At 67.8% G+C, this 114219-nt stretch carries 105 protein-coding genes and 1 pseudogene (1 of these 106 only partly in view); 25 read left to right on the top strand and 81 right to left on the bottom strand.

Translation table 11 applies throughout. From position 1 onward, the window contains the following. The 7 genes from dnaE to ispA form a co-directional block, all read left to right on the top strand. Nucleotides 1–2294, top strand: the 3' portion of a protein-coding gene (gene dnaE / locus J2X58_RS00530) for a DNA polymerase III subunit alpha (protein WP_310045870.1). The gene continues 1252 nt to the left of window position 1, outside the view; only the last 2294 of its 3546 coding nucleotides appear in the window; the start codon falls outside the window, past its left edge; it ends in the stop codon at nucleotides 2292–2294. Between the two features lie 546 nt (nucleotides 2295–2840). Then, complete coding sequence (locus tag J2X58_RS00525) at nucleotides 2841–3461, top strand: hypothetical protein (protein ID WP_310045868.1); 621 nt, start codon at nucleotides 2841–2843, stop codon at nucleotides 3459–3461. A gap of 130 nt (nucleotides 3462–3591) precedes the next feature. Next, on the top strand, nucleotides 3592–4551 hold the full coding sequence (locus tag J2X58_RS00520) for an acetyl-CoA carboxylase carboxyltransferase subunit alpha (RefSeq protein ID WP_090054832.1): 960 nt from the start codon (nucleotides 3592–3594) through the stop codon (nucleotides 4549–4551). A 65-nt stretch (nucleotides 4552–4616) separates the two neighbouring features. Next, nucleotides 4617–5360, top strand: coding sequence for an NYN domain-containing protein (locus J2X58_RS00515; protein WP_310045867.1), 744 nt, complete (start codon nucleotides 4617–4619; stop codon nucleotides 5358–5360). Continuing rightward, nucleotides 5357–6643 carry a tRNA lysidine(34) synthetase TilS gene (tilS, locus tag J2X58_RS00510; protein WP_310045866.1) on the top strand — a complete coding sequence of 429 codons (1287 nt, stop codon included), beginning with the start codon at nucleotides 5357–5359 and terminating at the stop codon, nucleotides 6641–6643. The genes J2X58_RS00515 and tilS overlap by 4 nt, the downstream gene beginning before the upstream one ends. 32 nt (nucleotides 6644–6675) lie before the next feature. After that, on the top strand, nucleotides 6676–6936 hold the full coding sequence (locus J2X58_RS00505; RefSeq protein WP_090054838.1) for an exodeoxyribonuclease VII small subunit: 261 nt from the start codon (nucleotides 6676–6678) through the stop codon (nucleotides 6934–6936). Continuing rightward, nucleotides 6917–7819 (top strand): (2E,6E)-farnesyl diphosphate synthase, encoded by a 903-nt coding sequence (gene ispA / locus J2X58_RS00500; RefSeq protein WP_310045865.1) that lies wholly within the window; start codon nucleotides 6917–6919, stop codon nucleotides 7817–7819. Before J2X58_RS00505 ends, ispA begins: the two co-directional genes overlap by 20 nt. A 134-nt stretch (nucleotides 7820–7953) precedes the next feature. On the opposite strand, the gene J2X58_RS00495 is transcribed toward ispA, so the two are convergent. Both J2X58_RS00495 and pmbA read right to left on the bottom strand, forming a co-directional pair. Continuing rightward, entirely contained in the window at nucleotides 7954–8358 is a 405-nt protein-coding gene (locus J2X58_RS00495; protein WP_090054842.1) for a DUF4870 domain-containing protein, read from the bottom strand. Nucleotides 8359–8438: 80 nt separating this feature from the next. After that, nucleotides 8439–9788, bottom strand: coding sequence for a metalloprotease PmbA (gene pmbA / locus J2X58_RS00490; protein ID WP_310045864.1), 1350 nt, complete (start codon nucleotides 9786–9788; stop codon nucleotides 8439–8441). Between the two features lie 120 nt (nucleotides 9789–9908). On the opposite strand from pmbA, the gene J2X58_RS00485 reads away from it, so the two are divergent. Together J2X58_RS00485 and yjgA are read left to right on the top strand one after the other, a co-directional pair. Then, nucleotides 9909–10154, top strand: coding sequence for a DUF1653 domain-containing protein (locus J2X58_RS00485; protein ID WP_090054844.1), 246 nt, complete (start codon nucleotides 9909–9911; stop codon nucleotides 10152–10154). Next, nucleotides 10151–10690, top strand: a complete 540-nt coding sequence (yjgA, locus tag J2X58_RS00480) for a ribosome biogenesis factor YjgA (RefSeq protein ID WP_310045862.1) — start codon at nucleotides 10151–10153, stop codon at nucleotides 10688–10690. Before J2X58_RS00485 ends, yjgA begins: the two co-directional genes overlap by 4 nt. A 447-nt stretch (nucleotides 10691–11137) precedes the next feature. Here yjgA and J2X58_RS00475 read toward each other — a convergent pair whose 3' ends face one another. From J2X58_RS00475 to J2X58_RS00460, 4 genes are all read right to left on the bottom strand, one after another. Then, nucleotides 11138–18061, bottom strand: a complete 6924-nt coding sequence (locus tag J2X58_RS00475) for a beta-1,3-glucanase family protein (RefSeq protein ID WP_310045861.1) — start codon at nucleotides 18059–18061, stop codon at nucleotides 11138–11140. Nucleotides 18062–18456: 395 nt separating this feature from the next. Further along, on the bottom strand, nucleotides 18457–19896 hold the full coding sequence (gene tldD / locus J2X58_RS00470) for a metalloprotease TldD (protein WP_090054850.1): 1440 nt from the start codon (nucleotides 19894–19896) through the stop codon (nucleotides 18457–18459). Between the two features lie 57 nt (nucleotides 19897–19953). Continuing rightward, a complete protein-coding gene (locus J2X58_RS00465) occupies nucleotides 19954–20316 on the bottom strand; it encodes a HigA family addiction module antitoxin (RefSeq protein WP_310045859.1) in 363 nt (120 codons plus the stop codon). Nucleotides 20317–20328: 12 nt separating this feature from the next. Beyond that, the gene (locus J2X58_RS00460) at nucleotides 20329–20607 is read right to left on the bottom strand and encodes a type II toxin-antitoxin system RelE/ParE family toxin (RefSeq protein ID WP_310045858.1); all 279 of its coding nucleotides are present in this window, start codon (nucleotides 20605–20607) and stop codon (nucleotides 20329–20331) included. 168 nt (nucleotides 20608–20775) lie between these two features. Here J2X58_RS00460 and J2X58_RS00455 point away from each other — a divergent pair, with 168 nt between their 5' ends. Beyond that, nucleotides 20776–21972, top strand: coding sequence for a sterol desaturase family protein (locus tag J2X58_RS00455; RefSeq protein WP_310045857.1), 1197 nt, complete (start codon nucleotides 20776–20778; stop codon nucleotides 21970–21972). A 16-nt stretch (nucleotides 21973–21988) separates the two neighbouring features. Here J2X58_RS00455 and J2X58_RS00450 read toward each other — a convergent pair whose 3' ends face one another. From J2X58_RS00450 to J2X58_RS00390, 13 genes are all read right to left on the bottom strand, one after another. Next, on the bottom strand, nucleotides 21989–25855 hold the full coding sequence (locus tag J2X58_RS00450; RefSeq protein ID WP_310045856.1) for a YhdP family protein: 3867 nt from the start codon (nucleotides 25853–25855) through the stop codon (nucleotides 21989–21991). Between the two features lie 30 nt (nucleotides 25856–25885). Further along, nucleotides 25886–27373, bottom strand: a complete 1488-nt coding sequence (gene rng / locus J2X58_RS00445; RefSeq protein WP_090054857.1) for a ribonuclease G — start codon at nucleotides 27371–27373, stop codon at nucleotides 25886–25888. Nucleotides 27374–27427: 54 nt separating this feature from the next. Beyond that, on the bottom strand, nucleotides 27428–27985 hold the full coding sequence (locus J2X58_RS00440; protein ID WP_310045855.1) for a Maf family nucleotide pyrophosphatase: 558 nt from the start codon (nucleotides 27983–27985) through the stop codon (nucleotides 27428–27430). A 10-nt stretch (nucleotides 27986–27995) separates the two neighbouring features. Continuing rightward, nucleotides 27996–28466, bottom strand: coding sequence for a 23S rRNA (pseudouridine(1915)-N(3))-methyltransferase RlmH (rlmH, locus tag J2X58_RS00435; protein ID WP_310045854.1), 471 nt, complete (start codon nucleotides 28464–28466; stop codon nucleotides 27996–27998). Nucleotides 28467–28473: 7 nt separating this feature from the next. Continuing rightward, the gene (gene rsfS, locus J2X58_RS00430) at nucleotides 28474–28809 is read right to left on the bottom strand and encodes a ribosome silencing factor (protein WP_254779274.1); all 336 of its coding nucleotides are present in this window, start codon (nucleotides 28807–28809) and stop codon (nucleotides 28474–28476) included. A 150-nt stretch (nucleotides 28810–28959) separates the two neighbouring features. After that, the gene (gene nadD / locus J2X58_RS00425; RefSeq protein WP_310045853.1) at nucleotides 28960–29601 is read right to left on the bottom strand and encodes a nicotinate-nucleotide adenylyltransferase; all 642 of its coding nucleotides are present in this window, start codon (nucleotides 29599–29601) and stop codon (nucleotides 28960–28962) included. Next, the gene (gene holA, locus J2X58_RS00420; RefSeq protein WP_090054871.1) at nucleotides 29598–30608 is read right to left on the bottom strand and encodes a DNA polymerase III subunit delta; all 1011 of its coding nucleotides are present in this window, start codon (nucleotides 30606–30608) and stop codon (nucleotides 29598–29600) included. Before holA ends, nadD begins: the two co-directional genes overlap by 4 nt. Before the next feature lie 13 nt (nucleotides 30609–30621). Further along, nucleotides 30622–31173: an LPS assembly lipoprotein LptE gene (gene lptE / locus J2X58_RS00415; protein WP_310045852.1), complete on the bottom strand. Its 552-nt coding sequence runs from the start codon at nucleotides 31171–31173 to the stop codon at nucleotides 30622–30624. 2 nt (nucleotides 31174–31175) lie between these two features. Then, nucleotides 31176–33917: a leucine--tRNA ligase gene (gene leuS, locus J2X58_RS00410; protein ID WP_310045850.1), complete on the bottom strand. Its 2742-nt coding sequence runs from the start codon at nucleotides 33915–33917 to the stop codon at nucleotides 31176–31178. 103 nt (nucleotides 33918–34020) lie between these two features. Continuing rightward, nucleotides 34021–34620: a PqiC family protein gene (locus tag J2X58_RS00405; RefSeq protein ID WP_090054876.1), complete on the bottom strand. Its 600-nt coding sequence runs from the start codon at nucleotides 34618–34620 to the stop codon at nucleotides 34021–34023. Further along, a complete protein-coding gene (locus J2X58_RS00400) occupies nucleotides 34617–36299 on the bottom strand; it encodes an MlaD family protein (protein WP_090178347.1) in 1683 nt (560 codons plus the stop codon). Before J2X58_RS00400 ends, J2X58_RS00405 begins: the two co-directional genes overlap by 4 nt. Further along, complete coding sequence (locus tag J2X58_RS00395; RefSeq protein WP_090054879.1) at nucleotides 36296–36919, bottom strand: paraquat-inducible protein A; 624 nt, start codon at nucleotides 36917–36919, stop codon at nucleotides 36296–36298. Before J2X58_RS00395 ends, J2X58_RS00400 begins: the two co-directional genes overlap by 4 nt. Next, the gene (locus J2X58_RS00390; RefSeq protein ID WP_310045849.1) at nucleotides 36916–37527 is read right to left on the bottom strand and encodes a paraquat-inducible protein A; all 612 of its coding nucleotides are present in this window, start codon (nucleotides 37525–37527) and stop codon (nucleotides 36916–36918) included. The genes J2X58_RS00395 and J2X58_RS00390 overlap by 4 nt, the downstream gene beginning before the upstream one ends. Nucleotides 37528–37695: 168 nt before the next feature. Between J2X58_RS00390 and trxA the strand changes: the two genes are divergently transcribed. Beyond that, nucleotides 37696–38568, top strand: a complete 873-nt coding sequence (gene trxA, locus J2X58_RS00385) for a thioredoxin (protein WP_310045848.1) — start codon at nucleotides 37696–37698, stop codon at nucleotides 38566–38568. Between the two features lie 9 nt (nucleotides 38569–38577). On the opposite strand, the gene J2X58_RS00380 is transcribed toward trxA, so the two are convergent. Beyond that, complete coding sequence (locus tag J2X58_RS00380) at nucleotides 38578–39027, bottom strand: DUF4442 domain-containing protein (protein ID WP_310045846.1); 450 nt, start codon at nucleotides 39025–39027, stop codon at nucleotides 38578–38580. 142 nt (nucleotides 39028–39169) lie between these two features. Between J2X58_RS00380 and J2X58_RS00375 the strand changes: the two genes are divergently transcribed. After that, a complete protein-coding gene (locus tag J2X58_RS00375) occupies nucleotides 39170–41050 on the top strand; it encodes a M61 family peptidase (RefSeq protein WP_310045844.1) in 1881 nt (626 codons plus the stop codon). 193 nt (nucleotides 41051–41243) lie between these two features. Here J2X58_RS00375 and J2X58_RS00370 read toward each other — a convergent pair whose 3' ends face one another. The 3 genes from J2X58_RS00370 to J2X58_RS00360 form a co-directional block, all read right to left on the bottom strand. Continuing rightward, a complete protein-coding gene (locus tag J2X58_RS00370; RefSeq protein WP_090054886.1) occupies nucleotides 41244–41762 on the bottom strand; it encodes a DNA starvation/stationary phase protection protein in 519 nt (172 codons plus the stop codon). 69 nt (nucleotides 41763–41831) lie between these two features. Beyond that, a complete protein-coding gene (locus J2X58_RS00365; protein WP_310045843.1) occupies nucleotides 41832–43229 on the bottom strand; it encodes an ATP-binding protein in 1398 nt (465 codons plus the stop codon). Further along, complete coding sequence (locus J2X58_RS00360; protein WP_090054888.1) at nucleotides 43226–43891, bottom strand: response regulator; 666 nt, start codon at nucleotides 43889–43891, stop codon at nucleotides 43226–43228. The genes J2X58_RS00365 and J2X58_RS00360 overlap by 4 nt, the downstream gene beginning before the upstream one ends. 124 nt (nucleotides 43892–44015) lie before the next feature. On the opposite strand from J2X58_RS00360, the gene J2X58_RS00355 reads away from it, so the two are divergent. Beyond that, the gene (locus J2X58_RS00355) at nucleotides 44016–45809 is read left to right on the top strand and encodes a M14 family metallopeptidase (RefSeq protein WP_310045841.1); all 1794 of its coding nucleotides are present in this window, start codon (nucleotides 44016–44018) and stop codon (nucleotides 45807–45809) included. A gap of 126 nt (nucleotides 45810–45935) precedes the next feature. Here J2X58_RS00355 and J2X58_RS00350 read toward each other — a convergent pair whose 3' ends face one another. Next, entirely contained in the window at nucleotides 45936–47555 is a 1620-nt protein-coding gene (locus J2X58_RS00350) for a multicopper oxidase domain-containing protein (RefSeq protein WP_310045840.1), read from the bottom strand. Next, on the bottom strand, nucleotides 47548–49254 hold the full coding sequence (locus tag J2X58_RS00345) for an alkaline phosphatase family protein (protein ID WP_310045839.1): 1707 nt from the start codon (nucleotides 49252–49254) through the stop codon (nucleotides 47548–47550). The genes J2X58_RS00350 and J2X58_RS00345 overlap by 8 nt, the downstream gene beginning before the upstream one ends. A 238-nt stretch (nucleotides 49255–49492) precedes the next feature. Between J2X58_RS00345 and J2X58_RS00340 the strand changes: the two genes are divergently transcribed. The 4 genes from J2X58_RS00340 (at nucleotide 49493) to rapA (ending at nucleotide 57815) form a co-directional block, all read left to right on the top strand. Beyond that, nucleotides 49493–51631, top strand: coding sequence for a M13 family metallopeptidase (locus tag J2X58_RS00340; protein WP_310045837.1), 2139 nt, complete (start codon nucleotides 49493–49495; stop codon nucleotides 51629–51631). A gap of 268 nt (nucleotides 51632–51899) precedes the next feature. Further along, on the top strand, nucleotides 51900–54218 hold the full coding sequence (locus J2X58_RS00335; RefSeq protein WP_310045835.1) for a catecholate siderophore receptor Fiu: 2319 nt from the start codon (nucleotides 51900–51902) through the stop codon (nucleotides 54216–54218). 20 nt (nucleotides 54219–54238) lie between these two features. Beyond that, nucleotides 54239–54919, top strand: coding sequence for a Fe2+-dependent dioxygenase (locus J2X58_RS00330; protein WP_310045834.1), 681 nt, complete (start codon nucleotides 54239–54241; stop codon nucleotides 54917–54919). Nucleotides 54920–54983: 64 nt separating this feature from the next. Then, a complete protein-coding gene (rapA, locus tag J2X58_RS00325; RefSeq protein WP_310045832.1) occupies nucleotides 54984–57815 on the top strand; it encodes an RNA polymerase-associated protein RapA in 2832 nt (943 codons plus the stop codon). Here rapA and J2X58_RS00320 read toward each other — a convergent pair whose 3' ends face one another. From J2X58_RS00320 to J2X58_RS00295, 6 genes are all read right to left on the bottom strand, one after another. Then, nucleotides 57816–58472, bottom strand: a complete 657-nt coding sequence (locus J2X58_RS00320; protein ID WP_310045831.1) for a rhomboid family intramembrane serine protease — start codon at nucleotides 58470–58472, stop codon at nucleotides 57816–57818. Nucleotides 58473–58482: 10 nt separating this feature from the next. Further along, nucleotides 58483–59013 carry a lactoylglutathione lyase gene (gloA, locus tag J2X58_RS00315; RefSeq protein WP_090054916.1) on the bottom strand — a complete coding sequence of 177 codons (531 nt, stop codon included), beginning with the start codon at nucleotides 59011–59013 and terminating at the stop codon, nucleotides 58483–58485. Nucleotides 59014–59083: 70 nt separating this feature from the next. Continuing rightward, entirely contained in the window at nucleotides 59084–60676 is a 1593-nt protein-coding gene (locus J2X58_RS00310; RefSeq protein ID WP_310045829.1) for a hypothetical protein, read from the bottom strand. Further along, nucleotides 60676–61113, bottom strand: coding sequence for a DUF3574 domain-containing protein (locus tag J2X58_RS00305; RefSeq protein ID WP_090054920.1), 438 nt, complete (start codon nucleotides 61111–61113; stop codon nucleotides 60676–60678). Before J2X58_RS00305 ends, J2X58_RS00310 begins: the two co-directional genes overlap by 1 nt. A gap of 524 nt (nucleotides 61114–61637) precedes the next feature. After that, nucleotides 61638–62732 carry an OmpA family protein gene (locus J2X58_RS00300; RefSeq protein WP_090054922.1) on the bottom strand — a complete coding sequence of 365 codons (1095 nt, stop codon included), beginning with the start codon at nucleotides 62730–62732 and terminating at the stop codon, nucleotides 61638–61640. 195 nt (nucleotides 62733–62927) lie between these two features. Then, complete coding sequence (locus J2X58_RS00295) at nucleotides 62928–64379, bottom strand: bifunctional 2-methylcitrate dehydratase/aconitate hydratase (protein ID WP_310045827.1); 1452 nt, start codon at nucleotides 64377–64379, stop codon at nucleotides 62928–62930. 294 nt (nucleotides 64380–64673) lie between these two features. Between J2X58_RS00295 and J2X58_RS00290 the strand changes: the two genes are divergently transcribed. Continuing rightward, nucleotides 64674–65348: a TerC family protein gene (locus J2X58_RS00290; RefSeq protein WP_090054925.1), complete on the top strand. Its 675-nt coding sequence runs from the start codon at nucleotides 64674–64676 to the stop codon at nucleotides 65346–65348. Between the two features lie 367 nt (nucleotides 65349–65715). Here the strand turns inward: J2X58_RS00290 and J2X58_RS00285 are convergent, their stop codons facing one another. The 6 genes from J2X58_RS00285 to J2X58_RS00260 all read right to left on the bottom strand — a co-directional run bounded on the left by J2X58_RS00285 (nucleotide 65716) and on the right by J2X58_RS00260 (nucleotide 70822). After that, nucleotides 65716–66573: an outer membrane beta-barrel protein gene (locus J2X58_RS00285; protein WP_090054927.1), complete on the bottom strand. Its 858-nt coding sequence runs from the start codon at nucleotides 66571–66573 to the stop codon at nucleotides 65716–65718. Nucleotides 66574–66753: 180 nt separating this feature from the next. After that, a complete protein-coding gene (locus J2X58_RS00280; RefSeq protein ID WP_310045824.1) occupies nucleotides 66754–68109 on the bottom strand; it encodes an acetate kinase in 1356 nt (451 codons plus the stop codon). 42 nt (nucleotides 68110–68151) lie between these two features. Further along, a complete protein-coding gene (locus tag J2X58_RS00275; RefSeq protein ID WP_310045822.1) occupies nucleotides 68152–68775 on the bottom strand; it encodes a hypothetical protein in 624 nt (207 codons plus the stop codon). Beyond that, nucleotides 68772–69455 (bottom strand): C39 family peptidase, encoded by a 684-nt coding sequence (locus J2X58_RS00270; RefSeq protein WP_090181061.1) that lies wholly within the window; start codon nucleotides 69453–69455, stop codon nucleotides 68772–68774. Before J2X58_RS00270 ends, J2X58_RS00275 begins: the two co-directional genes overlap by 4 nt. Further along, a complete protein-coding gene (locus tag J2X58_RS00265; protein WP_139206077.1) occupies nucleotides 69452–69811 on the bottom strand; it encodes a hypothetical protein in 360 nt (119 codons plus the stop codon). Before J2X58_RS00265 ends, J2X58_RS00270 begins: the two co-directional genes overlap by 4 nt. 87 nt (nucleotides 69812–69898) lie before the next feature. Further along, nucleotides 69899–70822 carry a hypothetical protein gene (locus tag J2X58_RS00260; protein ID WP_090054933.1) on the bottom strand — a complete coding sequence of 308 codons (924 nt, stop codon included), beginning with the start codon at nucleotides 70820–70822 and terminating at the stop codon, nucleotides 69899–69901. 341 nt (nucleotides 70823–71163) lie between these two features. Between J2X58_RS00260 and J2X58_RS00255 the strand changes: the two genes are divergently transcribed. Further along, on the top strand, nucleotides 71164–73182 hold the full coding sequence (locus tag J2X58_RS00255) for an NADPH-dependent 2,4-dienoyl-CoA reductase (protein ID WP_310045817.1): 2019 nt from the start codon (nucleotides 71164–71166) through the stop codon (nucleotides 73180–73182). 91 nt (nucleotides 73183–73273) lie between these two features. Here the strand turns inward: J2X58_RS00255 and prpC are convergent, their stop codons facing one another. From prpC to J2X58_RS00235, 4 genes are all read right to left on the bottom strand, one after another. After that, nucleotides 73274–74422, bottom strand: coding sequence for a 2-methylcitrate synthase (gene prpC, locus J2X58_RS00250; RefSeq protein ID WP_310045816.1), 1149 nt, complete (start codon nucleotides 74420–74422; stop codon nucleotides 73274–73276). A gap of 13 nt (nucleotides 74423–74435) precedes the next feature. Beyond that, a complete protein-coding gene (gene prpB / locus J2X58_RS00245) occupies nucleotides 74436–75323 on the bottom strand; it encodes a methylisocitrate lyase (RefSeq protein WP_310045814.1) in 888 nt (295 codons plus the stop codon). A 172-nt stretch (nucleotides 75324–75495) separates the two neighbouring features. Then, entirely contained in the window at nucleotides 75496–77406 is a 1911-nt protein-coding gene (gene prpE / locus J2X58_RS00240; protein WP_310045812.1) for a propionate--CoA ligase, read from the bottom strand. Between the two features lie 172 nt (nucleotides 77407–77578). After that, complete coding sequence (locus tag J2X58_RS00235) at nucleotides 77579–79177, bottom strand: alpha/beta hydrolase-fold protein (protein ID WP_310045811.1); 1599 nt, start codon at nucleotides 79175–79177, stop codon at nucleotides 77579–77581. Nucleotides 79178–79257: 80 nt separating this feature from the next. Here J2X58_RS00235 and J2X58_RS00230 point away from each other — a divergent pair, with 80 nt between their 5' ends. The 3 genes from J2X58_RS00230 to J2X58_RS00220 are packed head-to-tail and all read left to right on the top strand — an operon-like array spanning nucleotide 79258 to nucleotide 81841. Beyond that, nucleotides 79258–80037, top strand: a complete 780-nt coding sequence (locus tag J2X58_RS00230; protein WP_310045809.1) for a phosphatase PAP2 family protein — start codon at nucleotides 79258–79260, stop codon at nucleotides 80035–80037. A 41-nt stretch (nucleotides 80038–80078) separates the two neighbouring features. After that, a complete protein-coding gene (locus J2X58_RS00225; RefSeq protein ID WP_310045808.1) occupies nucleotides 80079–81026 on the top strand; it encodes a diacylglycerol kinase family protein in 948 nt (315 codons plus the stop codon). Between the two features lie 2 nt (nucleotides 81027–81028). After that, nucleotides 81029–81841 (top strand): metallophosphoesterase, encoded by an 813-nt coding sequence (locus J2X58_RS00220; RefSeq protein WP_310047863.1) that lies wholly within the window; start codon nucleotides 81029–81031, stop codon nucleotides 81839–81841. Between the two features lie 9 nt (nucleotides 81842–81850). Here the strand turns inward: J2X58_RS00220 and J2X58_RS00215 are convergent, their stop codons facing one another. After that, a complete protein-coding gene (locus J2X58_RS00215; protein ID WP_310045807.1) occupies nucleotides 81851–82657 on the bottom strand; it encodes an SDR family oxidoreductase in 807 nt (268 codons plus the stop codon). A 56-nt stretch (nucleotides 82658–82713) separates the two neighbouring features. Beyond that, a complete protein-coding gene (locus J2X58_RS00210) occupies nucleotides 82714–84273 on the bottom strand; it encodes an oligopeptide:H+ symporter (protein WP_090181026.1) in 1560 nt (519 codons plus the stop codon). A gap of 97 nt (nucleotides 84274–84370) precedes the next feature. On the opposite strand from J2X58_RS00210, the gene J2X58_RS00205 reads away from it, so the two are divergent. Next, nucleotides 84371–85402 (top strand): oxidoreductase, encoded by a 1032-nt coding sequence (locus J2X58_RS00205; protein ID WP_310045805.1) that lies wholly within the window; start codon nucleotides 84371–84373, stop codon nucleotides 85400–85402. Between the two features lie 63 nt (nucleotides 85403–85465). Here the strand turns inward: J2X58_RS00205 and J2X58_RS00200 are convergent, their stop codons facing one another. From J2X58_RS00200 to J2X58_RS00190, 3 genes and pseudogenes are all read right to left on the bottom strand, one after another. Continuing rightward, complete coding sequence (locus J2X58_RS00200) at nucleotides 85466–86341, bottom strand: sulfurtransferase (RefSeq protein ID WP_310045803.1); 876 nt, start codon at nucleotides 86339–86341, stop codon at nucleotides 85466–85468. Continuing rightward, nucleotides 86335–87131: pseudogene (locus tag J2X58_RS00195) on the bottom strand (CoA pyrophosphatase). The gene J2X58_RS00200 and the pseudogene J2X58_RS00195 overlap by 7 nt, the downstream one beginning before the upstream one ends. Nucleotides 87132–87408: 277 nt before the next feature. Further along, nucleotides 87409–88128 (bottom strand): FKBP-type peptidyl-prolyl cis-trans isomerase, encoded by a 720-nt coding sequence (locus J2X58_RS00190; RefSeq protein WP_310045801.1) that lies wholly within the window; start codon nucleotides 88126–88128, stop codon nucleotides 87409–87411. 154 nt (nucleotides 88129–88282) lie between these two features. Here J2X58_RS00190 and J2X58_RS00185 point away from each other — a divergent pair, with 154 nt between their 5' ends. Further along, entirely contained in the window at nucleotides 88283–89065 is a 783-nt protein-coding gene (locus J2X58_RS00185; protein ID WP_310045799.1) for an enoyl-CoA hydratase-related protein, read from the top strand. Nucleotides 89066–89123: 58 nt separating this feature from the next. On the opposite strand, the gene J2X58_RS00180 is transcribed toward J2X58_RS00185, so the two are convergent. The 5 genes from J2X58_RS00180 to J2X58_RS00160 form a co-directional block, all read right to left on the bottom strand. Further along, on the bottom strand, nucleotides 89124–89945 hold the full coding sequence (locus tag J2X58_RS00180) for a DUF1684 domain-containing protein (protein ID WP_310045797.1): 822 nt from the start codon (nucleotides 89943–89945) through the stop codon (nucleotides 89124–89126). Between the two features lie 41 nt (nucleotides 89946–89986). Further along, complete coding sequence (gene mutL / locus J2X58_RS00175) at nucleotides 89987–91834, bottom strand: DNA mismatch repair endonuclease MutL (RefSeq protein ID WP_310045794.1); 1848 nt, start codon at nucleotides 91832–91834, stop codon at nucleotides 89987–89989. Nucleotides 91835–92061: 227 nt separating this feature from the next. Further along, entirely contained in the window at nucleotides 92062–93648 is a 1587-nt protein-coding gene (locus J2X58_RS00170) for an N-acetylmuramoyl-L-alanine amidase (RefSeq protein ID WP_310045792.1), read from the bottom strand. Between the two features lie 110 nt (nucleotides 93649–93758). Then, complete coding sequence (gene tsaE / locus J2X58_RS00165; protein ID WP_310045791.1) at nucleotides 93759–94223, bottom strand: tRNA (adenosine(37)-N6)-threonylcarbamoyltransferase complex ATPase subunit type 1 TsaE; 465 nt, start codon at nucleotides 94221–94223, stop codon at nucleotides 93759–93761. After that, nucleotides 94220–95692: an NAD(P)H-hydrate dehydratase gene (locus tag J2X58_RS00160; RefSeq protein ID WP_310045789.1), complete on the bottom strand. Its 1473-nt coding sequence runs from the start codon at nucleotides 95690–95692 to the stop codon at nucleotides 94220–94222. Before J2X58_RS00160 ends, tsaE begins: the two co-directional genes overlap by 4 nt. 32 nt (nucleotides 95693–95724) lie before the next feature. Between J2X58_RS00160 and queG the strand changes: the two genes are divergently transcribed. Continuing rightward, the gene (gene queG / locus J2X58_RS00155; protein ID WP_310045787.1) at nucleotides 95725–96786 is read left to right on the top strand and encodes a tRNA epoxyqueuosine(34) reductase QueG; all 1062 of its coding nucleotides are present in this window, start codon (nucleotides 95725–95727) and stop codon (nucleotides 96784–96786) included. A 599-nt stretch (nucleotides 96787–97385) separates the two neighbouring features. On the opposite strand, the gene J2X58_RS00150 is transcribed toward queG, so the two are convergent. The 30 genes from J2X58_RS00150 to J2X58_RS00005 form a co-directional block, all read right to left on the bottom strand. After that, nucleotides 97386–98759: a 3-deoxy-7-phosphoheptulonate synthase class II gene (locus tag J2X58_RS00150; RefSeq protein ID WP_090054966.1), complete on the bottom strand. Its 1374-nt coding sequence runs from the start codon at nucleotides 98757–98759 to the stop codon at nucleotides 97386–97388. 41 nt (nucleotides 98760–98800) lie between these two features. After that, complete coding sequence (locus J2X58_RS00145; protein ID WP_310045784.1) at nucleotides 98801–99301, bottom strand: disulfide bond formation protein B; 501 nt, start codon at nucleotides 99299–99301, stop codon at nucleotides 98801–98803. 163 nt (nucleotides 99302–99464) lie between these two features. Beyond that, on the bottom strand, nucleotides 99465–99851 hold the full coding sequence (rplQ, locus tag J2X58_RS00140; RefSeq protein ID WP_090054969.1) for a 50S ribosomal protein L17: 387 nt from the start codon (nucleotides 99849–99851) through the stop codon (nucleotides 99465–99467). A gap of 209 nt (nucleotides 99852–100060) precedes the next feature. Beyond that, complete coding sequence (gene rpoA / locus J2X58_RS00135; RefSeq protein WP_090054970.1) at nucleotides 100061–101059, bottom strand: DNA-directed RNA polymerase subunit alpha; 999 nt, start codon at nucleotides 101057–101059, stop codon at nucleotides 100061–100063. A 16-nt stretch (nucleotides 101060–101075) separates the two neighbouring features. Further along, nucleotides 101076–101702, bottom strand: coding sequence for a 30S ribosomal protein S4 (gene rpsD / locus J2X58_RS00130; protein ID WP_090054972.1), 627 nt, complete (start codon nucleotides 101700–101702; stop codon nucleotides 101076–101078). 11 nt (nucleotides 101703–101713) lie between these two features. Next, nucleotides 101714–102100, bottom strand: coding sequence for a 30S ribosomal protein S11 (gene rpsK, locus J2X58_RS00125; RefSeq protein ID WP_007513384.1), 387 nt, complete (start codon nucleotides 102098–102100; stop codon nucleotides 101714–101716). A 12-nt stretch (nucleotides 102101–102112) separates the two neighbouring features. Beyond that, complete coding sequence (gene rpsM, locus J2X58_RS00120; protein WP_072322787.1) at nucleotides 102113–102469, bottom strand: 30S ribosomal protein S13; 357 nt, start codon at nucleotides 102467–102469, stop codon at nucleotides 102113–102115. A gap of 127 nt (nucleotides 102470–102596) precedes the next feature. Further along, nucleotides 102597–103919 carry a preprotein translocase subunit SecY gene (gene secY, locus J2X58_RS00115; RefSeq protein WP_090054974.1) on the bottom strand — a complete coding sequence of 441 codons (1323 nt, stop codon included), beginning with the start codon at nucleotides 103917–103919 and terminating at the stop codon, nucleotides 102597–102599. A gap of 4 nt (nucleotides 103920–103923) precedes the next feature. After that, nucleotides 103924–104355 (bottom strand): 50S ribosomal protein L15, encoded by a 432-nt coding sequence (gene rplO, locus J2X58_RS00110; protein ID WP_090054975.1) that lies wholly within the window; start codon nucleotides 104353–104355, stop codon nucleotides 103924–103926. Nucleotides 104356–104360: 5 nt separating this feature from the next. Further along, complete coding sequence (gene rpmD, locus J2X58_RS00105; RefSeq protein ID WP_045831139.1) at nucleotides 104361–104558, bottom strand: 50S ribosomal protein L30; 198 nt, start codon at nucleotides 104556–104558, stop codon at nucleotides 104361–104363. Then, a complete protein-coding gene (gene rpsE / locus J2X58_RS00100; protein ID WP_090054977.1) occupies nucleotides 104551–105060 on the bottom strand; it encodes a 30S ribosomal protein S5 in 510 nt (169 codons plus the stop codon). The genes rpmD and rpsE overlap by 8 nt, the downstream gene beginning before the upstream one ends. Before the next feature lie 124 nt (nucleotides 105061–105184). Next, the gene (gene rplR, locus J2X58_RS00095; RefSeq protein ID WP_090054978.1) at nucleotides 105185–105535 is read right to left on the bottom strand and encodes a 50S ribosomal protein L18; all 351 of its coding nucleotides are present in this window, start codon (nucleotides 105533–105535) and stop codon (nucleotides 105185–105187) included. Between the two features lie 30 nt (nucleotides 105536–105565). Beyond that, nucleotides 105566–106093, bottom strand: coding sequence for a 50S ribosomal protein L6 (gene rplF, locus J2X58_RS00090; RefSeq protein ID WP_090054980.1), 528 nt, complete (start codon nucleotides 106091–106093; stop codon nucleotides 105566–105568). Nucleotides 106094–106104: 11 nt separating this feature from the next. Then, the gene (gene rpsH / locus J2X58_RS00085) at nucleotides 106105–106500 is read right to left on the bottom strand and encodes a 30S ribosomal protein S8 (protein WP_090054982.1); all 396 of its coding nucleotides are present in this window, start codon (nucleotides 106498–106500) and stop codon (nucleotides 106105–106107) included. Nucleotides 106501–106627: 127 nt separating this feature from the next. Further along, a complete protein-coding gene (gene rpsN / locus J2X58_RS00080) occupies nucleotides 106628–106933 on the bottom strand; it encodes a 30S ribosomal protein S14 (RefSeq protein WP_090054983.1) in 306 nt (101 codons plus the stop codon). 13 nt (nucleotides 106934–106946) lie between these two features. Next, the gene (gene rplE / locus J2X58_RS00075) at nucleotides 106947–107486 is read right to left on the bottom strand and encodes a 50S ribosomal protein L5 (protein WP_090054984.1); all 540 of its coding nucleotides are present in this window, start codon (nucleotides 107484–107486) and stop codon (nucleotides 106947–106949) included. A gap of 12 nt (nucleotides 107487–107498) precedes the next feature. Continuing rightward, nucleotides 107499–107810, bottom strand: coding sequence for a 50S ribosomal protein L24 (gene rplX, locus J2X58_RS00070; protein WP_090054986.1), 312 nt, complete (start codon nucleotides 107808–107810; stop codon nucleotides 107499–107501). Between the two features lie 14 nt (nucleotides 107811–107824). Next, nucleotides 107825–108193: a 50S ribosomal protein L14 gene (rplN, locus tag J2X58_RS00065; protein ID WP_090054987.1), complete on the bottom strand. Its 369-nt coding sequence runs from the start codon at nucleotides 108191–108193 to the stop codon at nucleotides 107825–107827. A gap of 11 nt (nucleotides 108194–108204) precedes the next feature. After that, nucleotides 108205–108465 (bottom strand): 30S ribosomal protein S17, encoded by a 261-nt coding sequence (rpsQ, locus tag J2X58_RS00060; protein ID WP_090054989.1) that lies wholly within the window; start codon nucleotides 108463–108465, stop codon nucleotides 108205–108207. 11 nt (nucleotides 108466–108476) lie between these two features. Then, entirely contained in the window at nucleotides 108477–108662 is a 186-nt protein-coding gene (gene rpmC / locus J2X58_RS00055; RefSeq protein WP_090054990.1) for a 50S ribosomal protein L29, read from the bottom strand. Continuing rightward, nucleotides 108662–109075 (bottom strand): 50S ribosomal protein L16, encoded by a 414-nt coding sequence (gene rplP, locus J2X58_RS00050; protein ID WP_090054992.1) that lies wholly within the window; start codon nucleotides 109073–109075, stop codon nucleotides 108662–108664. Before rplP ends, rpmC begins: the two co-directional genes overlap by 1 nt. Nucleotides 109076–109086: 11 nt before the next feature. Beyond that, nucleotides 109087–109818, bottom strand: coding sequence for a 30S ribosomal protein S3 (rpsC, locus tag J2X58_RS00045; protein ID WP_090054994.1), 732 nt, complete (start codon nucleotides 109816–109818; stop codon nucleotides 109087–109089). 15 nt (nucleotides 109819–109833) lie between these two features. Then, nucleotides 109834–110169 (bottom strand): 50S ribosomal protein L22, encoded by a 336-nt coding sequence (gene rplV, locus J2X58_RS00040; RefSeq protein ID WP_029213891.1) that lies wholly within the window; start codon nucleotides 110167–110169, stop codon nucleotides 109834–109836. After that, a complete protein-coding gene (rpsS, locus tag J2X58_RS00035; protein WP_029213892.1) occupies nucleotides 110169–110441 on the bottom strand; it encodes a 30S ribosomal protein S19 in 273 nt (90 codons plus the stop codon). Before rpsS ends, rplV begins: the two co-directional genes overlap by 1 nt. Before the next feature lie 12 nt (nucleotides 110442–110453). Beyond that, complete coding sequence (gene rplB, locus J2X58_RS00030) at nucleotides 110454–111275, bottom strand: 50S ribosomal protein L2 (RefSeq protein WP_090054995.1); 822 nt, start codon at nucleotides 111273–111275, stop codon at nucleotides 110454–110456. A gap of 18 nt (nucleotides 111276–111293) precedes the next feature. Next, nucleotides 111294–111587 (bottom strand): 50S ribosomal protein L23, encoded by a 294-nt coding sequence (gene rplW, locus J2X58_RS00025; RefSeq protein ID WP_046967254.1) that lies wholly within the window; start codon nucleotides 111585–111587, stop codon nucleotides 111294–111296. Next, entirely contained in the window at nucleotides 111584–112186 is a 603-nt protein-coding gene (rplD, locus tag J2X58_RS00020) for a 50S ribosomal protein L4 (protein WP_090054997.1), read from the bottom strand. Before rplD ends, rplW begins: the two co-directional genes overlap by 4 nt. Nucleotides 112187–112197: 11 nt before the next feature. After that, nucleotides 112198–112839, bottom strand: a complete 642-nt coding sequence (gene rplC / locus J2X58_RS00015; protein ID WP_089978135.1) for a 50S ribosomal protein L3 — start codon at nucleotides 112837–112839, stop codon at nucleotides 112198–112200. Between the two features lie 20 nt (nucleotides 112840–112859). Then, on the bottom strand, nucleotides 112860–113171 hold the full coding sequence (rpsJ, locus tag J2X58_RS00010) for a 30S ribosomal protein S10 (protein ID WP_014402136.1): 312 nt from the start codon (nucleotides 113169–113171) through the stop codon (nucleotides 112860–112862). Between the two features lie 589 nt (nucleotides 113172–113760). Next, nucleotides 113761–114219: EF-Tu/IF-2/RF-3 family GTPase (locus tag J2X58_RS00005; RefSeq protein ID WP_310045773.1), on the bottom strand; the 459-nt coding region annotated here is incomplete at its 5' end.

The following is a 114219-nucleotide window of genomic DNA, read 5'->3' as shown; positions in this document are numbered from 1 at the left end:
ACGGCCGCGACCACGTCAGCCAGATCATCACCTACGGTTCGATGGCGGCGAAGGCCGTGCTGCGCGACTCCGGTCGCGTGCTCGGCATGGGTTACGGCCAGGTCGACCGCCTCGCCAAGCTCATTCCCAACCGTCCGCTCGACCTCACGCTCGGCGACGCGCTCGGCCGCACGGAGAAGGCGAAGAAGGAGCCGGACCGCATCGTCAGGGAGTTCTGCGAGGTCTACGACACCGAGGAAGAATCGCGCGCGCTGATCGATCTCGCGCTGAGCCTCGAAGGCCTCACGCGCAACGCCGGCAAGCACGCCGGCGGCGTCGTCATCGCGCCCACGCCGCTCACCGACTTCGCGCCGCTGTACTGCGAACCGAGCGGCGAAGGCGTCGTCACGCAATACGACAAGGACGACGTCGAAGCCGTCGGCCTCGTGAAGTTCGACTTCCTCGGCCTGCGCACGCTCACGATCATCGACTGGGCCGTGAAGGCGATCAACAAGCGCCGCGCGAAGGAAGGCGTCGAGCCGCTGGTGATCGAGTCGCTGCCGCTCGACGATCCCAAGGTCTACGACCTGCTGAAGAAGGCGCAGACCGTCGCGGTGTTCCAGCTCGAATCCCGCGGCATGCAGGGCATGCTCAAGGACGCGCAGGCCGACCGCTTCGAGGACATCGTGGCGCTGGTGGCGCTGTACCGCCCCGGTCCGATGGACCTCATCCCCAGCTTCTGCGCGCGCAAGCACGGCAAGGAAGCGGTGGAATATCCCGATCCCCGCGTCGAACCGATCCTGAAAGAGACCTACGGCATCATGGTCTACCAGGAGCAGGTGATGCAAATGGCGCAGATCGTCGGCGGTTACACGCTCGGCGGCGCCGACCTGCTGCGTCGCGCGATGGGCAAGAAGAAAGCCGAGGAGATGGTGAAGCACCGCGCGACGTTCCGCGAAGGTGCCGCCAAGGACGGGATCGACGGCGACAAGGCCGACGCGATCTTCGACCTCATGGAGAAGTTCGCCGGCTACGGCTTCAACAAGTCGCACGCCGCCGCGTACGCCCTCGTGTCGTACCAGACCGCCTGGCTGAAGGCGCACTACCCCGCCGAGTTCATGGCCGCGACGATCTCGTCGGACATGGACAACACCGAGAAGGCGGTCACCTTCCTCGACGAGACGCGCGCGATCGGCATCAAGGTGCTGCCGCCCGACGTCAACGCGTCCGATTACATGTTCGAGGCCGTCGAACCGCGCGTCGTGCGCTACGGCCTCGGCGCCATCAAGGGCGTCGGCCAGGGCATCTGCGAGGAGATCGTCGCCGAACGCAAGGCGCGTGGCCCGTATCGCGGGCTGGTCGACTTCTGCCAGCGCGTCGGCTCGAACAAGCTCAACAAGCGCGTGATGGAAGCGCTGGTGCAGGCCGGCGCGCTCGACGCGCTCGGCGAGAACCGCGCCACGCTCGTCATGCACATCCCCGAAGCGATGCGCGCCGCCGACCAGGAGGCCAAGAACCGCGCCTCGGGGCAGGTCGACATCTTCGGCAACGCGTTCGGCGCGGCCGAGGCACCGAGCATCATCGAGCTGACCGGTTCCGTGCCGGAGTGGCCGCTCGAACAACTGCTGCAGGGCGAGCTGGATACGCTCGGCCATTACCTGTCGGGGCATCCGACCGATCCGTGGAAGGCGGAGCTCGGCCAGTTGTCGAGTTGCCCCATCGGCGAGATTCCGCAGCGTTACCAGCCGCCGAAACCGCGTCGCAACGACGACGACGAGAACGCCAGCCGTTTCCGTCGCGGACCGGAAACGCCGTGGACGGTCGCGGGCATGGTCGTCGGCGTGCGCAAGCGCGGCGAAAGCGACGCCTTCGTGCAGGTCGAGGACGCCACCGGCATGCTCGAAACCAGTTTCTTCCGTGAAGTCTTCGCGGAATCGCAGCACCTGCTGACGCGCGGCACGATCATCGTGGTCGAAGGCGGGCTGCGCATCGACGACTTCGCCGGCGGCTATCAGTTGCGCGCGCGCAAGGCCTACGCGCTCGCCGACGCGATGGAGCATTTCGGCCGGTTGCTGACGCTCAAGCTCAACGGCGTCGGCCCCGATTTCCCGCGTCATCTGCGCCAGGCGCTGATGGGCTACCGCGGCGGCCGCACGCCCCTCCTGCTCAGCGGCTATCGCAACGCGGTGGGACAGGCCAGCCTCGAACTCGGCGACGAGTGGCGCGTGCGCGCCGTGCCCGACCTCGTCCGCACGTTGCGCACCCTGCCGGGCGTCCTGGGCACCGAACTGCGCATGGTGCGCCCGGCGGATTGATCGGGCGGCGGCGCGCTCCGGAACGCGAAGGCTGTCGGAGCGGACCTTGCTGTGGGAGCGGATCGGCTGTGGGAGCGGACCTGGCCGCGACAGCGTTTCGCGTTGCCCTTCGAGCTGGCGCGCAAGCTCATGGACCGGGGCGAACAGCTGTCGCGGCCGGGTCCGCTCCCACAGCCTTCTTCGCGCTGGCGCGCGAGCCTGTGGACCGAGGCGAACAGCTGTCGCGGCCAGGTCCGCTCCCACAGCCTTCTTCGCGCTGGCGCGCGAGCCTGTGGACCGAGGCGAACGGCTGTCGCGGCCGGGTCCGCTCCCACAGCCTTCTTCGAGCTGGCGCGCGAGTCTGTGGACCGAGGCGAACAGCTGTCGCGGCCGGGTCCGCTCCCACAGCTTCGGGCCGGTCCCGGCGGGGGGCGACAGAATGCGTAGGACTATCGCTGGCGGCGTGTAGGCGGCGCCCAACGAGGATGACGGCTGAGCTTTAATCGGGGTGCGGAATCGGATTCCGCGCACGCACATGCGTTTTCCTCCCCCGTATGGATCCCCACGATGACCCTCAACGTTTCTCCCCGCCACCTCGTTCTGGCCGCGTTCTGCGCCACCAGCCTCGCCGGCACCGCGGTCGCCGGCACCCAGACCAGCAGCGGTTTCTCGCACATCGGTCCGTCGCCAGCCGGGCTGCCCTCGTGCAATTCCACCGAGATCTTCGACGCGTGCCGCCTGCCCGTGAAGCAGGGCATGTTCGACTCGCTCCAGGGCTGGACGGCCAACGGCATGGTCTCGCAGGGCAGCGACGCCTCCGGCAACGGCTACGCGGCGATCCGCCCCGGATCCAGCGTTCGGCAGGCGGTCTATGCCAGCTTCGGCACGCCGAACGAAGACGCCAGCTACGTCCTGCGCTTCCGCCTCCTGTCGGAAAGCCACGACGCCCCCGTGCGCGCGACGCTTTCCATGAGCAACGCGGCCGGCACCGATGTCGCGAAGCTCGGCGCCACCACGACCTTGGCCCGCCACCACGAATGGACGGAAGTCGAACTCGTCGTGGACGGCAAGGCGTTCCGCCAGCCCGCCCACGTCATGATCGAGATCGGCAACGAAGACTCCGCCGCGACCGTCCAGGTGGACGACGTCTTCCTCGTGCAGTCCGCCGACGCCGAAGTCGGCCCGTAAGGAACGACCGGGCCGGCGAACCGAGGCCAATCAACCACTTAGTTCGCCGGCCCGCGTACCGTACCCTCGCGCACATGGCGCCGTTTCGCAGTTGGGTATAATCAGCGGTCTTGTCCGAAGCGCCGACTCCATGAATCCCAATTTCCTCGATTTCGAACAACCCATCGCAGAACTGGAGGCGAAGATCGAAGAGCTTCGCCATGCCAGCAGCGGCCAGGCGTTCAACATCGACGAGGAAGTGGGCCGGCTTCGCGAAAAGCTCAAGCTGAAGACCGCCGAGATCTTCCGCAACCTCACGCCGTGGCAGGTCAGCCAGGTGTCGCGCCATCCGGCGCGCCCGTACACGCTCGATTACATCCAGGGCATGTGCGAGGAGTTCCACGAGCTCAAGGGCGACCGCATGTTCGCCGACGACCAGGCGATCGTCGGTGGTCTCGCACGCATCAACGGCCGCTCGATCATGATCGTCGGCCACCAGAAGGGCCGCGACACGAAGACCAAGGTCAAGCGCAACTTCGGCATGCCCCGTCCGGAGGGCTATCGCAAGGCGCTGCGCCTGTTCAAGCTGGCCGAGCGTTTCGAGATTCCCGTCTTCACCTTCATCGACACGGCCGGCGCCTGGCCCGGCATCAACGCCGAGGAGCGTGGCCAGTCGGAAGCCATCGCGCGCAATCTGCTGGAGATGGCCGAGCTGCGCGTGCCCGTGATCTGCACGGTCACCGGCGAAGGCGGTTCCGGCGGCGCGCTGGCGATCGGCGTCGGCGATCGCACGCTGATGCTCCAGTACTCCACCTATTCGGTGATCACGCCGGAAGGCTGCGCGTCGATCCTCTGGAAGAGCGCCGACAAGGCGAAGGATGCCGCGGAAGTCATGGGCCTGACCGCGCCGCGTCTCCTCGAGAACGGCCTGATCGACAAGATCGTCCGCGAGCCGCTGGGCGGCGCCCATCGCAACCCGCAGTCGATGGCCACGCGCCTGAAGGCCGTGCTCCTGAACGAGCTCGACGCCCTCGAAGCGCTGCCCATCGACACCCTGCTGGAGAAGCGCTACCAGCGTCTCCGCGGCTACGGCGCCTTCACCGAAGGCTGAGGCACCGGCCCCCGGTGCTCCGGCACCTGTACCATCGGCGGCATCACCGTTCACGGGATGCCGCCATGGCCAACGACGTCACCGACAAGCTCGCCGTCCTGATCGACGCGGACAACGCGCGCCCCGCCATCGTGGATGGCCTGCTCGCCGAGGTCGCGAAGTTCGGCACCGCGCACGTGAAGCGCATCTACGGCGACTGGACGGGCCCCAACCTGGGCGGGTGGAAGGCCGTCCTGCTCGACCACTCCATCCAGCCCATCCAGCAGTTCGCGTACACCTCGGGCAAGAACGCGACCGACTCCGCGATGATCATCGACGCGATGGACCTGCTCTACTCCGCGCGTTTCGATGGCTTCTGCATCGTATCCAGCGACAGCGACTTCACGCGGCTGGCCTCGCGCATCCGCGAGGCCGGGCTCACCGTCTACGGCTTCGGCGAACGCAAGACGCCACAACCCTTCGTCTCCGCCTGCGACAAGTTCATCTACACCGACCGCCTCGTCGGCACGGTGGAGAGCGAGCCTGAAGAGCCGAAAGCGAAGAAGACCGCGAACGAATTGCGTGGCGACACGAAGCTGATGAACCTGCTGCGCAACGCCATCGACGCCGCGTCCGACGAGAACGGCTGGGCGGCGCTCAGCACCGTCGGCGGCATCGTCAACAAGCGCTCGCCCGACTTCGACTCGCGTGACTACGGGTACTCCCGCTTCAGCGGCCTGATCAACGCGATCGGCCTGTTCGACACGGAAGACCGCCAGATCGGCAACGGCAAGCATCCCTTCGTGCGCGTGAAACCGAAGGCCCGATGACCACGCTCGTCGACCACCTCGACGCCGCGCTGGCCGAGCTCGGCGACGTACCGCTCGTCGTCGCGTACAGCGGCGGCCCGGATTCCACCGCTTTGCTCCACGCCCTCGCGGGACACTCGCCTCGGCCACGCCTGCGCGCGCTCCACGTCGACCACGGCCTGCATGCCGAGAGCGGCGTGTGGTCGCTGCATTGCCGGCGCTTCTGCGAATCGCTCGACGTGCCCTTCGAAGCGATCCGTGTCACGGTGGACTTCAGTCGTGGCGAGGGCGTCGAAGCCGCCGCGCGCCGCGCGCGGCGCGCGGCCTTCGCCGGTGCCTTGCACGAAGGCGAGCGCCTCGTGCTCGCCCACCATCGCGACGACCAGGTCGAGACGGTGCTGCTGAAACTCCTGCGTGGCGCGGGACCGGAGGGGCTCGCCGGCATGCGCGAGCTGCGTCCGCTGGGCGCGGGCATGCTCTGGCGTCCGCTACTCACGCTGCCACGCGCGGCCCTGCTCGACCACATCGCCGGCGCCGCGCTGGATACGGTGCACGATCCGTCGAACGAGGATCCGCGGATCGCTCGCGCCTACCTGCGCGGAACGATCGTGCCGGCCCTCCTCGCCCATTGGCCGCACGCGGCCAGCAGCATCGTGCACAGCGCGCGGCTGTGCCGGGATGCCGCCGACCACCTGCGCGACGGCTGGATGGACGCGCTGGACGGGCTTCGCGACGCCGACGGCACCCTGGACGCCGCGGGATGGCTCGCCCTGCCGCTGGCGCAGCGCGCTCCGCTGCTCGATCACTGGCTGCACGAGGCCGGGCTTGCCGCGCCCACGACGGCGCAGCGCGAGACACTCGAAGCGCAGGTCCGCGATGCCGCGGCGGAACGTCTGCCGCTCGTCGGCTGGCAGGACACGGAGATCCGCGTCTGGCGCGGCCGGCTCTGGCCGATGCGTCGCCGCTCAGGCTTCGACGAGGACTGGAGCGGCGCCTGGCACGGCGAACCGCTCGCCCTTCCGGGTGGGGGCACGCTATCCCTCGGCGGCGCTCGCCTCGGCGAGGCGGTGACGGTCCGCTACCGGCGCGGTGGGGAGCGCCTCCGCCCGACCGGCGATCGCCACACCCGTGAATTGCGCGACCTCTTCCAGCAAGCGGGCATCCCTCCTTGGGAGCGTTCGCGCATGCCGCTGGTCGAACGGGACGGACGCCTCGTCGCCGTGGCGGACAGGTGGCTGAGCGACGAAGGAAAAGCGCTGTTCGGCGAGGCCGGCGGCGCACCGGTGTGGCATCGCGACGATTGATCGCAAAGCCCATGTGAGCTACGTTTGCGGCCATGCCGAAGTCCCCCGCCACCCCCGCGCCCGCCTCGTCGATCGCCGAATTCGAGCACTCGCTGGACGAACTCGAACAGCTGGTCACGCGCATGGAAGGCGGGGAGCTCAGCCTCGACGAATCCCTGAAGTCGTTCGAACGCGGCATCGGCCTCTACCGGCACTGCCAGACGGCGCTGGAGCAGGCGGAACTGCGCGTGCGCCTGCTTCTCGACCCCGAAGCCCCCGACACCGCCGAACCCTTTGACTCCCGCATCGACTGACCTGCCGGCGCCGCTGAAGGCGCTGGTCGGCCGGGCCGACGACGCGCTCGCGCGCGCGCTGCCCGCCGAAGACCTCCCGCCCACCGACCTCCACCGCGCCATGCGTTACGCGGTGCTGGGCGGCGGCAAGCGGTTGCGCCCCCTGTTCGTCTACGCGGCGGGCCATGCGCTGGGCAATGACGGACCGCTCCTCGACGCGCCCGCGTGCGCCGTCGAGATCATCCACGCCTATTCGCTCGTCCACGACGACCTGCCCGCCATGGACGACGACGCGCTGCGCCGCGGCCGGCCGACCTGCCACATCGTGTTCGGCGAGGCGATGGCGATCCTCGCGGGCGACGCGCTGCAGGCGCTCGCGTTCGAGCTGCTGGCCATCGCACCCGAGGGCGACGACGCGCGTCAGCGCATCGCCATGCTGCGCACGCTGGGTGCCGCGTGCGGCGCGGAGGGCATGGCCGGCGGCCAGGCCTTCGACCTCGCGGGCGTCGGCCACAAGCTGTCGCTCGACGAACTGGAGCGCATGCACGCATACAAGACCGGCGCGCTGATCCGCGCCTCGATCCGCCTCGGCGCGCTGGCGGCGGGATGCGTCGACGAATCGATGTTCGCGCGTCTCGACCGCTACGGTCACGCCGTCGGCCTGGCTTTCCAGGTGCGCGACGACATCCTCGACGTCGAGGGCGAATCCGCCGTGATCGGCAAGACCGCCGGCAAGGATGCCGCCGCCCACAAGCCCACTTTCCCGTCGATCATCGGGCTCGACGCGTCGCGTGCGCGCCTGACGTCACTGGTCGACGAGGCGCTGGAGGCGATTTCGCCGCTGGGCCAGCGCGGTGAATGGCTCGCGGACCTCGCCCGCTATTCGGCCACCCGCGGACACTGATCCTTTCGCGCGCCATACGGTGGGAACGGACCTGGCCGCGACAGCTTTTCGCGGCAAGCCATCGAGCTGGCGCGCAAGACCCGGAACAGAGGCGAAAAGCTGTCGCGGCCAGGTCCGCTCCTACAGGTTGACGGTCAGGAAATGAGCCGCAGCACCCAGGGGTAACGGTAGCTGCCGTTCTGGCTCACGCGGATCGCCGCGACGATGCAGAAGACCAGGTTGAACAGCCACACCAGCGGGGTCAGGAAGGCGCCGATGATGACGAACGCGAGCACCCAGCAGATCACGTAGCCGATGAGCACCGTGATCTGGAAGTTCAGGGCTTCCTTCGCCTCGGTCACCAGGTAGGCCTTGTCGGCCCGGTCCTTGTGCATCAGCCAGACGATGAGCGGGACGATGATGCTGAAGATGATCCCCGAAAGATGGGTCAGCATCGCGATGTTCTTGTCGTCGGTACTGGAAACGGCGGCGCCGGTCGGCTCGTAGGGCGGCGGGGCCGGCGGCGGCGACGGCGGGATCTGATCGGACGGCGTACTCATGGCGGAACTCCGTGGGCGATGTCGCGCCCACTGTCGGTGCCGCCCCGTCGCCTGTCAAGACGACGGAAGGCACATGCCCGTCACTCGCCGGCGATCGTCATCTTCTCGATGAGCCAGGAGCCGGTGAGGATGTGCGACCGGCGGTCGACGTCCGCCCCCACGGCCACCAGGTTCGCGTACATGTCGCGAAGGTTGGCGGCGATCGTGATCTCCTCCACCGGGTAGGCGATCTGGCCGTTTTCGACCCAGAAGCCCGATGCGCCGCGCGAGTAGTCGCCGGTGACGATGGACACGCCCTGCCCCATGACCTCGGTCACCAGCAGGCCGGTGCCGAGTCGGCGCAGCATCCCGGCGAAGTCGTCGTCGCCGGTCTTCACGTAGAGATTGTGGACGCCGCCGGCGTTGCCGGTGCTCGACAGACCCAGCTTGCGTGCCGAGTAGCTCCCGAGGATGTAGCGCTGGAGCACGCCGTCGACCACCAGCGGCGCGTCCACCGTCGCGACGCCTTCGGCATCGAACACCGACGAGCCCAGGCCGCGCGGCACGAGCGGCTTCTCGTCGATGCGGAACCAGGACGGCAGGATCTGCTTGCCCGCGTGATCGAGCAGGAAGCTCGACCGCCGGTACAGCGAACCGCCGCTGACCGCGCCGAGAAGATGCCCGATCAGCGAACGCGCCACCTCCGGCGCGAACAGGACCGGCGCCTGCCGCGTGCCGAGGCGGCGCGCGTCGAGGCGCGAGAGCGTGCGCTCGGCGGCCTTGCGACCGATCTCGGCGGCCGGCATGAAATCGTCGGCGCTGCGCTGGCTGTCGTACCAGTAGTCGCGCTGCATGCCCTCGTCGTCGCCCGCGATCAGGGCCACCGAAAGCGAATGGCGGGTGCCCCGCTCGCGACCGAGGAAGCCGTGCGAATTGGCGTACACCGAGAGGCTCTGCCCCGCGTTGACGCTGGAGCCGTCCGAATTCGTGATGCCCGCGACGGCCCGGCCCGCGTCCTCGATGTCCCGGCCGAGCGCGATCGCGCTGTCCACGTCGAGGTCCCACGGGTGCCAGAGGTCGAGGTCCGGGAACGCCGTGGCCATGCGGTCGGCGTCCGCGAGGCCGGCGGCCGGGTCTTCCTCGGTGAAGCGGGCGATCGCGCAGGCCTGTTCGATGGTGGCCTGGATCGAATCCGGGTTCAGATCGGCCGTGCTGGCGGAGCCCTTGCGCTGACCGAAGTACACGGTGAGGGCGAAACCGCGGTCGCGCGTGTGCTCCACCGTCTCCACCTCGCCCAGCCGCACGTTCACGTTCAGCCCGACGTCGACGCTCGCGGACACCTCGGCCTGGGTCGCGCCCGCGGCGCGCGCCCGGCGGATGGTGTCCTCCGCCAGGCTGGCGAGGCGGTCGAGGTCCTGGTGGCTGGTGTCGAGGGCGGCAACTTGGCTCACGTGGGCTTCCCGGGGGCAGAGGGTTAGAATAGTCGGCCGTACGCGGCCATCCCCGGAAACATGGGGTCGCGTCGTCCGATCAAAAGCAATGCACCGTCCATGGTGCCATGGAATCCACGAATGAGCGTCCGTGTCGGCTACTACCGCCACTTCAAGGGCATGCCCTACCGCGTGCTGGGAACGTCCCTGCATAGCGAAACGATGGAGGAAATGGTGATCTACCAGGACCTCTACGACCAGCGCCGCCTCTGGGTGCGCCCCGCCGCCATGTTCGCCGAAACCGTCGAGCGCGACGGCAAGACGTTCCCCCGCTTCGCGTTCGAGCGCGAGGCGGACTTCCAGTCCATCACGGATCTTCTCCCATGAAGCCTTTCGACGACCGTCCGCGCGACGAGGACGACGAGGACCTCGGCCCCAGCCGCAGCGAAAAGCGCCGCAACGCGCTCGACATCCTCAAGCTGGCGGGCCAGCTGGTGGAGCTCCCGCCCAGCCGCATCCCGAAGCTCAACCTGCCCGAGGACATCGTCGACGAGATCGGCCGCACGCGTAAGGTGACCTCGCACATCGCGCGCAAGCGCCAGCTCGCGTTCCTCGCCAAGCAGATGCGCCGGCACGGCGACGAAGCGTTCGTCGACGCGCGCGCCGCGCTCGGCGAAGACCGCGATCGCCAGCGCCAGGAAGCCGCTCACATGCACCGCCTCGAAGCGCGTCGCGAACGCCTGCTGGAAGGCGGCGACGTGGCCCTCGGCGAACTGTTCGACGAACACCCGAACCTCGACCGCCAGCACCTGCGCTCGCTCGTCCGCCAGGCGAAGGCGGAGCGCGAGGCGAACAAGCCGCTGCACGCCTTCCGCGAGATCTACCGGATCCTGAAGGAACTCGAGGCGTCGGCTGGCGAATAACCGCGCGACGGCAACGCCGTAGGAGCGCGCCTTGCGCGCGACGCCGTTGGAGCCATGAGCAACAGGGGTGAGCGCCCCGCGAGAAGATGTCGCGCGCAGGGCGCGCTCCTACGATCCGCGCTTTGACTGCGAGCACATGCGCTCGATCGTCCGCCACGCGAAGAACCGCGCGGTGGCGACGCCGTTGGAGCCGTGAGCGACAGGGCCTGAGCGCCTCGCGAGAAGATGTCGCGCGCAGGGCGCGCTCCTACGATCCGCGCTTTGACCGCCACCTGCGCTCGCTCGTCCGGCAGGCGAATAACTGCGCAACGCCGTTGGGGCCGTGAGCAACAGGGCCTGAGCGCCCCGCGAGAAGATGTCGCGCGCAGGGCGCGCTCCTACGATCCGGGCAAAGAAAAAGGGCGGTGGATTTCTCCACCGCCCTTTCTTCTTCACCGTGTTACCGGCTTACCAACCGATCCCGAGTTCGAGATGCTCCGGCTGGGTCTCGATCAGCGTCGAGCTCTGGTCCGAAACATCGTCGTACGCGAAGCCGTACGCCTTGCCGTTCACACCGTGCAGGTGCCAGAAGCGCGAATAGTAGTTCGCCGGCGACTGCTGGTAGAACGCACCCGGATCCTTCCAGCTGCTGGTGTCTTCCATGACGTGACGGTTGAACGCGGCGCAGATCTGCGCTTCGAGCTGGCCTTCCACGCCCCACGGATCGTGCGAGCGGGCGAGCTGGTCCTTGCCTTCGAGCACGGCCTGCGTGGTCGGCTTCTCCACCTTGAAGAGCATGCCTTCCGCCTCGTCCGGCTCCTTCGTCTGCGCCCAGTTGGTGTGGACGAAGGTCAGCACGCCGTCCACGACGGTGCCTTCGAACTGCTTGGCGCCGATCGTCATCTGCAGCACGTGGTTCTCGTAATACGCCCACGACTGGTCGATGTACGCGTCGAAGTAGTGCTCCTGCGGCTTGCCGGCGTCGAACGCGGCCTTGCCCGGTGCCAGGATCCGGATCGGATCGGCTTCGGCCAGCTGGAACTCGGCCGGGACCTCCTGGTTGTACTGGGCGAAGATCTGCGCACGCGTCTGCGTGATGCCCGACGACTCGTGCCTGGACTTGTCGCCGCCGAACACATCGAGCGACAGCGGGATCGAGAACTGATCGACCTGCGTCGTGTTGATGAAGATGGCGTTGTCGTTCCAGGTGAACTCGTACCAGTCGTAGTACACGCCGATGTTCGGGTCGGTGGCGTTGAGCGGGTTGGGGCCCGCGAAGCCGATCGAACCATCGGCGGCCTTCAGGATCTTGATGTACATCGGTTCACCGACCGAGACGAAGATCCGGCCCGAATCCATCTTCGGCAGCTTGAGCAGCTTGGCCTGCGCGAGCGTGAAGAAGTAGTTCGAGTAGTTCTGACCGTTCTTGGTGAGGTGGCCGCTGGCATCGTTGTCGGTCTCCGAAGCGGCGATCAACGTGCCGTCCGGCTTGACCCACGAGAACACCTTCGACGCCGGGTCGCGGCCGATGACGGCCACGAAGATCTGGTCGTCGCGCCACTTGCCGTTCGTCGTGTTGCGCAGCTGCGTGCCGATGTAGCCCGGATACGTCACATAGTCGAAGCCCTGTGCCGGATCGTTGGCGCCCGGGTTGTCCGGCTGCGTGCCGGTGTCGCCGTCGCCGCTGGCGGCATACACGCCCATCTCCCACAGCGAATAGCCGTAGGCGCTGGAGCGCTTCAGGCCCTGCATGCGCACGTACCGCGCCGAGACCGACGGGAAGGTGACGGTTTCGATACCGCCCTGGCTGTTCTCCTCGTCGTACGCGACGTTCCAGGTCTTGCCGTCGATCGACACGTCGATGCGGTAGGCGAGCGCATGCGCGTTCTCCCACGAGAGCACCACCTTGCCGATCGTCTTCACCGAACCCAGGTCGACCTGGATCCACTGGTCGTCGCTGAACGCGGACGACCAGCGCGAGCCGCCGTCGCCGTCGTTGGCGTTGTCCGCCTTGAACGCCACGGCGTTCTCGGTATCGGACGCGACCACCGCACGCTTGAGCGCGAGGTTGCCGGTGGACGGCACGGCGTGGTCCGGCTGCTGCGGTTCGCCCGCATCCTGGTCGCCCTTCTCGGGCTGCTGCGGCGCGGCCGCCTGGTACACCTCGAACTCCCACAACGAATTGCCGTAGTCCGTGGTGCGGGCCGTGCTGTTCATGCGGACGAAACGGGCCGTCTGCACGGCGAACGTCTGCGTATCGACGCCGCCCTTGCCCGTGATCGGGCCGGCCACGGTCTGCCACGATTCGCCGTCGTTGGACACATCGATCGTGTACTTCGCCGACGCGGCGTTCTCCCAGCGCATGATCACGTGGTCGAACGTCTTCGCCGTACCGAAGTCGACGACGAGGTCGGTCGGATCGACCTTGCCCTTCGAGCTCCAGCGCGTGTCGAACTTGCCGTCGGTGGCCATGGACGCGTCCAGGTCGCCACGTTCCGGATCGACATGCGACGTCGTCTTCGCGCCGAGGGCGATGTTCACGCCACCCTTGCCGTCGCCGGGCGTGCCCGGGCTCGGCGGGTTGCCACCGCCATTGTCGCCGCCATTGTCGCCGTCGCCGGGCTGGCCCGGCTGCTGCGCGACGGGCGCACCGAACACCGGGTCGAAACCGGCGTCGCTGTTGTCGACCGTGAGGAACGTGTCGTCGCTGGTGGTCGACAGGCCCTGGGCGCTGACGACCTTCACGCGCAGACGCGCGCCGTTGTTGGCCGCGACGAGCGCCGGCGTCGCATAGGTGCCGTCGGCGGTGCTCGAGAGCAGCGTTTCGACGTCGAGGCCGTCGGCGTCCTTACTCACGTTGTACCAGTCGTACGAGAGCGGACCCACGCCCGACGCCGTCACGGCGAAGTGCGCCGAACGACCCACGCCCGCCTTCTGGTTCGCGGGCTGCGCGGTGATCGCCGGAGCGACGACCTTCGTGCCCTTCACGCAGAGGACGTGGCCCGGGTTGTTCTCCGCGACGGCACGGCTCTTCACGCCGAGCGAGCTGACCACGAACGCGTACGTCGCATCCGTCGGGTCCTTGCCTTCGGTCCAGGTCGTCCAGGCGCCCGGGAACGCGGCGGTGGAGTAGTTCTGGCCGCTGATGGCCAGCGCTTCCGCCACGGTCGGAAGGCGCATGCTGTCCTTCGCGCACTCGGTGATGGCGACCGACTGCGTGAACTGCGCGCCCTGGTCCTGGTAGCCACGCTGCACGCGGTCCCAGACCAGCCCACTGAGCGTATCGGTCACGAACTTCGAGCCGGACGTGGTGGTGTAGCGTTCGCTCGCGCCGCAGCAACCGGCCGAGTTGTACACCTCGAACTCGTACAGCGAATAGCCGTAGTCGGTCGAGCGCTTGACGCCCTGCATGCGGACATAGCGACCGGTGACCGGCGCCTCGAACGTGACGTCCTCGGTGCCGCCGACGCTCGCCGTGTTGTGGTACGCGTCCTTGAAACCCGAGTCCGGGTTGTCCGAATACTGGATCTTGTACTCGGTCGCGTGCGCGTTCTCCCACTTCAGCACCACGCGGTTGAACGTGCGCGAGCTGCCCAGGTCGACGGTGATGTACGCGTCGTCGACCTTCTGCTTCGAGGCCCAGCGCGTCGTGGCGTCGCCGTCGACGGCCGCCCATGCCGGCGTGCCCTGCACGTTCTCCACTTCCGTGGACAGCGTCTGCTTCTGGCGGGCGAGGTTCGCGCCCGGCGGAGCCAGGGTGAGCTTCGCCGTCGCCGTGACGGTAGCGCCGTCGACGATGTTGGAGACCGTCACGCTGTACGAGCCGACGTCGGACAGCTGCACCGCGCCGATGGTCAGCGTGGGCAGGTCGTCGCCGACCGGCTGGCCGTCGTGCGACCACTTGTAGTGGTACGGCGTGGTACCCGCCACGATGTTCGACGCGTCGAACGTCGCCGGCTGGCCCGGGTTGGCGCGAACGTCGGCCAGGTTACCGGTGAGGACCGGCGGACGGGCGGCATTGACGGTCAGCGTCGCCACGTTCGACTTCTGCTGGCTGTTCGAGTTGCTCACGAGCACTTCGAACTTCTTCGCATTGTCGGCCGTGGAGAGCGTACCCGTCTCGTAGCTCGTCGAGGTGGCGTTGGGAATCGCGACGCCGTCGACGTACCACTGGTACTTCACCTTCGGCGAACCGGAGGCCGTCACGGCGAAGCGTGCCGACTGGCCGGCGTCGACGTTCTGCGACGCGGGCTGCGCCGAGATGACCACCGGCGAGAACGCGAACACGCCGAGGCGGGCCGGCGTCGATTCCTGGTCCGGCCCCTGGCCGTGCACGACCACGGTATAGACCGCGCCATTGTCCGCGAGCGTGGTCGCCGGCGTCGTGTAGCTCGCCGTCGTCGCGCCGGGGATCTCGACGCCGTTCTTCTTCCAGGTGAACGTCAGCGGCGGGGCGCCGGACGCCGTCACGGAGAAGTGGCCGGTGTCGCCGACGGTGACGTTGTCGTCGACCGGATTGGCGATGACCGACGGCGGACCGGAGGTCGTCGGCGCCTTCGGCACGGACTGGATGGTGAACGACGTATGGCCCGCGACGAGGCCCGGCGCCGAAGCGCTGACCGTCACGGTACCCGTCGTGAACTTCGTGCGCAGCGCGATCTTCTGCAGGCCGCCTTCGAACTGCAGCTCATGCGAGCCCGGCGAGTGGTACGAATGGATCGGCTCGGCGATACCGCCGCCCTGGTCCGGCACCTCGCCGGCGCTGTAGTCCACGTACTGCTGCGTGCCGCCGTTGAAGGTCACCAGCGACGCGCCGCTGTCGACGTCGAACGTCACCTTCTGCGATGCCGTCGGCACCCAGTTGCCGTTCTTGTCCACCACGCGCGCGACGATGAAGGCCGCGTCGGAACCGTTCGCGGTGATCTGGAAGGCCGAGCCGTCCGGACGGACGATCGGATCCTTCGTGTTCACCACTTCGAGCTCGATGTGGTCGGCGGTGCCCGCCGTGGTCAGCGTATCGGCGACGTCGAGCCCATTGGCGTCCTTGCGGACGTTGCCCACGGTGTCGATGCACTGCGCGACCGCGGTGCCGGCCTGCCACGTCACGTCCCAATGGACCTGGCCCGGCAGCTTCGTCGTCTTCTGCGCGACGTCCGCACCGACGATGCGACCCGTGCGCGTATCGCGGGGGCCGTTCTCCGCATCCTGCGACACCTTGTCGATGGTGTCCCACGGATTGGGCGTCTGATCGTTGCCTTGCGGCACACCGTTGATCAGCAGACGCACCTTCGGGCAGTTGCTGAACGCGCTGACGGTGATGTTGCCCGTGCGGTTCCAGTGGTTGGCGAGCTTCACTACCGGGCGCAGGTCGTAAGGCACCCACACGGACTGGTAGATGTAATACAGCATGCGCGGGAAACGGTTCGCGTCGGTCATCGACGCGTTGTTTCCACGGGCGTTGTGCCGGAACTGCTTGACCGGCGTGCCGTCCGCGTTGTGGTCGATGGCGCCGTTCTTGTACCCGTACACCCAATGGGTATCGTCTTCCAGGCCATCGGCCAGCTCGACGGTCTCACCCGGGGTATCGGCGAAGTACCACTGCGCCATGCCGAACGTGCCGGCCTTGCGGGCCTCCGAATACGGCACGAGGTAGTTCAGCGCGAACGCCAGTTCGAGGTCGTACGAATGACGCAGCACGCCGTCGCCCCAGTACTCCGCGCCCCAGGCGGGCTTGTTCGGCGTGGTCTGGTGCAGGTTGGTCTCGCAACCGGCCTTCGAACAGCTGAGGATGTCGCCGTTCGCCGCGTTCGGCGTGCGGTCGGCCGCGGCGCGGGGCGCGATCGAATCCCAGTTGCGCGCGAGCGTGCGCAGTTCCTGCGCGAACGGCGTATACATCACGCCGTTGTTGTGCTCCCACGCCAGGATCGACGGATGGCTGCGATCGCGGATCACGATGTCGCGATGGACCTCGCGCTTGATCGTCCACATGTTCGCGCACTGCGTGTCGCCGGCCTTGCAGGGATCGGCGAAGCCGTTCTCGCCGTCGCCGCTGGGCTGGACGATGAACACGCCGAGCGCGTCGGCCGCTTCCACGAACTCCGGGCTCGAAGGCGAGTGGCCGGGGCGCCAGAGGTTACCGCCCGCCGCCGCCAGGTCGCGCAGGTCGCGCCACTGCTGCTCTTCCGGCACGGACGAGCCGAGGCCGGGATAGTCGTAACGGCCGGAGCCGCCCCAGGTGTACTGCTTCTTGCCGTTGACGTACGGGAAATCCTTGTCCCAGGTGATCGTGCGGATGCCGAGCGTGCTCTGCTTCGCATCCACCACCGTGCCGTCGATGCTCACCGTGTGGAGCACCTTGTACATGTACGGCTTGCCGTCGAGGCTGTTGTTCGGATACCAGAGCGTCGGGTTGTTGACCGTCAGCGTCTCGTCGAACACGGGCTTCTCGTCGCCGGGAATCACGTGCGGGGCGAGCGTCGCCTGCTTCTGATCCGTCGCCACCACGTTGCCGTTGGCGTCGACGATCTGCGTGGTCAGCGTCACTTCCTGCGCTGCCGCCGTCTCGTTGACGACGTTGGTCTGCACGCGGATCGTGGCCTGCTTGTGGTCGGCGCTGATCGCCTGCGTGCCGACGTACGTGCCCCAGGTGTTCTGACCCGCGTACACGTTTTCCGGGATGTGCACGAAATTCGTCACGTGCAGCTTCACCGGGCGGAAGATGCCCGACTCGGCCTGGCCGAAGCGGAAGGAGCCCGAGAAGCCGGGATCCTCGAAGAAGCCGCCACCGCGGGCGACCTTGACCGCCAGGACGTCGGTGCCGTCGAACTTCAGGAACGGCGTCAGGTCGACGATGTGCGGCACGAAGCCGATCACGTGCGTCGCCTGCGCGTCGACCTGGCCCGCCTGGTTCAGCACGCCGGTACCGGGGATGAAGCGTCCGTTGATGTACACGCGGTCGCCCGTGTGCGCACCCTCGAACTCCACCATCACCTTCTTGCCGCGGTAGGACGCGGAGTCGGCGAGCGTGGTGCGATACCAGCTGGTCTCGCCGTCCAGGCTGCCCTGGCCACCGCCGGATTCCTGGTTGATGAAGGTGGTGAAATCGTTCGCCGCGTGCGGCAGGCCGACCGTGAGCCACTTGCTGTCGTCGAAATTGACCGCGGCGCCATCGTCGCCGTTCGGCAACGGCGCGTAGACCACCGGGTCGTTCGGATTCTTGATCGCCTGTTTGGTGTACTTCCACGGCTGCGCGCCGAGGTTGATGTCCTGGCGGTCCGAAGGCGCGAGCGTGACGGCCTGGGCCGTCGCGGTCACGCCCAGGAACGCCACGGAGAACAGGGCGGACAGCCTCGTTCGCCGCGGACGCGGGGGTGATGCGGGATGTCGCTTCATTGGGTTTAGGTCCCCTGTTTGAGCCACGTTGGTAAGCAGCGACTTTTCGCAGCGCGCACGACGCCGTAAGCCGGCGAACGGGTCGCCGGCGACTTCACGGGTCGTTTCACGATGAGTGGACCGTTCGAACCCGCTACCCCGGGTTTAGCCGTCCATACGCTGTCGGGGCGGATGATCCGCCCAGGCCATGACACCCACAATACTAAAAAGAGGTATTGCTAAGAAATTTCTTGCCGCGCGTTCGCGTTCCGTGACGTGGGTCCGCTTTGTCGCCACGCAGCAGGAATGGACAAGACGCCATTCCTTGCGCTGCGGGGTGGGAAGTCGTTACGCGGCGCGCATTTAGCGTCACGCGTCAATTTCGCGACGGCTCCGTACCCCGGCCCGGCATGCCGTCAGGCGGCCGTGCCGCCGACCGTCATGCCATCCACGCGCAGGGTCGGCTGACCGACGCCGACCGGCACGCTCTGGCCGTCCTTGCCGCAGACGCCCACGCCTTCGTCGAGAGCGAGGTCGTTGCCGATCATCGAGACGCGCGTCAGCACGTCCGGGCCCGAGCCGACGAGCGTCGCGCCCTTCACCGGGCGCGTCACCTTGCCGTCCTCGATCAGGTAGGCCTCGCTCGCGGAGAACACGAACTTGCCGTTCGTGATGTCCACCTGGCCGCCACCGAAGTTCACGGCGTAGAGGCCGCGCTTCACCGACCGGATGATTTCCTCGGGCTCGCGATTGCCGGCGAGCATGTAGGTGTTCGTCATGCGCGGCATCGGCAGCTGCGCGAACGATTCGCGCCGGCCGTTGCCGGTCGACTTCACGCCCATCAGGCGGGCGTTGAGCTTGTCCTGCATGTAGCCCTTGAGGATGCCGTTCTCGATGAGCGTGGTGCACTCCGTCGGCGTGCCCTCGTCGTCGATGCTGAGCGAACCGCGCCGACCCGGCAGCGTGCCGTCGTCGACGACCGTGACACCCTCGGCCGCCACGCGCTGGCCGATGCGGCCGGCGAACGCCGAGCTGCCCTTGCGATTGAAGTCGCCTTCCAGGCCGTGCCCGATGGCCTCGTGCAGGAGCACGCCAGGCCAGCCGGGCCCGAGGACCACGGTCATGCTGCCCGCGGGCGCGTCCACGGCGTCGAGGTTGACCAGCGCCTGGCGCACGGCCTCCTCGGCGAACGCGTGCGCGCGGCCGTTCTCGATCAGCTCGCGATAGCCATAGCGGCCGCCACCACCCGAATGACCCTGCTCGCGACGGCCGTTCTGCTCGGCGATCACCTGAACGTTCAGCCGCACGAGCGGACGCACGTCGGCCGCGAGCGTGCCGTCGGAGCCCGCGACGAGGATGGTATCCATCGTGGCCGCGAGGCTGACGACCACCTGCTTCACCCGCGGATCGCGCGAGCGGGCGTAGGCATCCACTTCGCGCAGCAGCGCGATCTTCTCTTCGTTCGGCAGGCTCTCCACCGGATCGATGGCGGGATAAAGGCCGCGACCGGTGGCGAGGGAGAGCGGCTTGCCCGCACCCGCCCCGCCCTGCGCGATGGCCCGCGCCGCGCGCGACGCCTCGAGCAGCTGCGGAAGCACGATTTCGTCGGAGTACGAGAAGCCGGTTTTCTCGCCCGAGATCGCCCGGACCCCGACGCCCTGCTCGATCGAGTGGCTACCGTCCTTCACGATGCCCTCTTCGAGCACCCACGATTCGCTGCGCGAATGCTGGAAATACAGGTCGGCCGCATCGATCGACGGCCCCATGAGCTGGGAGAACACGCGATCCAGGTCGGTGGAGGCCAGTCCGCCCGGGGTGAGCAGGCGGCGTTCGGCGAGCGAAATCAGGGAATCCATCGGGTCTGCCGGCAACAATTCATGGGAACCCCGGATCTGGGGTCGAAGGCGCCCAGCTTAAACCCTGGGCGGCCGTTTGGCAGGCGGGGCGGCCCGGCCGGCGCGCCTTGCGCCGGCATCGCCTTTCGACAGCTCCGCAAGGGGAACGATCGCGGCGAGCGTGTCGGCCATGGCCTGACGCGTCATCTCGCGGTCGTAGTCGTGCTGCAGTCCCGTCCAGTACCAGTCGGACAGGCCGAAGAAGCGCGACAGGCGAAGGCCCGTATCGGCGGTGATGGCCCGTCGGCCCGCGATGATCTCGCCGATACGAGCGGCTGGCACGTCGATGGCCTTCGCCAGCCTGTACTTGGTCAACGCGAGGGGTTTGAGGAACTCTTCCTCGAGCACTTCGCCAGGATGGGGGAACGGAAACTCGCGCATCACGGGGTCCTGTCAGTGATAGTCGACGATGCGGACGTCATGGGCATGCCCATCGGCCCACAGGAAGCAGATGCGGTACTGATCGTTGATCCGCACGCTGTACTGTCCCGACCGATCGCCCCTGAGCGGCTTCAGGTGGTTCGACGGAGGGAGGCGCAGGTCGTCGAGCGTCGCTGCCCGATTGAGCATCGCCAGGCGGCGTATCGCGGAAGACCGGATATTCGACCAACGCCGCGAGTACCGGCCGAGCCACACATCGCGAGTCTCCTCGTCGCCGAAAGAAACGATCATGACTAGTATCGCCACTCGATAATAACGTGGCGCGATACTACTTTCAATCCCGGCGGACGGATGCCGGGGAACCTCCCGCTATTGAAGGGCGCGTAGCGAAAACGGCGTCGGGCGCGTCCTGCCGCGAATTGCTACGATCCGCCCATCGCCAGGGAGGAAGGACGAACCATGAGCAAGGAAACGAGGCGAGACATCGCCCGCAGGATCGCGATCGCGCCCGTGCGACGGGCGGAAGCGGTCGTCGACGAGACCCGCGAACTGCTGCACAAGAGCGGAGAACTCTCACCGCGCAAGGCCATGGTGAGTACCGCCATCGCCCTGTCGCTCGGATTCCTCTGCCTGCTCGCGGTCATGGCATTCCACTTCCCGCAATATCTCACCACGCCCGACCTCCGTCACAAGTATTCGGTCGACGTCCTCAGGCAGGTCCTGCTCGGCGGCCTGCTCGTGGCGGGCGGGCTGTCACTGGCGAACGTCGTGCTTGGCCGGAGGCGCAACCTCAACATCGCGGCCTTCGTGCTCGTGCTCGCCGCCGTCGCCCTGGGCGGCTCGCGCGTCCCCGTCGGCGAGTTCCCCGATCACACGCCCTACATCGGGCTCGACTGGTTCATCCTCGATCTGCTTGGCTCGACCCTCTTGTTCGTCGTGATCGAGAAGCTGTTTCCGCTCTACAAGGGCCAGAGCGTGTTCCGCTTCGAGTGGCAGACCGACATGAAGCACTTCGCGGTGAACCATTTCATCGTGGGCCTCGCGCTTCTCATCGTGAATTTCCTGATCCACCACGCCTTCGGCTGGCTGGTGAACAGCGATTTCCAGCGCATGGTGGCGGGTATCCACTTCGTTCCGCAGTTGCTCCTTTGCATCCTCGTCGCCGACCTGGCGCAATACTGGACGCATCGCGCCTATCACGAAGTCCCGTTCCTCTGGCGATTCCACGCCGTGCATCACAGCGTCAAGACGATGGACTGGCTCGCGGGATCGCGGCAGCACATGCTGGAACTGATCTTCACGCGCGTCTGCGTGCTGGCACCGTTGTACGTGCTGGGATTCAGCGAAGCGGTGATGAACGCGTACATCATCGTCGTCGGCTTCCAGGCGGTGTTCAATCACGCCAACGTGCACCTGCCGTGGGGTCCGCTCAAATACGTCATCGTGACGCCCGACTTCCATCACTGGCACCACGCGTCCGATGACGAGGCGATCGACAGGAACTACGCCGCCCATTACGCGTTCCTCGATTACCTGTTCGGCACGGCGGTGAAGTCGACGAAGACGTTCCCGGAGAAGTACGGGGTCGTCGGTGACTACATGCCGGATGGCTTCATCCGCCAGCAGCTCTTCCCGTTCCGCCGGCAGAAGCGCTGAGACACCGTACCCGCTATCAGCGCAAGGGCGGCGCCGAGGAGGGCGGCCCCTTGTCGATCGGGGTGAATACCGGCTTGTCCCAGGAACCCGTCACCGAGTAGCGCTTGCGCGCCGCCTGGTTGAGGCCGCGGCCGAGGATGCCCTGGACCGCGAGGCCCGCGGCGGCGCCGACCGGGCCACCCGCGAGCGCGCCGACCACGGGCAGGCTGCTGCCCACGTGTGGCACGACGAGCACCTGCTGGTCGTAGTCGCGCGCCTTGAGGCCGGCGCGGCCGGTGATCGTGATCTCGGCCGCAGGGGCCCGGATCTTGAGGTTCTGCGTCGTGGCGTTGCCGTTGGCGAAACGGAAATCGCCGGTGATGGCATCGAACGCGAATCCCTTGCCGAGCACGTCGCCGAAGTCGAGCGACAGGCGCCGCGGCAGTTCGGTCACCGATACCAGTCCGAACAGGCGCCCCACGCCGGGCTGCACTTCGAGGATGCGTCCGTTGGCCACGTCGACCTTCAGCGTACCGTCCATGTTGGCCAGAGCGAGGGCGGACGGGCCACCGGGCCACGTGGCGTCGAGGTGCGCCTCGGTGCGGCCGCCCTGCAGGATGCCCGCGAAGCCGAGGGCGTCCATCATGCGGGCGACGTCCTCGGACACGAAGCCCATGACGAGGTGGGTGCGACTGCGCTTCGCGTCGCCGTTCCAGTCGCCCGTGGCCGTGATCTGCACGTTCTTCGATTGCGCGCGGAGCTGGTCGATGTGCATGCCTTCGTCGGTGGGCCACGTCTCGAGACGCGCCTCGCCAAGCTTCGCCTTGCCCAGCCGCATGTCCGTCACCTGCAGGTGCAGCGGTGGCAGGCTGGCCGGCGCGACGCCCGCTTCGTTCGCATCGACGGGCTTCTTCGTGGCGTCGGACGTCGCATCCTCGGCCTTCGCGACCGTGGCGGCGGTCGTCGCCGCGGCGCCTGCGGCGGCCTTGCCCTTCTTCGCGGCGTCCGCCGCGTCGTCGGCGGCGGGCCACCAGAGGCGATCCATCCGTGCCGTGATGCCACGGCGGCGGAGGTCGTCGTTGGGTACCGTGAGCTGCCCGGCCATGCCGTCGCTGTCGACGCGCAACGCGAGCTCCTGCGGCCCGGGTTTCGCGACGATGTGCATGTTGGCGAAATGCTGGCCGAAGACTTCGCCGTCGTCGGCGGCGACGTCGAGCGACGACAGCCCCGGGCCCGTGCCGCCCGTCGAAAGACCGACGACGTACTGCACCCACCCGGACACGTCGAGCTTCGCCGCATGACCGCCGATCAGGTAACCCTGCGCGGGCATCGTGGCGGGTGCCGCGCTGCCGAGATTGAACGCGGCGGCGATCGGTTCCTTGTCGGTCGGAAGACGCAGACGGCCGCGGACCACGTCGTCCAGCGCGAGATCGAGCCGCGCGCCGTCGACCGGAATGCCGACGGTCACCGACAGCGGCGTGGCCACGTTGGCGGCTTTCTTCACCGGCGTGGGCATGGTCAGCTCGACGCCGCGGAGGTCGGAATCGACGCGCAGGGTCTGCGCGGTCTCGTCGCCCTTCCCCGTCTTGCGCAGATCGAACCCGACGCGGAAATTCCCACGCCCCTTCGCGATGTCGCCGAGCCATTTCAGGCTTTCGTACTCGCCGGTCATCTCGCCGACCGTGAACGCGCCCGACACGGATGCGTCGACGATCGTGGACGGGTCGCCGGTGGCGCCGGCGATCGCGAGGTCGAGCTGCGCCGGCTGTCCGCGGAAAGCCGTCGTCAGACCCTTCGCGCTGAAGCCCGCGCCGTCGAACGTCATCGGCCCGGTGATCCGGTCGAGGCGCAGTTTCCATGCGTCGGCGACGAGGTCGGCGTCCTTGATCGACGCCCTGCCCTGCAGGGTGAACGCCTTCGCGTCCTTCAGGGGAAGCAGGAGATTGAACCCGAACTCGCCGGTGCCGCCGAGCTTCATCTTGTCGATGGCCTCGCGGCTACGGCTCGCCACGGGGCTGTTCTTGATGAAGTCGAGGAAGCTGTTGCCCGTGCCCGCGCCGCTCACCTTCAGATCGAGCACGCCATCGGCGAAATCGGGAATCGCGGCGGTCGCCGCGCTCACGGCGTTGCCGAGCGAGTGACCCTCACTGGCTTCGACGTACATCCCGTTGCCGATGAAGTTCGCGGTGACGGACACGCCTTCGGCGCGTGGCCAGCCGGCGCCGTAGTCGAGCACGAGATCGTCGATCTCGGCACGCGCCTCGAACCGTCCTTCCTGGTTGCGGAACGGGAAATCGCGCAGGTTGCCGTGGATGAGCGCCGAGCCGCCTTCGATGTGGCCGGACACGAGGCCCCGGTTGAGCCAGTTCTGCGCGCCTTCCGACATCGAATGGATCGGCCAGAACAGCTTGGCGGCCGGGACGTCGCCCTCCCCGAGGGCCACGTAGAGATCCATGAAAGGACCGGTATCGGCGGCGGGAAGCACGAGTTCGCCGCGCGCCTGCCCGCCGTAACCTTCGCCGCGGAAATCGAGCGGATCGACGCCGACGTGCCAGTCGCCGTCTTCCTTGTGCACGGCGATGCTGCCACCGAGCGACGACATCACGAACGGCTTGCGGAAGACGCCCGTGGCGTCGATGGTCGTCGCCTGGGTCGGCAGGCTGAGCGCCAGCGCGCCCTGGTCGCCGAAGATCTCGCCCTTCAGCGACGAGATGCCGGGCAGCGTGCCGCTGGCGTCGATGCCGAGGCCGGAGAACGACGCGTGCGCGAACGTCACGCCCTCGTCGGAATTCCAGTCGGCGCGCGCCTGATCGAATCGCCCGCGCGGCCGCCCTTCGCCGAGCCAGCGCGCCAGCGACGGCGACACGGCCGGCGCCACGCCGCCCCACGGCAGCAGCGGCGCGAGATCGAGGTTGCGCGCGACCAGCGTGCCGCTGCTCTTGTCGCCCGCGTGGCGCAGCACGAGCGCGAGATCGCTGCCGTCGGCGCCCGCCCAGTCGATGCGCTCGCCCTGCGGCGTGCGATGCAGATCGACGATGCCGTGCAGGCCGGCGGTCTTTACCGTCCGCGACGGACCGCGCACGGCGAGGTTGTCGAGATCGATCTTCCACGTCGCGCGCACGACCTGGGCATCGCGCCAGTCGAGCCAGGATTCGAAGCGTCCCTCGCCGCCGGCGAGCGCGTAGCCGCCGACATCGAAGTCGCCGGTCAGCGCCTTGAAGTCGACGTCGCTGCCGTCGACGTAGATACGCCCGCTCGATCCGTCTTCTGCGAAGCGGCCCGCCGCCGTGAGCATGCCGCCGACGTTCTCACGACGGAGCATCGCGCCGAAGCGGATGGCATGGCCCTGCAGGCTGAGGCGGAGCTGATCGGCGATGAGACCGTAGTGACGCCCGGTCGTGTCGTCGGCGATGTCGAGGTGCAGGTTGCCGAGCCACAGATCGGCGGACAGGTTGCCGAACGACACCTTCTGCGTACCGCCGCCCGCGCCGAAGCCGTCGATGCTCCAGCGGCCATCCGCCGCGCGCCGGAGGCCCAGTCGCAGGTCGCGCAATTGCAGGTTGATGAGGTGGCGGGACGGCAGGACGAACGCGCCGAAATCGAGTTTCACCGCGGCTTGCGGCAGGTGCAGCGCGTCGCCGCCCTCGGTCGCGCCGATCGTCACGTCGCGCATCACGAACAACGGGCCCGATGGCCGCCAGAAGCCTTCCATCGATGCGAAGTGGACGGGGCGCCGGAGCCGCTCGCTGAGCATCGCCGCGACGCGCTCGGGATAGTGCGCGGCGAGGGGCAGCAACAGCTGCCCGAGCGCCATCACCAGCGCGAGCGCGACGAGGACGCTCGCGACGAGTCCAAGACCGAGGAATCGCAGGCGGCGTGCGCGATGGCGCCAGTCCGGACTCACCGGCCCGGCGTCCCGCGACGCGCGCCGGGTTCAGAGCAGAACGACATCGAACTGTTCCTGCGAATAATGCTCTTCCGCCTGGAAGCGGATGCTCTTGGCGATGAATTCCTCGAGCTCGGCGACCGCCGCCGACTCTTCCTCGAGGATCCGGCCGACGACCTTCGGACTCGCCATCACGAGGAGCTTCTGCGCGTTGAACTGCCGCACGGCGCGCGTGATCTCGCGGAAGATCTCGTAGATGACGGTTTCCGCGGTCTTCAGCGTGCCGCGGCCGCTGCACGCGGGACAGGGCTCGCACAGCTGGCGCTCCAGGCTTTCCGTCGTGCGCTTGCGCGTCATTTCGACCAGGCCCAGCGCGGACATCGGGTAGACCGTGGTCTTCGCGTGGTCCTTCGTCAGGCCTTTCTCGAGCATGCGCAGCACCTGCCGCTTGTGCTCGTCGTCGGTCATGTCGATGAAGTCGATGATGATGATGCCGCCGAGGTTGCGCAGCCGCAGCTGCCGCGCCGCCGCCTGCGCGGCCTCGAGATTCGTGCGGTACACGGTCTCCTCGAGGTTGCGGCTGCCGAGGTAGCCGCCCGTGTTGACGTCGATGGTGGTCATCGCTTCGGTCTGGTCCACGATCAGGTAGCCGCCGGACTTCAGCGGCACCTCCTTGCGCAGGGCGCGCTGGATCTCGTCCTCCACGCCGTACAGATCGAAGATGGGCCGTTCGCCGGCGTAGTGCTCGATGCGGTCGGACAGCACCGGCATGAACTTCGCGACGAACTTGACGGTTTTCTCGTAGGTCTCGCGTGAATCCACGCGCACCTTCTCGATGCCGTCGTTCAGCGAGTCGCGCAGCGAGCGCAACGGGAGCGACAGCTCCTCGTACACGCGCTCGCCGACCTTCGCCTTCTGGATGTTCTCCTGCACGACGCGCCACACCTTGCCCAGGTAGGTCACGTCGAAGGCGAGCGACTCCTCGGACTGGCCTTCCGCGTTCGTGCGCACGATGTAGCCGAGGTGGTTCTCGCCGATGAGCGGATTGATGATGTCCTTCAGCCGCTGGCGCTCGGCCTCCTCCTCGATGCGCACCGAGACGCCGAGCGTGCGCGAATGCGGCAGCAGGACGAGGTAGCGCGAAGGAATCGACAGGTGCGTCGACAGGCGGGCGCCCTTGCTCCCGATGGGATCCTTCACCACCTGCACGACGATTTCCTGGCCTTCGTGGACCAGCTCCGAAATCGGCGGCACCGGACCGTGCCCGTTCGACTTGCCTTCGCCCGGCGCGTCGGTGGGAGGCAGCGAGGGCCGCACGATGTCCGAGGCGTGCAGGAACGCGGCGCGCTCCAGTCCGATCTCGACGAAGACGGCCTGCATGCCGGGCATCACCCGCTGCACGCGGCCCTTGTAGACGTTGCCCACGTAGCCGCGCTTCTGCGCGCGCTCGACGTGGACTTCCTGGAGCATGCCGTTCTCGACGATCGCGACGCGGGTCTCACGCGGCGTGACATTGATCAGGATTTCCTCGCTCACCGCCGTCCCTTTTCCTTCAGTCATCATGCTTTATAGCCGTGCGCAGACGACCTGTCACTGACCGCGAAGGAGTTCGCACGTTTCGAACAGCGGAAGACCCATGACACCGGAGTAGCTGCCGGCCAGGTGCGCGACGAAGGCGCCCGCGCGGCCCTGTATGGCGTATGCGCCGGCCTTGCCGGACCACTCGCCGCTCGCGACGTAGTCGGCGATGCGCGATGCGTCGAGCGGCGCGAAGCGCACGCTGGACACCGAAATGGCATGACGCTCGCCCTCCGAATCGACCAGCCAGACGGCGGACACGACACGGTGCTCGCGGCCCGAGAGCCGCGCCAGCATCGCCGCGGCGTCGTCCGCGTCGCGCGGCTTCCCGAACACCTCGTCGCCCAGGATCACTTCGGTGTCGGCGGCCAGCACGCGCGCACCCGGCTCCCCCGCGACGCGCGCGAATCCCGCACGCGCCTTGTCCAGCGCGACGCGGGCCACGTAGTCGTCAGGCGCTTCACCCGGCGCGCGAACCTCGGCGACGTCGACGTCCAGCGTGCGGTGCGGCTGCCCGAGCTGGTCGAGGAGCTCGCGGCGGCGAGGCGATTGCGAGGCCAGGTACAGCACGGCGATTCCTTCAGGCGCGGTGATAGGGATGGCCCGCGACGAGCGTCGTGGCGCGGTAGAGCTGCTCGGCGAGGACGAGCCGCACCAGCATGTGCGGCAACGTCAGCGGACCGAGCGACCAGCGCTGGTCGGCTCGCGCGAGGACATCGGGCGCGTGGCCGTCCGGCCCGCCGATGAGGAACGCGAGGTCGCGCCCGTTCATCCGCCACTGCTCCAGCTGCTGGCCCAGATCCTCGCTCGACCACGAGCGGCCGCGGCCGTCGAGGGCGATGACATGGATATCCCGCGGCAGCGCCGCCAGGATGGCCGCGCCCTCGTCCACGATCGCCCGCGCGTCGTCGCGGCCCTTGCCGCGAACGCCGGGCTTGATCTCGATCAGTTCGAGGGGCAGCTCGTGCGAGAGGCGTTTGCGATATTCCGCAAACCCTTCGGCCACCCAGGCCGGCATGCGCTCGCCGACGGCAATGAGGCGAGCCCGCATGGCGGGCTCAGTCGTTGGCGGCTTCGGCGCCGTCGTCGCCCACGGTCCACAGGCGCTCGAGGCCGTAGAACTCGCGGATGCGCGGCATCATGACGTGCACGATGATGTCGCCGAGGTCGACCAGCACCCATTCGGCTTCGGTCTGGCCTTCGACGCCGAGCGGCATCACGCCCGCTTCCTTCGCGAACTTGATGACTTCGTCGGCGATGGACTTCACGTGGCGGGCCGAGGTGCCCGACGCGATGAACAGGATGTCGGCGATGGAGGTCTTGCCGCGGACGTCGATTTCCCGGACGTCCTTGGCCTTGAGGTCTTCAAGGGCTGCCACCACGCGCTTGCGCAGGTGCTCGTTGCCGGCGGCGGATTTGGCCTTGCGGGATGCGGTCGAACTCAAGATGGGGAAACCTCGTGCGGCGGAATGCCGGCGTCGCGGCCAGTATAACGCCCGCCCGGGGCGGCGGCGTCAAATGCCGCGGCAGCTACCGAGGATCCGTCACCGGCCGAGGGCGCGGTACGGCGCCAGCAGCGCCTCGTCGTCGAAGCAGGCCGTGGGGAGGAGGAACCGGGGCTCGCCGCCTGCCGCGAACGCCTCACGAATGGCCGTGGCGGCGATGTCCAGGGGCGTGATCGCGATGTCCACCACGGAGCCCGCGGGCCCGTGGACGCGGTCGGCGCGGCGGCCCTCCACGAATCCGGCAAGTTCGCCGACTGGCTCGTGCGCGGCGCCGGGCCGCGTCAGCACGCCGACGTGCGCGAAGGTGAAGAGGTCCTGCCACAGGTGCCACGACGCCAGGCCCGCGAAGGCGTCGGCGCCCACCAGCAACACCAGCGGACGATCGGGGCCGATGTCGGCACGCAGGGAGGCCAGCGTGTCCACTGTGTAGGAGGGGCCGTCGCGGTCGAGTTCGCGGGTGTCGAGGGTCAGGCGATCCTGTCCCGCGAGCGCCGCGCGCAGCAGCGCCACGCGACCGGCCGCGTCGGCGACCGGCGGCGGCCGGTGCGGTGGCGTCCGGGCCGGGACGAGGCGCACTTCGGCGTCGAGCGCCTCGGCGGCTTCCCACGCGGCGCGCAGGTGGCCGTGATGGATCGGATCGAAGGTGCCACCCAGGATCGCCAGCGGACGCGGTTCGCTCATGCGAAGGCGGCCGCGGCACGGGGTTCGGCGATGGCCGCGACGAGGCGCTCGGCTTCGAGCCAGGCGTCGCCCTGCTCGCGGCCCTTGGCCATGCGGTCGATGCGCGCGGCACGGGCGAGGCAGGCCATCCAGTGCTCGCGCGGAGCGCGGCGCAGCGCCTTGCGGAACAGTTGCTCGCGCGCGGGCCAGAGTCGCTCGGCCTTGGCCTGCGCGCCGAAATCGCGCGCGTTGGCGAGGCGCATGGCCAGCTGCAGCTGGTTGACCAGCCAGCCCATCAACGCGATGAGTTCGTCGCCCTCGGCCCGCAGTCCGGCGAGGATCCGCAGCGCGCGGCCGCCCTCCCCCGCGAACGCGGCGTCGGTGAGCTTGAACGCGTCGAACCGGGCGCTGTCGGCCACGAGACCTTCGAGCGTCGCGGCATCCAGCCGCTGGTCGCCGGCCAGGACCACGAGCTTGTCGATCTCCTGCGCGGCGGCGAGGAGGTTGCCCTCGACCCGCTCGGCGAGCATCGCGACCGCATCGGGCGTCGCTTTCAGGCCGCGCGACGCGAGGCGGGCGCCGATCCACTGGCCCCACTCGTGCGGCCGCGGGGCGTTGAAGACGACCTGTACGCCGCCCTGGTCCACGGTCTTCGTCCAGGCGGCCTCGTGCTTGCTGCTCCACTCGGTGGCCGTGATCAGCAGCGACGTGTCGGGCGGCGGATCGGCGACGAACGCGGCGATCGCGGCCCCACCTTCCTTGCCCGCACGGCCGCCCGCGAGGCGCAGGTCGAGCAGGCGCCGGGTCGCGAACAGCGACAATCCCGCCGAGGCGCGGGCGAGATCGTCCCAGTCGAAGCGGCTGTCGGCTTCGAGCACGTCGCGCTCGGTGTAATCGAGCCGCCGGGCCATCGCGCGAACGGCGTCGGCGGCCTCGAGGACCAGGAGTTCCTCCCCGGCCAGCAGGTACACCGGCGCCAGACGGTCGCCGGCGAGGTGCTTCTGCCACTGGACGGGATTGAACGGCACGGGTGCTTAAGGGTCAGTTCGACGCGGCGGGCGCCTGCGCGGGCGCGGCCACCGCAGGGTGCGTGCGCGCGGCCTGCAGGCGGAACAGGATCGCCTGGACCATGTCGCCGATGAGGCTGCGCTGCAGCTCTTCGGTCTGGCTGGCGGTGCCGATCGTGTTCTGCGCGTCGTAGCTGAACTCGCGCGACATGTCGACCGACTGCGAGGGAACGATCACGGTGCCGTCGGCCGCCTTGACGTTGAAGTCGACGTGGTAGCGCACGGCGTATTCGGTCACGCGGGCGGTACCGCTCACGGTCAGCGAATCGGTACGGAAGGTGTTGGACGTGATGGCCAGCTCGGACGCGTCGGCGGCCGGCTTGTCGACGACCGTGGCGTCGGAGTTCTCCAGCGCGCGGGTGAGCTCGCGTTCCAGCTTTCCGCCCCCGGACACCATGAGGTGGATCTTCTTCATGCCCGGCGGCAGGGCCGCGCTCTGCCGCAGATGGAAGCCGCAGGCACTGACCAGCGCCACGACGGAAACGACCGCGGCGATGCGAAGCGAACGAAGGAGGTTCGGGCTCATGGTTATCCTGCGACGATGTTGACGATCTTGCCGGGCACGACGATCACCTTGCGCACGGTCTGGCCTTCCAGCAGGCGGGCCACGTTCGGCTCGGCCCGCGCCATCGCTTCCGCCTCGTCCTTCGAGGCCGTCGCCGGCACCTCGATGGTAGCGCGAAGTTTGCCGTTCACCTGCACCGCGTAGGTCAGCGAGTCGCGGACCAGCGCGGACGGGTCGACCTGCGGCCAGCCGGCGTCCTCCACCAGCGTCTCGCCGTGACCCAGCACCTGCCACAGCGCGTGGGCCATGTGCGGGGTGAACGGGTTGATCAGCTGGACCATGGCCGTGAAGGCCTCCTGCTTCAGGGCGACGCCCTGCGCGCTGGCGTCGTCGAACTTGCCCAGCGCGTTCAGCAGTTCCATCAGCGAGGCGATCGCGGTGTTGAACGACTGCCGGCGGCCGATGTCGTCGCCCACCTTCTGGATGGTCTCGTGCAGCTGGCGACGGATCGCCTTGCGTGCCGCGTCGCCGGACGCGTCGCCGGGACCGGGCGTGGACTCGGCATGGGCGGAGACGTCGCGCCACAGGCGTCGCAGGAAGCGCGCCATGCCCTCGACGCCGGCCTCGTTCCATTCCAGCGACTGGTCGGGCGGCGCGGCGAACATCGAGAACAGGCGGACGGTGTCGGCACCGTACTTGGACACCATCGACTGCGGGTCCACGCCGTTGTTCTTCGACTTGGACATCTTCTCGACGCCGCCGATCTCGACCGGCTGGCCATCGGCGCGCAGGACCGCGCCGACGATGCGCGCGCGCTCGTCGCGCTGCACGTCGACATCGGCCGGGTTGAACCACGTGGACGAGCCGTCGGCCTCCTTACGGAAGTACGTCTCGGCGATCACCATGCCCTGGCACAGGAGATTGGTGGCCGGCTCGTCGCTGTCCACGAGCCCTTCGTCGCGCATCAGCTTGTGATAGAAACGGAAATACAGCAGGTGCAGGATCGCGTGCTCGATGCCGCCGATGTACTGGTCGACGGGCGTCCAGTACTTCGCGCGCTCGTCCACCTGGCCGTTGGCACCGGGGCTGGTGTAGCGAGCGTAGTACCAGCTCGACTCCATGAAGGTGTCGAACGTGTCGGTTTCCCGCTCGGCCGGGCCGCCGCAGTTCGGGCAGGTGGTCTTGCGCCACTCCGGATCGGCCTTGATCGGCGACTGCACGCCGGAGAACTCGACGTCTTCGGGCAGCACCACCGGCAGCTGGTCTTCCGGCACCGGCACGGCGTCGCACTGCGGGCAGTAGATCACCGGGATCGGACAGCCCCAGTAACGCTGACGGCTGACGCCCCAGTCGCGGATGCGCCAGTTCACGCGACGCTCGCCGCGGCCCATGGCCTCCAGTTTCGCCGCGATCGCGTCGAACGCGCCGCGGAAATCGAGGCCGTCGAACTCGCCGGAGTTGGTCAGCGTGCCGTACTCGGTGTACGCGCCGACCGTCTGGATGTTGGTTTCGAACGTCTTCACCGTCTCGACCGCGGCCGAGGACTGGTAGGCGTCCGACGAACCGCCGTCGAGCGCGTTCTGCACGGTGTCCGTGCCTTCCGCGGCGAGGTCGCGAGTGAGCTCGGCCACGGCGTCGACGACGCCCTGGTCGACCACCACCATGCGAATGGGCAGCGAGTACTTCTGCGCGAATTCCCAGTCGCGCTGGTCGTGACCCGGCACGGCCATGACGGCGCCGGTGCCGTAGCCCATCAGCACGAAGTTGGCGACCCACACGGGCACCTTCTCGCCGGTGAGCGGATGCGTGGCGTCCACGCCCGTGTAGTAGCCGCGCTTGTCCTGCGTTTCGAGCTCGGCTTCGGACACGCCGCCCGCCTTGCACGATTCGATGAACGCGGCGAGGCCCGGGTTGTCGAGCGCCGCGCGCGTCGCGATCGGATGCTCGGCCGCCACCGCCACGTACGACACGCCCATCAGCGTGTCGGGGCGCGTGGTGAACACGGTCACGGGATCGTTACCGCCGTCGACGTCGAAGGTGATCTCGAGGCCTTCCGAACGGCCCAGCCAGTTGCGCTGCATCGTCTTGACCGCGTCCGGCCAGCCCGGCAGCGTGTCGAGGCCGTCGAGGAGCTCCTGCGCGTAGGCCGTGATCTTGAGGAACCACTGCGGGATCTCGCGCTTCTCGACCACCGCGCCCGAACGCCAGCCCCGGCCGTCGATCACCTGTTCGTTGGCGAGCACGGTCTGGTCGACCGGATCCCAGTTCACGACGCTGTTCTTGCGGTACACCAGGCCCTTCTTCATCAGCCGGGTGAACATCTGCTGTTCCCAGCGGTAGTACTCGGGCTTGCAGGTGGTGACCTCGCGGGTCCAGTCGTAGGCGAAGCCCATGCGCTTGAGCTGATCGCGCATGTGCTCGATGTTCTTGTACGTCCACTTCGCCGGCGCCGTGCGGTTCTTGATGGCGGCGTTCTCGGCGGGCAGGCCGAAGGCGTCCCAGCCCATCGGCTGCAGGACGTTCCGGCCCTGCTGGCGCTGGAAGCGGCTTATGACGTCGCCGATCGTGTAATTGCGCACGTGGCCCATGTGCAGGGCGCCCGACGGGTAGGGCAGCATCGACAGGCAGTAGTACTTCGGCTTGCCGGCGTCCTCGGTCACCTCGAAGGCGCGGGTGTCGTTCCAGAAGCGCTGGGCGGCCGTCTCGACGACGTCCGGCGCGTAACCGCCCTGCTCGCGCGTGCCCTGATCGTGGGTGTCCTGCATGTTCTCGGTACCAGTCGAATGCTCGGGTGGCCGCGCGAAAAACGCGGCGCTCAATCGCGGGAGACTATCCCACGAAGGGCATACGGGCCAAGCCTTGGGCGCGTTACCGCGGCGCGCCGCAGGTGGCCGGCTGGCCGGCGGCGACCGCCCGCGCGGCGGCCGCCACCTGGTCGGCCACCTTCCCCAGCGCACGCTGGTGGGCGTCGACGAGGCTCTGGTAGCTGCCGCCCGCCGGCTCCGCCACGCGGGAGGCGCACGTCGCCGCCTGGTCGGCGCCACGGACGGCCCACGACGCTTCCAGCGTCGCCTCGCCACCCACTTCGGAATCGAAGCGGCGGACGTCGAGCTGCACGCGAACGACCCTGGCGTCCTTCGCCCGTGGCAGACCATGGACGTCGTGGGTGCCGAGCCGAGCCGAGAGATCGGCGGACAACGCGCCGCGAATCTCGTCGCCGAGCGGCGACGCCCAGCGCTCGCCGTCGAGCACCGCGATGCCGCTGGCGCCCTGGCGCAACACCAGCGAGGGCTGGTCGACCTGCGGCGGGACGTTCACCGGCAGCACGTCGATCACGAAGGGCGCGGTCGCGCCCGCCAGCGGCGCCGACGGCGGGATCAGCGTGTGGAAATGCGTCGGCGCCGAGGCGCACGCCGCGAGACCGGCGAGCAGGAGGGAAACGCCGGCGAGGCGAAGGGTCTGGATCATGGCTGTTCTTCCTTGCCCTGCTTCGGGGACGGGGTGCTGATCTTCGGCGGCGCGTCGCTGCCGCGGCCGCGCAGCAGCGCTTCCGGATGCCGGCCGAGGTAATCGGTGAACGCACGGACCGAGCGCACGGTGCGCTGCAGTTCTTCCAGCGTGTTGGCGATGTTCTGCTGCAACGGCGAGTTCTCGGACAGCGCGTCGTTGGCCGTGCCCACGGTCTGGTTCACGCCCTGGAGCGTCTTCTTCGCCTCGGGCAGGATCTCGGTGTTCACGTTCTTCAGCGTGCCCTGCAGTTCCTTCAGGCTGCCGTCGAGGTTGCGTCCGATCGAATCGAACGGAATCTTCTCGACCTTATCGACGATGCTGGAGATCTGTTCCTGCAGATGGTCGAAGTCGCCCGCCGTCGTCGGGATCTCGACCGGCTTCGCGCTGGCGTCGAACGCCACCTTCGGCGCCTTCGGATCGAAGTCGAGCGCGATGTAGAGCTGCCCCGTGAGCAGGTTGCCGCTGCGGGCCTGCGCACGCAGGCCATGGGCGACGAGCCCGCTCATGATGCGCGGGAACATGCTGTCGTCGTCCGGCCCGCCGACGGCCTTGGCCAGCTTCTCGTGGGCCTGGCCGAGACGCTGCGGATAGACGAGCGCGCCGACGATCACGGGGAACTTCTTCGTGACCGGGTCGTAGTCGAGGTTGACCGACACGACGCGACCCACCTTCATGCCCAGCAGCTCCACCGGCGCGTCGACGGCGAGGCCACGCAACGAATGCTCGAAGCGCATGCGGATGTAGCGCGGCTTGCCGTCGGGTGGCGCGAGCGCCGTCGTCTGGTCGCCGAACAGGGTGTATTCGGCCATCTCGGCCGCAGGGGCCTCCTCGTGCGGGCCCGGGGGATCCTGGAAGGCGACGCCGCCGGCGATCACGGTCGCGATCGACTGGGTGTTGAGCTTCAGGCCGTCGGCACCCAGCGAGACGTCGACACCGCTGGCATTCCAGAACCGCGTGTCCTTGGTGACGAAGCGGTCGTTCGGGCCGTCGACGAACAGCTGAAGGGACACGCCCTTGCCGTCCTTGTCGAGCTGATACGAGACGATGCGTCCCACCTGGATGCGGCGGTAATAAACGGGCGAGCCGATATCCAGCGAGCCGAGGTCGCCGGCGTGCAGCACGAAGCGGCGCCCCGGCGCGCCGTGCGTCACCGCCGGCGGCGCCTCGAGCCCCGTGAAGTCGGACTGGTCCTCGTCGGAATCGCCGGCGTCCGCACCGATGAAGGCGCCGGAAAGGAGGGTGTCGATGCCCGACACGCCACTGGCGCCGATGCGCGGACGGACCACCCAGTAGCGCGTGCCCTTGGTGGCGAATGCGCGGGCGTCCTTGTCGAGCTCGATCGCCACGCTGATGTGGCTGCGGTCCTTCGACAGGCGCATGGTGGTGACCTTGCCGATCACCACGTTCTTGTACTTGACCTGGGTCTTGTTCGCCTCGATGCCCTCGGCGGTCTGGAACGTGACCGTGATCTTCGGGCCGGCCGACATCACGTGGTTGACCAGCAGCGAGATGCCCACCAGCGCGGCGACGATCGGCACCAGCCAGATCAGCGAGAAGCCGAGTTTGGATTTCCGCACCACCGGCTGGGGCAGGTCGTCGTCCTGCGGCGGCGTGTTTCCTGCGTTGGCGTCGCTCATTGCGATTTCTTCCTGTTGTCCCAGATCAGCCGGGGATCGAAGCTCATGGCCGAAAGCATCGTCAGCACGACGACGATGCCGAAATACACCACGCCGGGCAGCGGCTCGACGCGACTCAGAATCTTGAAATGCACCAGGGCAGAGAGGATCGCGACGACGAAGACGTCGAGCATCGACCAGTAGCCGACCAGTTCGACGAAGCGGTAGAGCTTCGTCCGCTGACGGGCCACGTAGCCGCTCGACCGCTGCACCGACACCAGCAGGTAGCCCAGGATGATGAACTTGAGCATGGGCACGATGATGCTCGCCGTGAAGACGATCGCCGCCAGCCCTGGCGAGCCGGCCCGCCAGAGCTCGACGATGCCGCTCAGGATGGTGTTGTCGTCCTTGGACGACAGGCTCTGCGTGCGCATGATCGGGAACACGTTGGCCGGGATGTAGAACATCGCCGCGGCCAGAAGGAGCGCCCAGGCGCGTGCGATGCTGCCGGTCTTGCGCGCGTGCAGCGCGGCGCCGCATCGCGGGCAGCGGGCACGGTGGTCGTCCGTGTACGCGGTGACCAGGCGGCAGACGTGGCAGGCCATGATGCCCAGATCGACGGCTCTCGGCGGGGCCTTCATGCCTTGTCCTCGCGGGTCAGGGTCCAGAGCTCGCGCGGATCCAGGCTGGAGAACACCGTGATCAGCAGCGTGAGCACCCCGAACGCCCAGATGCCGGCGCCCGGCACGACGTCGAAATAGGTGTGGGCCTTCACGACGGCCACGAGGGTGCCGAGCATGAAGACCTCGATCATGCTCCACGGCTTCACGCTGACCAGCGCCGTCATCGCCTGCGCGAACCACGGCGCGCGGCGGCCGGACCGGGCGAACCAGAGCACCCAGCCGAAGATGAGGATCTGGCTGAGCGGGAAGAAGAACAACGTCATGGCGCTCAGGAACGCGACGATCTGGGCGCCGTCGTTCCACATGGCGATCACGGCGCCCCAGAGGGTGGTGGCGGCGCTCATCCCCGACAGCCCCAGCGTGACGATGGGCGACACGTTGGCGATCACGAACACGATGAAGGCCGTGACGATCAGCGCGAACTGCCCGTCGACGCTCACCCACTGGTGTCGGTCGAGGACCGCGCCGCAGACGGCGCAGTCGGCCACTTCGCCACGCGCGAGCGTGCGCCTCCGGTAGACGGAGTCGCAGTGTTCGCAGACGATGAGATCCTGGGCTGTGTGCATGCCTTCCAAGCGGTACGCGGCCGCAACGGCCCGCGCCCTATGATCGCAAATCCCCGTAAACGGCGCATGACGAGCGGGGTAGGACTGTTCCTAAAATGGCGTCGTCCCTTGATAAGCTCGCCGTCTTCCCCGACTTACGGGGCATTCCCATTCGCCAGGAGCACCCCCGTGAGCAGCGCCCAGACCCGCAGTGAACATGTCTTCGACGCGACCACGGCCGGGTTCGAGAGCGACGTCATCCAGGCCTCCCTGCAGACCCCGATCCTCGTGGACCTGTGGGCCGAATGGTGCGGCCCCTGCAAGACCCTGGGCCCGATCCTCGAGAAGCTCGCCGGGGAGTTCAACGGCGCGTTCCGCCTGGCCAAGATCGACGTCGAGGCCGAGCAGCAGCTCGCGGCGATGTTCGGCGTGCGCAGCATCCCGACGGTGATCCTGATCAAGGACGGGCAGATGGCGGACGGTTTCGCCGGCGCGCTGCCGGAAGGTCAGATCCGCGAGTTCCTCGCCCGCAACGGTATCGAAGCGGCCGAAGGTGGCGAGGTCGCCGACGACGTCGACGCGCCCGCCGAGACGCCCGAGGACGCCATCAACCGTATCCAGCAGGCGATCGCCGCGGAACCGGAGCGACCGGAGCTGAAGCTCGACCTCGCCCTGGCGCTGATGCGCGCCGGCCACGTCGGTCCGGCCCAGGCCGAACTGGATGCCCTGCCCGCCAACCTCGCGACCGACGCCCGCGCGGTCCGCCTGCGCAGCCAGCTCGAACTCGCCCGCGCGCTCACCGGCGCACCCTCGCTGGCCGAACTGCGCCAGCGCGTGCAATCGGACGACAACGACTGGGAGGCGCGCGACCTGCTCGGTGTCCGCCTGCTGATCGAAGGCGACGCCGCCGCCGGCCTCGACCAGTTCCTCGACATCCTGAAGCGCCAGCGCGACTGGCAGGACGGCCAGGCGAAGAAGCGGCTGCTCGCTGCGTTCGCCACCATCGACGACGCCGCGCTCGTCGGCGCCTACCGCCGCAAGATGGCGTCGCTGCTCTTCTGAGCGGCGCCCTCAGGCCTTCGGCCGCTTGCGCCTGACGTAGAGCTGCTTGCGTACCGTCGCCACCAGCTCGCCGGACGCCGTGCGGATGTCGGTATCGAACCAGCGCAGGCATTTCTCGCCGTTCGCGGTGGCGGCGCGCAACTGGTCGAGGACGGTGTCCTCGACGCGGAACTCCGCGTAGACGGCCTCGCGCCCCGGCGCGACGAAACGGATCTCGCCTGCCTGGTCCCACACGATGTAGTCGTTGCCGAGGCTCTTCAGCACCATGATCATCCAGAACGGATCGGTCATGGAGAAGAGGTTGCCGCCGAACTGCGTGCGCACGTAGTTGCGGTTGTACCAGGCGAGTTTCAGGCGCACCTTCGCGTAGCGGTAGGTGTCGAACTCGACGACCCGGATACCGGCGAAGAGGAAGGGCGGCCATGCGTTGAGGACGCGCCGTAGCGTGCTTGCTTTCATGGGCGCCATGCTAGCGGCGGCCATGGTGCGCGCGAAGTCCCCCGTTTCAAACGCGGTCGGAACGGCCATGACCTCTGGCACACGCCCACCCGCGGACCCGCGCCGAGTATCGAAGGCTACCCACGCCGCCAGGATACGAGCCATGCGCCATCCGTTCCGCCGCGCCACCCTCGCCGCCGCCGTCGCGGCCGCGATGGCCCTTTCCGTGCCCCAGGCACGCGCCGCCGACCTCCCGGTGGCCGCGGACCAGCCCTACCCCGGCAACCTCACGCTGCACGTCGATCTTTCCGACGCGTCGCGACATCTCTATCACGTGCGCGAGAGCATCCCGGTCAAGCCCGGCCACGCGATCCTCTACTATCCGAAGTGGATCCCGGGCGTGCACGCCCCCTCGGGCCCGCTCTCCAACGTGGCGGGTTTCATCGTCACCGGCAACGGCAAGCGCATTCCCTGGCGCCGCGACCTGAAGGAGATGTACGCGTTCCACGTCGACGTGCCCGAAGGCGTGGACAAGCTCGACCTGACGTTCGACTACCTGGCGCCGGCGACGCCTAACTACATCCCGCTGTCGTTCAACGAAGTGGCCTTCTATCCGGCCGGGTACTACACCAGTCAGATCACGGTCCAGCCGACGCTCAAGCTGCCGGCGGGCTGGAAATTCGCCTCCGCGCTCGAGACGGCGTCGCAGTCGGGCGACGAGGTCGGCTTCAGGCCGGTGAGCTTCGAGAACCTGGTCGACTCGCCGGTGATGACCGGCAAGTACTTCAACCGCATCGACCTCGCGCCGGGCCAGCCGACGCAGGTGCACCTCAACATCACCGGCGACACCGCGGCCGGCGTCAAGGCGACGGAAGATCAGATCGCGAAGCAGCGCGCGCTCATCGTGCAGGCGAACAAGCTGTTCGGCGCGCACCACTACGATCACTACGACTTCCTGCTGGTCACGTCCGACCACACCGGACACTTCGGACTGGAGCACCATCAGTCCAGCGACGATCGGCTCTTCGCCAACTTCCTGACCGATCCCGATGCCAACGCCGCGGCCGGAACGCTGCTGCCGCACGAGTACATCCATTCGTGGAACGGCAAGTTCCGTCGCCCCGCCGATCTGTGGACGCCGACGTTCACCGAGCCGATGCAGGACGACCTGCTCTGGGTGTACGAGGGCATGACGGATTACTGGGCCGGCGTGCTGACGGCGCGTTCGGGCATCTGGACCACCGAACAATGGCGCGACTCGCTGGCCGGGATCGCCGCGGACATGTCCGCGCGCACGGGTCGCGAATGGCGCTCGCTGCAGGACACGGCGGATGGCATCCCGCTGTCGTCGCGCGGCACGACGGGCTGGACCAACCTGCGCCGGAGCTCCGATTACTACCCGGAAGGCCAGCTGCTCTGGCTCGACGTCGACACGAAGATCCGCGACCTCTCCGGCGGCAAGCACACGCTGGATGAATTCGCCCGCGCGTTCTTCGGGATGGACAACGGAAGCTACAAGCCGAAGACCTATACGTTCGACGACGTCATCTCGACGCTCAACGGCGTGCAGCCGTACGACTGGGCCACGTTCCTGCGCCAGCGCCTCGACTACACGGGCGACACGCTACCCGAGCACGGCATCGAAGGCGGCGGCTGGAAGCTCGTCTACGACGACAAGCCGACCGCGTTCGCGAAGACGGCCGAGAAGATCCGCAAGACGGTGAACTTCGCCTATTCGCTGGGCATCCAGGTGTCCGACAAGGGCGTGGTGACCGACGCGCAATGGGAGGGCATCTCGGCGAAGGCGGGACTCGTGCCCGGCGTGACGATCGTCGCCGTCGATGGCAAGGACTACTCCGGCCAGGTGCTGAAGGACGCCGTCACCGCCGCGAAGTCCACGACGGCGCCGATCGAGTTCCTGATCAAGGACATCGAGGAATACCGCACGGTCAAGGTCGACTACCACGGCGGCCTGAAGTATCCCCACCTCGTGCGCGGCGAAGGCAAGGATCTGATCGGCGCGATCGCCACGCCGAAGAAGTAAGGCCGGCCTGCGACCGCCTTGACTGTAGGAGCGGACCTGGCCGCGACCGCTCTTCGCGAGAAGCAACAGGCCCTGTTGCTCGAAGCGAAAAGCCGTCGCGGCCAGGCCCGCTCCCACAAGGGCTTCGCGGGCCCTGTTGCTCCCGGCGAAAAGCCGTCGCGGCCAGGTCCGCTCCCACCATTGGTTCGCGGGCTCAGTGCTCGCGCGCGATCTCGAAGAGGAACCACACGCGGCGCTCGCCTTCGTCGATCCAGTTCTCGAGGAAGCTGGCCGTCGCGACGTCGCCGTACTCGTCGCATACGCCGTGCAGTTCGCGCATGAAGCCGACGAAGCGCTCGTTGTCGTCGCGCAGCTCGGCGATCATGTCCTGCGGCGTCACGAAGTCCGCGTCGTTGTCGGACAGGCGCTGCAGCCGCGACACGTTGCCGATCGAGCGGATCGTCGTGCCGCCGATCTTGCGCGCGCGCTCGGCGATGTCGTCGGTGATCTTGAAGATCTGGTCCGACTGGTCGTCCAGCAGCAGGTGCAGGTCGCGGAAGCGCGGGCCCGACATGTGCCAGTGGAAGTTCTTCGTCTTCAGGTACAGCGCGAAGGTATCGGCGAGCAGCGTGTTCAGGCCCGCGGCGATGTCACGGGTCGCGTCGGCGCTGAGACCCGACGGGGTCCGCAGGTCGGCCTTGCGCAGTTTCTTGGTCGCTTCGGGATTCTTCATCGTGACGGCTCCGTGGGGAATGGCTCCGGAGGATGCGCCCAAGGACGTGACGATGCTTGGACGAATTGGTTACGCACCCGGAAGCAAAGGGATGTCGACCACGACCACGAGGCCGGTACCCGTCTCCGGGTCCCCGAGCCGGATGGACGCCCCGTGTAGCTCGACCGCCCGCTGCACGATCGACAGGCCCAGACCGTAGCCCCCGGCCTGGGTATCGGCGCCCCGCTGGAAGCGGGTGAACATCGCCGCCCGCCGCTCGGGCGGAATGCCGGGGCCATCGTCGGCCACTTCGATGCGCGCCCGCTCGCCCTCCTGCCGGATCGACAGCTGCACGTGGCCGCCCGCCGGGGCATGCCGGAAGGCGTTCTCCACGAGATTGCGCAGCAGCGCCCGCAGGGCGGTGCCGTACCCCTCGATCACCAGCGTGTCGGGAAGCTCGACGCCCAGCTCGACGTGGCCGGCGCCGATGACCGTGGCCATTTCGTCGACGACGTCCAGCGCCAGCTGGGTCAGGTCGACCGGGCTTCGCGGCCCGGCCGCCGCACCCGCTTCCAGGCGGGCCAGCGCGAGCAGCTGCTCGGTGCGCCGGGCCAGCGACACGAGACACTCGCGCGCGGCCTCGAGAGCCGTGTGCGCCTCGTCCGGCCGCGCGGAGGCCATCGCGTCCTCCAGATTGATCATGGTGGAGGCCAGCGGCGTCCTCAGCTCGTGAGCCACGTCCGCGCTGAAGTGGCGCTCACGCTCCAGCGCGCCTTCGAGGCGCTCGATCTGCTGGTTCAGCGCCGTGACCACGGGACGCAACTCCTCCGGCGCGTCCGGCAGATCGACCGGTTCCCGGCTACCCGGCTCGCGCCGACTCAGGGCGGCGGCGAGCGTGTCCAACGGGGCCAGGCCGCGCCGGATGGCCAGTCCGACGAGGAAGGCCATCAGGGGCAAGCCCAGCAACGCCGGCAGGCCATGCTCCAGCCAGAGCGCGCGCGTGATCTCGTTGCGGCTGTCGTAGCGCTCGCCGGCGCGGATCACCACGCCCTCGCGCTCCATCACGAGCGTGAAGACCCGCCACTGGTACTTGCCCTTGTGGATGTCTTCGAACGCGCCGTCGGCGACCTGCGTCGGGGGCACCTCCGCCAGGTTCTCGGTCGCCAGGAGTAGCGTGCCGTCGCGATCGAACACCTGGAAACCGACCTCGGACTCGAAGGTCCTGCCCTGCACGGTCAGTTCCTGCGGGTGGTTCGACACGCTGGGCACGAGCAGCCGCTCGAGATGGTGCTCGCGCAGATGCTCAACACCGACGCGCCCCACGAGCACCTCGAGCGTTCGTGCCGCCTGCGCCAGGCGCCCGTCCGACAGCTCGTCGACTTCCTCGAGTGTGTGCTTCGCGCTGAGGAAACCGAGCGGCAGCAGCAGCGCCACCAGCACGAGCACGATCAGCACGAGCAGGCGGGCGCGCAGGCTCGAAAGCTTCATCGCGGTTCCCGCGGCACCATGTAGCCGAAGCCGCGGACGGTCTGGATCGCGTCGTGGCTGAGCTTCCGACGCAGGGAATGCACCAGCACCTCGAGCGCGCTCGTGCTCATCGCGCTATCGGGGCCGTAAAGGGAATTTTCGAGCGACTCGCGGCGGACGATGCGTCCCGAGCGCTCCATCAACGCCTGCAGGAGCGCGAACTCGCGGCGTGTCAGGTCGACACGCTGGCCGTGCCAGTAGCACTCGAAGGCGCCCAGATCCAGGCTCAGCGCGCCGGCCTCCAGCTTGTTCACCGCGGCCCCGCGCACGCGCCGCGTCAGCGAACGGATGCGCGCCGCCAGCTCGTCGAGGTGGAACGGCTTGACGAGGTAATCGTCCGCCCCTGCGTCGAGTACCCGGATGCGCGAGTCCACGGCCTCGCGCGCCGACATCACGATCACCGGCGTCGCGACACTCATCCGCCGCGCCTCGGTCAGCACGTCGAGCCCGTCCTTCCCGGGAAGGCCCAGATCGAGCAACACGAGGTCGGCCTCGTGGTCGCGCAGGGCGAGCAGCGCCTCGCGACCGTCGCGGAACCAGCTGATCGTGTAGGCAAGCCGCTCCAGCGCCCGCCGGATGGCCTCGCCGAGCTGCGCGTCGTCTTCCACGAGGATGATGTGCAAGTCGGGAACCCCAGGCTGCGTCGGCGGCGATTATCCTGCCACCGAGCTTAGCGCTTCCTTAGACGCATTCGCGGCAACGGGAAAAAAATCACACAATGGGTGGATTCTTCCGACGGATGGTTCCATGCCTGCGACGTTCCCCGCACGCCTCCTACTTGGCCTGATCGCGGCCGCACCGTTCACGCTTCATGCGAAGGACAGCTGGATCACGCCGGCCGAGGCGTCCGGGTTCCGCACGACGCCGTCGTACGCCGACACCGAGGCGTACCTGCGCCAGCTGGCCGATGCGTCGCACGGCACGTTGCGTGTGGAGACCTTCGGCACCTCGCCCGAGGGCCGGCCGATGACGGTGGTCGTCGCCGCGAAGGACGGCGACCTGACCCCCGAGCGGGCGCGCGCGGCCGGCAAGCCGATCGTGCTGTTGCAGGCGGGCATCCACCCGGGAGAGATCGAAGGCAAGGACGCGGGCCTGATGCTGCTGCGCGACTTCGCCGCCACCGGCCGCCTGCCCCACCTGCTCGACCATGCGGTGCTCGTGTTCATTCCGGTGTACAGCGTCGACGGGCACGAGAACTCGGGGCCGTACTTCCGCATCAACCAGAACGGGCCGGAAGAGATGGGATTCCGCGGCCAGTCGCAGTACCTCAACCTCAACCGCGACTACGTCAAGGCCGATGCGCCCGAGACGCGCGCGTGGCTGAAACTCTGGAACACATGGCGGCCCGACCTGCTCATCGACATCCACACCACCGACGGCGCCGATTACCAGTACGACCTCACCTGGTACGCCGAGGACGCGCACAAGCTGCCGCCTTCGGTGGCCGCGTGGCAACAGGCGACCTACGCCGGCAAGGTGATGCCGCGCTACGAGAAGCTCGGCCACCTCGCCTCCCCGTACCTCGAATTCCGCGACGGCCGTGACATCACCAAGGGCATCCAGAACTTCGGCTCGGGACCGCGCTTTTCCACGGGCTACGCGGCGATCCGCAATCGCGCCGGCCTGCTGATCGAAACGCACATGCTGAAGTCGTACGAGGTTCGCGTCCGCGCCACCTACGATGTCGTGCGCAGCGTGCTCGACGCGGTCGACGCCTCGCCCGCCGCGCTGCTCGAGGCGTCGAAGCAGGCCGACGCGTGGGCCGCGTCGCTCGCCGCCCGGCCTGGCGCCACGCTGCCCGTCACCTTCAAGGAGGATCCCACGCCGACACCCTTCACGCTCAAGGGTTACGCGTTCACGCAGACGCCGAGCGACATCTCCGGCGACACCTGGGTGCGCTACGACCCTACGAAGAAGAAGACGTACGCGATCCAGAGCTGGAACGGCCTGCTTCCCGATGTCGCCGCGCCCTTGCCGGCGGCCTGGGCCATTCCAAAGCAATGGACGCAGATCATCGAGCGGCTCGACGCGCACGGCATTGCGTACACGCGCACGACCACGGGCGTCCGCGTGCCGGTGTCGCGCGATCGCCTGACGCAGCCCCGGTGGGCCGAGAAGCCGTTCGAGGGCCATCACCTGCTGCGCGACGTGACGATCACGCCGACGCCGGAGACCGTCGAGCTACCGGCGGGCACGGTGATCGTGCGCGCGGACAACACCGATGCGGTGCTCGCGCTGAACCTGCTCGACCCCCGCGCTCCGGATTCGATGCTGCGCTGGGGCTATCTCGACGCGATCTTCGAACCGAAGGAATACGGCGAGCCACGCGTGCAGGAAGCGCTCGCCCGCGACATGATCGCGAAGGACCCCGCGCTCAAGACCGCCTTCGACGAGAAGCTGCGCAGCGATCCCGCGTTCGCGGCGAACCCGCGCGCGCGCCTGTCGTTCTTCTTCGAACGCAGCCCGTGGTACGTGGCCCAGGAGGTCGGGGCCTACCCGGTGCTGCGGCTGGATGCGGCGGCGTTGCGGCGGGCCCGCTAGCGGCTCGTAGGAGCGCGCCTTGCGCGCGACAGCTTTTGAAGCCAGGGCAGCAGGTCCCGTGCTCTTTCGCGAAAAGCTGTCGCGCGCAAGGCGCGCTCCTACGAGGAGGGCATTCCACGATCGGGCTTACACCACCTCGAACGGCCGCATCATCTCGTTGGCCTCGTGCTCCGCGAGGTGGCAGTGCCAGGCGTAGCGGCCCTTGTAACCGTCGAAGGTCGCGACGATGCGCGTGACCATGCCGGGGTACGCCTGCACCACGTCCTTCCACCCGCGCTCGTGCGCCGGCGGTGGCTGCGCCGGACCCGTGAAACGCAGCGTCTTCGAGGACATGTATTCGTCGACGTCGTACGGACGACGGTCGAGGATCTGGAAGCGGACGAGGTGCAGGTGGATCGGGTGCGTATCCTCGGTGAGGTTCACCAGGTTCCACGCCTCCGTCGTCCCGAGCTTCACCGTCTCCGTCACCGGATCGTGCCAGCGCTTTCCGCCGAGCAGCATGAGCATCGGGGTCGCGACGCAGTCGCTGTATTCGTCGAGGGTGAGTTCGCGCGAGCGTGACACGTCGCGCTCGGTGAAACGCGGAACGTCGCGCAGGACGTCCGGCACGCGGCTGTCGTCGCGCACCGCGCCCTGCCCCACCGCGAACCGCATGAGCGGGAGCGCGTCGTTCATCAGCTCGATCGCGCCGCCACGCGACGCTGCGAAGTCGACGACGAGGTCCGCCCGCTCGCCGGGCGCTAGGAAGATCGACCGCATGGACACCGGCGCCGGTAGCAGGCCTTGATCGGAGCCGATCGCCTGGAACGGCCGGCCGTCGCGGAAACGCAGGTGATAGAAGCGGCCGTTCGACGCGTTGAGCACGCGCAGACGGTAGCGCCGCGGCTGCACGTCGGCCCGAGGGAGGATCGCGCCGTTGACGAGCGTGAGGTTGCCGAAGACCTCGGGCACCCACGGCGCGTTCGCGTCGCCGGAATCGGGGTAATAGAGGCTGCCGTCCTCGCGCAGCAGGCGGTCCGCCAGCACGAGCGGCAGTTCCTGGTCGCCCGCCGGCAGGCCGAGGCCGAGCTCGTGCTCGTCGCGCAGCAGGTAAAGGCCCGTCAAGCCCGCGTACATGTTCAGCCGATTGATGCCCATCGCATGGTCGTGGTACCAGAGCGTCGCGGCGTCCTGGGTGTTCGGGTACCGGTGACGACGCGATTTGCCGGGCACGTACCAGTCTTCCGGATAGCCGTCGTCGGCACGCGGCACCTGCGCGCCGTGCAGGTGGACGATCGCCCGCACCTCCGGCTTGTCAGCCTCGGCGCCGCAGATCGCATGATCGACGGGCAGGAAATGCTTCGCCGGCAGCGCGTTCTCCCAGATCACCTCCGTCGCCTGTCCCTTCCGCGCGTCGATGGTCGGTCCGGGGTACGCCCCGCCGTATGTCCACAATCGTGTCGGCGGCAGGTCGCGATGCAGCCTCTGCGTCGACTCCGCCATGCGGAGGCGCAACGGCTTGCCCGCCACGGGAACGAGCACCGGCGGCACGGGCAGCGTATCGACGAACGGCGCGAGCTTCGCGGGATCGACCAGACCGGGCATGCGGGTGACGTCGCCCATGGCGTGCATGCACAGATCGTTGCCGACGCGCCCTGCCGGCGCGGCCTGCATGGCGTGCATGTCGTGCGCGAGCAGCCGCGACGGGATCCACCCCGCCGCGGCCGCCCAACCCGCCGTCTTCAGGAACCGACGGCGATCAACCATGCCCACCGTTCCCGGCCGCCCAGGGCCATCCGCCGTTGCGCTTCGGCTGGCCCGTCGACTCGTCGAGGATCAGCTTGCGGTCGAACAGGCGCGGCAGGAAGAAGTCGAACATCCCGTCGAGGCGACCGGCGTGGGCATCGCTCGAACCGCCACCGATGCGCTTGCCGTCGAGCCAGTTGTCCTCGATGAAGCGCGTGATCGAGCTCTGGTCCGTCACCGTGTGGTCCACCATGTTCTCGCGCGCCCACGGCGACACCACGAGCAGCGGCAGGCGCGGACCGAAGCCGCAACGTCCCTGCGCCGGCGTCTTGCCATCGAGGCCCGGCAACGTACCGTGGCCCTTGCAGACGCCCCGACCGTCCAGCGCGTCGGTGCTGCCCTGCGACGCGTTCATGCGCGGCGGCTGCTGGTGGTCGTACCAGCCGTCGGAGTCGTCGTACGCGATGACGACCGCCGTATCGCGCCATTCGCCGCTCTGCTGCAGCGCGTTCATCACGTGCACCACGAACGCCTGTTCGTCGATCGGGTCGGAGTAGCCGCCGTGGCCGTCCTGGAACGACGCCGCCTTGAGGAAGCTCACCGCCGGAAGATTGCCCGCGTCGAGCGCGTCGTAGAAATCTTCCATGTCGTATTGGTGGTTGGCCGCGTCGCCGCTGTGGCCGATCGCCGCCACCGAGGCCGGCCGCGCGTGCGTCGGGTTCGCGGTGGACGGGTAGTACTGGAACGGCTGGTGATGCGGGCTGTAATCGTTGGACGTGCTGTTGGTCACCTTCGACAGCGTGCGCCGCGAGCAGCCGCTGCTGCCGTCGGCGTTCGTGCGGGTGAGGTCGAAGCCGCCCTGGAACCAGCCCCAGGTCACCTTGCGCTCGTTGAGGAGGTCGCCGATGTTGCGGCCACCCATCGTCACCTGCGTCGCCGTGGGCGACGAGCAGACGTCGCCGATCGGATCGGGATCGCCGATCATCGTCAGGCCACCGTTACCGTCGTCCGTCGTGCCGCCCGTGCCGTTGAGCGTGTCGATCACGCCCGCCGTCTGGCCGGCGATCATGTTGACCGCACCCGGTGTCGACGGACCGAACGTGGTGCCGTAGCTCGCGTCGCTCATCGCGAAGTGCTGCGCGTAGTTCCACAGCGCGGTGACGGTGTTGCCGTCGTAATAGCCCATGACCTGGCCCTTGCCCTCCTCCGACGGATCACCGCCCGGCAGCATCTCGCCGCGGCCCGTGTAGAGCGGGAACAGGTCCATGCGGCCGCCGTTGAACGCGCGCTGCTCGGAGGTGTAGCCGTGGTCCTGGTCGGCCGTCGCGGCTTGGGCGCGCGTCAGACGGAAGGGATTGATCGCGCCGTCGCCGTTGTCCTTGTTGGTGGCGTTCGGGTTCTTCGTCAGCAGGCGGCGGTCCAGCCCGTTGACCGGCGGCGTGAACGGGCGCGCGTAGAACGCGGGCTCGCCGTGCGGATTTTCGGCATACGGATAGGTGCCGAAGTAATGATCGAACGACACGTTTTCCTGGAAGATCACCACGAGATGGCGGATCGGCGTCGACGTGCGCGGATCGTCGCCGTGGCCGCCGTGGCCGTGGCCGAAGCCCAGCGCGGACACGCCGTCGTCCGGCGTATCGCCCGCGACCTGCTGTGCCGTGATCGACGCGGCGGAAAGGGTGAGCACGCAGGCGATGCCTGCGGCCAGTAACTTACGCATGACGGATGCTCCTCGATTGGCTCTTCGGGCTGGACGGGAAGCCGCATCCCCTGTCATGCGGACACGCGAAGCCTAGGAAGCCGATATGACGGTTCGGGGACATTCGTCGCGAGTTCTTGCGGAATATCGGCAACCATGACTTTCGTCACAGTTGGCCCTGCGCCGGGGCCGCAAGGGCTATGCTCGGACCCCACCGGCGCCCGGGGGCGCCGTTTCCACCAAGTCACGAGGGACATCCATGACCAAGCAGTACCTGAAGCCGCTCGCACTCGCGCTCGGCGTCGCACTCGCCGGCACCGCGTGCAGCAAGCACGACGACGCCGACACCGCCGCGCCGGCCGCCACCACGCCGGCACCCGCGAGCACCGCGCCGGCGGCCGCCGGTACCGCGGCCGCCGCGCCGGCCGGTCCCTCGTTCGACGTGGCCGAGCTCGACACGAACATCGACGCGTGCACCGACTTCAACGGCTTCGTCAATGCGAAGTGGGTGGCCGCCAACCCGATCCCCGACGACCGCACCCGCTGGGGCGCGTTCGACAAGCTCGCCGAGAACAGCCTGAACACGCAGCACGACATCGTCGACGCGATGGACAAGGGCGCGGCGAACGCCCAGGCCGGTTCGATCGAACAGAAGATCGGCCTGCTCTACCGCTCCGGCATGGACGAAGCGGCCATCGAGAAGGCCGGCGTCGACCCGATCAAGCCGGAACTGGCGAAGATCGACGCGCTGAAGACCCCGCAGGACATCGTCGACTTCCTCGATGCCAGCTTCAACGACGGCAACAGCTACGTGTTCGGCTTCGGCGCCGGCGCCGACTTCCAGAACGCCAAGGTGCAGATCGGCTACGCCCAGCAGGATGGCCTCGGCCTGCCGACCAAGGACTACTACACCGACCCGAAGCAGGCCGATAACCGCAAGGCCTACCTCGCCTACATCGTGAAGACCCTGACGCTCGCCGGCGTGCCGGAAGACCAGGCCACGAAGCAGGCGGACGAGGTCATGAAGTTCGAGACCCAGCTCGCCGCCGCCTCGCTCGCGCCGGTCGAACTGCGCGCGCCGGAGAACCAGTACCACTTCGTCTCCGTCGCCGAAGCCGACAAGATCACGCCGCACTTCAACTGGGAGAAGTTCTTCGCCGCCCAGGGCGTGACGATCGACAAGGGCTTCTCGCTCTCGCAGCCGAAGTTCTTCAAGGAGTTCGACAAGATGCTGGCGTCGACGCCGGTGTCCACCTGGCAGGCCTACCTGCGCTTCCACGCGATCGACGGCGCGTCGCCGTACCTGTCCAAGACCTTCCAGGACAACAAGTTCGACTTCTACGGCAAGACCCTCGCCGGCCAGCCGCAGCAGAAGCCGCGCTGGAAGCGCGTGCTCGGTACGGTGAACAGCTCGATGGGCGAAGCGCTCGGCCAGCTGTACGTCGCCAAGGTGTTCAAGCCGGAAGCCAAGCAGCGCGCCAACGAGCTGGTGGACAACGTCCGCAACGCGCTGAAGACGCGCATCGAGAACCTCGACTGGATGAGCGCCGAGACCAAGGAGAAGGCGATCCAGAAGTGGAACACGTTCCTGCCGAAGATCGGATACCCCGACAAGTGGCGCGACTGGTCCGGCCTCGACGTCAACGGTGAGAACTACTTCGGCAACGTCGAAGCCGCCAGCAAGTTCAACTACCACTACGACATCGCCAAGATCGGCAAGCCGACCGACCGCCTCGAGTGGGGCATGACGCCGCAGACGGTCAACGCGTACTACAACCCGACCGACAACACGATCAACTTCCCGGCCGCGATCCTGCAGCCGCCGTTCTTCGACGCCAACGGCGACGACGCGATCAACTACGGCGGCATCGGCGCGGTCATCGGTCATGAGGCCAGCCACGGCTTCGACGACGAGGGCAGCCAGTTCGACGGCGACGGCAACAACAAGAACTGGTGGACGAAGGCCGACCGCGCCAAGTTCGACGAGCGCGCGGGCAAGCTGGTCGCGCAGTTCAACGAATACGCGCCGATCAAGGACAAGCCGGACCTCCACGTCAACGGCAAGCTGACCCTCGGCGAGAACATCGCCGACCTCGGCGGCCTCAACGTCGCGTACGACGCCCTGCAGGAAGCCCTGAAGAAGAATCCGAAGGAAGCCGCCGAGAAGATCGACGGCTACACCCAGGACCAGCGCTTCTTCCTCAACTGGGCCCGCGTGTGGCGCGGCAGCGTCCGCGAGAAGCAGGCGATGCTGTACCTCAACACCGATCCGCACGCGCCGGCCTCGCTGCGCGCCATCGGCGCACCGTCGAACATGGAATCGTTCGCCACGGCGTTCCAGTGCAAGCCGGGTGCCACCATGGTCCGCGCCGCCGACAAGCAGGTGAAGATCTGGTAATCGCAACGCGTCATCGTCGATGACGGAAAAGGCGCCGCACGCGAGTGCGGCGCCTTTTTCATATCCTCGGCTTCCTTGCGGCCGAGTAATTGCAACTCGTTCTCATTACGATTACGATGCCGGTCGAGACGGGTCCCGTACCCGTGCACCGCGCACAGGGAAGCCAACCGATCCCCTGCCCGCCGCGTGGCTTCGTCGCCGCGTGCCGCGGAGGCGCGTGCGCGAACGAAGGCCGTTCCATCTTTCGTCCAGACTCAAAGGGAATCCCATGGCCTTCATCAAGAGCCGCAAGCATGCCGCTCCTGCCGCGCGCACCGTCGGTGCCGCCGTCCTCCTGACCCTCGCGCACGGCGCGATCGCCACCGACGCGCCCGCCGATGTCGTGGCCCCGCCCCAGCAGGCCAAGGTCAACGACGCGCAGGCGCTGCCCGGCATGCAGGTGGAGGCCGACCGCTCCAGCGACTACCGCGTCGAAAAGGTCTCGTCGCCCAAGTTCACTCAGTCGCTGCTCGACACGACGCAGTCGATCCAGGTCATCAACAAGGAACTGATCCAGCAGCAGGGCGCGACGACGCTGACCGAGGCGCTGCGCAACAGCCCGGGCGTGGGCACGTTCTACGTCGGCGAGAACGGCCAGACGAACACCGGCGACGCGATCTACATGCGCGGCTTCGATACGTCGGGCAGCATCTTCGTCGACGGCGCGCGCGACCTCGGCACCGTGTCGCGCGACATGTTCAACATCGAGCAGGTCGAGGTCACGAAGGGTCCGGACGGCACGGAATACGGCCGCACCGCGCCGACCGGCGCGATCAACCTCGTGACCAAGCAGCCCGTGCTCGGCAACGGCGTGTCGGGCACGGTGCAGGTCGGCAGCGGCCAGCGCCGCCGCGCGACCGCCGACCTCAACCGCCAGATGGGCGACACCGGCGCGTTCCGCCTCAACGTGCTCGGCCAGGAGAGCGGCGTCTACGGACGCGACCAGATCGAGAACAACCGCTGGGGCATCGCGCCGTCGCTGGCGTTCGGCCTCGGCACGCCGACGCGCGTCTACCTCGACTACCTGCACGTGAAGCAGAACAACGTGCCCGACGGCGGCATTCCCACCATCGGCCTGCCCGGTTACAGCAGCCCGGACCGTCGCGCGTTCCTCAACGACGCGCCGAAGGTCGACCAGGACAACTACTACGGCACGACGCAGGACAAGGATCACGTCACGCAGGACCTGTTCACGGTCATCGTCGAGCACGACTTCAACGACAAGGTCGCGCTGCACAACACCTCGCGCATCGGCCGCACGACGCAGGACTACCTGCTGACCTCGTTCATGGGTTCCACGGCGAACCTGCTCACGCCGAACCCGGCGGATCCGTCGACGTGGACCATCGCGCGCAGCTCCCCGACGTTCAAGCACCAGTCCAACCGCATCGCCACGAACCAGACCAACCTCACCGCCACGATCGAGTCGGGCGCGGTCACGCAGGACATCAGTGCCGGCATCGAGCTGACGCAGGAGAAGGCCCACACGATCGGCATCGCGCCGCTCGCCGGCAGCACCTGGCCGGCGGCGAACCTGTACAAGCCGTACTCGCACGTGGGCGGCCTGCGTTACGGCGAGACCGGCGCGCGCAGCGACGGCAAGACGAACACCGCGGCGGCCTACTTCTTCGACACGCTGAAGTTCGGCGACAGCTGGCAGGTCAACGGCGGCGTGCGCCTCGACCACTACAAGACCGACTTCAGCAGCCTCGTGGTCTGCGGCGCGCGCAACGGTCCGGTGTGCGGCCCGCTGCGTCCGGGCAGCATCGTGCCGGGCGTCGACGCGAAGAAGAGCGACAACCTGTTCAACTACAAGGTGGGCGTGCTCTACAAGCCGGCGGCCAACGGCAGCATCTACGTCAACTTCGCGCAGTCGCAGGAGCCGCCGGGGGGCAACACGCTGACGCTGTCCTCGTCGGCCAACAGCGCCGACAACCCCAGCTTCGACGCGCAGAAGGCCCGCACCGCCGAAGTCGGCACGAAGTGGGACCTGATGGATTCGAAGCTGCTGGTGACGGCGGCGCTCTATCGCACCACGGTCACCAACGAGCTCGTGCAGGACCCGACCGACCTGCTCTACTACCAGATCGGCAAGAAGCGCGTGCAGGGCGTGGAACTGACCGCGATCGGCAAGATCACCGAGAACTGGGCGATCAGCGCCGGCTTCTCCACGCAGGACGCGACCGTCGAGAAGGGTGCGGGCGTCACGGCCAACGGTTCCGACGACCTGGCCTACACGCCGAAGCGTTCGTTCACGGCCTGGACCACCTACCACCTGCCGTTCAACCTCACGGTCGGTGGCGGTGCGCGCTACCAGGGCGGACTGCAGCGCGGCACGGACGGCGCGGTCGGCACCCCGGCCTACACGCAGAGCTACTGGGTGTTCGACGCGGTGGCGAGCTACCCGATCAACCGCCACGTCGACATCCAGCTCAACGTGTACAACCTGTTCGACAAGGAATACGTCGCGGCGATCAACAAGAGCGGCTACCGTTACACCCCGGCCACGCCGCGCTCGGCGATGCTCCAGGCCAACATCCGCTTCTGATCCAGCGAGGAACCGCCGCCATGCTGATGCACATCCCGGACGTCCTGAGCAAAGACCAGGTGGCCGGGATGCGCCTCGCCCTGGACGGCGCGGACTGGACCGACGGTCGCGAGACCGTCGGTCCGCAGGGCGCGAAGGTCAAGCGTAACCTGCAGCTGCCCGACGCGTCGCCGCTGCGCCGCGAACTGGGCGATCTCGTGCTGGCGGCGCTGCGGCGCCATCCGCTGTTCCACGCGGCGGTGCTGCCGTTGCGCACGATCTCGCCGCGTTTCAACCGCTACGAAGGCGGCGGCGAATACGGTTTCCACATCGACGGCGCCGTGATGCACACCGGCACCGGCGACACGCACGTGCGCAGCGACATCTCCTGCACCGTGTTCCTGAGCGAGCCGGACGACTACGACGGCGGCGAGCTGATCGTCAGCGACACGTACGGCGAACACGAGGTGAAGCTCCCTGCGGGGGACGCCATCGTCTACCCCTCCTCCAGCCTGCATCGCGTCGCGCCCGTGACCCGCGGCGCCCGCGTCGCCTCGTTCTTCTGGATCCAGAGCATGGTGCGCGACGACGGGGAGCGCCGGCTGCTGCTCGAGATGGACGCGGCCATCCGCACGCTCTCGTCCAGCGGCGCCGACCAGGCCGCGATCCTGCAATTGACGGGCGTTTACCACAACCTGCTCAGGCGCTGGGCCGAAACATGAGGTAGGCAGGGGCGCCTTGGAGAGCGGATAATTGGCGCCCCCTGATGTCTGGCTTCCCCAAAGCATGTTCCAACCCGGTCAACGCTGGATTTCCACCGCCGAGCCCGAGCTCGGCCTCGGCACCATTCTCCGCGTCGAAGGACGCAGCGTGCAGGTGCTGTTCGCCAAGGCGGGCGTCCTGCGTCCGTACGCCACCGACAGCGCGCCGCTGATCCGCGCCGAATTCCGTGCCGGCCAGCGGGTCTCCGGCAAGGGCGTGGCCTTTCTCGTCGAACGCATCGAGGAGCGCGAAGGCCTGTTCGTCTATCGCGGCGAAGGCCGCGAACTCGAAGAGGGCCAGCTCGACGACGAGCAGGCGCTGTCGCAGGCCGACGACCGCCTGATCGGCGGCCGCACCGACGCCAACGACCGCTTCGATCTGCGCGTCGACGCCCTGCGCCGCCGTGCCGACGCCCGCCGCTCCGCCGCCTGGGGCCTGGAATCCGCCCGCATCGGCCTGGTGCCGCACCAGCTGCGCGTCGCCGGCATCGCGGCCGCCCGCCGCCCGCCGCGCGTGCTGCTCGCGGACGAGGTCGGCCTCGGCAAGACGATCGAGGCGGGCATGATCCTCGCGCGCCAGCTCGCCACCGGCCGCGCTGGGCGCGTGCTCGTGCTGCTGCCCGAGACGCTGGTCTACCAGTGGTTCGTGGAACTCCTGCGCCGCTTCAACCTCTCGTTCTCGATCTTCGACGAGGAACGCTGCGAAGCGATCGAGCAAGCCAACGACGGCCGCAATCCGTTCGAGGACGAACAGCTCGTCATCGCCGACTTCGCGTTCCTGGAGTCGGCGCCGAAGCGCGCCGCGCAGCTGGCCGAGGCCGGCTGGGACCTGATCGTCGTCGACGAGGCGCATCACCTCGAGTGGACGCCGGAAGGCGCCAGCCCGCGTTACCGCCTCGTCGAGGAACTCGCCGCGGCGACGCCGGGCGTGATCCTGCTCACCGCCACGCCGGAACAGCTCGGCCGCGCCGGGCACTTCGCCCGCCTGCGCCTGCTCGACCCGCAGCGCTACGCCAGCCTCGACGCGTATCTCGCCGAATCGGCGGGCTACGCCGAACTGTCCGACATCGCCAGCACGCTGGCCGCCGGCTCCGTGCTCGACGCGACGCAGAAAGCCACGCTCGCCGAACGCTTCAAGGGCGATCGCGAACTGGCCGCCCTGCTCTCGCGCGACGACGCCGGCGACGACCTGCTCGCCGCGCTGATCGACCGCCACGGCACCGGACGGGCGATGTTCCGCAATCGCCGCGCCGGCATCGGCGGCTTTCCGCGCCGCGTGCCGGACCTGATCGCGATCGATCCGTCGACGCTGGAGCCTGGCCGCCGCGAGGCGCTGCTCGCCGAGTTCCGCTCGGACATCCAGCAGCCGCCCGCGCCGCTCGAGTTCGACTATGCCAACGACCCGCGCCTCGCCGCGCTGATCGGCCTGCTCGACGCCCATCCCAACGACAAGTTCCTCCTGCTCTGCCGCAGCCAGGCCAAGGTGATGGCGATCGAGGACGCGCTACGCACGAAGAGCGGCGTCGGCGTGGCGCGCTTCCACGAAGGCCTCGGCATCGTGCAGCGCGACCGCAACGCCGCCTTCTTCGCCCAGCCCGACGGCGCGCGCCTGCTGCTGTGCTCCGAGATCGGTTCCGAAGGCCGCAACTTCCAGTTCGCGCATCGCCTGGTGATGTGGGACCTGCCGCTCGATCCGGACCTGCTCGAACAGCGCATCGGCCGCCTCGATCGCATCGGCCAGAAACACGACATCACCATCCACGTGCCGCTCGTCGGCCAGAGCGCCCAGCACGTGCTCGCGCGCTGGTACGACGAAGGCCTCGACGCGTTCCGCGGCAGCCCCGCCGACGGCCGCGAACTCCTGCGCCGTTTCGGCAGCCTGCTTTCGTCGCTCGCCGACGAGCATGCCCGCGAGGACGACGACCGCGACCAGGAGCTCGATGCCCTGATCGCCGAGACGCGCGGCGCGCACGAGGAACTCTCCGCGCTCATCCACGCCGGTCGCGACCACCTGCTCGAGCTCGCGGCCAGCCGCGACCCGCACGCGGGCGACCTCGCCGGCAGCTTCGCCGCCGAGGACGACGATCCGAAGCGCGACGCCTTCATCCAGCGCCTGTTCGAAACCTACGGCGTGCACGCCGAAGAACTCGCGCGCGGCATCGTGCTGCTCGATCCGCAGTACCTGTCCACCGATGGCCTGCCCGGCTTCGCGGACGGCCCGGTCTCCGTGACGTTCTCGCGCGACATCGCGCTCGCGCGCGAAGACCTGCCGCTGCTCCGCCTCGACCATCCCATGGTGGGCGCGGCCGTCGACCTGCTGGTCTCGGGCGAGGACGGCAACGCCGCGTTCCTCGTCGACGACGCGCTGCCGGTGCGCACCGCGCTCCTGCAGACGGTGTTCGTCCTCGAGGTGGTGGCCGACCGCAAGCTCGACGCCGGTCGCTTCCTGCCGGCCACGCCGCTCACGCTCACGGTGGACACGAAGCTGACCGAGCGCGCGCAGTTCCGCCCCAGCGACGTCGCGCTGCGCCGCGCCGCCGACCGCAACATCGAAGTGCCGCGCTACCGGAAGTTCCTATCCAAGCTCGTGCCGCCCATGCTCGAACGGGCGCAGGACCTCGTCGAGGCGCGCGCGGAAGTGCTCAAGGCCGAGGCGCTCGACGCCGCGCGGCGCGAACTCGACGCCGAGCACGCGCGCCTCGTGGCGCTGCACGCCGTGAACCCGTCGATCTCCGATGACGAGGTCGACGCGATCGCCGCCGAACGCGACGCGCTGCTCGCCGCCATTCCGGAAGCCCGGCTGCGACTCGACGCGGTGCGCTTCGTCGTCAGCCCGGATTTCCTGGCGCTGCGCTGATCAGGACCAGTGGCGTGGCGGCGGCCTGACGCCCCACGCCCAGAGCAGGACCAGTCCGGCCACGAGCCCGCCAAGGTGGGCGAAGTGCGCCACGCCGGACAGGGTGCCGGTCACGCCGAAGACGAGTTCGGCGACGCCGTACAAGGTGACGAAGAGCCATGCCGGGATACCGATGGGAATCGGGATCAGCATCAGCTTTTCGCGCGGGAAGAGCATCGCGAACGCACCCAGCAGGCCGAACACGGCACCCGAGGCGCCGACCGTCGGGTACATGCGGTCCGGCTCGAAGAGGTACACCACCGCCAGCTGCGCCACCGCCGCCGCGATCAGGCAGGCGAAGTAATAGACGGTGAAACGGCGCGTGCCCATCACCCGCTCGATCAGGCCGCCGAACATGTAGAGCGCGTACATGTTGAGCACGATGTGCATGACGTTGCCATGCATGAAGCCGTAAGTGACCAGCTGCCAGGGACGAAAGCCGATGCCGGCGACGTCGCCACCGCCAAGGTCGACGGCGATGTCGTGGCCGAACGGCCACAGCGCGAACCAGCGCGTGAGCGACAGCGTGTCCTGGTCGTGCAGCAGGTACTGCAACGCGAACACCACGACGTTGACGATGAGCAGGTTCCGGGTGACCGGCGGCAGGTTCGTCGGCATCGGCGTGTCGTCAGCCGGCCAGCGGCGTGGGCTGGAGGATCTCGATCCAGTACTCGTCCGGATCGCGGATGAAGGCGATGTGGCGCATCCGCCCGTCCGTCAGCTTCTTCTGGAAGGTCACGCCGAGTTCCTCGAACCGCGCGCAGGCCGCGTTCACGTCCGGCACGCTGACGCAGAGGTGGCCGAAGCCACGCGGCTCGCTGTTGCCGTTGTGGTACGGGGTGACGGGCTCCTTCTCGGTGCCATGGTTATGGGTGAGCTCCAGCACGCCCGGCTGGCGCAGCACCCACGCCTTGCGGGCTTCGTCGTCATCGGGAATCGCGGCGCGGTCGCCCAGCAGCACGAGGTAGACGATGGTGAACGCGGCCTCCTCGAACACGTGCCGGTACACCGGCGTGAAGCCGAGCACGCGCGTGTAGAAGTCCAGCGACACGTCGAGGTCGCGCACGCGGATCATCGTGTGGTTGAAGACGTAGCCGTGGGTCGCGGCATCCGGCGTCGCGGTGACGCCGGGAAGCGAGGTGAGGTCGGAAAGGGACATGGGCGATTCCTTGGGACAGACTCCAGAGGGTGGCTGCCCCCTGCCGGCAATTCAAGCCGCGCGGCGGCGTTCAGCGGGGAATCGCGGCTTTCTCGGGAGCCATGGAAAGCAGGAGCAGCACCACCGCGAGCGCTCCGTACGCCGCGACGAACGGCCAGACCAGCGCCTGGTTCGCGGCATCGAGCAGCCACGGCAGGTAGACGGAACCGATCGGCTGCACGGAGTGGATCAGGCCGAACGCCGTGAGCACCCCACCCAGCGCCACGATGCCGGCGGCTTTTCGCACGTGCCCGTCGATCATCGCCACGACGAAGCTCGCCCAGACCATCGAGGTGATGATGAACCCGTTGCCGAGGATCACGATCACCGCGAGCGGCGAGACGCCGTGGCTCCCGTCGCCGTAGAGCGCCGCGAAATGCGCGGGATCCACGATGCCCGGATCGCCCAGCTTGATCGCCAGCATGCGCGCGATCGCCGGGAAGAAGCTGAAGACGACCGCTCCCGCGTAGCGCAGCGGCGTCGCCTCGAACGCCTGCGTCGTGATGCCGATCGACACGAACACGAGGATCGGCGCGAGCACGGCCACCGGCAGCAGTTCGACGAGATTCGACAGGTAACCGAAGACACCGCCCAGACCGATGACCAGGCCCGTGGCGAGCGTGTAGCCGGTCCGCGCGCCCATCGCCTTGTAGGCCGGCTGGCCGATGTAGGGCGTGGTCTGCGCGACGCCGCCGCAGATGCCCGCGACGAGCGTCGCCAGCGCCTCGACGAGCAGGATGTCGCGCGTGGCGTAGTCGTCACCGGCCGCGCGGGCGCTCTCGGTGACGTTGATGCCGCCGACGACCATGAGCAGGCCGAAGGGGAGGATCAGCGGCAGGTAAGGCACGGTGGCCGGCAGACCCGCGAGGAAACCCAGGCTGGGCCAGGGGAAGCCGATGCGCCACTGCCAGGCCGAAGGGGCGTGGTAGCCGGTGCCGAGCAGACCGAAGGGCCCGAGACCGTAGTACAGCAGGACACCGACGACGAAGGCACCGAGCACACCGGGCACACCGAACGGCAGGCGCCGCTTCGCGATCAGCGCGTAGAGCACGATGCCCAGACCCGCGAAGCCCACGACAGGGACGCGCATGATCTCCACCAGCGGCAGGAAGCCCATCAGCACCAGCGCGATGCCCGCGATCGATCCGAGCAGGCCCGCGCGCGGCACCGAGCGCTGCACCCACGCACCGAAGAACGAGAGCACGAATTTCAGGGCACCCATGACGACCAGCGACGCCATGCCCAGGTGCCACGTCGCCTCACCGGCGGCGAGCTCGTCGAGTCCGGACTGGCGATAGCCCGCGTAGGCCGGACCGAGCACCAGCAACGCCATGCCGATGGTCGTCGGCGCGTCGATGCCCAGCGGCATGGCGGTGACATCGCTGCGTCCCGTGCGCAGGGCGAGCCGGCGGGCCATCCACGTATAGGCGAGGTTGCCCAACAGGACACCGAGCGCCGTGCCGGGGAACATGCGGCGGAACACCAGGTCGGCGGGCATGCCGAAGATCCCGATGAGCGCGGTCGCCATGAAGGCGAGCAGCGACAGGTTGTCGACCACGAGGCCGAGCAGGCCGTTGAGGTCGCCGCCGCCGAAACGGCGCGCCGTGGAAGGTTGTTTCACCATCAGAAGGAAACCTCGGCGGGCTGGGTGACGCGCAGCACGGACCGGTCGCCGGTTTTCGCTTTCCACGCGGCGCGGATCGCGTCGATATCGGCGCGGGCGGCCGGCGTATCGGGGTGCAGAAGGATCAGGACCTTCGAGCGCAGCCGCTCGGGCGTGCCCTGCCCCGGGTCACGCCACTGACCGTAGGCGTCGACCACGGTGAGTCCACTGGGAAACCGTGGCGTGACTTCGGCATCGAGGAACGCGCGCCAGGCCGTGTCGCTCACGCCGGAGGCGGCATCGGCGGCGCCCAGGCCGAAGTAGAGCTCCGTCCTCACCCAGCCCCGCGCCGCGACCGGATGCGCGGCGTCACCGGTGGAGGTCGGCGAAACGGCATGCGTCGCACAGCCCGCGCAGGCGAGCGCGGCGGCGACCAACCATCCGGTTACGACTTTCATGCGCCCCCTTATGGACGTCCTTACGGCCAGACGGCTGGGAGGTTAGCAGGTCGCGGCCGCGACGGCTCCGAGGCTTCGCGAAAAGCGGTCGCGGCCGGGTCCGCTCCAACAAGAGCCCGGTGCCGCTTGATGCAGCTGTGGGAGCGGACCTGGCCGCGACGGCTCTTCGCCCCGGTCATCACGGTCGCGCGCCAGCTCGGGGGCTATCGCGAAAAGCGGTCGCGGCCGGGTCCGCTCCAACAAGAGCCCGCTGCCGCTTGATGCAGCTGTGGGAGCGGACCTGGCCGCGACAGCTCTTCGCCCCGGTCATCGAGCTCACGCGCCAGCTCCGGGGCTTCGCGAGAAGATGTCGCGGCCGGGTCCGCTCCAACAGTTCGATGCATCTGTGGGAGCGGACCTGGCCGCGACAGCTCTTCGCCCCGGTCATCGAGCTCACGCGCCAGCTCCGGGCCATCGGGTCCGCTCCAACAAAAAGAGCCCGGCTTTCGCCGGGCTCCTTTGTGTTGCTACCGATCTTGCGCGGCTTACTGCTGAACCTGCAGCTCCGTGCGACGGTTACGAGCGCGGCCTTCGGCCGTGTCGTTCGTGTCGATCGGGTTGTTCTCGCCGTGGCCGATCGGGCCTTCCAGACGATCCGCACCGATGCCGTGCGAGGTCAGGTAGTCGTACACGATCTTCGCGCGACGCTCGGACAGGCCCTGGTTGTAAGCGTCCTTACCGACGCTATCCGTGTAACCGGCAACCGTGACCTTGACCTGCGGGTAACGCTGCAGGGTGTCGACAGCCTGGTCGAGGACGCCCAGCGACTCGCTGGTCGGCTCCTGCAGGGTCGGGCCGATGTTCGTCTCGCCCTTCTTCGGACGGTCGAACTTGAAGTTGACGCCGCGCAGGTCGATGACGACCTTCTGCGGGCAACCGTCCGGACCGACGATCGTGCCAGCCGGCGTGGCTGGGCACTTGTCGTCGCAATCGTTCACGCCGTCGCCGTCGCTGTCGAGCGTCGAGCAGTCCGGAGCGGCCGGGGCCGGAGCAGCGGCCGGAGCCGGAGCCGCCGGCGGCTCGCCGAAGCGCGAGACGATCGAGAAGCCGAGGAACCAGTCGCCGTAGCCGTTCTCGCTGTCGTTGGTCTTGTCGTCCCAATCGTAGCGGTAGCCGGCTTCAACGCGGAAGTCGGAGCTGTCGGTGATGGTCTTCGACACGCCGACGCCGAGCTCGGCAGCCGGGGACCAGCCGTTGTCGGACGGGTTGTGGTGGTACGAACCCATCACGCCGGCCAGCAGGTACGGACGCCAGCTGTCCCACGCACCAGCGTAGAAGCGGGCGGCAACGCCGTAGCTGTTGTTCGACCAGTGGCCAGCACCGTCGTTATCGCGCTTGGTGCGATCGGCAAAGATGTCGATCGACGCGTTGTTGGAGATGAACTTGCCGACGCCCAGGCCGTAGTAGACCTGGCGGCTGTTCGTGTTGCGGTCGGTGTCGTTGTAGTAACCGCCAACCGTCGGGGCGATGTACCAGCGGCCGTCGTAGCCGTTACCCGACGAGTCGGATTCCTGCGCGTGAACGGCACCCACGCCGCCCAGGGCCAAGCCAATCAGCAAAAACAAGCCCTTACGTTTCATCGGTGTCTCCTCATTATTGGTATTCGCGTCCGCGCTCCACCCCAGACGGAAATCGCGCGTAGAACTCTTATCGAATCCGGGGACTTCAGCCGTCCCTCGCTTTTAACCCCTTCAACGGGCGGCGGCAGTTTAGCAAAAATCAAACAATTGGGCACATGCTAAAAACCGCCGTTCATACTTGAGTCACGGCCATTATCAAGCCGTGAAGAGCGTCATGAACTCGTGAATGGGCGTGGCGTCGAGCTTTTCGGGCGACGAGGTCACGGCGAGCACCTTCTCCACGCGCTCGGCGGGCCACTCGGCGCGCAGGGCGGCCTCGAACTTCTTCAGCAGCACCGGGATGCCCTCGGCGCGGCGCTTGCGGTGGCCGATCGGGAAGTCAATGGAGACCTTTTGGGTGGACGTGCCGTCCTTGAAGAACACCTGCACCGAGTTGCCGATGTAGCGCTTTTCCGGGTCGAAATAATCCTTGGTGAACTGCGGATTCTCGACCACGGTCATTTTGTCGCGCAGCGCGTCGATACGCGGGTCGGCGGCCACCGAATCGTTGTAATCGTCGGCCGTGAGACGGCCGAAAATCAGCGGCACGGCGACCATGTACTGGATGCAGTGGTCACGGTCGGCGTAGTTCGCCAGCGGGCCGGTCTTGTCGATGATGCGGACGCCGGCTTCCTGCGTCTCGATGACGATCTTCTCGATCTCGTCGATGCGCGAACCGACCTGCGCGTGCAGCTGCATCGCGCATTCCACCGCGGTCTGGGCGTGGAATTCGGCAGGGAAGCTGATCTTGAAAAGCACGTTCTCCATGACGTAGCTGCCGAACGGACGCTCGAACTCGAACGCGTTGCCCTTGAAGGCCACGTCGTAATAGCCCCAGGTCTTCGCCGAGAGCGCCGACGGGTAGCCGACCACGTTGCGGTAGACGGCGTTGATGGCGTGCGTGACGGCGCGGCGGCAGGCGTCGCCGGCGGCCCAGCTCTTGCGCGGCCCCGTGTTCGGCGCGTGGCGGTACGTGCGCAGCGCGCCGTTGTCGATCCAGCTGTGCGACACCGCGGTGGTGATCTGCTCCTTGCCACCGCCCAGCATCGCCGTGGTGACGGCCGTGGAGGCGAGGCGGACGAGGATCACGTGGTCCTGGCCGACGCGGTTGAAGCTGTTCTTTAGCGCGTAGCAGCCCTGGATCTCGTGGGCCTTGATGGCGTAGCCGAGGACGTCGCGGACGGTCAGGGCCTTGCCGCCCTCCTTCTCCGCCTTGCGCGACAGATAGTCGGCGACCGAGAGGATGGCGCCCAGGTTGTCCGAGGGATGGCCCCACTCGGCGGCGAGCCACGTGTCGTTGAAGTCGAGGTAGCGGATCTGGGTGCCGATCGCGAAGGCCGCCTGCACCGGATCGAGTTCGTGCGAGGTGAACGGCACGCGCACGCCGCCGGGCATCACGGCGCCCGGGACGACCGGGCCGAGATGCTTCACGCAGTCGGGAAACTTCATGGCCAGCGCGGAGCAGGCGAGCGAGTCCAGGAGCATGTAGCGCGCGGTGTCGTAGGCCTCCTGCGAGTCGATCTGGTAATCGGCCACGTAGTTGGCGATGTCCACCAGCGGCTGGTCCGGATCGGGACGCGTGGCGGAACGGATGTCGTGTGCGCTCATGACTTCACTCGCGAGGGGTTGGGAAAGCCCGCGATTTTAGCCGGTGACCCCCGGGGGATGTCTTGCCGCGGTGCATCCCAACAGGGACAATGCGCCCCACGACACACCCGAAGGGGAGTAGTTCCGCGGCGGCCATCCCGGCCCCGTGCGCGTCGATCGTCAGTACGGTTGCTCCAACGCAACCCGGTCGTCGCGGTGGCTTCGCGCCAGGAACGAGACTTTTGCGGTGACGACGGGGGCGCGTACCCGTCGCCGCCGCATTGGTCCGACCACCGCGCGCGAAGGTACCCACACATGGATTTCCTCACTCCCGAGTTCCTCTCCGGCCTCGCCGCCATCGTCCTGCTCGACCTCGTGCTGGCGGGCGACAACGCCATCGTCATCGCCCTCGCCGCGCGCAACCTGCCCCGCCACCTGCAGAAGAAAGCCGTCTTCTGGGGCACGTTCGGCGCGATCGCGATCCGGATCCTCCTGACCTTCGCCGTGATCTGGCTGCTCAAGCTGCCCGGGCTGATGCTGGCCGGCGGCCTGCTCCTCCTGCCCATCGCCTGGAAGCTGCTCAAGCACGAGGAGCACGATCCCGACATCAGTCCCGCCTCGGGTTTCTGGTCGGCGATCCGCACCATCGTCGTGGCCGACGCCCTGATGGGCCTGGACAACGTCCTGGCGATCGCCGGCGCCGCCAAGGGGCACATGGGCCTCGTCATCCTCGGACTGGCCATCAGCGTGCCCCTGGTCGTCTGGGGCTCGACGCTGATCCTGCGCCTCATCGAGCGGTTCCCCGTGATCGTCTACATCGGCGCGGGCGCGATCGCATGGACGGCCGCGCGCATGATCGCGCACGACCACCTGCTCGCACCGTGGTTCGAGGCACGCCCGTGGGCCCCGTGGCTGCTCGACGTGCTGCTCGTCGCCGGCATCTGCGGTGGCGGCTGGCTCTACGCGCGCCGCCGCCAGGCCGCCGCGTAGCTCGCGCGCCAGCTCCGGGGCGGTCGCGAAACGATGTCGCGGCCGGGGCCGCTCCCACGAGAGCCCCTGCCGTTCGGTGCGCCTGTGGGAGCGGACCTGGCCGCGACGGCTCTTCGCCACGGTCATCAAGCTCGCGCGCCAGCTCCGGGGTGGTCGCGAGGAGCGATCGCGGCCGGGGCCGCTCCCACGAGAGCCCCTGCCGTTCGGTGCGCCTGTGGGAGCGGACCTGGCCGCGACGGCTCTTCGCCACGGTCCTCAGCCTCGCGCGCCAGCTCCAGGGTGGTCGCGAGGAGCGATCGCGGCCGGGGCCGCTCCAACAAAAAGGGCCGCCTTTCGGCGGCCCCCTGGATTCCCACCCAGTTTCGTATCAGAAGCGGAAGCGCACGTAAGCCGCGGGGCCGTGTAGCTTCATGTCCAGGTCGAGGTCGTAGCGACGCTTGTCCTGGTGCAGGTCGATCTTGGTATAGGCGTACTCGGCGCCGAAACCGACGTTCTCCCACGGGAACCATTCGACACCGACCGCACCATCCCAGATGTGGCCGTTGAGCGAACCGCCGTTCTTCTTCACGCCCGACGCGTTGACGTACATGCGCCACTGGTCGTTGAACGCATGGCGCCAGCCGAGCTGTAGGTTCGGGGCCCAGGCGTTGGTGTCGCTGGACGAGCCCGAGGACTGGGTCTGGCCGAGCGCGGTGACCGAGCCGTAGATGCTGGCTTCGACCTTGTAGTACGCGGCACCGAGGCCCACGCCGAACACGTCGTTACCGGTGCCGAACCACCACTTGTAGGCCGCGCTGCCGAAGGTGAACTTCAGGTCGCCCTTGACGTAGGCGCTGGCCTGGATCGGGTTGCCGAGGAAGTTGATCTGCTCGGAAAGGCTCTTCGAGTTCGAACGATCGACCTTGTAGTAGTCGAAGGTGAAGCCCTGGTGCTCGCCGATCAGGAAGTCGAGGCGCACGCGCGGCACCGTCTTGTGCTTCTTGAAGTCGAGATCGTCTTCGAGGTTCACGTCGCCGCTGGTGTTGAGGATGCCGGTGTTGGCACCGATCGTCGTGTCGTTGTTGGTGTAGTAGCCGCCGACCCAGACGCTGATGTTGTCGAGCGCGGGCGACTGCGACTTCTTGTTGCTGCTGTCCTGCGCGTGCGCGGCGGCACCGAAGGTAGCGATCGAAGCCAGCGCGAGGCCCGCGACGACCTTGGCATGACGATGTGGACGTGAGCGCATTGGTAACTCCCTGCTAAGTATTTTTTGATCGAACCCCCGAGCGAAATCTTAACGATCCATGATGTGTGCGCGGCGTGCACGGGAACCTCCGCGTGTTTGAAACGCGGAGTGCGTCACGTTGGTGAAGGGACTGTGAGCGAGGTGCGTGCGGATATGTGACGCTCGCTACCTTCCGGAGGGCTACAGCGTGAGTGGCAGGCGCACCGTGATCGTGGTGTCCGGCGTGTCGCGCGTGACGCCGACGCCCAGCGTGATGTTGAGCGTCTCCTTGTCGTTGAATCGGTACGAGCCGCCGATGAGCAACGAGCCCAGCGTGGCGCGCGCCGATCCGGCGAGCGGATGGCCGTCCTGCGTGGTGCGGGCGACGAAGGCCTGGTCGTAGCCGATGCTGATCGACGCCTTCTCGTTGAGCGACAGACCCATGCCGATGCTGATGTCGGCGATGTCGCCCGCTTTCACATCGCCCAGGAACTGCTTGCCGCCGCCGAGGATCGTACGGCTGACGTTCTTGCGCTCGAAGTTGCGCAGGTAGCTGAGGTTGCCGAAGAAGACCACCGGATCGGAGGGATAGAGCCACGTCACGCCGAGCTGCGCGGAGTAGAACCCCGAGCCGGTGGGACTGCGCAGTGGCAGGCCGGTGCCGGTGAAGCTCTCGATGCAACGCGTCACACAGTCCGTCGTCACCTCGAACGGATCGCGGCCCGTGCGCGACTTGGCGCGGAACCAGCCGATGTAATACGGCTTGTCGGGGCCACCGTCGTTGATCTGGTAACGCAGCGTGGCTTCGACATCGCCGATACCCTTGCCACTGGTGGTGAACAGGCGATCGGTGGCGGTGCCCGTGAAGATCTCGCGGCTGATCGTATCGGTGTGCACGTCCACGTAGGGCACGCGCACTTCCAGTTCCATGCGGTTGGTCAGGCCGTAGCGGAACGCGATCGCGCCGGTCTGCGTCGTCTGCTTCACCTGGCGCACGTCGACGAGGCCGATGAGGACGGCGGGGATCACCGTGTAGCCGACCAGCGCGACGCGATCGCTCGACGAGTAACCGTACTGGTACGACGGCTCGACGATCAGCTTGCCGCGCGGCGTGAGCACGCCGGGCTGGTCGAAGATGGGTGCGACCTCCGGTGGCCGTTCGTCGGTTTCCGGACGGCGTCCGACGGGCTGCGTGGCGACGACGGGGCCCGACGCGGGTGCCGCCGGTGCGCCCGGTGGCGGGGCGCCGGGTGCGTCCTGCGCGGGCGCGGACGCCTGCGCACGCGGATCGGCGAGCTCGCCGGCGGCGCCCCGCGCTTCCTCGAGCGCGTTCAACCCGACGGCCTTGCGCAGATCGTTGTACTGCAGCTCCTGCGCGGCGAGCTCGCGCTTCATCTGCTCGAGCTCGGCGAGCTGCTCCGCCATGCGGGTTCGCATGGCGTCGATGCGTCGCCCCTGTGCGTCGATCTTGTCGCGCAGCTCCGGATCGACGCTGGATTCCTGCGCCAGGCACGCGCCGATCCACAGCGGAAGCACCGCGAGCGCCAGGGCGCTCACGCACGTTTTAGCCTGCATCACCCTGCCGTTGCGATACATGCGTTAGTTCCCCCGGAACTGGATCACCGCGTCGCGGATCGACTCCGATACCCTCATGTCTTGCAGCATGTTGGCCGTGTTGACCGACGCGTCGATCGTCGTGGTGGCCATGATGGCCTGGTTGTCGAGCGAGTTCTGGACGACGAGCCCCGGCAACGACGCGCTGGGCAGCGTCGCAACCACGGCGGCCGATGCTGCTCCTGCGTTCGCCGCGTTGCCGTTCGCGGAAGCGGCCGCGCCGTTCGCCGCGGCGGCGGCCGGTGCGACGGCCGACGGGGCCGTCACGGCGGGCGTCTGCACGCCCGGCACCGAGCCCGCGACCTCGCCCATGCCGTTGGTGACGATGGTCGTGCGCAACGCGTTCTGCAGCGCGGCCGCCTGGTCGGCGGTCATCGTCGCGATGTCCGGTACCGAGATGGACGTCCGCATCGCCTCCATGCCGTTGATCAGCACGGTGCGTTGCAGCGCGAACGACGCCCTCAGGTTGTCGCCGAAGTCGTAGCCACCGCGGATGCGGTCGAGCTGTGCGTCGGGGACCGCGCGATGGCGCGGGAGATCCGCCGCCTGGGCGGTGGCGCATGCGCCGCCGGCGAGTACGGCGGCGATCAGGAAATGTCGGGTGTTCATATGTCCCCCGGACCGCGTTTCGGCATCACGATGGGGCCCAGTCCATTGCGCTCGATGCCTTCGGCGATGGGCGCCGCGGGTGCGACGGCCCAGTCGCGCGGACTGTTGAAGATCGCGCGGTCGCGTTCGTTGTGGATGACGAAGACGATGCGGTTGGTCCACAGCGCGTCGAAGCGGCGCCGGGACATCGCGCGCGTGCCGCGGGCGGGATCGCCGAGCAGCACGCGGCCCTTCTTGTAACCCTTGACCACCACGAAATGGTGGTAGCCGCGTTCGTTGATCAGCACGATGGCGGGAACGCCTTCGACCTCGAGGCGTTCGAGCGGCACGTCGAACCCGTCGGCCTGGAAGCCGCGCGAGGCGAGGAAGCGCTTGATGTCGAGCAGGGAGAATCCCTCCTTGCCGATCTTCGCCTGGTCGCCGTGCTCGTACATGATGTCGAACGCCGACTGCTCGTCGATGGGGTCGCCATACTGGTACGTGAGCAGCGTCGCCACCGCCGCGGAGCCGCAGCTGAAGTCGTACTTTTGCCGCACCGTGTTGCGGAAACGCGCTTCCTTGAGACTGGTCATCTTCACCGGGTACGACGTACCCGGACTCGTCTGCACCTCGACCTTCATCGCCGGCGCGGCCGGTGCCGCGACGAGCAATGCGAGGCCAACGGCGCAGGCGATCTTCATGGATTCATCCTGAGGTTCACGATCGTGGCGTTCTGGATGATCACGTTGTTGCCACTGTTCTGGATGACGGTGGGGATGCCGGAAGCGTTGCTCAGCGCGTCGCTGGAAATGACGTTCGTGCCCGTGATGTTCCGCCTCGCATCCGCCTCGCTCATCGTGGCGTTCAGCTGGTTGGTGTTGTGCGTGGTGTCGCTTCCGCCGGTCATGTCACCGAGCGCCTCGACCGGCGTCGGCTGGCCGAACGATGTCGGCGGCGATTGCTGCGGCGGCGTCGCGGCGGACGCGGCTCCTCCGCTGAAGGCGACGATCGCGACGATCGCTGCCAGGCGTACCCGTTGTCTGGAAAACTGCGGCATCTGGGTGTCCTCGAGGTCCTGACGGTTCCCTGCGGTCACCACAGGGCGCGACGGCGCCCTGTGGTTCCTGTTGCCGAGCACAACCTGTTACGGGTTGATGTTCGCCTGGACGGTGATGCCGGTCTGGATCAGGCCGCCACCGATGTTCGCGACCGAGGTCGTGATACCGGCCGCGCCCGCACCGCCACTCAAGGTGTTGGCCACCGAGAACGAGCCGGCGTTCGCGGACGCCGAGCCACCCGCACCGCCCGCTCCACCGGCCGCGCCGGAGCCCGAGCCGCCGGTACCGGAAGCACCCGCACCGCCGGCGCCGCCCGCGCCGCCCGCCGCCATGGCTTCGCCGCCCGCGCCGCCCGTTCCGGTAGACGCGCCCGACGTGCCGGTCGACGCACCGGAGGTGCCCGCGCCGCCCGTGCTGCTGCTCGCGCCGCCCGTGCTGGCGGTGGATCCGCCGGTCGAGGTATGCGAACCCGCGCCACGCGCACGCGCGTTGCCGCCGTCGCCGGACGCGTCGCCGCCGTCGCCCCATGCACCGCCGCCGCTCGCTCCGCTCGCGGCCCAGGCGTCGCCCGACGAGGAGGAGCCATCGCCGCCCACGGCGCCGCTGGCGCGGGCGTTTCCGCCGTCGCCGCCGGATCCGCCATGGCCGCCGTAGCCCTTCGCGCCGTAGCCGTCACCGCCGGATCCGCCACGCGCTCCGCTGGCGTCGCCGCGGTTCCAGGCCACGTTGCCCATCGTCGAGCTGACGTCGCTCACGGTGCCGTTGAGTACGGTGTTCGCGGCCACGTTCGTCGTGTTGAACGAACCGGTGGTCGTCTTCGTATGCGTCGAACTGTCGGCCCATGAATGGGTCGAGCTGTCGCTGTACGTGGAGCTGTCGGAATACTGGATAGCCATGGACCGGCGCTGCGCGGTGGCGCCCGAGGATCCGGTCTGGGTGTCGTCGGCCATCACCGGCAGCGAAAGTCCGGTGGCGAGGCAGATCGCCGTGGCGATAAGAGTCTTACGCATGGGAGAGTCTCCTGGTGTGCATAGCATGAGCTTCGCGAACCCCTGTTTCTCTTGCCGACCGCCGCGTCCTGCCAACACGGGGGGTGAAGGAGCCGCAGCAAGTTGCGTGCCTTTGGCCGTATTTGCGGAGAGGCGTGCATCCATGCGGGTTTACGCGGCCTAGCCGGCGGAAGAGCGCGCACGTCATGTAACGGACGCGATACACGACGTAACGCCGTTGCGGCGGGAGTGAGATGGCTGTCGCGGCGGGTATCCGGGGCCTATTCGGCGGGCCTTCTATCGCTTGCCCTCGGGCCGGGATCGGACGATCATTCGAACGATCGTTTGAACCGGAGCGTTCCGTGGCCTACCCGCACCTGCTTGCCCCGCTCGACCTGGGCTTCACCACCCTGCGCAACCGCGTGCTCATGGGCTCCATGCACACGGGCCTGGAAGACAAGGCGGCCGATTTCGACAAGCTGGCGGCCTTCTTCGCCGAACGCGCGCGGGGCGGTGTGGGCCTGATCGTCACCGGCGGCATCGCGCCGAACATCCAGGGCTGGCTGAAGCCGATGTCGGGCACGATGTCGATGCCATGGCACGTCGGTCGCCATCGCAAGGTCACGCGGGCCGTGCACGCCGAGGGCGGGAAGATCTGCATGCAGATCCTGCACGCGGGGCGTTACGGGTACCAGCCGTTTTCCGTCGCGCCATCGCGGATCAAGTCGCCGATCACGCCGTTCACTCCCCGCGCCCTTTCGGCGCGCGGCGTGGAACGCAGCATCGACGCCTTCGTGCGCAGCGCGAAGCTCGCGCAGGACGCCGGCTACGACGGCGTGGAAGTGATGGGCTCGGAGGGTTACCTGATCAACCAGTTCCTCGCGGCGCGCACCAACAAGCGCACCGATCGCTGGGGTGGCTCGAGCGAGAACCGCATGCGATTTCCCGTCGAGATCGTCCGCCGCATGCGCGAGGCGGTCGGCAGGGACTTCATCATCGTCTACCGGCTGTCGATGCTCGACCTCGTCGACGAAGCGCAGTCGTGGACGGACATCGTCACGTTGGGCAAGGCCATCGAGGCGGCCGGCGCCACGATCATCAACACGGGCATCGGCTGGCACGAAGCGCGCGTACCGACCATCGTCACCAGCGTGCCGCGCGGCGCCTTCACCTGGGTGACGCGGCGGATGAAAGGCGAGGTCGGCATCCCGCTCGTGACCACCAATCGCATCAACATGCCGGACGTCGCCGAGCGGATCCTCGCGCAGGGCGACGCGGACATGGTGTCCATGGCCCGCCCGCTGCTGGCCGATCCGGATTGGGTGAACAAGGCGCGCGCGGCGCGACCGGAAACCATCAACACATGCATCGCCTGCAACCAGGCGTGCCTCGACCACGTGTTCGTGAACCGTCGCGCGTCGTGCCTGGTCAATCCGCGCGCCTGCCACGAGACCGAGCTCGTGATCGCGCCCGCGACCGCGAAGAAGCGCGTCGCGGTGGTCGGAGCCGGTCCGGCCGGACTTGCCGCGTCCACCACGCTCGCCGAACGCGGCCACGCCGTGACGCTGTTCGACCGCGCATCGGCCATCGGTGGCCAGTTCAACATGGCCAAGCGCATCCCGGGCAAGGAAGAGTTCCACGAGACCCTGCGCTACTTCGACCATCGCCTCGACACCACGGGCGTCGAGCGTCGCCTCGGCACCGACGCGACGGCCGACGCGCTCGTCCGCGACGGATTCGATACCGTCATCCTGGCGACGGGCGTGCTGCCGCGCGCGCTCGACCTGCCGGGCGCGGACCATCCGAAGGTGCTGAGCTACCTCGACGTCCTCCATGGCGACGCACCCGTCGGCGAGAAGGTCGCGATCATCGGCGCGGGCGGCATCGGCTTCGACGTGGCCGAGTTCCTGACTGAAGCCACACCCTCCCCCACCACGGACGTCTCGCGCTGGACGAAGGAATGGGGCGTGGACATGACGATGGCGACGCCGGGCGGTCTCATGCCGGCGCGCCCGGAGAAACCGGAGCGGCAGGTGTGGCTCCTGCAGCGCAGCGAAGGTCGCCCCGGCGGACGCCTGAACAAGACCTCGGGCTGGGTGCACCGGGCCACGCTGAAGAACAAGCGGGTGCAGATGCTGGGCGGCGTGAGCTACGAGCGCATCGACGATGCGGGGCTGCACGTGGTGATCGACGGCAAGCCGCAGGTGCTCGACGTCGATCACGTGATCGTATGCGCGGGCCAGGAGCCCAATCGCGAACTGCACGAGGCGCTGGTCGCGAAGGGCGTCGACGTGCGGCTGGTCGGCGGTGCCGACGTGGCGGCCGAGCTGGACGCCAAGCGGGCGATCGACAAGGCCACGCGCCTGGCGGCGGCCCTGTGATCCGGACCGGGTAGGAGCGGCACCTGTCGCTCCTCGCGAGAAGCTGTCGCGCGCAGGGCGCGCTCCTACCGATCGAGCCGCGGCGGGTGCCTTACCTTTTCTCGATCGGCACGTAGGTCTGGTCTTCCGGACCCGTGTAGTTCGCGCTCGGGCGGATGATCTTGCCGTCCTGGCGCTGCTCGATCACATGGGCGCTCCAGCCCGACGTGCGCGCGATGACGAACAGCGGGGTGAACATCGCCGTCGGCACGCCCATCATGTGGTACGCGGAGGCCGAGTACCAGTCGAGGTTGGGGAACATCTTCTTCAGTTCCCACATCAGCTTCTCGATCTTCTCCGAAACCTCGAACAGACGCGGATTGCCGCCGTCGGTGCAGAGCTTGCGCGCGATTTCCTTGATGATCTCGTTGCGCGGATCGGACACGGTGTAGACCGGGTGGCCGAAGCCGATGATGATCTCCTTGCGCTCCACCCGCGCACGGATATCGGCTTCCGCCTCGGCCGCGTCGCGGTAACGTGCGATGATCTCCATCGCGACTTCGTTCGCGCCACCGTGCTTCGGACCGCGCAGCGCGCCGATCGCACCGGTGATGGCCGAATACATGTCCGAACCGGTGCCGGCGATGACGCGCGCCGTGAACGTGCTGGCGTTGAACTCGTGCTCGGCATAGAGCACCAGCGAGCGGTCGAGCGCATGCGAATGCAGTTCGCTCGGCTTGCGCCCGTGCAGCAGGTGCAGGAAGTGCGCGGCGATCGAGTCGTCGTCGGTTTCGGTCTCGATGCGCTTGCCGTTGTGGCTGAAGTGGTACCAGTACAGCAGAATCGAACCGAAGCTCGCCATCAGGCGGTCCGCGATGTCGCGCGCGCCGGTGACGTTGTGGTCTTCCTTCTCCGGCAGCACGGTGCCGAGCACCGACGCGCCCGTGCGCATGACGTCCATCGGATGCGTCGCGGCGGGTAGCAGCTCCAGCGCGCCCTTCACCGGCGCGGGCAGGCCACGCAGGCGCTTCAGCTTGGCGCGGTACGCGTTCAGCTCCATCCAGTTCGGCAGCACGCCGTGGACCAGGAGGTAAGCCACTTCCTCGAACGAGCCCTTGGCGGCGAGGTCGTGGATGTCGTAGCCGCGGTAATGCAGGTCGTTGCCGCTGCGGCCGACGGTGCACAGCGCGGTGTTACCCGCGGCCACGCCGGAGAGTGCGACGGATTTCTTGGCCTTCGGCGCGGTGGTGGTGTCGCTCATGTCCATAAACTCCTTAAACCTTCTTGGAGAACAGTTCGTCGAGATGGCGTTCGTAAGCGTGGTAACCGATGCGGTCGTAGAGTTCCTCGCGCGTCTGCATCGTGTCGATGACGTTGCGCTGGTGACCGTCGCGGCGGATGGCGGTGTAGACGTTCTCGGCGGCCTTGTTCATGGCGCGGAACGCGGAAAGCGGATACAGCACGATGCCGACGCCGACGCTGCCGAGTTCCTCGGTGCTGAACAGCGGCGTCTGGCCGAATTCGGTGATGTTGGCGAGGATCGGCACGTTCACGGCATCGACGAAACGCTTGTACGTCGGCAGGTCGTAGGCCGCCTCGGCGAAGATCGCGTCCGCGCCCGCCTCGACGCAGGCGATGGCGCGCTCGATGGCGGCATCCACGCCCTGCACTGCGATCGCATCGGTGCGCGCGATGAGGAAGAAGTCCGGATCGGTCTTCGCGTCGGCCGCCGCCTTGACGCGATCGGCCATTTCCTCGGTGGTGACGATTTCCTTGCCCGGGCGGTGACCGCAGCGCTTCGCGCCGACCTGGTCTTCGATGTGGCAGGCCGCGGCGCCGAACTTGATCAGGCTCTTGACGGTGCGCGCGATGTTGAACGCGCTCGGACCGAAACCCGTGTCGATGTCGACCATCAGCGGAAGGTCGCAGACGTCCGTGATGCGGCGGACGTCGGTGAGCACGTCCTCGAGGGTGTTGATGCCGAGGTCCGGCAGGCCGAGCGAACCGGCCGCGACACCGCCGCCGGAGAGGTAGATGGCGCGGAACCCGGCCCGTTTCGCCAGCAGCGCGTGGTTCGCGTTGATCGCGCCGATGACCTGCAGCGGCTGTTCGGCCGCGAGGGCGGCCCGGAAACGCGCGCCGGCCGAGGGGTGCTGTGCCATGGAACTCTCCGCGTAAAGGGAGGCATTTTAGCGTAGTGACGTCGGCAGGCCTTGCTGCGTCGCGGGAGAGCCCCTAGAGGTAGGAGCGCGCCCTGCGCGCGACAGCTCTTCGCGATGCGCATCAGGCCCTGATGCTCACGGCCCCAAAGGCTGTCGCGCGCCGGGCGCGCTCCTACGGCTGCGCCCGCCTTGCGCCGCAATCGGGCCCGCGCAGGATCGCCCGGCGCACCTCGTCCAGCGCGTTCGGATCGTCGAGGGTCGACAGATCGCCGGGATCGGTGCCCTGGATCAGCGCCTGCAGCGACCGCCGCAACAGCTTGCCGGACCGTGTCTTCGGCAGCGCGCCGACGACGTAGACGCAGGCCGGCCGCGCGAGACTCCCCAGCAGTTCGACCACCCGGCGCTCCATCGCCTGCGCGACGTCGCGGGGGTCGTCGGTCACGCCCTGCCTGAGCGTGGCGAACACGGCGGGCACCTGCCCCTTCAGCTCGTCGACGATGCCCACGACCGCCACCTCGGCGACGGCGCCGAGCGACGCCACCGATTCCTCGATCTCGCGGGTGCCCAGCCGGTGCCCCGCGACGTTGATGACGTCGTCGGTGCGTCCGAGGATGAAGAAGTAGCCGTCGGCGTCACGCACGGCCCAGTCGAGCGAGCTGTACAGGCACTCGCTGAAGTGGCCGAAGTAGCTTCGCCGGTAACGCTCGTCGTCGCGCCAGATCGTGGTCAGGCATCCCGGCGGCAGGGGCGGCTCGATCACCAGCACGCCCTTCTCCCCCGCCGGTTTCTCCTCGCCCGTGGCTTCGTCGATCACGCGCATGCGGTAGCCGAACGTGGGGAACCCGGGCGAGCCCGGCTTCACGGGTTTCAGGTCGAGCCCGGGCATCAGCGACAGCGCGGGCCAGCCGGTCTCCGTCTGCCAGTAGTTGTCGATCACCGTCTTGCCCGTGCCGGCGGTGAGCCACTCGTACGTCGGACGGTCGAGCGGCTCGCCCGCGAGGAAGATCCATTCCAGGGCGGAGAGGTCGTAGCGCGAGAGCCACGCGGCGTCCTGTTTCTTCAGCAGACGGATCGCCGTGGGCGACGAGAACATCGTGCGCACGCCGTAGGTCTCGCACAGGCGCCACCAGATGCCGGGGTCCGGCGAGGTCGGGACGCCCTCGTAGAGGATCGCGGTGCAGCCCCCGATCAGCGGCCCGTAGACGTTGTACGAATGCCCGACCGCCCAGCCGACGTCGGACGTGCACAGGATGGTCTGCCCGGGGCGCAGGTCGAAGATGGTCGTCATGGACAGCGCCAGCGCCACCGCGTGACCGCCGACGTCGCGCTGCACGCCCTTCGGCTTGCCCGTGGTACCGGAGGTGTAGAGCAGGTAACTCGGCTCGTTGGATTCGAGCCAGACGACGGGTACGTCGGTGTCGAGATGCCGTTCGCGCAGGGTCGCGTAATCCACGTCGCGTCCCGGTTGCCGCTCCATCGCGGGATCCAGGCCACGGTCGACGACGAGCACGTGCGCCGGTGCGGCGTTCGCCTCGCGCAGCGCCGCATCCACCAGCGGTTTGTACGGGATGACCTTGCCGCCGCGCATGCCGGCGTCGGCGCAGATCAGCAGCGCGGGCTCCGCATCGTCGATGCGCAGCGCGAGGTTGTGCGCCGCGAAGCCGCCGAACACCACCGAATGGATGGCGCCGATGCGTGCGCACGCGAGCATGGCGAACGTGGCTTCCGCGATGTTGGGCAGGTAGATGACGACACGGTCGCCCCGCCCGACGCCGAGCGACACCAGGATCGCGGCGAACGCGTTCACCTCGCGATGCAGTTCGCGGTACGTGATCTCGCGCGTCGTGTCCGTCTCGGTGGACACCGCGACGATGGCGAGCTGGTCGCCGCGCGTGTCCAGGTGGCGATCCACCGCGTTGTGGCAGAGGTTGGTCGTGCCGCCCACGAACCAGCGGCGGAACGGCGGATGCGTCGCGTCGAGGATGCGCGCGGGTGGCGTCTCCCAATGGATCAGCTTCGCCTGCTCGCCCCAGAAGCCTTCCGGATCGTCGACCGAGCGTCGCCAGGCGTCTTCGTAGCGCATGCGGATCACCTCGTGCAGTATGCGATCAGCCTAGATCACGCAGCCCGCCGGCTCCGTTGCACTTTGGTCGTACATGGGAGCCGCGGCAGCCACATCGCCGAGGCGATCGGCTCCCACCCTTCGGTAGCCAGGCGGCTACCGAAGGGTGCGATGCCTGGCACGGGCACGCGACCTATTTGCCTTGCCCCGGCCGGGCGACGCCGTACATCTCCCACGCGATCTTCTTCAGCAGCGCCTGCTTGTCGTCGCCCTCGGCGTAGAGATCGAAGTGCGTGCGGCCTGGCAAGAAACGGAAATCGCTCTTCGCGTGCAGCTCGTCCAGCGTGCCCTTGAACAGGTGCGCCGACCCGTCGAGGTAGAACGTATCGGCGGTGCCGACGATCAGGTGGATCTTGCCGTCGAGATCGGGCTTCAGTTCGGGCCAGTGCGTCTTCACCCGCTGAGAAATGTCGTAGTGCTCGCGCCAGTAGGCGGCCACGTCCGCGTCCACCGCGCCCGTGTCGCGGTTGAACATCGGCTCGGGGCGGCCATCCTTGCCGCGCGGCGAGAACACCCATTCGAACGATGCCAGCTGGCCGCCGTAGGCGCCCAGCACACGCTCCAGCTTCGCGAACGTCTCGAACGTGGCGATCACCTTGCCCTTGTCGCGCACCAGCGGGTTCACGCTGCCGTCGGCCTTGCGATAGGCGTTGGCGTTCGCGGCATAGAGGTCGATGCCGGTGAAGTCGTGGAAGTCGCTGGGGTCGGGCGACGTCGACCATGTGCCGCCGAACACCTTCGGATAGCGCGTCTGCAACCAGAGCGTCGCCCAGCCACCCGACGAGTGGCCGTTGAGGAACCGGCCGCTCGCCTTGCCATCCATCCTGTAACGGCCTTCCAGCCACGGGATGTATTCGGTGGTGAGGGCCTGGCCCCAGGGACCGTTGTTCACGGAATCGGCGAACTCGTGCGTGCCGGTGGGGCCGGACTCGTCCAGCAGCACCCAGATCATCGGCGGCATGTCCTTCTTCGTCATCGCGTGCCAGAGGAACGCGATGTTGCCGGTGAAGCGGTCGAAACCGCCGCCGAAGCCGTGGGTGACGTACGCCACCGGGTAACGCGTGCCGCCGTTCGGATCGTAGCCGGGCGGCGTGAGCACCCAGGCGCGGATCGATACCGGGCGGCCCATGAAGGCCGTGAGCGAGGGACTCTGGAACACCTCGGCATGCGCGTGCCTGCGCGCCTCCGGCGCGGCGTCCCGCACGTCCTTCGGCGCCTGCGGCGGCAGGTCCCAGGGATCCTTCGCGGGCACCGTTTTCGTCAGCTTCAGCACCGGCACGCTGCCGCCAGGGGTCAGCTTCACGGGCGTCACGTCGCTGATCAGGTCGCCCGCGTGGCGGCCGTGGTAGTTGTAGTCGTTGCCGACATCCAGCACGGCCTGCACGAGGTAATCGCCCGGCGGCAGCGTGGAAAACCCGGCCGGGAACGCTTCGCCGTCCGTGTCGATGTCCACCGACTGGCCGGGGGCGATCCAGCTCACCTCGCGCCCAGCGACCGAAACCGCCTTGGGCTGGAACGGATTCGTGTCCACTTCGTCCAGCTTGCCGTCCTTCGCCGCGGACGCGGGCGCGGCGAACAGGAGCAGCCGGCCCGACGTGCCCTTGTCCGTGGCACCGTCGAGCGACACGCGGACGATGCGATGCGCGAGCGGCGCGTCGTCGGCGTGGGCGGCGGGGAGCCCCGCGGCGAGAAGCGCGAGCGCAAGGGTCGCGCGGGCGAGCGTGACGTTCATCGTGTGGATCCCCTTCTCGGGCCGCGGACGCGCGGCGTGGCAACATGGCCGATCCTGCCACGAGACGAGGACCGAGCGAAATGGACGCCGAGTGGATCAGCCGCCATGCCCTGACCCTGTGGGCGACGCTGCTCGCCGCGACGCTCGTGGGTGCCGACGTGGCCTGGCGACGCGCCGTGCGCCGCCGCGAGGGCCTGGACGCCGCGGCGCGCAGCCTGCTCCGGCCGATGACCGCGCTGGCCATCGTGGTGGCGATGCTGACGATCGCCACCGCCATCGCGGTGGAAGTCAGGGGCGCGGCGGGCCTCACGGTATTCGACGCCAACCTCGCGCGCGACCTGCGGGCGAACATGCCGTTGCCCGTCCTCCGCGCCATCGCGGTGGTGACCCACGCCGGCGACGGGCTGGTGCTCGGCATCGCCACGTTCCTCGTTTTCGTGGGCCTGCTGCTTCGCCGGCATTACCGGCTGGCGGCGACGTGGATCGCCACGCTGGTCGGCACGGCGTTGATCAACGGCGCGCTCAAGGCCTGGTTCCAGCGGGAACGCCCGTTGCACGACCATGGCTTCATCGTCGAGCACAGCTACAGTTTCCCCAGCGGCCACGCCTCGGGTTCGATGGTCTTCTACGGCATGCTCGGCTACGTGCTGCTGGTGCTCTGCCCCGGCCGCTGGCACCGCCCCATCGTGATCGCCTGCGTGGCGATGATCACGCTGGTCGGGATCAGCCGGATCCTCCTGCAGGTGCATTATTTCAGCGACGTGATGGCCGGCTACGCGACGGGCCTGGCATGGGTCACGCTGTGCGCAGGCAGCGCGGAGTACCTGCGCCTGCGCGAGGGCCGCCGCGCCGTCCGGTGATTTCATGCGGTCGTGACGGCACGGATGCTTCCTTGTGCCGCATGACCCAGCCCACCTCGTTCGCCATCGTGATCAATACCGGCTCCGGAAGCCGCGAAGCCGACGAGGCGCAGGCCGAGATCGCGTCGGTGCTCGACGCCGCCGGCCGCACCCACCGGTTCTTTCCCATCGACGGCAGCCGCGACATCAAGACCGTGGTGCGCGAGGCCGCGGCGTACGCGAAGGCCGAGGGCGGTGCGATCGTCGCCGCCGGCGGCGACGGCACGATCAACTGCGTCGCGGGCACCGCGTGGGAGGAGGATCTCCTCATGGGCGTGCTGCCGCAGGGCACGTTCAATTTCGTCGGGCGCACGCACGGCATCCCGACCGAAACGCGCGAAGCCGCGGAAGCGCTCGTGCGCGCGACGCCGTCCGACGCCCAGATCGGCATGGTCAACGACCGGGTGTTCCTCGTGAACGGCAGCCTCGGCCTGTATCCGCAGGTGCTCGAAGACCGCGAAGCCTGGAAGCAGCGCTTCGGTCGCCATCGCATCGTCGCGCTCTGGTCGGGCCTCGCCACGATGATGCGTGGTTATCGCCCCCTGCGCATCGAAGTCACCGACGGCGAACGGACGCGGCACCTGCGCACGCCCACCCTCTTCGTGGGTAACAACGCGTTGCAGCTGGAAAAGATCGGCCTGCCGGAGGCGGAGGCCGTCCACCGCAACGAGGGCGTGCTCGCCGGCCTCGTGCTCAAGCCGATCGGACGCCTGGCGATGCTCGGCCTCATCCTGCGTGGCGCGCTGGGCAAGCTCGGCGATGCCGAGCAGGCCGTGAGCTTTCCGTTCCGCGAGATCCGCGTGACGCCGAAACATCACCGCCATGCGATCAAGGTGGCGGTCGATGGCGAAATCGTCTGGCTCGATCCGCCCATCGTCTTTCGCGCCGCGCCGCGCCCCTTGCGCCTGCTCACCGACCGCGCGCGCCAGCCCGGGGAGGATCCGGGTTGAGCGTGATCGTGCAGATCTCCGACCCGCACTTCGGGACGGAACGCGCCGAGGTCGTCACCGCCCTGCACGACACCATCGTCGCGCTGGCGCCGGAACTCGTGATCCTGTCCGGCGACGTGACGCAGCGCGCACGGCGCGCCCAGTTCGAAGCGGCGCGGCGCTTCATCGACGCCTACGCCCGCCCGACGCTGGTCATCCCCGGCAACCACGACGTACCGCTCTTCAACGTCGTCGCCCGCGCCTTCTCGCCCTTCGGCGAATTCGCCCGCGTGTTCGGCCACGACCTCGAGCCCACGTTCGCAAGCGACGGCATCCTCGCGATCGGCGTCAACACCGTCCGGGCGAAGCGCCACAAGAACGGCGAGGTATCGGACGCGCAGATCGAACGCGTCAGCCGACGGCTTCGCGACGCGACGGACGCGCAGCTGCGCATCGTCGTGACGCACCAGCCGGTGCACGTGATCCGCGAGAAGGACATCGAAAACCTGCTGATCAACCGCGAAGCCGCCATCGCCGCATGGGCCGCCGCGGGTGCCGACCTCGTGCTGGGCGGCCACATCCACCTCCCCTACGTGCGGCCGTTGAACAACGAGGCACGCAAGCTCGCGAGCGAGCTATGGTCCGTGCAGGCGGGCACGGCGCTGTCGACGCGCATCCGCGAAGGCATCAGCAATTCGTTCCACGCGCTGCACCACGATCCCCAACAGGACCGCTCGGTGTGCGTCGTCGAGCAGTGGGATTACGACGAGGCGGCGAAGCGGTTCGTGGCCGGGGCGAGGACCTCGGTGCCGCTCGCCCGGTACGCATCGCCGTAGGCACTCGAATCAGACGTACTGCATCTTCCGCGTCATCCCGCCATCGACCGTGATGTTCTCGCCGGTGATGAAGCCGGCCTGCGACGAGAGGAGGAACACCGCGAGCGCGCCGATGTCGGGCGGCACGCCGGCGCGACCGACAGGGTGTTGCGAGTGGTCGGCGGCGGAGAGCTTCGGCTTGCGTCGCTCGGAGGGCTTCTTCCAGTCGTCGACGACGATCCAGCCGGGATCGATCGCGTTGACGCGCACGGGTCCCGCGCTGATCGCCAGCGCATGGGTGAAGGCGACGATGCCGCCCTTGCTCGCGGCGTAGGCTTCGGTATCGGGCTCGGACTGATGCGCGCGCGAGGACGCGATGTTGACGACGGCGCCGTTGCGCTTTTTCAATTCGGGCAGCGCATGCTTGCAGCAGAGGAACGCGCCACCGAGGTTCGTGTCGATGCGTCGCTTCCATTCGTTCCAGTCGAGGTTCTCCAGCGGCCCCGTGACCGGATCGGCGATGCCGGCGTTGTTGACCAGTCCGTCGATGCGGCCGAAACGCTTCAGCGCACCCGCGACGAAGCGTTTCACGCTCGCCTCCTTCGCCACGTTGAGCACCAGGAACGCGGCACGGTCCGGCACGTTCCACTCGTCCAGGCAGGCCTTGCCCGCTTCCGCGTCGAGATCGCCGATGAGCACGCTGCCGCCGGCGGCCAGGACGGCCTCGGCGATGCCCTTGCCGATGCCCTGCGCACCGCCGGTGACGAGGACGACCTTGCCCGGCCATTCGCCGATGGACGCGGTGGGAACGGGCGACGCATGCTTTGGCGCGACCATGGAAGGGCTCCGGTGGGGGACCCATGGATGCTCCGCGCGGCGCCGTGGAGGAAACGTCACGCGGGCCGGTAGTAATCCACTTCGCGATAGCGCCGCGCGTAGAGACCGAACACCAGCGCCGCCAACCCCGCGAACGCGGCGAAGAAGAACATCTGGAACGCCGTCGCGCCCATGCCGGTACCGGCGATGCCGGCGAGCACGGCGTCGTTGCGCACGCCGGCGTTCGCCAGCAGCACCCACAGGTTGCCGACGGTGACGCTCAAGGTCCAGAAGCTCATCAGCGTGCCCTTCATGGACGGTGGCGCCTGGCTGTAAGCGAACTCCAGGCCGGTGGCCGACACGAGCACCTCGCCCATCGTCAGGAACGCGTAGGGAACGAGCTGCCAGGCGATCGAGACCGCGTCGCCGCCGTCGATCGCCAGCTGGATCGCACCCACGATCACCCAGGCCACCGCGGCGAGCGCGATGCCGACGGTCATGCGGCGCAGCGCGGTCGGCTCGATGCCGAAGCGACGCAGCATCGGGTAGACGACGAGGTTGTTGAACGGAATGAGGATCAGCACGAGCGCGGGATTCACCGCCTGCATCTGCGCCGGATGCAGCCAGTCGGGGGCCACCATCGCGTTGGCCTGGAGCACCCACGTGGACGCCTTCTGATCGAACAGCGACCAGAACGGCGTGACCAGCGCGAACACGAGCAGCACGCGCAACACGACGGCCACGGCGTCGATGGCCTCGTCGGGATGCGCGCCCCGCGCCCGCTCCAGCTGCATGCGCGCGCCGATGCCGACGCCTCCAAGCACGCAGACCAGCGCGAGGCAGAGGGCCGCGACGATGCCCAGCGCGGGCGTCAGGGCGAGCGACGCCGCGGCCAGCACGAACGCGAGCGACGTGACGACGAGGCCGGGCCGTCCCTGCCCGGGCGCATGCGCCAGCAACGCGGTGCGGACGACCTTCAGGAAGCCGTGCGGGTCGCCCTGCGTGGGCGGCACCATGACGTAATGCCGCCGGCCGCTCCAGAACACGAGCGTGGCGACGAACATCAGCACGCCGGGAATGCCGAACGCCACCGCCGCCCCGTAGTGGCGCAGGAAGTACGGCATCAGCAGCGAGGCGAAGAAGGAGCCGACGTTGATCATCCAGTAGAACGCGTCGAACACGACTTTCGCGAGTTTCCGGTTGCTCTCGTCGAACTGGTCGCCGACGAAGGCCGAGACGCAGGGTTTGATCCCGCCCGCTCCGAGCGCGATCAGCGCCAGCCCCGTGTAGAAACCGGCGACGCTGTGCTCGAAGATCGCGAGGCACGCATGCCCGACGCAATACAGCAGGCTCAGCCACAACACGGTGTTGTACTTGCCGAACCAGCGATCGGCGAGCCAGCCACCCAGCAGCGGGAAGAAATAGACGCCGATGACGAACGTGTGGAACACGTCCTTCGCCGCGCCCGGTCGCTCCGCTTCCGGCAGATACATCAGCAGCGACGTCACGAGGAACGGCGTGAGGATGTTGCGCATGCCGTAGAAGGAGAAGCGCTCGCACCCCTCGTTGCCCACGATGTAGGGAATCTGGCGGGGCAGCCGGGCGGGTCGCGTGGCGTCTAGGTCGGTGGCGGTCATGCGTCGTCGGTAAGGTGGCGTCGAACCGCACGATCCTAAACGAAACGATCAGGCGCCCCGCGCTACCCTTGCCGGCATGTCACCACGCGGAACGACCATGCAACCGATTCCCACCGGCCTAATCGGCTATGGCACGGCGGGCGCCGTCTTCCATGCGCCCCTGATCGCCGCCGCCCCGGGCCTCCGCCTCACCGCCATCGCCAGCCGGCGCGCGGACGACATCCAGCGGGACTTCCCCGAAGCCCGGGCCTACGAAAATGCTCAATCGCTGCTGGCCGACCCGGCCATCGACCTGGTGGTGATCGCCACGCCCAACGACACCCATGCCGCGCTGGCGCGCGAAGCGTTGCAGGCCGGGAAGCACGTCGTCGTCGACAAGCCTTTCACGCTCGAGGCCGCCGAGGCCGAAGCGCTGATCGCGCTCGCCGAGCGGCTGGACCGCCGCCTGACCGTGTTCCAGAACCGACGCTGGGACAACGACTTCCTGACCGTGCGGCGCCTCGTCGACGACGGACGGCTCGGCGAGGTCGCGTACTACGAGGCCCACTTCGACCGCTTCCGTCCGGAGATCAAGGCAGGCTGGCGGGAGACCGACGTCCCCGGCTCCGGCCTCCTCTACGACCTCGGCGCCCACCTGATCGACCAGGCGCTGGTGCTGTTCGGCATGCCGCGCGCGATCACCGCCGACGTGACACGGCAGCGCGCGGCGGCGAAGGCCGACGATTATTTCCACCTGGTGCTCGACTACGGCACGCGGCGCGCGGTGCTGCACGCCTCGGTGCTGGTGCGCGATCCGGGCCCCCGCTACCTCGTGCATGGCGACGGCGGAAGCTTCGTGAAGCACGGCATCGACGGCCAGGAGGCGGCGTTGCGCGAAGGCCGCCGGCCGGGCGGCGAAGGCTGGGGCGACGACGATCCCGCGCTGTTCGGACGATTCACGGACGCCGACGGCACGGTCGCCACGATCGACACCCTGCCGGGCCGCTACACCGCGTTCTACGACGAGGTCGCGTCGGCGATCCGCGATGGCTCGGCGTTGCCCGTCGACGCCCGCGAGGCGCGCGACGTGATTCGCGTGATCGAGGCGGCGCAGATCAGCGCGCGGGAGCGTCGTACCGTCGTGCTCTGAAGCGAGTTGTATCGCCGATACGATCGGCTCCCACCCCTTCGGTGAGAGGCGGGAGCCGATGCGTCAGGTGTCGCCCGTCGCGACACCGCGCGACGCGTCGCTCACCCAACCGCTCCACGACGGCGCGTAGAGACGCGAGCCGCACAGGCCGGCGTACTCCATCGCCAGCAGGTTGTGGCAGGCGGTGACGCCGGAGCCGCACATGTGCACGACGTCGGCGGGGTCGTGCGGGCCGATCAGCGAGCGGAACGCCTGCTTCAGGGCTTCCGCCGGGCGGAACGTGCCGTCGGCCTCGAGGTTGTCCGAGAACGGGCGGTTGCGCGCGCCGGGCACGTGACCCGCGACCGGGTCCAGCGGCTCGACCTCGCCGCGAAAGCGCGGCGCCGCGCGCGCGTCGAGCAGCACGAGACGGCCCGCCCCTACGCCTTCGGCGAGTTCGTCGGCGGACACCGTGCCGGCCGCGTCGAACGCCACGTGCACCGCGGTCGCCTCGCGCACCGGCACCGCGTTGTCGACGGGAAGTCCGGCGGCGATCCATGCGGGCCAGCCGCCGTCGAGCACGGCGACGTTGTCGAGGCCCGCGAGGCGCGCGAGCCACCAGAAGCGGGCCGCGGCCAGCGAACCGCCCGCCGCGTCATAGGCGACGACCTGCAGGTCGGGACGCCAGCCGGCGCGCGCGAGCCATGCGGAAAACGACGCGGCGTCGGGAAGCGGGTGCCTGCCCCGGCCGCTGGAAGGCGTCGCCATGTCGGCGAGGTCGCGGTCGAGATCCGCGCGCACGGCGCCGCGGATGTGCGAGAGCGCATAGTCCTGATCGCCCTTGCCGGGATCGCGGCCGCCGGGCTGGGTGAGATCGAATCGGGTGTCGACGAAGAGCACGTCGTGCGCGGGCAGACGGCTGGCGGTCGTGGCGTCGATCAGCGTGCGCGAAATCAGCATGGGTGTCCCATCCGCTTGAGCAGGTTGAACAGGATGGCCGCCGTCACGCCCCAGATGCGATACCCCGCGTGGAGGAACTCGACCATGTCGCGCGGGTGACCGCGGAAATCCATCGTGTAGCGGCGCAGGTTCGCCGGGTCCATGAAGAACGCGAACGGCACTTCGAACACTTCGGCCACCTCGCCGGGATCGGGCTTCAGCGCCGCGTCGGCGGCGACGCGCGCGACGACCGGCGTGACCGTGTAGCCGCTGATCGTCTCGAAGCTCTCGAGGAAACCCAGCGGCGTGACCATCGACGCGTCGAGGCCGATCTCCTCGTGGCTTTCGCGCAAGGCGGTCGCGACGACGTCCACGTCGTCGGGTTCCACACGCCCACCGGGAAACGCGACCTGCCCCGCATGCTGCTGCAGGGTGTCGGTACGCAGGGTGAGCAGCACGTTCTGCTCGCGATCGTCGCGGATGCCGATCAGCACCGCCGCGCGTCGCCGCGGACCTTCGCCGATCAGCTCCGCCATGTCGTCGTGGTTCCACCCGCGCGGACCGGGCGGCGCTTCCAGCGGAAGCAGCGCACCGCGAAGGCGGGCGAGCATGTCGTCGGTCATTCCGACTGCGCCTCGCGGCCCGGCAGGACCTCGTCCATCAGCCAGCGCTTCTGCGCGTCCGTCATCGACGTCCAGCGCGCGATCTCGTCGCCCGTGCGCAGGCAGCCCATGCACAGGCCGCGCGCGTCGAGGCGGCACACGCCGGTGCAGGGAGAAAGCGGGAGGGTGAGCGAAGGCGCGATGGGCATGGCGTCGGGCATTCTAGCGCGTCGCGTCGCCAAGCACGGGCGAAGCGGCGTTCTCGCACGGCCGGACACCGGGGCCGTGGACCCCGGCGTACGCCGGGGTGACGGTGAGGACAACGATAAGCACGTCGGCCAGCCGTGCCGTCGTGCCGGCGTAGGCCGGTGCGACGGTGCGGATGTGCGCGCGTGTCGGCCAGCCGTGCCGTCATCCCGGCGCACGCCGGGATCCACCGCGAGGCGGTCGGTTATCGCGAGCGCGTCACATCGGCTCTCGCCGCCGTCACTGCCGGATATCCATCAGTTCGATCTCGAACACCAGCGCCTCGTTCGGCCCGATGCGCGGCAACTCGCCGCGTTCGCCGTACGCGAGACCGGGCGGAATGACGACTTTCCAGCGATCGCCCACGCGCATGCGCGGAATGACGTCCTGCCAGCCTGGAATCACGCGATTGACCGTGAACGTGACGGGCTTGCCGTGCGCGTACGAGCTGTCGAATTCGGTACCGTCGATCAGCGCGCCGCGATAATTGACCACGACGGTGCTGGTGACCTGCGCCTGGCGCCCGCTGCCTTTCGCGAGCACGGCGTACTGGATGCCCGACGGCAACGTGATCACGCCCGGGCGCGTGCGGTTGCGCGCGAGGAAGGCGGCGCTGCGCCGGGCATTGTCGGCGGCGACGCGGCGGAACTCCACGACGGAATCGCGCTGCACCTTCGCGTCGAAGTTCACCAGCTGCTGCTGCATGACGTCCACCGGCACACCCGGCGGACGCTTCGCGTAGCCATCCTGCAGCGCCTTCACGAGGACGGCGATGTCGACGTCCGGCTGCGCGCTGTTCGCGAACTGCGTGCCGATCTGGTAGCCGATCGCATAGGAGAGCCTGGTCTTGTCGATCGTCGGGGCCCCCGACGCGGGCGGCGTGGGCGCGGATTGCGCCGATGCGGCCGCCGCGACGAGCGACAACGCGAGCGACATGACCAGGAAACGCAAGGGTGACATCCCGTTCTCCGTGAACCCGGAACCTTGGGCGTGCGTGGAGGATAGTCCATCGGCACGCGGCCCGCCCGTACGCCATGAGACGCCCGTCGGGGGGTAAAGGTTCCCCGCCCCCTGCTACCATCCGGCTCCTCGCCCCACCCCGCCAGGAGCCGTCATGGCCTTTCGCACCCTCACCACCGCCGACCGCGGCGCGGTCCGTACGATCACCGTCAACCGCCCCGACAAGCTCAACGCGCTGAACCGCGAGACGATCGGCGAGCTGACGATGGCCTTCCGCCAGGCGGCGCAGGACGACGCGGTGCGTGTCGTGGTGCTGGCGGGCGCGGGCGAGAAGGCGTTCGTCGCCGGCGCCGACATCTCCGAGATGACGGCTTGGTCGCCGGTCAAGGCGCAGGCGGCGTCGCGCGCCGGCCAGGAGCTGATGCTCACCATCGAGCGCCTCGGCAAGCCGGTGATCGCCAAGATCCACGGATACGCCCTCGGCGGCGGCATGGAACTGGCCATGGCGTGCCACCTGCGCGTCGCCAGCGACAAGGCGCGATTCGGCCAGCCGGAGATCGGTCTCGGCCTGATTCCCGGTTTCGGCGGCACGCAGCGCCTGACCCGACTGACCGGACGCGGCGCCGCGCTGGAACTGTGCCTGCTCGGCGCCCAGATCGACGCGGCGCGCGCCGAACGGCTCGGCCTCGTGACGCGCGTCGTCGCGGCGGATGAACTGGACGCCGGCGTCGACGCCATGGCCGACCAGCTCGCCGCCGCCGCGCCCCTCGCCCTCAAGGGCATCCTCGACGCCGTCATCGAAGGCGGCGAATGCGCGATCGATCAGGGCCTCGCGTTCGAGACGCAGGGTTTCGCGATCGCGTTCTCCACCGACGACATGCGCGAGGGCACCAGCGCGTTCCTGGAACGGCGCAAGCCGACGTTCCAGGGAACGTAACCGGTATCGGGCCCCGCTACGCGGGGATCGCCGATGCGATCGGCGATGGGTGCTCGCCTCAGTGCGAGCCGCCCCGGTACTTCAGCTCGCCGGCCTCGACGCGTACGTCGAGCCGGTTCTCGGGCGGCGCGAGCTGGCACGTCGCGTACGGCGTGAACGCGCACGGCGGGTTGCGCGCTTCGTTGAAGTCGATCACGAGCTTGCCGTCGCGCGGCAGCGCCGTGTCGAGGAAGCGCGCCGCGCCATAGGTTTCCTTACCCGACGTGCCGTCGGCGAAAACGAAGAACAGCGCATCCGGCGTCTCCTGGATGGGCATGAGTTCGAACGTGCGGCCGTCGCGCTCGAACACCGCCTTGCCCGGCACCTTTTCCGTCTCGATGGTGCCGAGCACCGTGCCGAATGCGAGATCGCGCGGCGGATCGAACGGCACCCAGTCGGCGACGACGCGCCACGACGCGTCGTCGGGAAAGTGCTCGAGGCCAGCGAAGCGCGTACGTGTCTCCGCCTGTTCGTCACGCACGCGCAGCGCCTTGCGTCCGTCGCGCAGGATGACGAAAAGGCGCGCCGTGCCGAAGCGCACTTCCGTGGGCGTGCGGCCCGCGGCGTCGTCGAGCAGCGTGGCACGGGCGACCTTGCGACCGTCGACGAGCACGCCGGCGCCGGGTTCGACCTCGAGCGTCGTCGTCCCGTCGGCGTCGAGCACGATCGTGCCGACGTGCGCGGGCCCCGCGGCCAGCACGATGTCGTTGTCCGGGGCGCTGCCGACGCGCTGCGGACCTTCCGCCAGCCAGTCGAAACCGATGAGGCTGAGCCAGCCATCCGGCGCCGTCAGCCGGGCAAGTCGCGTGGCGCGCGCCTGCGCCAGGGTGTCGTCGGTCATCGAGATTCCTCAGTCATCTTGGGAGCGCGCGCCGCCTGCCATCAGCGGCCGCGCAGGAACAGCCTGTCGAGCTCGCCGAGCGAGAGCTGCACCCAGGTCGGGCGGCCATGGTTGCACTGACCGGAGCGCTCGGTGGCTTCCATCTCGCGCAGCAGCGCGTTCATTTCGGGAATGCCGAGGCGACGACCGGCGCGGACCGAACCGTGACAGGCCATCGTCGAGAGCAGCTCGTTCTCGAGCTCCTCCAGCCGACGGGAACTGCCGTGCTGCGCGAGCTCGGCGAGCACGTCGCGCGTGAGCTGACTGACGTCGGCACCTTCGAGCAGCGAAGGAATGCGGCGAACGACGACACCGCCGGGACCGCTGCGCGACAGTTCGAGGCCCCATTCCCCGAGCGCCTCGGCATGCTCTTCGGCGGCCGCGGCTTCCTTCGCGCTGACCGCGATCGACAGCGGCACGAGCAGCATCTGCGAGCGAAGATTCGCCGTGACGCGCCCATTCTTGAGCTTCTCGTACGTGATGCGTTCGTGCGCCGCATGCATGTCCACCAGCACGAGGCCGTGCGCATTCTCCGCGAGCACGTAGATGTTCTTCAGCTGCGCGATGGCGTAACCGAGCGGCGGCACGCCGGCCGCTTCGTCGGCCTCCGCGCCGGGCGGCGGCGTCCATGGCGTCGTCGGCAGCGGCGAGGAAGACGGCGATGCGGAGCCGAACAGCGTCGCGTAATCGGCGAGCGGCTCCTCACGCACGCCCAGGCTCAGGCGCGACTGGCTCGCCGCCTGCGGCCACGCCGGGTACGACGCGGCCACCGGCGCACCGCCGCCAAACGACGCGCCCGCCATCGACGGCATCGCCACAGGTGCGGCATCGGCGTTCGCGGCGACGTGACCCGCGCGGGTGTGCGCGAGCGCCTCGTGCAGCGTGCGGAAGAGGAAGTCATGGATGAGGCGCTGTTCGCGAAAGCGCACCTCGCTCTTCGCCGGATGCACGTTGACGTCGACGCCCGCCGGGTCCAGTTCGAGGAACAGGACGAACACCGCGTGCCGCCCATGGAACAAGACGTCCGCGTACGCCTGGCGCACCGCGTGCGCGACGACGCGATCGCGGACGAGTCGGCCATTGACGTAGAAGTACTGCTGATCGGCCTGCGAGCGCGACGCGGTCGGCAGCCCGACCCAGCCGGACAGACGCATGCCAGCGGCCTCGTGCTCCACGCGCAGCGCCTGGCCCGGGAACTCGGGACCGAGCACCTCGGCGACACGGGCCAGCGCGGCGTTCTCGTCGCGCGCCGGCTTGAGCAGGCGAACCGGCTTGCCATTGTGGCTGAGGCGGATGTCGACACCCTCGCGCGCGAGCGCCAGCGACTTGAGCAGGTCGTCGATGTGCGCGAACTCCGTGCGCTCGGCACGAAGGAACTTGCGTCGTGCGGGCACGTTGTAGAAGAGGTCGCGCACTTCGATCGTCGTGCCCTGCGGATGCTGCGCCGGGCGCGGATCGATGAGGCGGCCGCCGTCGACCTCGATGCGCCACGCCGAATCGTCGCCCGCCTGGCGCGAGGTCAGCGAAAATCGCGCCACCGATGACACGGACGCGAGCGCCTCGCCGCGGAAACCCATGCTGGCGACACGCTCGAGATCGTCGAAGCTGCCGATCTTGCTGGTCGCGTGCGACGCCACCGCCAGCGGCAGCTCGTCGCGCGGAATGCCGCCGCCGTCGTCGCGCACGCGGATGAGGCGCACGCCACCCTGCTCGATGTCGACTTCGATGCGGCGCGCGCCGGCGTCGATGCTGTTCTCGACGAGTTCCTTGACCACCGAAGCGGGGCGTTCGATGACTTCACCGGCCGCGATCTGGTTGATCAGCTCGGGCGGCAACGGGCGAATGGGCATGGGAAAGACCTGACAGCACGTTCAGGCCCAGAGGATAGCCGAAGGGGGTCGGATATCGGAGGTGGGAGATGGGAAACGGGGGCGTGGTTCCGGCGATCGGTCGAGGGTGCCGGTGGCCGGGCGGAGGCCTCGACGCCAGCGCGAAGCTCCCGCCCCTTCAGGCGAACGCCGGCCGTGCCGCCCCCATTTCCCATCCCCCGCCCCCGAGCGCGTTCGCGAGGAGAGCCTCAGCCCGACGGAATCACCATGACCGTGCCGATCCGCACGTTGTTGTCGGTCATCTTGTTCGCCATCTTCAGCGCGCCGACCGAGACGCCGTATTGCTGCGCGATGCCGGTGAGGGTCTCGCCGCGGTTGACACGGTGCACGTCGCGCACGTTGTCGTCGGCGCGCCCGGAGGGCTTGGCGGGGGCCGGCGCGGGTTTGTCGGCCTTCGCGACCACCTTGTCCGCGGCCTTCTTCGGCGGCGTCGCGCGCGGTGGCGGAGCGGCCGGGGCGTCGTCGTCCTGGGCGGCGGCGGGGGCCGCCGAAGCGACCGACGTGCCGTTGCGCCGCGCGGCCTGCGCGGCGAACCAGGTGCCGGGCGGCGGCATCGATTCGAAGTAGTTGCGCACGCCGCCAAGCACGGCCGTGGCCAGCGAGCGGCGATGGCCGTCGTCGCGCAGGCGCCTCTCTTCGTCCGGGTTCGTGATGAAGGCGGTCTCGACCAGGATGGACGGCACGTCCGGCGAACGGAGCACCACGAAGTTCGCGCGCTCGACGTAGCCGCGATGCGTGGGACCGAGCCGGCCCAGGGCCTTGAGCACATTGCCCGCGATCGATTCGCTCGCCTGCATCGCGTAGCCCTGCTGGAGATCCAGCAGCACGGCGGCGAGGGTGTCGTCCTTGTCGTCGAGCGAGACGCCGCCGACGAGGTCGGCGCGGTTTTCGCGATCGGCCAGCCAACGGGCGGCTTCGGAGGTCTTGCCTCGCGGCGAGAGCACCCAGACCGACGAGCCCTTGGCATCGCTGTTCTTGAACGCGTCCGCGTGGATGGACACGAACATGTCGGCGTTGTGCTCGCGCGCGATCTGATAGCGGCGCTTGAGCGGAATGAAGTAATCGCCGTTGCGGGTCAGGACGGCCTGCATGCCGGGCTGGCGATTGATCTGGTCGGCCAGCTCGCGCGCGACCTGCAGGGTGACGTCCTTCTCGCGCAGGCCCGTCGCGCCACGCGCGCCCGGATCCTCGCCGCCGTGACCGGCGTCGATCGCCACCACGACCTTGCGCTCGGCGGCGAGCAGCGGGGGCTTGCCCGGCGGCACGGTCTTGCCGCGTGTCGCGCGCACCGGCGTCGCGACCGGCGCGTCGGCGCTGGCATCGGCGATCGACGGGGCATCGTCGGTGACGGGGTTGTCGCCCGGGTCGCTCTGCCCGCCGGGGTAGAGGTCGAGCACGAGCCGGTAGCCGTAATCGCCCGCCGGCTTGAGCAGGAAGCTCTTGGGCTTGGCCTTCGGGTCCACCGTCGCGACCATCCGCGCGGCGGCGCCCTGCTTGCCCGCGGTCATGGACTTGAAGAGGCCCTGCCCGCCCGGCGCGGCGAAGTCGCCCGCGATGGCACTGCCCGCGATATCGAGCACGACGCTGCCCGGGGTGTCGCCCTGCGACATCTTGTAGGTCGCCGGACCCGAAAGATCGAACACGACGCGGGTGTATTCCGGGCCGGCCCAGACGCGAGCGGCCTTCACGTCCGCCGCGTGCGAGGCGGCAGGCGCCATCGCCGCGACGGCGGTCACGCACGCGATAAGGCCGAGTTTGCTAGTGATTCCCCTCATACGTTCAGAATTGAACTGCAAGCCCACGCTGAATGCAAGACGTTTTTCCTTGCTAATCCAAGACCTGCGAACACTTCGTCAACGTCCATACAGGAATGGCCCGCAAATCGTCAGATCGCGGCGAGCTCGCGCGTCAGCCGGCGCCCACGCTCGGAGCGCGGCTCGAGGCGGACGGCACGCCCACCCCGTTCGTGGCGGAAGTGCAGTTCCACGTCCACCGGCGGCAGCGCGCCCGCACCGCGCTCGGGCCACTCCACGAGCACGATCGCACCCGGTTCCGCGAGACTGTCGAGACCGAGCCATTCGAGCTCGCCGGGGTCGGCGATGCGGTAGAGATCGAGGTGGAAGGCCCGTCGGTCCGGGAGGTCGTAGCCTTCGACCAGGCTGTAGGTGGGGCTCTTCACCCGCTCGCCGACGCCCAGCGCGCGAAGAAACGCACGCGCGAACGTGGTCTTGCCCGCGCCGAGGTCGCCGTAGAGGAAGGCGACCAGTCCATCGGGAAGGGTCGCGGCGAGACGCTGACCGAAGGCGGTCGTCGCGTCCTCGTCGGGCAGGTGCAGTTCGATCGCGATCATGCGGGGATTCCGTTGACGAGGCGGCGCAGGGGTTCGAGCAGGTCGCCCGCGAGCAGGCCGCGCTGCCCGTCCCGCGCGGCCACGTCCGCGGCGCGCGCGTGCAGCCCGACGCCGAGGCAGGCCGCTTCGTAGGCGTCGCAGCCCTGGACCAGCAGCCCCGCCACGATACCGGTCAGGGTGTCACCCATGCCGCCGCTGGCCATGCCCGGATTGCCCCAGGGGCAGACCGCGAGTTCGCCCGAGGGCCGGGCGATGAGGCTGCCGTTCCCCTTCAGCACAACCACGGCGCGATAGCGCTTCGCCAGTTCGCGCGCAGCGGCGAAGCGATCCGCCTGGACGGCGGCGGTCGCAATACCGAGCAGTCGCCCGGCTTCGCCCGGGTGCGGCGTCAGCACGATGCTCGCCGGCAGGGGCCGCGGCTCGGCCTGAAGAAGATTCAGGCCGTCGGCGTCCAGGACCGTGGGCAGGCCCGCGTCGAGCGCGGTCGTCCACAGCGCGTGCCCCCAGGCGGCCTGTCCGAGCCCGGGACCGAGCGCGAGCACGGACGCCTTGTCGAGCATTGGCTGGAGCGCCTGCGGCCCGTTCACGCCATGCGCCATCAGTTCCGGCCGCGCGGCGTTCATCGCGAGCACGTTCTCGTCGCGCGTGGCGACGCTGACGAGACCGGCGCCCGTGCGCAGCGCCGCTTCGGCGGCCATGCGGACCGCGCCGCCCGTGCCGTGGTCCCCGCCGATGGCCAGCACGTGCCCATTGCTCCCCTTGTGGGAATCCTGCGGGCGCGGCGGCAGGTGCGCCTCGGCCAGCAGATGAGCGTCGGCCTCGCCCTGGATGCTGGCGGGAAGATCCAGCGTATGCAGCTCGACGTCGCCCGCGACCGCCGCGCGGTGTGTATGCAGCCCCCGCTTGCGCACGATGAAGGTCGCCGTCGCCATCGCCCGCACGACCACGCCCGGGCAATCGCCGGTGTCCGCCGAAAGGCCCGAGGGCACATCGAGGGCCAGCACCGGTGCACCCAGCGTGTCGATCGCTTCGATCGCCGTTTTCGCCACGCCCTCAGGAGCGCGGTTGAGCCCGGTGCCGTAGATGCCGTCGACGACGACGTCCGCCGGCGTGAGCGCAGTCCAGTCGGCAACGTCGTGCACGCGACCGCCCAGCGCCTCGAACGCCTGGCGGGCGCGAAGGGCGTCGTCGCCGCGAGGACGGTCGAGCGCCACGAGGTCGACGTCCATCCCGCTCGCCAGCGCGTCGCGCGCCACGAGGTAGCCGTCGCCGCCATTGTTCCCCGCCCCGCATACGACCCGCAGGCGCCGCGCGTCGGGCCAGCGCCTGCGCAACATGGCGAACGCCGCGGCGGCCGCGCGCGTCATCAGCTCGAAACCGGGAATGCCCAGCTCGCCGATGGCGCGCTGGTCGATCGCACGGGACTGTTCGGATGTGAAGAGGGCGATGCCCGGATCGGTGGCGGTCATCGGCCGATTATAGGCCCCGGTACAATGGCCGCATGTCCGTTTCCGCCGCCATCGATTACGTCACGCTCGCCAGCGACATCAAGGCGTGGGCGCGCGAGCTCGGCTTCGCCGATGTCGGCATCGCCGGCACCGATCTCGGCGCGGACGAGGGCTACCTCGAACGCTGGCTCGCCGAGGGCCACCACGGCGAGATGGATTACATGGCGCGGCATGGCACGCGTCGTAGCCGCCCCGCGGAGCTGGAGCCCGGCACGTTGCGCGTCGTCTCCGTGCGCATGGATTACGTGCCGCCCGGCACCGCGAACGCGTGGGACGTCATCGGCGATAGCGACAAGGCCTACGTCGCGCGCTACGCCCTCGGCCGCGATTACCACAAGGTCATGCGCAACCGCCTGCAGAAGCTCGCGTCGCGCATCCAGGAGCGGGTCGGCGACTTCAGCTATCGGGCCTACGTCGACTCGGCCCCGGTGCTGGAAAAGGCGATCGCGCGCAACGCCGGCCTCGGATGGATCGGCAAGCACACGGTGCTCATCAACAAGCGCGCGGGGTCGTATTTCTTCCTGGGCGAGCTCTACACCGACCTGCCCCTTCCCGTCGACGAGCCGGCCAGCGCGCACTGCGGCAGCTGCCGGCGTTGCATCGACATCTGCCCGACGCAGGCGATCGTCGGGCCGTATCGGCTCGATGCACGCCGTTGCATCTCCTACCTGACGATCGAGCTCAAGGGCAGCATTCCCGTGGAACTGCGCGAGCCGATGGGCAATCGCGTCTTCGGTTGCGACGACTGCCAGCTGATCTGCCCCTGGAACAAGTTCGCCCAGGAGGCGACCGAGCCCGATTTCGCGCCGCGGCACAGCCTCGATGGTCCGCGCCTGGTCGACCTGTTCGCTTGGTCCGAGCAGGAATTCCTCTCGCGAACGGAAGGCATGGCCATCCGCCGTACGGGCTACGAAGGGTGGCTGCGCAACATCGCCGTCGGGCTCGGCAATGCCGACACGAGCGACGCCGTCGTCGCCGCCCTGCGCGCGCGTATCGACGATCCGTCGCCGGTCGTGCGCGAGCACGTGGCGTGGGCGTTGGGGCGGCACGGGTAGCGGAGGCCGCGTTCGCGACGAGACGAGGCGACTGGCCTCGTGTCCTACGGCGTGAGTCCGGAGCGGCGTCGCTCGTCCCTGCGCCTCGCCGTGGGCACCGGCGTACGCCGGTGCGACGGTGAGGTGGAGTGGGTGCGCCCTCACCTTCGTGCGCTTCCGCTCCGGGTTTCCGTCAGCGCGTGAGGGGCGATGCGGTTGCGTCGGTGGCGCCTCGCCGTGGGCACCGGCGTGCGCCGGTGCGACGGTGAGGTGGAGTGGGTGCGCCCTCACCCTCGTGCGCTTCCGCTCCGGGCTTCCGTCAGCGCGTGAGGGGCGATGCGATTGCGTCGGTGGCGCCTCGCCCTGGGCACCGGCGTGCGCCGGTGCGACGGTGAGGTGGAGTGGGTGCGCCCTCACCTTCATGCTACCGCCCGGCGTTTCCGTCAGCGCAAGAGCGGCGACGCGGGTACGTCCGTAGCGCCTCACCGTCGCGCGCTACAGCTCATGGCGTTTGCCCGCGCGTGAGCGGCGATGCGGTTGCGTCGGTGGACACCTCACCGTCGCACCGGCGTACGCCGGTGCCCACGGCGGGGTGGTCGGTAGGGCGATAGCGCCCTGGCTCAGCCCATGCCGCCCGACTTGCGCACGATCAGCATCGCCATCTCGAGCGACTGCTCGTAGTTCAGGCGTGGGTCGACCATCGAGCGGTAGGCGCGGTCGAGGTCGCCTTCCACCAGGTCGCGCGCCCCGCCGAGGCATTCCGTGACGTCCTCGCCCGTGAGTTCGAGGTGCACGCCGCCGAGGCGCGTGCCCGCCGCCGCGTGAATGTCGAACGCCTGGTCGAGTTCGCCGGCGATGTTCGCGAAACGACGGGTCTTGTAGCCGTTGCTGGTGCTCTCGGTGTTGCCGTGCATCGGATCCGCGACCCACAGCACGCGCCGGCCTTCGCGCTTCACCGCCTCGAGCAGCGGCTGCAGCTGCGTGGCGATCTTGTCGTTGCCCATGCGATGGATCAGCGTGAGGCGACCCGGCTCTTCGTTCGGGTTGAGCACGTCGATGAGGCGCAGGAGGTCGTCGGGCTGGACGGTCGGGCCGACCTTCACGGCGATTGGGTTGCGGATGCCGCGGAAGTATTCCGTGTGCGCGCCATCGAGCGCGGCCGTGCGCATGCCGATCCACGGGTAATGCGTGGACAGGTTGAACCAGCCGTCCTGGCGCGGAACCTGGCGCGTGAGGGCTTCTTCGTAGTGGAGCAGCAGCGCCTCATGCGAGGTGTAGAAGTCGACACGCGAGTAGCTCGAGATCGACTGACCGGCCAGCGTTTCCATGAAACGCAGCGAATCGCCGATGCTGGCGACCATGCGACGGTACTCGGCGGCCAGCGGCGAGTGTTCGACCCAGGCCAGGTCCCAGTACTCCGGATGGTGCAGATCGGCGAAGCCGCCGTCGATCAGCGCGCGGACGAAGTTCATCGTCATCGCCGAGCGCGAGTGCGCCTTGATGAGGCGATTCGGATCGGCGCGACGGGCCGCGGGCGTGAACTCCGGGCTGTTGACGAGATCGCCGCGGAACGCGGGCAACGTCACGCCGTCGCGCGTTTCCGTGTCCGCCGAGCGCGGCTTCGCATACTGGCCCGCGAAACGACCGACTCGCAGGACCGGCTTCTTGAGGCCGTGCACGAGCACGAGGCTCATCTGCAGCAGCACCTTCAGGCGGTTCGAAATGATGGGGCTCGTGCAGTCGGCGAAGCTTTCCGCGCAATCGCCGCCCTGCAGCAGGAAACGTTCGCCTTCCTGCGCCTCGGCGATGCGCTGCTTCAGCGCGAGGATTTCCCACGACGTCACCAGCGGCGGCAGCTCGCCGAGCTGCGCGAGCGCGCGGTTGAGCTCGTCGGCGTCTTCGTAGGTCGGCTGCTGGAGGGCGGTCCTCGACCGCCACGATGCCGGCGTCCAGTCGATGGACGGGGGCGTTACGGCTTTGAGGATGTGCGACATGACGGTGCTCTGCTTGGATGCGCCCCACGGGGCGCGGGAAGTCAACGAACGGTGCGGCGAACGGCCAGGACGGCCCATACGGTAAGGACGACGAACCAGAGGAGGGTCCAGCCCGGCATGGGCACGCCGAGGATCGGCTCGATCTTGGCGCACTCGCCCGACCCGGTGAACGCCAGCTTCAGCATCTTGACGAACGGAAACGCGTCGAAGAGGTAGCCAAGGCCCGGCCCACACGCGGGGACCTGGTCCGCCGGCAGCGACTGCAACCACAGGTGGCGCCCCGCGGTCGCGATGCCCCAGAGGCCACCCAGCGAGATCAGCGTGGCGTACACCGCGCGTTTGCCGGTGGTACGCGGCGCATGCAGGCCCCCGATGAGGAAGAACAGCCCCATGACGCACACGGCGATGCGCTGGAAGATGCATAGCGGGCACGGGTCGAGGTGCATGACGTACTGCGAATACAGCGCGAACGCCATGAGACCGATGCAGACGACGAATCCAGCGAGGTAGCGCGTGCGGAAGGACCAGGTACGAGGGTTCATTCGGGGGATGGTGCGTTGCGGGACACCCACGTTAACGCTTTGTGGAGGGGTTTGTCAGTAGGCGCGCGCAGTTTCATTTGTAACCGTGACAACGACTTGCGGCATAAAAAAAACCCGGCAGGTCACCCTGCCGGGGTTTCGTGACAACGGTGAGCCGAAAGGCTTACTCGGCGTCGACGGCGTCGGTCTTGGCCGGGCGATCCACCAGCTCGACGTACGCCATCGGGGCGTTGTCGCCCGGGCGGAAGCCGCACTTGAGGATGCGCAGGTAGCCACCCGGACGCTGCTGGTAGCGGGGGCCGAGCTCGACGAACAGCTTGCCGACGGCCTGCTTGTCGCGCAGGCGCGAGAAAGCGAGGCGGCGGTTGGCGACGCCATCGGTCTTCGCGAGCGTGATGAGCGGCTCGGCGACGCGACGGAGTTCCTTCGCCTTGGGAAGCGTGGTACGGATCAGCTCATGCTTGATCAGCGACGCGGCCATGTTCTTGAACATCGCTTCGCGGTGGCTGCTGGTGCGGTTGAGCTTGCGACCGGATTTCTGGTGGCGCATGACGTCTACTCTCTATGTCTGTTGTTATGAAAAGCCGATCAGGATGAGTCGACTTCCCGCGGTTACCCGCTATTCGAGGCTGTCAAAACGCCCCGTTATAAGAGCACGGCCTCTGTGGACCGCTTTGGTAAGCCGATCGAAGTGCCTTGGGCATCGACCGGATGGCGCAAAGGATCGGGGCGATCGAAAAGCGATCGCCCCGTGATGCATCAGCCCAGCTGCATGCCGTGCGAAAGGCCCGGCGGCGGCCAGTTTTCGAGCTTCATGCCGAGTGCGAGACCACGCCCGCCCAGGACATCCTTGATTTCCGTCAGCGACTTCTTGCCCAGGTTCGGCGTCTTCAGCAGCTCGACCTCGGTCTTCTGGACCAGGTCGCCGATGTAGTAGATGCTTTCGGCCTTGAGGCAGTTCGCGGAACGGACCGTCAGTTCGAGATCGTCGATCGGACGCAGCAGGAGCGGATCGAAACCGCCCTTCTCCGCCTTGGTCGAGTCGCTCTCGCGGCGCGAGAAATCGCCGAACACCGACAGCTGGTCGTTGATGATTTCAGCCGCCTTGCGGACGGCGTCTTCAGCACCGATCGTGCCGTTCGTCTCGATGTCGAGCACGAGCTTGTCGAGGTTGGTGCGCTGCTCGACACGAGCGGCGTCCACTTCGTAAGCCACGCGCAGGACCGGCGCGAACGACGCGTCGAGCTGCAGACGGCCGATCGGCCGCGTCTCGTCATCCGGATGCTGGCGCGCGCTGGCCGGCTGGTAGCCGACGCCGCGACGCACCTTCAGGCGCATGTTCAGAGCCACATCCTTGGTGAGGTGGCAGATCACGTGCTCGGGATTGACGATTTCGACGGAGTGATCGACCGCGATGTCGCCCGCGGTGACCACGCCCTTGCCCTTCTTGGCCAGCGTCAGGGTGACTTCGTCACCGCTGTGCTGACGGATGGCAACGTCCTTGAGGTTCAGCAGGACTTCGATCACGTCCTCCTGCAGGCCTTCCAGAGTGGTGTACTCGTGCAGCACGCCGTCGATTTCGACCTCGACGATCGCGCTGCCCGGAATCGAAGAGAGCAGCACGCGGCGCAGCGCGTTGCCCAGGGTGTGACCAAAGCCACGCTCGAGCGGCTCGACCACCACCTTAGCGCGGTTCGCTCCAAGCTGCTCGACGCTGAGGCCACGAGGCCGCAGCACACTAGTTGACGAAACTGCCATGCAAGGCTCCGGTGGATTACTTCGAGTAAAGCTCGACGATCAGGGCTTCGTTGATATCGGCCGGCAGATCGCCACGATCCGGGACGGCCTTGAACGTACCCGCGAACTTCTTGCTGTCGACCTCGACCCACGACGGACGAAGATCCATCGTGTCGTAGATCGTCGCCGCTTCCTGCACGCGCAGCTGCGTGCGGGCCTTCTCGGTCAGCGACACCTCATCGCCCGGACGGACGTGGTACGAAGGCACGTTGACCTTCTTACCGTTGACCGTGACGGACTTATGGGCAACGAGCTGACGAGCCTGGGCGCGGGTGACCGCGAAACCCATGCGGTAGACGACGTTGTCGAGACGGCTTTCCAGGAGGCGAAGCAGGTTTTCACCCGTGTTGCCCTTCTGGGTCGAAGCCTTGGTGTAGTAGTTGCTGAACTGACGCTCGAGCACACCGTAGATGCGCTTGACCTTCTGCTTCTCACGAAGCTGCACAGCGTAGTCGGACAGACGGGCGCGCTTGTTGGCGCCATGCTGACCGGGCTTGTTTTCGAGCTTGCACTTGGAATCAAGCGCGCGAGCCGGGCTCTTCAGACCGAGGTCCGTACCCTCACGACGCGCCAGCTTGCAGGTAGCTCCACGATAACGGGCCATGGTTATGCTCCTTAGACGCGACGCTTCTTGGGGGGACGGCAGCCGTTATGCGGAATCGGCGTGACGTCGATAATGTTGAGCACCTTGTAGCCCAACGCGTTCAGAGAGCGCACGGCCGACTCGCGGCCCGGGCCGGGGCCCTTGATGCGCACTTCCACGGTCTTCACACCGTAGTCGCCAGCGGCGCGGCCGGCCTTCTCGGCGGCGACCTGCGCCGCGAACGGGGTCGACTTGCGGGAGCCGCGGAAACCCGCGCCGCCTGCGGTCGCCCACGACAGGGCGTTGCCCTGGCGGTCGGTGATCGTGACGATGGTATTGTTGAAAGAAGCCTGCACGTGGGCCACGGCATCCGTGACAACGCGCTTGATCTTCTTCTTGGTCTTAACAGGCTTAGCCATGTTCGGTATCCGTTACTTCTTGATCGGACGACGCGGACCCTTGCGGGTACGGGCGTTGGTACGCGTGCGCTGGCCGCGCACCGGCAGGCCGCGACGATGGCGCAGGCCACGGTAGCAACCGAGGTCCATCAGGCGCTTGACCGCCATGCCGATTTCGCGGCGGAGGTCGCCTTCGACCGTGTACTTCGCGACTTCGGCGCGGATCTTCTCGACCTCGCCTTCGCTCAGCGACTTGATGGGAGTGGTCGCAACCACGCCCGCGTCCACGCAGACCTGCTTGGCCCGCGACCGGCCGATTCCGTAAATGCTCTGCAGACCGACCCAGACATGCTTCTGGACCGGCAAATTGACACCCGCGATGCGCGCCATGATGTACTGTCTCCGATGCGTTTCGTGCGCGGTAAACGCGCAATTCTAACCTGAATTAACCTAAACGGGAAGTCCTGCGGCGCCAGGCGCCGCGGCCTCCCCTACTTGGGGGCTGTTCCGTCGCGTCTCAGCTGCGACGGAGATTCGACTTCTTGAGCAGACTCTCGTACTGGTGGCTGACGAGATGGGCCTGGACCTGAGCCGTGAAGTCCATCACCACCACCACCACGATCAGCAGCGAAGTGCCGCCGAAATAGAACGGGACGTGCCAGGCGTTCTGCATGAACGTGGGCACCAGGCAGACCAGCACGATGTAGAGCGCGCCGACGCCGGTGAGCCGGGTCATGACGCCATCGATGTAGTCCGCCGTGGCGCGACCCGGACGGATGCCCGGAATCAACGCGCCCGAACGCTTGAGGTTATCGGCCGTTTCCTGCGAGTTGAACACGATCGCCGTATAGAAGAAGGCGAATCCGATCACCAGCACCGCGAACACGATGTCGTGGACCGGCTCGCCCGGGCTCAGCGCCGTGGTCAGCCACTGCAGCCAGCGGGACTGGTGGGCGGAGCCGAACCAGGTTGCCGCGGTTGCAGGGAAAAGCAGCAGGCTGGTCGCGAAGATCGGCGGAATGACGCCCGCCATGTTGATCTTCAGCGGCAGGTGCGAGGTCTGGCGCTGGAACTGACGCTGGCTGCCCTGCTTCGCGTAGTTCACGGTGATACGCCGCTGGGCACGCTCCATGAACACCACGAACGCCGTGACCGCGAGGATCACCACGGTGACCATCAGCAGCTTCAGCACCGACAGCTCGCCGTTGTTCGCCATGGTCAGCGTGTGCACGATCGCACCGGGCAGACCCGCGACGATACCGGCGAAGATCAGCATCGAGATGCCGTTGCCGATGCCGCGCTCCGTGATCTGCTCACCCAGCCACATCAGGAACATGGTGCCAGCGGTAAGGCCGACGACCGACGCGAGGACGAAGCCCGCACCCGGCATGTAGACCACCGGCGCACCACCCGCCGCGACCTGCTTCTGCAGGGCCACCGCGATGCCGAAGGCCTGGAAGGCCGCGAGGCCGACCGTGCCGAAGCGCGTGTACATGGTCATCTTGCGACGACCCGACTCGCCTTCCTTGCGCAGTGCCTGGAGCGACGGAATGACCGAGCCCATCATCTGCACCACGATGGATGCCGAAATGTACGGCACCACACCGAGAGCGAACACCGAGAAGCGGGACAGCGAACCGCCCGAGAACATGTTGACCATGTTCAGCAGGCCGCCACCGCCTTCGACCAGGCTCGTCATCGCCTCGGGGTTCACGCCCGGAACGGGAATGAACGAACCGAGGCGGAAGACGATCAGCGCACCGATAAGGAAAAAGATGCGCTGACGCAGTTCCGTCAGTTTGCCCAGCGAGCCGAGCGTTGTGCCCTGCGCTGCAGCCACCTGATTACTCCACGCTGCCGCCGGCGGCTTCGATGGCCGCCTTGGCGCCGGCCGTCGCAAGCACGCCCTGGAGCTTGATGGCGCGAGAGATCTCGCCCTTCAGCACCACCTTGACCTTCTTGGCGCGGCTGGACACGAGGCCAGCGGCGTGCAGAGCGATCAGGTCGATCGTGTCGGCCTGGATCGAAGCCAGCTGGTACAGCATGACCTGCTCGGTGTCGGCCTTCTTCAGCGAGCGGAAGCCCACCTTCGGAAGACGACGCTGCAGCGGCATCTGACCGCCTTCGAAACCGACGCGGTGCGTGTTACCGGCACGGGCGTGCTGACCCTTGTGACCACGGCCGGCGGTCTTGCCAAGGCCGGAGCCGATACCGCGGGCGACGCGGGTGCGGGTCTTGCGGGCGCCCTTGCCGGGCTTGATGTCGTTAAGACGCATGATGCTTACTCCTCGACCCGGACCAGGTAGTAGACCGTGTTGATCAGACCACGGACCTGGGGGCTATCCTTCAGTTCGCGCACATCGTTGAGCTTGTTCAGGCCGAGGGCCTTGACGCTCAGACGATGACGACCCTGCACACCGCGCAGGCCCTTGACCAGGCGGACGCGGACGGTGCCGGCGGTTTCGTTGTTCTTAGCCATTGCCCAGCACCTCTTCGATCGTCTTGCCACGCTTGGCGGCGATGCGCTTCGGCGAGGCGACGGCCTGCAGACCCTTGATCGTCGCGCGGACGAGGTTGATCGGGTTGCGCGAGCCGACGGCCTTCGCGAGGACGTTCTTCACGCCGACGACTTCGAGGACGGCGCGCATGGCACCGCCGGCGATGACGCCGGTACCCTCGGAAGCGGGCTGCATGAAGACGCGGGCCGCACCGTGGTTGGCCTTGATGGCGTACCACAGCGTGCCGTTGTTCAGTTCGATGGTCACCATGTTGCGGCGGGCGCGCTCCATGGCCTTGGAAATGGCGACCGGCACTTCACGGGCCTTGCCATAACCGAAGCCGACGCGACCCTCGCCATCGCCGACGACCGTCAGCGCGGTGAAGCTCATCTGGCGGCCACCCTTGACGGTCTTGGCCACGCGGTTGACGGCGATCAGCTTTTCAAGCATGCCGTCCGAATTTTCGCGATCTGTCGAGGACATCTCTTTTCCTGTCTGCCCGGGAAGGACCCCGGGACTTCACGTTTACGGCTTGGTCGCCGCTTGGAGTTGTAGGTACTTCGGGCGACACCGGCCCCGAGGGGCCGATGCCGTGGCCTGACGCCTCTTAGAACTTGAGGCCGGCCTCACGCGCCGCGTCGGCAAGTGCCTTGATGCGACCGTGATAACGGAAACCCGAGCGGTCGAACGCGACGGCTTCGATACCGGCGGCCTTGGCGCGCTCGGCGACGATGCGACCCACCGTGGAGGCGGCTTCGACGTTCTTCTTGCTCTTGAGGCCTTCGGCGACCGACTTCTGCACGGTCGAGGCGGCTGCCACGACGGTGCCGTTCGGCGCGAAGACCTGGGCGTAGATGTGCTGACCGGTGCGGTGCACGCTCAGGCGGGCGACGGCGAGCTCACGGATGTGGGCGCGGGTCGACTTGGCGCGGCGCAGGCGGGATTCGTTCTTGTTCATCGTCTCGTCTCCAGGAAGCGGATAGGCTTATTAAGCCTTCTTGGCTTCCTTCAGGATGATCGTCTCGCCGGCGTAACGGACGCCCTTGCCCTTGTAGGGCTCCGGCGAACGGAATGCGCGGATCTTGGCTGCCACCTGGCCCACGAGCTGCTTGTCGGCGCCCTTGATGAGGACTTCCGTCTGCGTCGGGACTTCGATGGTGATGCCTTCCGGCGCCTCGAACACGACCGGGTGCGAGTAACCGAGCGACAGGTTCACCGACTTGCCGGTGAGCTGAGCGCGGTAACCGACGCCGACGAGCTCGAGCTTCTTCTCGAAGCCGGCCGACACGCCCTGGACCATGTTGGCGACGATCGCACGCGCCGTGCCGCCGAACTTGTCGTCCGCGCCGTCGGCGAGAACGATGTTCACCACGCCGTTTTCCTGCTGGAACGAAACGCCCGGCAGTTCATGGGTGGTCAGGGTGCCCTTCGGGCCCTTGACGGTGACGGTGCCGTTGGCGACCGAGAGTTCGACGCCCTTGGCGAGCGTGATGGGCTTTTTGGCTACACGTGACATGTCGGGACTCCTTACGCCACCTGGCCGATGACTTCGCCGCCCAGACCCTTGGCACGGGCCTGCGCGTCGGTCAGGAGACCGGCGGAAGTCGAGATGATCGAGATACCCAGGCCGCCGAGGACCTTCGGCAGCTCGTCCTTGCCGCGGTAGACGCGGAGACCGGAACGGCTGACACGGGAAATGGACTCGATGGCCGGACGGCCTTCGAAATACTTCAGCTTGATCTCGAGGACCGGCTTGCCGCCTTCGTCGGCGGTGCGGGCGTCGAGGATATAGCCTTCGTTCTGCAGAAGCGTGGCAACCGCCAGCTTCATCTTCGACGACGGCATACGGACAACCGACTTGCCAGAGGCCTGGCCATTGCGGATGCGCGTAAACAGATCGGCGATGGGATCAGTCATGCTCATAAGAAAACCCTTGAGAGTGCACCGATATCCGAATTACCGGAAATCTTAAATTGTAAAGCCGACAGAAGTCGGTCTGCGTTGCGCAGACCGACGACTATAACAGCTTGTCCCGCCGTTGGCGAGTTTTTTACCAGCTAGCCTTGCGCAGGCCCGGCACGTCGCCACGCATGGTGGCTTCGCGCAGCTTGTTGCGGCCCAGGCCGAACTTGCTGTAGACGCCACGCGGACGACCGGTCAGGGCGCAGCGGTTACGCTGGCGCGACGGGCTCGCATCGCGGGGAAGCTTCTGCAGCTTCGTCTGGGCTTCCATCTTCTCGTCATACGAGGCGGTGGCGCTCAGCACGATCGCCTTCAGTTCGGCGCGCTTGGCGGCGTACTTCTTGACGAGCTTGGAGCGCTTGATATCGCGCTCGATCATCGAGGTCTTGGCCATGTTCTACCTGTAATCAGTTGCGGAACGGGAAGCTGAAGGCTTCCAGCAGCGCCTTGGCTTCTTCGTCGGACTTGGCGGTCGTGGTGATGGAGATATCCATACCGCGCAGCGCGTCGACCTGATCGAAGTCGATTTCCGGGAAGATGATCTGTTCCTTGATGCCGAAGTTATAGTTACCACGGCCATCGAAGGCACGGCCGGAGACACCACGGAAGTCGCGCGTACGCGGCAGCGAGATGTTGATCAGGCGGTCCAGGAATTCCCACATCTGGGCACGACGGAGCGTGACCTTGCAACCGATCGGCCAACCGTCGCGGATCTTGAACGAAGCGACCGACACGCGGGCCTTCGTCGTGACCGGCTTCTGGCCAGCGATCTTGGTCATGTCGGCGACCGCGTTCTCGAGGATCTTCTTGTTACCGGCGGCTTCGCCGACGCCCATGTTGAGCGTGATCTTCGTGATGCGCGGAACCTGCATGACGTTCTGGTAACCGAAGCGCTCGGTGAGCTTCTTCATTACCGACTCTTTGTAAAACGTTTCAAGGCGGGTCATGACTTCGATTCCTTACGCGTCGACCACTTCGCCCGAACGGAACACGCGCACCTTGCGCCCGTCCTCGAGCGTCTTGGTGCCAACGCGCTCGCCCTTGTTCGTGGCGGAGTTGAAGAGCTGGACATTGGAGATATGGATCGAGGCCTCACGCTCGACGATACCGCCCGGCTGGTTGGCCTGCGGGTTCGGCTTGGTGTGGCGCTTGACGAGGTTCACGTTCGAGACGACCACGCGGTCGCCATCGACGCGCAGCACGTCACCGCGCTGGCCCTTGTTCTTGCCGGTGATGACGACGACGTTATCACCCTTGCGGATACGGTTCATGGTCTGGCCTCCGCTCAGAGCACTTCAGGCGCAAGCGAGACGATCTTCATGAACTTCTCGCTGCGCAGCTCGCGGGTAACCGGCCCGAAGATACGGGTGCCGATCGGCTCGAGCTTGTTGTTGAGGAGGACGGCCGCGTTACCGTCGAAACGGATAACCGAGCCATCCGAGCGACGCACACCCTTGGCGGTACGAACCACCACGGCGTTGTACACCTCGCCCTTCTTGACCTTGCCGCGGGGAATGGCGTCCTTGACGGTCACCTTGATGACATCACCGACGCTGGCATAACGGCGCTTCGAGCCGCCCAGCACCTTGATGCACATCAGTTCCTTCGCGCCGCTGTTGTCCGCCGCGGAAAGCGTGCTTTGCATCTGGATCATCGCAGCTCTCCTTAAACTTCAGCGCGCGTGACGATTTCGACCACGCGGTGGTGCTTCGTCTTCGACAGCGGACGGCACTCCGCGATGCGGACCACGTCGCCCTCGTTCGCACCGGTTTCGTCGTGTGCGTGGAGCTTCGTGGAGCGGCGGATGATCTTGCCGAGCAGCGGGTGCTGCACCTGGCGCTCGATCAGGACCGTTACCGTGTTGGCCATCTTGTTGCTGATGACACGACCCGTGAGGGTGCGTGCCGCCTTCGTGTTATCGCTCATGTCCGCCGTCCTTACTTCTTGCCGCCGAGCACGAACTTCGTGCGGGCGATGTCACGCCGAACGCGGCGCAGCTGGTGCGGCTGAGTGAGCTGACCGGAGCCTTTCTGCATGCGCAGATTGAACTGCTCCTTGCGAAGGTCCAGCAGATGCTGCTTCAGCTCTTCCGCCGACTTGTCGTTGATTTCTTTGATGGCCATTACATCACCGCCCTGGAGACGAACTGGGTCTGGACCGAGAGCTTGGCAGCGGCCAGGCGGAACGCCTCGCGCGCGGTCGCCTCGTCGACGCCTTCGATTTCATAAAGCATGCGGCCCGGCTGGATCAGGGCGACCCAGAACTCGACGCCACCCTTACCTGCACCCATTCGGACTTCGATGGGCTTGCGGGTGATCGGCTTGTCCGGGAACACGCGGATCCAGAGCTTGCCGCCACGCTTCACGTAGCGCGTGATGCAACGACGGGCCGCTTCGATCTGGCGCGCGGTCAGCTGACCGTGCGTCGTCGACTTCAGGCCGTACTCGCCAAAGCTCACGAGGTTGGAGTTGAATGCCAGGCCGTCGTTACGGCCCTTATGCATCTTGCGGTACTTGGTACGCTTCGGTTGCAACATGGCAACGCTCCTTACTTGGCAGCCCGATCGCGATCGCGGCGGTTTTCACCACCCTCGCGACGCGACGACTGCTGAGGCTGCTGTTCTTCCTTCGACTCAGCCGTGGCGGCCGCCAGATCGAAGATCTCGCCCTTGTAGACCCACACCTTGACACCGATGATGCCGTACTGGGTCTTGGCCTCGGCGGTGCCGTAGTCGATGTCCGCACGCAGGGTGTGCAGCGGAACGCGACCTTCGCGGGCCCACTCGGAGCGCGCGATTTCGGCGCCGTTGAGACGGCCGGAAACGTTGATCTTGATGCCGAGGGCGCCGAGGCGCATCGCATTGCCGACCGAGCGCTTCATCGCGCGGCGGAACATGATGCGACGCTCGAGCTGCTGAGCGATGGACTCCGCGACGAGCTGGGCATCGAGCTCCGGCTTACGGACTTCGCTGACGTTGATGTGCGTCGGGACGCCCATCATGTCGGTGACTTCCTTACGGAGCTTCTCGATGTCCTCGCCCTTCTTGCCGATCACCACGCCCGGACGGGCGGTGTGGATCGTCACGCGGGCGGTCTTGGCCGGGCGCTCGATCTGGATCTTCGAGATACCGGCGGCGGCGAGCTTCTTGCGCAGCATCTCGCGGACCTTGAGGTCGGCAGCGAGGTACTGGGCGTACTCACCCTTGTTGGCGTACCACTTCGAGTTCCAGTCCTTGGCAATGCCGAGGCGGATACCGGTGGGATGAACTTTGTGACCCATCGTTTCTTACCCCAGTCAGTTGCCCACAACCACAGTGATGTGGCTGGTGCGCTTCAGGATGCGCGAACCGCGGCCTTTGGCGCGGGCATACATACGCTTCATCGCCGGACCTTCGTCGACGAAGATGCGAGCCACCTTCAGCTCGTCGACGTCGGCACCGAGGTTGTTCTCGGCGTTGGCGACGGCGGAGAGCAGCACCTTGCGGACAAGGTGGGCGGCTTTCTTGTTGGTAAAGGCGAGCACGTCGCTGGCTCGGCCCACGGGCATACCGCGGACCAGGTCAGCCACCAGGCGTGCCTTCTGCGCCGAGATGCGGGCGCTGCGCAGGATCGCTTTGGCTTCGGTGCTCATCACTTGCCCTTCTTATCGCCGGCGTGGCCCTTGTAGGTGCGGGTCACCGCGAACTCGCCGAGCTTGTGCCCGACCATGTTCTCGTTGATGAGCACCGGCACGTGCTGGCGGCCGTTGTGGATGGCGATGGTCAGACCGACCATCTCCGGCAGGATCATCGAGCGACGCGACCAGGTCTTGATCGGACGCTTGTTGTTGGCGGAAACGGCGGCTTCCACCTTCTTTACGAGGTGCAGGTCAACGAACGGACCTTTCTTTAGAGAGCGCGGCATGATCGTTTCCTATTACTTGCGACGACGCACGATGAACTGCTGGGTGCGCTTGTTGTTGCGCGTCTTGTAACCCTTGGTCGGCGTGCCCCACGGACTGACCGGATGACGGCCACCGGAGGTACGGCCTTCACCACCGCCGTGCGGATGGTCGACCGGGTTCATGACCACGCCGCGGACGGTCGGGCGGATGCCCTTCCAACGCTTGGCGCCGGCCTTGCCGAGCTTGCGCAGGCTGTGCTCGGAGTTGCCGACTTCACCGATGGTGGCGCGGCATTCGACCGGGACGCGACGCATTTCGCCGGAGCGGAGACGCAGCGTGGCGTAGCCCTGCTCGCGAGCGACCAGCTGGACCGAGGCGCCGGCCGAACGCGCGATCTGCGCACCCTTGCCCGGCTTCATCTCGATGCAGTGGATCGTGGAACCGACCGGGATCGAACGAAGCGGCAGGCAGTTGCCCGGCTTGATCGGGGAGTCGGAACCCGACACGAGACGGTCGCCCACCGCCACGCCCTTCGGCGCGATGATGTAGCGACGCTCGCCGTCGGCGTAGCACAGCAGCGCGATGTGCGCGGTGCGGTTCGGATCGTATTCCAGACGCTCGACAACGGCGGCGATGCCTTCCTTGTCACGCTTGAAATCGATGATGCGGTAAGCCTGCTTGTGACCGCCGCCGCGATGACGCGTGGTGATGCGACCGAAGTGGTTGCGACCGCCGGTCTTCGACTGCGATTCGGTCAGGGGCGCGTACGGTGCGCCCTTGTGCAGACCTTCGGTCCGCACGCTGACTGCGTCGCGGCGGCCCGGGGAGGTCGGCTTGTGAGTGATCAGTGCCATCTCAATTCAACTCCTGGCTCAGGCCTTGGCCGACACGTCGATCGTGTGACCGTCGGCGAGGCGCACGTAGGCCTTACGCTTGCCCTGGCGGTTGCCAGTGCGGAAGCGGAACGACTTGACCTTGCCCTTCGTGTTCACGAGGTTCACGTCCACGACCTTGACGTCGAAGAGGTGTTCCACCGCTGCGCGGACATCGGCCTTGGTCGCCTCGGGCGCCACGACGAAAACGTACTGGTTGTTCTCAGCAAGGCGAGCCGACTTCTCGGAGATGTGCGGCGCGCGAAGCGTGTTGAGCGTGCGTTCGGTGCTCATGCGAGCCACTCCTCGACCTTCTTGACCGCGTCCACCGTCATGACGACGTAGTCGCTGCCGACCAGGCTGACCGGATTCAGGGCCAGCACGTCGACGACGTGGATGTACGGAATGTTGCGAGCGGACAGGTACAGCGCTTCGGTGGCGTCTTCCGACACCAGCAGCACGCGACCCTTGACTTCGAGCTCGGCGAGCTTGGCGATCATGCCCTTGGTGCTCGGGGCTTCCATCGACAGCTCGGAGACGACCTTCAGACGGTTCTGGCGGTTCAGCTCGGCGACGATCGAACGGATCGCGACGCGGTAAGCCTTACGGTTGACCTTCTGCTCGAAGCTGCGCGGCTTCGCTGCGAACGTCACACCACCACCGACGAAGATCGGAGCACGGTAATCGCCGTGACGAGCGCCGCCGCCCTTCTGCTTCTTGAACTTCTTGGTCGTACCCGACATCTGACCGCGAGACAGCTGAGCCTTCGTACCGGCACGGCCAGCCGCCTGATAGGCGGTGACGACCTGGTGCACGAGGGCCTTCTTGTACTCGCCGCCGAACACGTCGTCCGACACGGTGAGCGCCTTGGCGCCAATAACGTTGAGTTCCATGGCGTCTCTCCTCAGCCCTTGGTCGTCGGACGAATCACGACGTCACCGCCCGGCGCGCCCGGGACTGCGCCCTTGACCGCGATCAGGTGGCGCTCGGCGTCGACCTTGACAACTTCGAGACCCTGCTGCGTGCGGTTCACCGCACCCATGTGGCCCGACATCTTCTTACCAGGGAACACGCGGCCCGGCGTCTGGCGCTGGCCGATCGAGCCCGGGGCGCGATGCGACAGCGAGTTACCGTGCGTGGCGTCGCCCATCTTGAAGTGGTGACGCTTGATGGTGCCCTGGAAACCCTTACCCTTCGACACGCCGGCGACGTCGACCGTCTGACCGACGGTGAACACGTCGTCCGCCTTGATCTCGGTGCCGATCGCGTACTTGCCTGCGTCTTCCGCGGAAACGCGGAACTCCCACAGACCGCGGCCCGGCTCGACCTTGGCGTTAGCGTAATGGCCCTTCAGCGGGGCGGTCAGGAGCGAGGCGCGCTTCGCGCCCGTCGTGACCTGCACGGCGCTGTAGCCGTCGTTTTCTTCGGTCTTCACCTGCGTCACGCGATTCGGGGTCGCTTCAATCAGCGTCACCGGAATCGAGCGGCCGTCTTCGGTGAAGAGCCGGCTCATGCCGCACTTGCGGCCAACCAGTCCGATACTCATCTTCGTATCCTTTAGTCCGCTCAGCCGAGCTTGATCTGGACGTCAACGCCAGCCGCGAGATCGAGCTTCATGAGCGCGTCCACGGTTTTGTCGTTGGGGTCGACGATGTCCAGAACGCGCTTGTGAGTACGGGTCTCGTACTGGTCGCGGGCATCTTTGTCGACGTGCGGCGACACCAGAATGGTGTAGCGCTCGATCTTGGTCGGCAGCGGAATCGGGCCGAGGACCGTGGCGCCAGTGCGCTTGGCCGTCTCGACGATTTCGCTGGCCGAACGGTCGATCAGACGATGATCGAACGCCTTGAGCCGGATGCGAATCTTTTGGTTCGCCATAAAACCGTGTCCTGTTATCGAAAGAACGTTCTTGTGATTCGGAGGGGCTTCTCGCCACCCCCGCACAACCCAAAACTACAAACTACGGGTACCGCAACGGGCCGCTCCGCAGCGGCTGGAAGCCACCCGAACGACCCGAAAAAGTCAGGCAGGCCGAATAAACAGCCTGCCTAGACGAAAAAGTATAGAATGCGCAAAAAATAACGTCAACAGAGCGTGAGCCCCGTCGGCGATTGGCACCCTACCCGGCTTCCCTGCCTGCGAACTCGAAGCGCCTTCCGTGCACCTCATTTCGCGTGGTCCGGGGCCGTGGAGGCACCCGGGAATCTTAGCCCGCGAATTGTAGCAGGGCCTTTGCGGGAATGGAAGGGGGTGGTTGGAGCGGGAGATGGGAGGTGGGAATTGGGGGCGCGTGATCGAACGTTGCCAGGCAACTCAACGCGACGCGCCAGCGCAGACTATCCCGCAACCCAAGGCGCACGCCGGCCCTGCCGCCCCCATTTACCATCCCCTATTCCCAATCCCCAATACAAAAAAAGGCGAGGACTCGCGTCCTCGCCTTCTCGTCTTCCCGTAGCGGGAACCCGACTTACTTGATGATCTTCGACACCACGCCGGCGCCGACGGTGCGGCCGCCTTCGCGGATCGCGAAGCGCAGACCTTCGTCCATCGCGATCGGGAAACCGAGCTCGACCGTGATCTTCACGTTGTCGCCCGGCATCACCATCTCGGTGCCTTCCGGCAGCTTGATCGAACCGGTCACGTCCGTCGTGCGGAAGTAGAACTGCGGACGGTAGTTGCTGAAGAACGGCGTGTGACGGCCACCCTCGTCCTTCGACAGGATGTACACCTCACCCTCGAACTGCGTGTGCGGCGTCACCGAACCCGGCTTGGCCAGCACCTGGCCACGCTCGACGTCTTCGCGCTTCAGACCGCGGACCAGCACGCCGACGTTGTCACCGGCCTGACCCTGGTCCAGCAGCTTGCGGAACATTTCCACGCCCGTCACCGTCGTGCTCTGGGTGTCCTTCAGGCCAACCACTTCGGC

Origin of the sequence: Luteibacter sp. 3190, assembly GCF_031456385.1 — a bacterium.
In the GTDB taxonomy this organism is placed as follows: Bacteria; Pseudomonadota; Gammaproteobacteria; order Xanthomonadales; family Rhodanobacteraceae; genus Luteibacter.
Note: the sequence above shows the minus strand (reverse complement) of the source record. Positions and strands in the feature narration are given on the sequence as shown.

Excerpts from the sequence above, each read along its gene's own strand:
- J2X58_RS00200 (WP_310045803.1), bottom strand. The coding sequence starts at position 86,341 with ATGCTGATTTCGCGCACGCTGATCGACGCCACGACCGCCAGCCGTCTG.
- J2X58_RS00375 (WP_310045844.1), top strand. The coding sequence starts at position 39,170 with ATGCGCCATCCGTTCCGCCGCGCCACCCTCGCCGCCGCCGTCGCGGCC.
- rplR (WP_090054978.1), bottom strand. The coding sequence starts at position 105,535 with ATGAACAAGAACGAATCCCGCCTGCGCCGCGCCAAGTCGACCCGCGCC.
- J2X58_RS00460 (WP_310045858.1), bottom strand. The coding sequence starts at position 20,607 with ATGATCGTTTCTTTCGGCGACGAGGAGACTCGCGATGTGTGGCTCGGC.
- rplQ (WP_090054969.1), bottom strand. The coding sequence starts at position 99,851 with ATGCGCCACCAGAAATCCGGTCGCAAGCTCAACCGCACCAGCAGCCAC.
- J2X58_RS00380 (WP_310045846.1), bottom strand. The coding sequence starts at position 39,027 with ATGAAAGCAAGCACGCTACGGCGCGTCCTCAACGCATGGCCGCCCTTC.
- J2X58_RS00160 (WP_310045789.1), bottom strand. The coding sequence starts at position 95,692 with ATGACCGCCACCGATCCGGGCATCGCCCTCTTCACATCCGAACAGTCC.
- J2X58_RS00185 (WP_310045799.1), top strand. The coding sequence starts at position 88,283 with ATGGCCTTTCGCACCCTCACCACCGCCGACCGCGGCGCGGTCCGTACG.
- rplE (WP_090054984.1), bottom strand. The coding sequence starts at position 107,486 with ATGACCCGCCTTGAAACGTTTTACAAAGAGTCGGTAATGAAGAAGCTC.
- J2X58_RS00520 (WP_090054832.1), top strand. The coding sequence starts at position 3,592 with ATGAATCCCAATTTCCTCGATTTCGAACAACCCATCGCAGAACTGGAG.
- J2X58_RS00305 (WP_090054920.1), bottom strand. The coding sequence starts at position 61,113 with ATGAAAGTCGTAACCGGATGGTTGGTCGCCGCCGCGCTCGCCTGCGCG.
- J2X58_RS00265 (WP_139206077.1), bottom strand. The coding sequence starts at position 69,811 with ATGCCGCAGTTTTCCAGACAACGGGTACGCCTGGCAGCGATCGTCGCG.
- rpsQ (WP_090054989.1), bottom strand. The coding sequence starts at position 108,465 with ATGAGCGATAACACGAAGGCGGCACGCACCCTCACGGGTCGTGTCATC.
- J2X58_RS00310 (WP_310045829.1), bottom strand. The coding sequence starts at position 60,676 with ATGGTGAAACAACCTTCCACGGCGCGCCGTTTCGGCGGCGGCGACCTC.
- rplO (WP_090054975.1), bottom strand. The coding sequence starts at position 104,355 with ATGCGTCTTAACGACATCAAGCCCGGCAAGGGCGCCCGCAAGACCCGC.
- J2X58_RS00180 (WP_310045797.1), bottom strand. The coding sequence starts at position 89,945 with ATGACCGACGACACCCTGGCGCAGGCGCGCGCCACGCGACTTGCCCGG.
- rpsK (WP_007513384.1), bottom strand. The coding sequence starts at position 102,100 with ATGGCTAAGCCTGTTAAGACCAAGAAGAAGATCAAGCGCGTTGTCACG.
- leuS (WP_310045850.1), bottom strand. The coding sequence starts at position 33,917 with ATGCAGGACACCCACGATCAGGGCACGCGCGAGCAGGGCGGTTACGCG.
- tldD (WP_090054850.1), bottom strand. The coding sequence starts at position 19,896 with ATGGATTCCCTGATTTCGCTCGCCGAACGCCGCCTGCTCACCCCGGGC.
- J2X58_RS00225 (WP_310045808.1), top strand. The coding sequence starts at position 80,079 with ATGACCCAGCCCACCTCGTTCGCCATCGTGATCAATACCGGCTCCGGA.
- rpsC (WP_090054994.1), bottom strand. The coding sequence starts at position 109,818 with ATGGGTCACAAAGTTCATCCCACCGGTATCCGCCTCGGCATTGCCAAG.
- rpmC (WP_090054990.1), bottom strand. The coding sequence starts at position 108,662 with ATGGCCATCAAAGAAATCAACGACAAGTCGGCGGAAGAGCTGAAGCAG.
- J2X58_RS00340 (WP_310045837.1), top strand. The coding sequence starts at position 49,493 with ATGACCAAGCAGTACCTGAAGCCGCTCGCACTCGCGCTCGGCGTCGCA.
- rplD (WP_090054997.1), bottom strand. The coding sequence starts at position 112,186 with ATGGAACTCAACGTTATTGGCGCCAAGGCGCTCACCGTGTCGGACGAC.
- rplP (WP_090054992.1), bottom strand. The coding sequence starts at position 109,075 with ATGTTGCAACCGAAGCGTACCAAGTACCGCAAGATGCATAAGGGCCGT.
- J2X58_RS00290 (WP_090054925.1), top strand. The coding sequence starts at position 64,674 with ATGGATTTCCTCACTCCCGAGTTCCTCTCCGGCCTCGCCGCCATCGTC.
- mutL (WP_310045794.1), bottom strand. The coding sequence starts at position 91,834 with ATGCCCATTCGCCCGTTGCCGCCCGAGCTGATCAACCAGATCGCGGCC.
- rpsM (WP_072322787.1), bottom strand. The coding sequence starts at position 102,469 with ATGGCGCGCATCGCGGGTGTCAATTTGCCGGTCCAGAAGCATGTCTGG.
- rlmH (WP_310045854.1), bottom strand. The coding sequence starts at position 28,466 with ATGCGGGCTCGCCTCATTGCCGTCGGCGAGCGCATGCCGGCCTGGGTG.
- rplV (WP_029213891.1), bottom strand. The coding sequence starts at position 110,169 with ATGAGCACCGAAGCCAAAGCGATCCTGCGCAGCGCCCGCATCTCGGCG.
- lptE (WP_310045852.1), bottom strand. The coding sequence starts at position 31,173 with ATGAGCCCGAACCTCCTTCGTTCGCTTCGCATCGCCGCGGTCGTTTCC.
- rpsH (WP_090054982.1), bottom strand. The coding sequence starts at position 106,500 with ATGAGCATGACTGATCCCATCGCCGATCTGTTTACGCGCATCCGCAAT.
- rplW (WP_046967254.1), bottom strand. The coding sequence starts at position 111,587 with ATGAGCACCGAACGCACGCTCAACACGCTTCGCGCGCCGCACATCTCC.
- rapA (WP_310045832.1), top strand. The coding sequence starts at position 54,984 with ATGTTCCAACCCGGTCAACGCTGGATTTCCACCGCCGAGCCCGAGCTC.
- J2X58_RS00215 (WP_310045807.1), bottom strand. The coding sequence starts at position 82,657 with ATGGTCGCGCCAAAGCATGCGTCGCCCGTTCCCACCGCGTCCATCGGC.
- J2X58_RS00260 (WP_090054933.1), bottom strand. The coding sequence starts at position 70,822 with ATGCGTAAGACTCTTATCGCCACGGCGATCTGCCTCGCCACCGGACTT.
- J2X58_RS00330 (WP_310045834.1), top strand. The coding sequence starts at position 54,239 with ATGCTGATGCACATCCCGGACGTCCTGAGCAAAGACCAGGTGGCCGGG.
- J2X58_RS00190 (WP_310045801.1), bottom strand. The coding sequence starts at position 88,128 with ATGTCACCCTTGCGTTTCCTGGTCATGTCGCTCGCGTTGTCGCTCGTC.
- J2X58_RS00365 (WP_310045843.1), bottom strand. The coding sequence starts at position 43,229 with ATGAAGCTTTCGAGCCTGCGCGCCCGCCTGCTCGTGCTGATCGTGCTC.
- rpsN (WP_090054983.1), bottom strand. The coding sequence starts at position 106,933 with ATGGCCAAGACCTCGATGATCGAGCGCGATATCAAGCGCTCCAAGCTC.
- rplB (WP_090054995.1), bottom strand. The coding sequence starts at position 111,275 with ATGGCACTGATCACTCACAAGCCGACCTCCCCGGGCCGCCGCGACGCA.
- J2X58_RS00205 (WP_310045805.1), top strand. The coding sequence starts at position 84,371 with ATGCAACCGATTCCCACCGGCCTAATCGGCTATGGCACGGCGGGCGCC.
- J2X58_RS00405 (WP_090054876.1), bottom strand. The coding sequence starts at position 34,620 with ATGATCCAGACCCTTCGCCTCGCCGGCGTTTCCCTCCTGCTCGCCGGT.
- rpsJ (WP_014402136.1), bottom strand. The coding sequence starts at position 113,171 with ATGGCGAACCAAAAGATTCGCATCCGGCTCAAGGCGTTCGATCATCGT.
- prpC (WP_310045816.1), bottom strand. The coding sequence starts at position 74,422 with ATGAGCGACACCACCACCGCGCCGAAGGCCAAGAAATCCGTCGCACTC.
- rplF (WP_090054980.1), bottom strand. The coding sequence starts at position 106,093 with ATGTCACGTGTAGCCAAAAAGCCCATCACGCTCGCCAAGGGCGTCGAA.
- J2X58_RS00320 (WP_310045831.1), bottom strand. The coding sequence starts at position 58,472 with ATGCCGACGAACCTGCCGCCGGTCACCCGGAACCTGCTCATCGTCAAC.
- J2X58_RS00150 (WP_090054966.1), bottom strand. The coding sequence starts at position 98,759 with ATGTCGCACATCCTCAAAGCCGTAACGCCCCCGTCCATCGACTGGACG.
- tsaE (WP_310045791.1), bottom strand. The coding sequence starts at position 94,223 with ATGATCGCGATCGAACTGCACCTGCCCGACGAGGACGCGACGACCGCC.
- rpsD (WP_090054972.1), bottom strand. The coding sequence starts at position 101,702 with ATGGCCCGTTATCGTGGAGCTACCTGCAAGCTGGCGCGTCGTGAGGGT.
- J2X58_RS00275 (WP_310045822.1), bottom strand. The coding sequence starts at position 68,775 with ATGAACACCCGACATTTCCTGATCGCCGCCGTACTCGCCGGCGGCGCA.
- J2X58_RS00475 (WP_310045861.1), bottom strand. The coding sequence starts at position 18,061 with ATGAAGCGACATCCCGCATCACCCCCGCGTCCGCGGCGAACGAGGCTG.
- J2X58_RS00235 (WP_310045811.1), bottom strand. The coding sequence starts at position 79,177 with ATGAACGTCACGCTCGCCCGCGCGACCCTTGCGCTCGCGCTTCTCGCC.
- J2X58_RS00525 (WP_310045868.1), top strand. The coding sequence starts at position 2,841 with ATGACCCTCAACGTTTCTCCCCGCCACCTCGTTCTGGCCGCGTTCTGC.
- nadD (WP_310045853.1), bottom strand. The coding sequence starts at position 29,601 with ATGAGCGAACCGCGTCCGCTGGCGATCCTGGGTGGCACCTTCGATCCG.
- rpsE (WP_090054977.1), bottom strand. The coding sequence starts at position 105,060 with ATGTCCTCGACAGATCGCGAAAATTCGGACGGCATGCTTGAAAAGCTG.
- J2X58_RS00370 (WP_090054886.1), bottom strand. The coding sequence starts at position 41,762 with ATGAAGAATCCCGAAGCGACCAAGAAACTGCGCAAGGCCGACCTGCGG.
- rpsS (WP_029213892.1), bottom strand. The coding sequence starts at position 110,441 with ATGCCGCGCTCTCTAAAGAAAGGTCCGTTCGTTGACCTGCACCTCGTA.
- J2X58_RS00170 (WP_310045792.1), bottom strand. The coding sequence starts at position 93,648 with ATGAGGGGAATCACTAGCAAACTCGGCCTTATCGCGTGCGTGACCGCC.
- rplX (WP_090054986.1), bottom strand. The coding sequence starts at position 107,810 with ATGAACCGTATCCGCAAGGGTGATAACGTCGTCGTCATCACCGGCAAG.
- J2X58_RS00335 (WP_310045835.1), top strand. The coding sequence starts at position 51,900 with ATGGCCTTCATCAAGAGCCGCAAGCATGCCGCTCCTGCCGCGCGCACC.
- J2X58_RS00495 (WP_090054842.1), bottom strand. The coding sequence starts at position 8,358 with ATGAGTACGCCGTCCGATCAGATCCCGCCGTCGCCGCCGCCGGCCCCG.
- J2X58_RS00400 (WP_090178347.1), bottom strand. The coding sequence starts at position 36,299 with ATGAGCGACGCCAACGCAGGAAACACGCCGCCGCAGGACGACGACCTG.
- J2X58_RS00145 (WP_310045784.1), bottom strand. The coding sequence starts at position 99,301 with ATGAACCCTCGTACCTGGTCCTTCCGCACGCGCTACCTCGCTGGATTC.
- rplN (WP_090054987.1), bottom strand. The coding sequence starts at position 108,193 with ATGATCCAGATGCAAAGCACGCTTTCCGCGGCGGACAACAGCGGCGCG.
- J2X58_RS00350 (WP_310045840.1), bottom strand. The coding sequence starts at position 47,555 with ATGGTTGATCGCCGTCGGTTCCTGAAGACGGCGGGTTGGGCGGCCGCG.
- J2X58_RS00485 (WP_090054844.1), top strand. The coding sequence starts at position 9,909 with ATGAGCGTCCGTGTCGGCTACTACCGCCACTTCAAGGGCATGCCCTAC.
- J2X58_RS00295 (WP_310045827.1), bottom strand. The coding sequence starts at position 64,379 with ATGAGCGCACACGACATCCGTTCCGCCACGCGTCCCGATCCGGACCAG.
- prpE (WP_310045812.1), bottom strand. The coding sequence starts at position 77,406 with ATGCGCTACGAAGACGCCTGGCGACGCTCGGTCGACGATCCGGAAGGC.
- rpoA (WP_090054970.1), bottom strand. The coding sequence starts at position 101,059 with ATGGCAGTTTCGTCAACTAGTGTGCTGCGGCCTCGTGGCCTCAGCGTC.
- rplC (WP_089978135.1), bottom strand. The coding sequence starts at position 112,839 with ATGAGTATCGGACTGGTTGGCCGCAAGTGCGGCATGAGCCGGCTCTTC.
- J2X58_RS00230 (WP_310045809.1), top strand. The coding sequence starts at position 79,258 with ATGGACGCCGAGTGGATCAGCCGCCATGCCCTGACCCTGTGGGCGACG.
- J2X58_RS00355 (WP_310045841.1), top strand. The coding sequence starts at position 44,016 with ATGCCTGCGACGTTCCCCGCACGCCTCCTACTTGGCCTGATCGCGGCC.
- J2X58_RS00300 (WP_090054922.1), bottom strand. The coding sequence starts at position 62,732 with ATGAAACGTAAGGGCTTGTTTTTGCTGATTGGCTTGGCCCTGGGCGGC.
- gloA (WP_090054916.1), bottom strand. The coding sequence starts at position 59,013 with ATGTCCCTTTCCGACCTCACCTCGCTTCCCGGCGTCACCGCGACGCCG.
- J2X58_RS00285 (WP_090054927.1), bottom strand. The coding sequence starts at position 66,573 with ATGCGCTCACGTCCACATCGTCATGCCAAGGTCGTCGCGGGCCTCGCG.
- queG (WP_310045787.1), top strand. The coding sequence starts at position 95,725 with ATGTCCGTTTCCGCCGCCATCGATTACGTCACGCTCGCCAGCGACATC.
- prpB (WP_310045814.1), bottom strand. The coding sequence starts at position 75,323 with ATGGCACAGCACCCCTCGGCCGGCGCGCGTTTCCGGGCCGCCCTCGCG.
- J2X58_RS00390 (WP_310045849.1), bottom strand. The coding sequence starts at position 37,527 with ATGCACACAGCCCAGGATCTCATCGTCTGCGAACACTGCGACTCCGTC.
- J2X58_RS00345 (WP_310045839.1), bottom strand. The coding sequence starts at position 49,254 with ATGCGTAAGTTACTGGCCGCAGGCATCGCCTGCGTGCTCACCCTTTCC.
- rpmD (WP_045831139.1), bottom strand. The coding sequence starts at position 104,558 with ATGGCTAAGAACAACGAAACCGCCGGCACCGTCCGCGTCCGCCTGGTC.
- J2X58_RS00465 (WP_310045859.1), bottom strand. The coding sequence starts at position 20,316 with ATGCGCGAGTTTCCGTTCCCCCATCCTGGCGAAGTGCTCGAGGAAGAG.
- yjgA (WP_310045862.1), top strand. The coding sequence starts at position 10,151 with ATGAAGCCTTTCGACGACCGTCCGCGCGACGAGGACGACGAGGACCTC.
- J2X58_RS00395 (WP_090054879.1), bottom strand. The coding sequence starts at position 36,919 with ATGAAGGCCCCGCCGAGAGCCGTCGATCTGGGCATCATGGCCTGCCAC.
- tilS (WP_310045866.1), top strand. The coding sequence starts at position 5,357 with ATGACCACGCTCGTCGACCACCTCGACGCCGCGCTGGCCGAGCTCGGC.
- J2X58_RS00210 (WP_090181026.1), bottom strand. The coding sequence starts at position 84,273 with ATGACCGCCACCGACCTAGACGCCACGCGACCCGCCCGGCTGCCCCGC.
- J2X58_RS00455 (WP_310045857.1), top strand. The coding sequence starts at position 20,776 with ATGAGCAAGGAAACGAGGCGAGACATCGCCCGCAGGATCGCGATCGCG.
- J2X58_RS00515 (WP_310045867.1), top strand. The coding sequence starts at position 4,617 with ATGGCCAACGACGTCACCGACAAGCTCGCCGTCCTGATCGACGCGGAC.
- J2X58_RS00505 (WP_090054838.1), top strand. The coding sequence starts at position 6,676 with ATGCCGAAGTCCCCCGCCACCCCCGCGCCCGCCTCGTCGATCGCCGAA.
- J2X58_RS00270 (WP_090181061.1), bottom strand. The coding sequence starts at position 69,455 with ATGAAGATCGCCTGCGCCGTTGGCCTCGCATTGCTCGTCGCGGCACCG.